This window comes from Rhizobium sp. 268 (assembly GCF_036571585.1).
GTDB classification, from domain to species: Bacteria; Pseudomonadota; Alphaproteobacteria; order Rhizobiales; family Rhizobiaceae; genus Rhizobium; species Rhizobium redzepovicii.
Genome location: NZ_JAPPSO010000013.1, coordinates 1 through 108,827 on the forward strand (window position 1 = coordinate 1; position 108,827 = coordinate 108,827).

At 61.7% G+C, this 108,827-nt stretch carries 120 protein-coding genes, 1 pseudogene and 1 riboswitch (1 of these 122 running past the window's edge); of the genes and pseudogenes, 70 read left to right on the forward strand and 51 right to left on the reverse strand.

The annotated features are described in order from the left end of the window. Positions 1-83: 83 nt before the first annotated feature. Positions 84-244: pseudogene (locus OS035_RS23935) on the forward strand (transposase); the annotation flags it as partial. A gap of 182 nt (positions 245-426) precedes the next feature. Here OS035_RS23935 and OS035_RS23940 read toward each other — a convergent pair. After that, positions 427-927, reverse strand: a complete 501-nt coding sequence (locus OS035_RS23940; protein ID WP_097626007.1) for a GFA family protein — start codon at positions 925-927, stop codon at positions 427-429. A gap of 247 nt (positions 928-1,174) precedes the next feature. Next, the gene (locus OS035_RS23945; protein WP_097626008.1) at positions 1,175-2,071 is read right to left on the reverse strand and encodes a LysR family transcriptional regulator; all 897 of its coding nucleotides are present in this window, start codon (positions 2,069-2,071) and stop codon (positions 1,175-1,177) included. A 149-nt stretch (positions 2,072-2,220) separates the two neighbouring features. On the opposite strand from OS035_RS23945, the gene OS035_RS23950 reads away from it, so the two are divergent. Then, entirely contained in the window at positions 2,221-3,237 is a 1,017-nt protein-coding gene (locus OS035_RS23950) for a zinc-dependent alcohol dehydrogenase family protein (protein WP_097626009.1), read from the forward strand. Positions 3,238-3,393: 156 nt separating this feature from the next. Beyond that, positions 3,394-4,575 carry an MFS transporter gene (locus tag OS035_RS23955; RefSeq protein ID WP_097626010.1) on the forward strand — a complete coding sequence of 394 codons (1,182 nt, stop codon included), beginning with the start codon at positions 3,394-3,396 and terminating at the stop codon, positions 4,573-4,575. A gap of 301 nt (positions 4,576-4,876) precedes the next feature. Here the strand turns inward: OS035_RS23955 and OS035_RS23960 are convergent, their stop codons facing one another. The 5 genes from OS035_RS23960 to OS035_RS23980 form a co-directional block, all read right to left on the reverse strand. After that, a complete protein-coding gene (locus OS035_RS23960; protein WP_331814120.1) occupies positions 4,877-7,009 on the reverse strand; it encodes a beta-galactosidase in 2,133 nt (710 codons plus the stop codon). A 13-nt stretch (positions 7,010-7,022) separates the two neighbouring features. After that, positions 7,023-8,168 (reverse strand): ABC transporter ATP-binding protein, encoded by a 1,146-nt coding sequence (locus OS035_RS23965; protein WP_097626012.1) that lies wholly within the window; start codon positions 8,166-8,168, stop codon positions 7,023-7,025. A 37-nt stretch (positions 8,169-8,205) separates the two neighbouring features. Next, positions 8,206-9,057, reverse strand: coding sequence for a carbohydrate ABC transporter permease (locus OS035_RS23970; RefSeq protein WP_097626013.1), 852 nt, complete (start codon positions 9,055-9,057; stop codon positions 8,206-8,208). Then, a complete protein-coding gene (locus tag OS035_RS23975) occupies positions 9,057-9,941 on the reverse strand; it encodes a carbohydrate ABC transporter permease (RefSeq protein ID WP_097626014.1) in 885 nt (294 codons plus the stop codon). The genes OS035_RS23970 and OS035_RS23975 overlap by 1 nt, the downstream gene beginning before the upstream one ends. 342 nt (positions 9,942-10,283) lie before the next feature. Continuing rightward, a complete protein-coding gene (locus OS035_RS23980; RefSeq protein WP_097626015.1) occupies positions 10,284-11,558 on the reverse strand; it encodes an ABC transporter substrate-binding protein in 1,275 nt (424 codons plus the stop codon). A 194-nt stretch (positions 11,559-11,752) separates the two neighbouring features. Here OS035_RS23980 and OS035_RS23985 point away from each other — a divergent pair, with 194 nt between their 5' ends. Both OS035_RS23985 and OS035_RS23990 read left to right on the forward strand, forming a co-directional pair. Beyond that, positions 11,753-12,967: an ROK family protein gene (locus OS035_RS23985; RefSeq protein WP_097626016.1), complete on the forward strand. Its 1,215-nt coding sequence runs from the start codon at positions 11,753-11,755 to the stop codon at positions 12,965-12,967. 217 nt (positions 12,968-13,184) lie between these two features. Then, positions 13,185-13,571 (forward strand): cupin domain-containing protein, encoded by a 387-nt coding sequence (locus OS035_RS23990; RefSeq protein WP_097626017.1) that lies wholly within the window; start codon positions 13,185-13,187, stop codon positions 13,569-13,571. 77 nt (positions 13,572-13,648) lie between these two features. Here OS035_RS23990 and OS035_RS23995 read toward each other — a convergent pair whose 3' ends face one another. Continuing rightward, complete coding sequence (locus tag OS035_RS23995; protein ID WP_003593648.1) at positions 13,649-14,098, reverse strand: DUF4168 domain-containing protein; 450 nt, start codon at positions 14,096-14,098, stop codon at positions 13,649-13,651. 299 nt (positions 14,099-14,397) lie between these two features. Between OS035_RS23995 and OS035_RS24000 the strand changes: the two genes are divergently transcribed. Beyond that, positions 14,398-14,733: an antibiotic biosynthesis monooxygenase family protein gene (locus OS035_RS24000; protein ID WP_097626018.1), complete on the forward strand. Its 336-nt coding sequence runs from the start codon at positions 14,398-14,400 to the stop codon at positions 14,731-14,733. 53 nt (positions 14,734-14,786) lie between these two features. Here the strand turns inward: OS035_RS24000 and OS035_RS24005 are convergent, their stop codons facing one another. Then, positions 14,787-15,650, reverse strand: coding sequence for a DMT family transporter (locus tag OS035_RS24005; RefSeq protein WP_097626019.1), 864 nt, complete (start codon positions 15,648-15,650; stop codon positions 14,787-14,789). 91 nt (positions 15,651-15,741) lie between these two features. On the opposite strand from OS035_RS24005, the gene OS035_RS24010 reads away from it, so the two are divergent. Continuing rightward, positions 15,742-17,166 (forward strand): aminotransferase-like domain-containing protein, encoded by a 1,425-nt coding sequence (locus OS035_RS24010; protein ID WP_097626020.1) that lies wholly within the window; start codon positions 15,742-15,744, stop codon positions 17,164-17,166. A 209-nt stretch (positions 17,167-17,375) separates the two neighbouring features. Here OS035_RS24010 and OS035_RS24015 read toward each other — a convergent pair whose 3' ends face one another. Next, complete coding sequence (locus OS035_RS24015; RefSeq protein WP_003593640.1) at positions 17,376-17,777, reverse strand: response regulator; 402 nt, start codon at positions 17,775-17,777, stop codon at positions 17,376-17,378. A 10-nt stretch (positions 17,778-17,787) separates the two neighbouring features. Then, on the reverse strand, positions 17,788-19,530 hold the full coding sequence (locus tag OS035_RS24020) for a sensor histidine kinase (protein ID WP_165503933.1): 1,743 nt from the start codon (positions 19,528-19,530) through the stop codon (positions 17,788-17,790). Positions 19,531-19,611: 81 nt separating this feature from the next. Between OS035_RS24020 and OS035_RS24025 the strand changes: the two genes are divergently transcribed. After that, positions 19,612-20,145, forward strand: coding sequence for a GNAT family N-acetyltransferase (locus OS035_RS24025; RefSeq protein ID WP_097626021.1), 534 nt, complete (start codon positions 19,612-19,614; stop codon positions 20,143-20,145). Between the two features lie 263 nt (positions 20,146-20,408). On the opposite strand, the gene OS035_RS24030 is transcribed toward OS035_RS24025, so the two are convergent. From OS035_RS24030 to OS035_RS24040, 3 genes are all read right to left on the reverse strand, one after another. Continuing rightward, on the reverse strand, positions 20,409-21,323 hold the full coding sequence (locus OS035_RS24030) for a phosphotriesterase family protein (RefSeq protein ID WP_097626022.1): 915 nt from the start codon (positions 21,321-21,323) through the stop codon (positions 20,409-20,411). Between the two features lie 203 nt (positions 21,324-21,526). Continuing rightward, a complete protein-coding gene (locus OS035_RS24035) occupies positions 21,527-22,165 on the reverse strand; it encodes a Vgb family protein (RefSeq protein WP_097626023.1) in 639 nt (212 codons plus the stop codon). Between the two features lie 28 nt (positions 22,166-22,193). After that, positions 22,194-23,414: a helix-turn-helix domain-containing protein gene (locus OS035_RS24040; RefSeq protein ID WP_097626024.1), complete on the reverse strand. Its 1,221-nt coding sequence runs from the start codon at positions 23,412-23,414 to the stop codon at positions 22,194-22,196. Between the two features lie 118 nt (positions 23,415-23,532). Here OS035_RS24040 and OS035_RS24045 point away from each other — a divergent pair, with 118 nt between their 5' ends. Together OS035_RS24045 and OS035_RS24050 are read left to right on the forward strand one after the other, a co-directional pair. Next, complete coding sequence (locus OS035_RS24045) at positions 23,533-24,330, forward strand: DUF899 domain-containing protein (RefSeq protein WP_097626025.1); 798 nt, start codon at positions 23,533-23,535, stop codon at positions 24,328-24,330. Positions 24,331-24,335: 5 nt separating this feature from the next. After that, the gene (locus OS035_RS24050) at positions 24,336-24,698 is read left to right on the forward strand and encodes a hypothetical protein (RefSeq protein WP_097626026.1); all 363 of its coding nucleotides are present in this window, start codon (positions 24,336-24,338) and stop codon (positions 24,696-24,698) included. Between the two features lie 147 nt (positions 24,699-24,845). Here OS035_RS24050 and OS035_RS24055 read toward each other — a convergent pair whose 3' ends face one another. Then, positions 24,846-25,487, reverse strand: coding sequence for a metallophosphoesterase family protein (locus OS035_RS24055; RefSeq protein ID WP_097626027.1), 642 nt, complete (start codon positions 25,485-25,487; stop codon positions 24,846-24,848). A 200-nt stretch (positions 25,488-25,687) separates the two neighbouring features. Between OS035_RS24055 and OS035_RS24060 the strand changes: the two genes are divergently transcribed. Further along, entirely contained in the window at positions 25,688-26,710 is a 1,023-nt protein-coding gene (locus OS035_RS24060; RefSeq protein ID WP_097626028.1) for an LLM class flavin-dependent oxidoreductase, read from the forward strand. Between the two features lie 22 nt (positions 26,711-26,732). Here the strand turns inward: OS035_RS24060 and OS035_RS24065 are convergent, their stop codons facing one another. Continuing rightward, entirely contained in the window at positions 26,733-27,557 is an 825-nt protein-coding gene (locus tag OS035_RS24065; RefSeq protein WP_097626029.1) for a helix-turn-helix transcriptional regulator, read from the reverse strand. A 97-nt stretch (positions 27,558-27,654) separates the two neighbouring features. Here OS035_RS24065 and OS035_RS24070 point away from each other — a divergent pair, with 97 nt between their 5' ends. Both OS035_RS24070 and OS035_RS24075 read left to right on the forward strand, forming a co-directional pair. Continuing rightward, on the forward strand, positions 27,655-28,578 hold the full coding sequence (locus OS035_RS24070; protein WP_097626030.1) for a phytanoyl-CoA dioxygenase family protein: 924 nt from the start codon (positions 27,655-27,657) through the stop codon (positions 28,576-28,578). Between the two features lie 129 nt (positions 28,579-28,707). Continuing rightward, positions 28,708-29,631, forward strand: a complete 924-nt coding sequence (locus OS035_RS24075; protein WP_097626031.1) for a LysR family transcriptional regulator — start codon at positions 28,708-28,710, stop codon at positions 29,629-29,631. On the opposite strand, the gene OS035_RS24080 is transcribed toward OS035_RS24075, so the two are convergent. The 3 genes from OS035_RS24080 to OS035_RS24090 form a co-directional block, all read right to left on the reverse strand. After that, a complete protein-coding gene (locus tag OS035_RS24080; protein ID WP_331814121.1) occupies positions 29,620-30,876 on the reverse strand; it encodes an MFS transporter in 1,257 nt (418 codons plus the stop codon). The two genes, OS035_RS24075 and OS035_RS24080, sit on opposite strands and share 12 nt — an antisense overlap. Continuing rightward, positions 30,873-31,523 (reverse strand): ArsR/SmtB family transcription factor, encoded by a 651-nt coding sequence (locus tag OS035_RS24085; protein WP_097626033.1) that lies wholly within the window; start codon positions 31,521-31,523, stop codon positions 30,873-30,875. The genes OS035_RS24080 and OS035_RS24085 overlap by 4 nt, the downstream gene beginning before the upstream one ends. 72 nt (positions 31,524-31,595) lie before the next feature. Then, on the reverse strand, positions 31,596-32,708 hold the full coding sequence (locus OS035_RS24090; protein ID WP_097626034.1) for an adenylate/guanylate cyclase domain-containing protein: 1,113 nt from the start codon (positions 32,706-32,708) through the stop codon (positions 31,596-31,598). Between the two features lie 194 nt (positions 32,709-32,902). On the opposite strand from OS035_RS24090, the gene OS035_RS24095 reads away from it, so the two are divergent. Continuing rightward, complete coding sequence (locus OS035_RS24095) at positions 32,903-33,127, forward strand: hypothetical protein (RefSeq protein WP_003593606.1); 225 nt, start codon at positions 32,903-32,905, stop codon at positions 33,125-33,127. 83 nt (positions 33,128-33,210) lie between these two features. Here OS035_RS24095 and OS035_RS24100 read toward each other — a convergent pair whose 3' ends face one another. Next, complete coding sequence (locus tag OS035_RS24100) at positions 33,211-33,531, reverse strand: GCG_CRPN prefix-to-repeats domain-containing protein (protein ID WP_097626075.1); 321 nt, start codon at positions 33,529-33,531, stop codon at positions 33,211-33,213. Positions 33,532-33,714: 183 nt separating this feature from the next. Next, positions 33,715-34,161, reverse strand: a complete 447-nt coding sequence (locus tag OS035_RS24105) for an SRPBCC family protein (protein WP_097626035.1) — start codon at positions 34,159-34,161, stop codon at positions 33,715-33,717. Between the two features lie 228 nt (positions 34,162-34,389). Continuing rightward, a riboswitch (FMN riboswitch) is annotated at positions 34,390-34,533 on the forward strand. 78 nt (positions 34,534-34,611) lie between these two features. Between OS035_RS24105 and OS035_RS24110 the strand changes: the two genes are divergently transcribed. Together OS035_RS24110 and OS035_RS24115 are read left to right on the forward strand one after the other, a co-directional pair. Next, a complete protein-coding gene (locus tag OS035_RS24110; RefSeq protein WP_012558171.1) occupies positions 34,612-35,046 on the forward strand; it encodes a 6,7-dimethyl-8-ribityllumazine synthase in 435 nt (144 codons plus the stop codon). Positions 35,047-35,209: 163 nt separating this feature from the next. Further along, positions 35,210-35,899: a VOC family protein gene (locus tag OS035_RS24115; RefSeq protein ID WP_097626036.1), complete on the forward strand. Its 690-nt coding sequence runs from the start codon at positions 35,210-35,212 to the stop codon at positions 35,897-35,899. 175 nt (positions 35,900-36,074) lie between these two features. Here the strand turns inward: OS035_RS24115 and OS035_RS24120 are convergent, their stop codons facing one another. Beyond that, on the reverse strand, positions 36,075-36,851 hold the full coding sequence (locus OS035_RS24120; protein WP_097626037.1) for a DUF1194 domain-containing protein: 777 nt from the start codon (positions 36,849-36,851) through the stop codon (positions 36,075-36,077). A gap of 108 nt (positions 36,852-36,959) precedes the next feature. Beyond that, a complete protein-coding gene (locus OS035_RS24125; protein ID WP_097626038.1) occupies positions 36,960-37,862 on the reverse strand; it encodes a LysR family transcriptional regulator in 903 nt (300 codons plus the stop codon). Positions 37,863-38,054: 192 nt separating this feature from the next. Between OS035_RS24125 and OS035_RS24130 the strand changes: the two genes are divergently transcribed. Beyond that, entirely contained in the window at positions 38,055-38,780 is a 726-nt protein-coding gene (locus OS035_RS24130; protein ID WP_097626076.1) for an SDR family NAD(P)-dependent oxidoreductase, read from the forward strand. After that, the gene (locus tag OS035_RS24135) at positions 38,774-39,262 is read left to right on the forward strand and encodes a RidA family protein (protein WP_097626039.1); all 489 of its coding nucleotides are present in this window, start codon (positions 38,774-38,776) and stop codon (positions 39,260-39,262) included. Before OS035_RS24130 ends, OS035_RS24135 begins: the two co-directional genes overlap by 7 nt. 95 nt (positions 39,263-39,357) lie before the next feature. On the opposite strand, the gene OS035_RS24140 is transcribed toward OS035_RS24135, so the two are convergent. Continuing rightward, positions 39,358-39,897 (reverse strand): Pycsar system effector family protein, encoded by a 540-nt coding sequence (locus OS035_RS24140; RefSeq protein WP_003593591.1) that lies wholly within the window; start codon positions 39,895-39,897, stop codon positions 39,358-39,360. Positions 39,898-40,024: 127 nt separating this feature from the next. Here OS035_RS24140 and OS035_RS24145 point away from each other — a divergent pair, with 127 nt between their 5' ends. Together OS035_RS24145 and OS035_RS24150 are read left to right on the forward strand one after the other, a co-directional pair. After that, a complete protein-coding gene (locus OS035_RS24145; RefSeq protein ID WP_331814122.1) occupies positions 40,025-43,783 on the forward strand; it encodes a FecR domain-containing protein in 3,759 nt (1,252 codons plus the stop codon). Continuing rightward, on the forward strand, positions 43,783-45,756 hold the full coding sequence (locus tag OS035_RS24150; RefSeq protein ID WP_097626041.1) for a CHASE2 domain-containing protein: 1,974 nt from the start codon (positions 43,783-43,785) through the stop codon (positions 45,754-45,756). Before OS035_RS24145 ends, OS035_RS24150 begins: the two co-directional genes overlap by 1 nt. A gap of 232 nt (positions 45,757-45,988) precedes the next feature. Here OS035_RS24150 and OS035_RS24155 read toward each other — a convergent pair whose 3' ends face one another. Next, the gene (locus OS035_RS24155; RefSeq protein WP_183779574.1) at positions 45,989-46,570 is read right to left on the reverse strand and encodes a TetR/AcrR family transcriptional regulator; all 582 of its coding nucleotides are present in this window, start codon (positions 46,568-46,570) and stop codon (positions 45,989-45,991) included. Positions 46,571-46,708: 138 nt separating this feature from the next. Between OS035_RS24155 and OS035_RS24160 the strand changes: the two genes are divergently transcribed. After that, positions 46,709-47,266 carry a DUF308 domain-containing protein gene (locus OS035_RS24160; RefSeq protein ID WP_097626043.1) on the forward strand — a complete coding sequence of 186 codons (558 nt, stop codon included), beginning with the start codon at positions 46,709-46,711 and terminating at the stop codon, positions 47,264-47,266. A gap of 168 nt (positions 47,267-47,434) precedes the next feature. Then, complete coding sequence (locus tag OS035_RS24165; protein WP_097626044.1) at positions 47,435-48,415, forward strand: SDR family oxidoreductase; 981 nt, start codon at positions 47,435-47,437, stop codon at positions 48,413-48,415. A gap of 931 nt (positions 48,416-49,346) precedes the next feature. On the opposite strand, the gene OS035_RS24170 is transcribed toward OS035_RS24165, so the two are convergent. Continuing rightward, a complete protein-coding gene (locus OS035_RS24170) occupies positions 49,347-50,099 on the reverse strand; it encodes a nucleotidyltransferase domain-containing protein (protein WP_097626045.1) in 753 nt (250 codons plus the stop codon). A gap of 278 nt (positions 50,100-50,377) precedes the next feature. On the opposite strand from OS035_RS24170, the gene OS035_RS24175 reads away from it, so the two are divergent. Together OS035_RS24175 and OS035_RS24180 are read left to right on the forward strand one after the other, a co-directional pair. Then, positions 50,378-51,073, forward strand: a complete 696-nt coding sequence (locus OS035_RS24175; RefSeq protein WP_331814123.1) for a fumarylacetoacetate hydrolase family protein — start codon at positions 50,378-50,380, stop codon at positions 51,071-51,073. A gap of 10 nt (positions 51,074-51,083) precedes the next feature. Further along, positions 51,084-51,614, forward strand: coding sequence for a gamma carbonic anhydrase family protein (locus tag OS035_RS24180; protein WP_097626047.1), 531 nt, complete (start codon positions 51,084-51,086; stop codon positions 51,612-51,614). 98 nt (positions 51,615-51,712) lie between these two features. Here the strand turns inward: OS035_RS24180 and OS035_RS24185 are convergent, their stop codons facing one another. Together OS035_RS24185 and OS035_RS24190 are read right to left on the reverse strand one after the other, a co-directional pair. Further along, positions 51,713-52,114, reverse strand: coding sequence for a hypothetical protein (locus OS035_RS24185; RefSeq protein WP_012558183.1), 402 nt, complete (start codon positions 52,112-52,114; stop codon positions 51,713-51,715). A gap of 233 nt (positions 52,115-52,347) precedes the next feature. Beyond that, positions 52,348-52,920: a transglutaminase-like cysteine peptidase gene (locus OS035_RS24190; protein ID WP_183779576.1), complete on the reverse strand. Its 573-nt coding sequence runs from the start codon at positions 52,918-52,920 to the stop codon at positions 52,348-52,350. Positions 52,921-53,110: 190 nt separating this feature from the next. Between OS035_RS24190 and OS035_RS24195 the strand changes: the two genes are divergently transcribed. Beyond that, entirely contained in the window at positions 53,111-53,842 is a 732-nt protein-coding gene (locus tag OS035_RS24195) for a hypothetical protein (RefSeq protein ID WP_331814124.1), read from the forward strand. A 267-nt stretch (positions 53,843-54,109) separates the two neighbouring features. Here the strand turns inward: OS035_RS24195 and OS035_RS24200 are convergent, their stop codons facing one another. From OS035_RS24200 to OS035_RS24210, 3 genes are read right to left on the reverse strand one after another with little or no spacing between them, the layout of a single operon-like run. Next, the gene (locus OS035_RS24200) at positions 54,110-54,508 is read right to left on the reverse strand and encodes a Fur family transcriptional regulator (RefSeq protein ID WP_183779583.1); all 399 of its coding nucleotides are present in this window, start codon (positions 54,506-54,508) and stop codon (positions 54,110-54,112) included. After that, positions 54,505-55,320, reverse strand: coding sequence for a zinc ABC transporter permease subunit ZnuB (gene znuB / locus OS035_RS24205; RefSeq protein WP_183779585.1), 816 nt, complete (start codon positions 55,318-55,320; stop codon positions 54,505-54,507). The genes OS035_RS24200 and znuB overlap by 4 nt, the downstream gene beginning before the upstream one ends. Then, a complete protein-coding gene (locus OS035_RS24210; protein WP_097629380.1) occupies positions 55,313-56,218 on the reverse strand; it encodes an ATP-binding cassette domain-containing protein in 906 nt (301 codons plus the stop codon). The genes znuB and OS035_RS24210 overlap by 8 nt, the downstream gene beginning before the upstream one ends. Positions 56,219-56,319: 101 nt before the next feature. Between OS035_RS24210 and OS035_RS24215 the strand changes: the two genes are divergently transcribed. From OS035_RS24215 to OS035_RS24225, 3 genes are all read left to right on the forward strand, one after another. After that, positions 56,320-57,354 (forward strand): zinc ABC transporter substrate-binding protein, encoded by a 1,035-nt coding sequence (locus OS035_RS24215; RefSeq protein ID WP_097629379.1) that lies wholly within the window; start codon positions 56,320-56,322, stop codon positions 57,352-57,354. Positions 57,355-57,464: 110 nt separating this feature from the next. Next, positions 57,465-58,670, forward strand: a complete 1,206-nt coding sequence (gene zigA / locus OS035_RS24220; protein WP_183779587.1) for a zinc metallochaperone GTPase ZigA — start codon at positions 57,465-57,467, stop codon at positions 58,668-58,670. Beyond that, positions 58,667-58,846 carry a hypothetical protein gene (locus OS035_RS24225; RefSeq protein ID WP_331814125.1) on the forward strand — a complete coding sequence of 60 codons (180 nt, stop codon included), beginning with the start codon at positions 58,667-58,669 and terminating at the stop codon, positions 58,844-58,846. Before zigA ends, OS035_RS24225 begins: the two co-directional genes overlap by 4 nt. Positions 58,847-59,142: 296 nt before the next feature. On the opposite strand, the gene OS035_RS24230 is transcribed toward OS035_RS24225, so the two are convergent. Next, on the reverse strand, positions 59,143-59,469 hold the full coding sequence (locus tag OS035_RS24230) for an RcnB family protein (RefSeq protein ID WP_183779589.1): 327 nt from the start codon (positions 59,467-59,469) through the stop codon (positions 59,143-59,145). Between the two features lie 312 nt (positions 59,470-59,781). On the opposite strand from OS035_RS24230, the gene OS035_RS24235 reads away from it, so the two are divergent. Both OS035_RS24235 and OS035_RS24240 read left to right on the forward strand, forming a co-directional pair. Next, positions 59,782-60,165 (forward strand): VOC family protein, encoded by a 384-nt coding sequence (locus OS035_RS24235; protein ID WP_097629375.1) that lies wholly within the window; start codon positions 59,782-59,784, stop codon positions 60,163-60,165. Positions 60,166-60,347: 182 nt separating this feature from the next. Beyond that, a complete protein-coding gene (locus OS035_RS24240) occupies positions 60,348-61,679 on the forward strand; it encodes a hemolysin family protein (protein ID WP_183779591.1) in 1,332 nt (443 codons plus the stop codon). A gap of 59 nt (positions 61,680-61,738) precedes the next feature. Here OS035_RS24240 and chrA read toward each other — a convergent pair whose 3' ends face one another. Continuing rightward, positions 61,739-63,160, reverse strand: coding sequence for a chromate efflux transporter (gene chrA, locus OS035_RS24245; RefSeq protein WP_183779593.1), 1,422 nt, complete (start codon positions 63,158-63,160; stop codon positions 61,739-61,741). Between the two features lies 1 nt (position 63,161). Then, entirely contained in the window at positions 63,162-63,977 is an 816-nt protein-coding gene (locus OS035_RS24250) for a chromate resistance protein ChrB domain-containing protein (RefSeq protein ID WP_097629372.1), read from the reverse strand. A gap of 258 nt (positions 63,978-64,235) precedes the next feature. Here OS035_RS24250 and OS035_RS24255 point away from each other — a divergent pair, with 258 nt between their 5' ends. Continuing rightward, positions 64,236-64,550 carry a hypothetical protein gene (locus OS035_RS24255; RefSeq protein ID WP_012558192.1) on the forward strand — a complete coding sequence of 105 codons (315 nt, stop codon included), beginning with the start codon at positions 64,236-64,238 and terminating at the stop codon, positions 64,548-64,550. Between the two features lie 221 nt (positions 64,551-64,771). Here the strand turns inward: OS035_RS24255 and OS035_RS24260 are convergent, their stop codons facing one another. Further along, on the reverse strand, positions 64,772-65,074 hold the full coding sequence (locus OS035_RS24260; protein ID WP_097629371.1) for a hypothetical protein: 303 nt from the start codon (positions 65,072-65,074) through the stop codon (positions 64,772-64,774). A gap of 57 nt (positions 65,075-65,131) precedes the next feature. Continuing rightward, entirely contained in the window at positions 65,132-65,428 is a 297-nt protein-coding gene (locus tag OS035_RS24265; RefSeq protein WP_097629370.1) for a hypothetical protein, read from the reverse strand. A 464-nt stretch (positions 65,429-65,892) separates the two neighbouring features. Here OS035_RS24265 and OS035_RS24270 point away from each other — a divergent pair, with 464 nt between their 5' ends. Next, positions 65,893-67,299 carry a tyrosine-type recombinase/integrase gene (locus OS035_RS24270; protein WP_331814126.1) on the forward strand — a complete coding sequence of 469 codons (1,407 nt, stop codon included), beginning with the start codon at positions 65,893-65,895 and terminating at the stop codon, positions 67,297-67,299. 53 nt (positions 67,300-67,352) lie between these two features. Here the strand turns inward: OS035_RS24270 and OS035_RS24275 are convergent, their stop codons facing one another. The 8 genes from OS035_RS24275 to OS035_RS24310 all read right to left on the reverse strand — a co-directional run bounded on the left by OS035_RS24275 (position 67,353) and on the right by OS035_RS24310 (position 71,018). After that, a complete protein-coding gene (locus OS035_RS24275; protein WP_331814127.1) occupies positions 67,353-67,976 on the reverse strand; it encodes a hypothetical protein in 624 nt (207 codons plus the stop codon). Beyond that, the gene (locus OS035_RS24280; RefSeq protein WP_331814128.1) at positions 67,963-68,196 is read right to left on the reverse strand and encodes a hypothetical protein; all 234 of its coding nucleotides are present in this window, start codon (positions 68,194-68,196) and stop codon (positions 67,963-67,965) included. The genes OS035_RS24275 and OS035_RS24280 overlap by 14 nt, the downstream gene beginning before the upstream one ends. A gap of 16 nt (positions 68,197-68,212) precedes the next feature. Next, complete coding sequence (locus OS035_RS24285) at positions 68,213-68,683, reverse strand: hypothetical protein (RefSeq protein WP_331814129.1); 471 nt, start codon at positions 68,681-68,683, stop codon at positions 68,213-68,215. Further along, entirely contained in the window at positions 68,680-69,186 is a 507-nt protein-coding gene (locus OS035_RS24290; protein WP_331814130.1) for a hypothetical protein, read from the reverse strand. Before OS035_RS24290 ends, OS035_RS24285 begins: the two co-directional genes overlap by 4 nt. Further along, positions 69,186-69,686: a hypothetical protein gene (locus OS035_RS24295; RefSeq protein ID WP_331814131.1), complete on the reverse strand. Its 501-nt coding sequence runs from the start codon at positions 69,684-69,686 to the stop codon at positions 69,186-69,188. Before OS035_RS24295 ends, OS035_RS24290 begins: the two co-directional genes overlap by 1 nt. After that, positions 69,683-70,108, reverse strand: coding sequence for a hypothetical protein (locus OS035_RS24300; protein ID WP_331814132.1), 426 nt, complete (start codon positions 70,106-70,108; stop codon positions 69,683-69,685). Before OS035_RS24300 ends, OS035_RS24295 begins: the two co-directional genes overlap by 4 nt. Continuing rightward, positions 70,105-70,650: a metallophosphoesterase family protein gene (locus tag OS035_RS24305; RefSeq protein WP_331814133.1), complete on the reverse strand. Its 546-nt coding sequence runs from the start codon at positions 70,648-70,650 to the stop codon at positions 70,105-70,107. Before OS035_RS24305 ends, OS035_RS24300 begins: the two co-directional genes overlap by 4 nt. A 167-nt stretch (positions 70,651-70,817) precedes the next feature. Next, on the reverse strand, positions 70,818-71,018 hold the full coding sequence (locus OS035_RS24310) for a hypothetical protein (RefSeq protein ID WP_331814134.1): 201 nt from the start codon (positions 71,016-71,018) through the stop codon (positions 70,818-70,820). A 250-nt stretch (positions 71,019-71,268) separates the two neighbouring features. Between OS035_RS24310 and OS035_RS24315 the strand changes: the two genes are divergently transcribed. The 9 genes from OS035_RS24315 (at position 71,269) to OS035_RS24355 (ending at position 78,061) form a co-directional block, all read left to right on the forward strand. Continuing rightward, positions 71,269-72,981, forward strand: a complete 1,713-nt coding sequence (locus OS035_RS24315; RefSeq protein WP_331814135.1) for a hypothetical protein — start codon at positions 71,269-71,271, stop codon at positions 72,979-72,981. A 124-nt stretch (positions 72,982-73,105) separates the two neighbouring features. Then, positions 73,106-73,405: a hypothetical protein gene (locus tag OS035_RS24320; protein ID WP_331814136.1), complete on the forward strand. Its 300-nt coding sequence runs from the start codon at positions 73,106-73,108 to the stop codon at positions 73,403-73,405. Between the two features lie 7 nt (positions 73,406-73,412). Further along, positions 73,413-73,721, forward strand: a complete 309-nt coding sequence (locus OS035_RS24325) for a hypothetical protein (RefSeq protein ID WP_331814137.1) — start codon at positions 73,413-73,415, stop codon at positions 73,719-73,721. A gap of 144 nt (positions 73,722-73,865) precedes the next feature. After that, positions 73,866-74,510, forward strand: a complete 645-nt coding sequence (locus tag OS035_RS24330; protein WP_331814138.1) for a hypothetical protein — start codon at positions 73,866-73,868, stop codon at positions 74,508-74,510. Further along, positions 74,510-74,794 carry a hypothetical protein gene (locus OS035_RS24335; protein WP_331814139.1) on the forward strand — a complete coding sequence of 95 codons (285 nt, stop codon included), beginning with the start codon at positions 74,510-74,512 and terminating at the stop codon, positions 74,792-74,794. Before OS035_RS24330 ends, OS035_RS24335 begins: the two co-directional genes overlap by 1 nt. Positions 74,795-74,939: 145 nt before the next feature. After that, positions 74,940-75,725, forward strand: coding sequence for a hypothetical protein (locus OS035_RS24340; protein WP_331814140.1), 786 nt, complete (start codon positions 74,940-74,942; stop codon positions 75,723-75,725). Between the two features lie 103 nt (positions 75,726-75,828). Further along, a complete protein-coding gene (locus tag OS035_RS24345; RefSeq protein WP_331814141.1) occupies positions 75,829-77,205 on the forward strand; it encodes a DNA cytosine methyltransferase in 1,377 nt (458 codons plus the stop codon). A 215-nt stretch (positions 77,206-77,420) separates the two neighbouring features. Then, positions 77,421-77,729: a hypothetical protein gene (locus tag OS035_RS24350; protein WP_331814142.1), complete on the forward strand. Its 309-nt coding sequence runs from the start codon at positions 77,421-77,423 to the stop codon at positions 77,727-77,729. After that, entirely contained in the window at positions 77,729-78,061 is a 333-nt protein-coding gene (locus OS035_RS24355; protein WP_331814143.1) for a hypothetical protein, read from the forward strand. Before OS035_RS24350 ends, OS035_RS24355 begins: the two co-directional genes overlap by 1 nt. Before the next feature lie 3 nt (positions 78,062-78,064). Here OS035_RS24355 and OS035_RS24360 read toward each other — a convergent pair whose 3' ends face one another. From OS035_RS24360 to OS035_RS24380, 5 genes are all read right to left on the reverse strand, one after another. Continuing rightward, positions 78,065-78,517: a hypothetical protein gene (locus OS035_RS24360; RefSeq protein WP_331814144.1), complete on the reverse strand. Its 453-nt coding sequence runs from the start codon at positions 78,515-78,517 to the stop codon at positions 78,065-78,067. A gap of 55 nt (positions 78,518-78,572) precedes the next feature. Next, the gene (locus tag OS035_RS24365) at positions 78,573-79,478 is read right to left on the reverse strand and encodes a nucleotidyl transferase AbiEii/AbiGii toxin family protein (RefSeq protein WP_331814145.1); all 906 of its coding nucleotides are present in this window, start codon (positions 79,476-79,478) and stop codon (positions 78,573-78,575) included. A gap of 68 nt (positions 79,479-79,546) precedes the next feature. Next, positions 79,547-80,224: a hypothetical protein gene (locus tag OS035_RS24370; RefSeq protein WP_331814146.1), complete on the reverse strand. Its 678-nt coding sequence runs from the start codon at positions 80,222-80,224 to the stop codon at positions 79,547-79,549. A 125-nt stretch (positions 80,225-80,349) separates the two neighbouring features. Then, a complete protein-coding gene (locus tag OS035_RS24375) occupies positions 80,350-81,162 on the reverse strand; it encodes a hypothetical protein (RefSeq protein WP_331814147.1) in 813 nt (270 codons plus the stop codon). Further along, positions 81,159-81,401 (reverse strand): hypothetical protein, encoded by a 243-nt coding sequence (locus OS035_RS24380; protein ID WP_331814148.1) that lies wholly within the window; start codon positions 81,399-81,401, stop codon positions 81,159-81,161. The genes OS035_RS24375 and OS035_RS24380 overlap by 4 nt, the downstream gene beginning before the upstream one ends. A 60-nt stretch (positions 81,402-81,461) precedes the next feature. Between OS035_RS24380 and OS035_RS24385 the strand changes: the two genes are divergently transcribed. Genes OS035_RS24385 through OS035_RS24395 form a run of 3 tightly spaced genes read left to right on the forward strand, consistent with a single transcriptional unit; the run spans position 81,462 to position 83,807 of the window. Continuing rightward, the gene (locus OS035_RS24385) at positions 81,462-81,893 is read left to right on the forward strand and encodes a very short patch repair endonuclease (RefSeq protein ID WP_331814149.1); all 432 of its coding nucleotides are present in this window, start codon (positions 81,462-81,464) and stop codon (positions 81,891-81,893) included. After that, on the forward strand, positions 81,880-83,028 hold the full coding sequence (locus tag OS035_RS24390; protein ID WP_331814150.1) for a DNA cytosine methyltransferase: 1,149 nt from the start codon (positions 81,880-81,882) through the stop codon (positions 83,026-83,028). The genes OS035_RS24385 and OS035_RS24390 overlap by 14 nt, the downstream gene beginning before the upstream one ends. After that, positions 83,028-83,807, forward strand: coding sequence for a GIY-YIG nuclease family protein (locus OS035_RS24395; protein ID WP_331814151.1), 780 nt, complete (start codon positions 83,028-83,030; stop codon positions 83,805-83,807). The genes OS035_RS24390 and OS035_RS24395 overlap by 1 nt, the downstream gene beginning before the upstream one ends. A gap of 373 nt (positions 83,808-84,180) precedes the next feature. Here the strand turns inward: OS035_RS24395 and OS035_RS24400 are convergent, their stop codons facing one another. Next, entirely contained in the window at positions 84,181-84,927 is a 747-nt protein-coding gene (locus tag OS035_RS24400; protein ID WP_331814152.1) for a hypothetical protein, read from the reverse strand. Positions 84,928-85,341: 414 nt separating this feature from the next. Between OS035_RS24400 and OS035_RS24405 the strand changes: the two genes are divergently transcribed. The 25 genes from OS035_RS24405 to OS035_RS24525 all read left to right on the forward strand — a co-directional run bounded on the left by OS035_RS24405 (position 85,342) and on the right by OS035_RS24525 (position 107,823). Next, positions 85,342-85,869 (forward strand): hypothetical protein, encoded by a 528-nt coding sequence (locus OS035_RS24405; RefSeq protein WP_331814153.1) that lies wholly within the window; start codon positions 85,342-85,344, stop codon positions 85,867-85,869. 101 nt (positions 85,870-85,970) lie between these two features. Beyond that, positions 85,971-86,666, forward strand: a complete 696-nt coding sequence (locus OS035_RS24410; RefSeq protein WP_331814154.1) for a hypothetical protein — start codon at positions 85,971-85,973, stop codon at positions 86,664-86,666. After that, positions 86,663-86,983: a hypothetical protein gene (locus OS035_RS24415; RefSeq protein ID WP_331814155.1), complete on the forward strand. Its 321-nt coding sequence runs from the start codon at positions 86,663-86,665 to the stop codon at positions 86,981-86,983. Before OS035_RS24410 ends, OS035_RS24415 begins: the two co-directional genes overlap by 4 nt. Next, positions 86,980-87,282: a hypothetical protein gene (locus OS035_RS24420; protein ID WP_331814156.1), complete on the forward strand. Its 303-nt coding sequence runs from the start codon at positions 86,980-86,982 to the stop codon at positions 87,280-87,282. Before OS035_RS24415 ends, OS035_RS24420 begins: the two co-directional genes overlap by 4 nt. 301 nt (positions 87,283-87,583) lie before the next feature. Next, positions 87,584-88,078: a terminase small subunit gene (locus OS035_RS24425; protein ID WP_331814157.1), complete on the forward strand. Its 495-nt coding sequence runs from the start codon at positions 87,584-87,586 to the stop codon at positions 88,076-88,078. Positions 88,079-88,081: 3 nt separating this feature from the next. Beyond that, positions 88,082-90,271: a terminase gpA endonuclease subunit gene (locus tag OS035_RS24430; protein ID WP_331814158.1), complete on the forward strand. Its 2,190-nt coding sequence runs from the start codon at positions 88,082-88,084 to the stop codon at positions 90,269-90,271. Between the two features lie 91 nt (positions 90,272-90,362). Next, on the forward strand, positions 90,363-90,524 hold the full coding sequence (locus OS035_RS24435; protein WP_331814159.1) for a hypothetical protein: 162 nt from the start codon (positions 90,363-90,365) through the stop codon (positions 90,522-90,524). Between the two features lies 1 nt (position 90,525). Next, positions 90,526-92,106 (forward strand): phage portal protein, encoded by a 1,581-nt coding sequence (locus OS035_RS24440; RefSeq protein WP_331814160.1) that lies wholly within the window; start codon positions 90,526-90,528, stop codon positions 92,104-92,106. Positions 92,107-92,390: 284 nt separating this feature from the next. Next, a complete protein-coding gene (locus tag OS035_RS24445) occupies positions 92,391-92,798 on the forward strand; it encodes a hypothetical protein (RefSeq protein WP_331814161.1) in 408 nt (135 codons plus the stop codon). A 109-nt stretch (positions 92,799-92,907) separates the two neighbouring features. Then, entirely contained in the window at positions 92,908-94,089 is a 1,182-nt protein-coding gene (locus OS035_RS24450; protein ID WP_331814162.1) for a hypothetical protein, read from the forward strand. Positions 94,090-94,117: 28 nt separating this feature from the next. Beyond that, complete coding sequence (locus OS035_RS24455) at positions 94,118-94,483, forward strand: head decoration protein (RefSeq protein WP_331814163.1); 366 nt, start codon at positions 94,118-94,120, stop codon at positions 94,481-94,483. Positions 94,484-94,559: 76 nt separating this feature from the next. Next, the gene (locus OS035_RS24460) at positions 94,560-95,519 is read left to right on the forward strand and encodes a major capsid protein (protein ID WP_331814164.1); all 960 of its coding nucleotides are present in this window, start codon (positions 94,560-94,562) and stop codon (positions 95,517-95,519) included. A gap of 76 nt (positions 95,520-95,595) precedes the next feature. Beyond that, complete coding sequence (locus OS035_RS24465; RefSeq protein WP_331814165.1) at positions 95,596-95,931, forward strand: hypothetical protein; 336 nt, start codon at positions 95,596-95,598, stop codon at positions 95,929-95,931. Positions 95,932-95,937: 6 nt separating this feature from the next. Next, complete coding sequence (locus OS035_RS24470) at positions 95,938-97,926, forward strand: peptidase G2 autoproteolytic cleavage domain-containing protein (protein ID WP_331814166.1); 1,989 nt, start codon at positions 95,938-95,940, stop codon at positions 97,924-97,926. Then, positions 97,923-98,288 carry a hypothetical protein gene (locus OS035_RS24475; RefSeq protein WP_331814167.1) on the forward strand — a complete coding sequence of 122 codons (366 nt, stop codon included), beginning with the start codon at positions 97,923-97,925 and terminating at the stop codon, positions 98,286-98,288. Before OS035_RS24470 ends, OS035_RS24475 begins: the two co-directional genes overlap by 4 nt. A 10-nt stretch (positions 98,289-98,298) precedes the next feature. Beyond that, complete coding sequence (locus tag OS035_RS24480) at positions 98,299-98,757, forward strand: hypothetical protein (RefSeq protein WP_331814168.1); 459 nt, start codon at positions 98,299-98,301, stop codon at positions 98,755-98,757. A 17-nt stretch (positions 98,758-98,774) separates the two neighbouring features. After that, positions 98,775-99,566, forward strand: a complete 792-nt coding sequence (locus OS035_RS24485; protein WP_331814169.1) for a hypothetical protein — start codon at positions 98,775-98,777, stop codon at positions 99,564-99,566. A 61-nt stretch (positions 99,567-99,627) separates the two neighbouring features. Next, on the forward strand, positions 99,628-100,179 hold the full coding sequence (locus OS035_RS24490; protein WP_331814170.1) for a hypothetical protein: 552 nt from the start codon (positions 99,628-99,630) through the stop codon (positions 100,177-100,179). An 11-nt stretch (positions 100,180-100,190) separates the two neighbouring features. Continuing rightward, positions 100,191-100,388, forward strand: a complete 198-nt coding sequence (locus tag OS035_RS24495; RefSeq protein ID WP_331814171.1) for a hypothetical protein — start codon at positions 100,191-100,193, stop codon at positions 100,386-100,388. A 3-nt stretch (positions 100,389-100,391) separates the two neighbouring features. Further along, a complete protein-coding gene (locus OS035_RS24500) occupies positions 100,392-102,800 on the forward strand; it encodes a hypothetical protein (protein ID WP_331814172.1) in 2,409 nt (802 codons plus the stop codon). A 9-nt stretch (positions 102,801-102,809) separates the two neighbouring features. Next, positions 102,810-103,355: a hypothetical protein gene (locus OS035_RS24505; protein WP_331814173.1), complete on the forward strand. Its 546-nt coding sequence runs from the start codon at positions 102,810-102,812 to the stop codon at positions 103,353-103,355. Further along, positions 103,355-105,217: a hypothetical protein gene (locus OS035_RS24510; protein ID WP_331814174.1), complete on the forward strand. Its 1,863-nt coding sequence runs from the start codon at positions 103,355-103,357 to the stop codon at positions 105,215-105,217. Before OS035_RS24505 ends, OS035_RS24510 begins: the two co-directional genes overlap by 1 nt. A gap of 2 nt (positions 105,218-105,219) precedes the next feature. Beyond that, positions 105,220-105,435 carry a hypothetical protein gene (locus tag OS035_RS24515; protein ID WP_331814175.1) on the forward strand — a complete coding sequence of 72 codons (216 nt, stop codon included), beginning with the start codon at positions 105,220-105,222 and terminating at the stop codon, positions 105,433-105,435. Positions 105,436-105,508: 73 nt separating this feature from the next. Then, entirely contained in the window at positions 105,509-105,793 is a 285-nt protein-coding gene (locus OS035_RS24520; RefSeq protein WP_331814176.1) for a hypothetical protein, read from the forward strand. Between the two features lie 143 nt (positions 105,794-105,936). Continuing rightward, positions 105,937-107,823, forward strand: a complete 1,887-nt coding sequence (locus tag OS035_RS24525) for a hypothetical protein (protein ID WP_331814177.1) — start codon at positions 105,937-105,939, stop codon at positions 107,821-107,823. Here the strand turns inward: OS035_RS24525 and OS035_RS24530 are convergent. Further along, positions 107,820-108,506, reverse strand: coding sequence for a hypothetical protein (locus tag OS035_RS24530; RefSeq protein WP_331814178.1), 687 nt, complete (start codon positions 108,504-108,506; stop codon positions 107,820-107,822). The two genes, OS035_RS24525 and OS035_RS24530, sit on opposite strands and share 4 nt — an antisense overlap. 88 nt (positions 108,507-108,594) lie before the next feature. On the opposite strand from OS035_RS24530, the gene OS035_RS24535 reads away from it, so the two are divergent. After that, positions 108,595-108,827 carry the 5' portion of a hypothetical protein gene (locus OS035_RS24535; protein ID WP_331814179.1) on the forward strand. It continues 13 nt past the right edge of the window, so the window shows 233 of its 246 coding nt (coding positions 1-233); it begins with the start codon at positions 108,595-108,597; its stop codon lies beyond the right edge, outside the window.

Consider the following 108,827-nt stretch of genomic DNA (forward strand, 5'->3'; position numbering starts at 1 on the left):
TTCCCATCGGGGATCATAAGTGGAAAATTCCAGTTCCAAATGGCCTAAATTATTGGGGGCACGTCAATTGAGAGGACCAGGGAATGAAGCGCAATCGTTCACAGACGAACAGATCATCGCCGTTCTGAAGGAGCACAGTGAGCCTGCGAACGGCACGCCGGTCTCGGAGCTTTGCCGCAAGCAGGGCGTCAGTGATGCCAGCATCTATAAATGGATGGCAAAATTCGGCGGCATGGACGTATCCTAAGCCAAGCGGCTGAAGACGCTGGAAGACGAGAACACGCAGCGGAAACAATGCACTTTGGCACCAATTTGGTACCGCTTATGCCTAGCTCGACAACATGATACTGCAATACGATAGCGGAATAATCGCTTAAAACGTGGACTTCCCAAGAGCTTCGAAGCACGAGGGCTGCCGCAATAGCCTCAGCCTTCACGCCCCCTCATCGCCCATGAGTTGGTATCGTGATCGGGGTGCTGGTTGTTGCTCTCTTTGATCGCCGCAGCCCAGTCGGCGCCGTTGGTTTCGGTCGCGCCGGTATTTTCGATGCCGGTGATCGTATCGAACCATACCACCATGTTCTCGGTGCAGGTATTGGCATGCGGCGGGAAGAGGTTTGGGTCGTCGAGCGAACCGATCATCAGGTTGGTGCGGCCGTTTTCGAGGTGGTGGAAAAACAAGGGCGTGCCGCAATTGGCGCAGAAGCCGCGCTCGACAAGCTCCGAGCTCTTCCAAATGCCCGGCTTGCCGCGTGTCCAGGTGAGCACATCATCGGGCGCAGCAACGAGCGCGGCAAAGATGTTTCCCGAGGCTTTCTGGCACATGCGGCAATGGCAGAGATGCGAATTGTCGAACATCGCGGTTGCGTGGTAGCGCACGGCACCGCACTGGCAGCCGCCGCTGAGCTGCATCTCGATGCGTTTCATTTTTTCTCCTCCTTCAAGAGGTGGGTTGGGCTTCATCTCTTTTAGGTTGTCGTTTTTTGATCGTCCAGCCTGGCCGGAGATTGCAGTTCGGCGAATGCAAGAAGCAGCGTTGGAGGGTGCTTCGAGGCTCCGCCCTTTCGGGCTACACGCCTCAGCACGAGGAGCCTTGGAGAGTACCGCAACCTCTCTCCGACCTCATCCTGAGGTGCCCGCAGGGCCCTCGAAGGACGGGGCGGGTGTGACGGAGCTAGAGATTTCTCTCTCGAAGCGCATCGACGATGACGGAGAAGGCCGGGAGGTTCTGCCGACGGCTTGGGTAGTAGAGGTAATAGCCGGCGAATTTGGGGGTCCAGTCTTCGAGGAAGAGTTGGAGACGCCCTTCCGCGATATGCGTTTCGATATAGCTTTCCGGAACGAAGGCGATGCCGTAGCCTTGAAGGGCTGCGGCGACCATTTCGCGATCGGTGTTGAAGGTGAACTGGCCCTCCACCCTCACCCGGACCTCCTCGTCGTTCTTTTCGAATTCCCAGGCGTACAGTCCGCCCACCCGGTCGAGACGCCTGTTGATGCAGTTGTGATGCATGAGCTCCTGCGGTGTCGTCGGCACCGCTCTTGTCTTGAAATAGTCAGGGGAAGCGATGGCCACCAGCCGCCAGTCCGGCCCGATCCGCACCGCGACCATGTCCTTCTCCAGGCTCTCGCCAAGACGCACGCCCGCATCGAAGCCATCCTCGACGATGTTGCGGAAGCTGTTGTCGACGCTGAGTTCCAGTTTGATATCCGGATATTCCCCAAGGACGGGGGCGAGCTTCGGCCAGACCACGCTTTCCATCGCGTGGTTCGAAAGGGTGATCTTGACGGTGCCGGCCGGTTTGTCGCGATAGGCCATCAATGCCGCGATATCCGCCTCGATTTCGGAAATGCGCGGTGCAAGCGATTGCCGGAGACGCTCGCCGGCCTCTGTCGTCGCCACGCTCCGCGTCGTGCGGGTGAGAAGCCGCAACCCCATGCGCGCTTCGAGTTCCTTCACGGCGTAGCTCAGCGTCGATTGCGCGACCCCCAGTTTCGCCGCGGCCCTGGTGAAGCTGCGTTCCTCCGCCACCGCCAGGAAGAGCAGCAGTTCATTGAAATTCTCGCGGGCCACGGCGATATCTCCAGTCATTCCGATCCGACGCCATTAATAGCCGATTTCGATAAGTCCATGCAAATTGCAACGGCTAATCGGAGTTATCGAATGGTGCTATCCATCTCCCAAAGAATGAGACGGGCATTCCGCCCGGACAGGAGATGACCATGCTCGGCACCGTCCTTCGCGCCCCCGGCGATATCCGCTGCGAGGAAGTCGCGGAACCGAAAATCGAGAAACCCACCGACGCGATCATCAAGCTGTCGGCGTCCTGTGTCTGCGGCTCCGACCTCTGGCCCTATCGAGGCCTTCAACCGGTGAATGCCCCGCAGCACATGGGTCACGAATATTGCGGCGTGGTCGTCGAGGTCGGCAGCGAGGTCAGGACCGTCCGGCCCGGCCAGTTCGTGGTCGGCTCGTTCTGCCTGTCCGACAACACCTGCCCGCATTGCCGCTATGGCTTCCAGTCGTCATGCGAACATCGCGAATTCATGTCGGGCGCGCAGGCTCCCTATGCCCGGATCGCTATGGCCGACGGCACACTGGTCGCAACCGACACCATGCCGTCCGACGACCTGATCCCGAGCTTGCTCGCGGCTTCGGATGTCCTTGGCACTGGCTGGTATGCGGCCGATGCCGCGCGGGTCACGCCGGGATGCACGGCGGTCGTGGTCGGCGACGGCGCGGTCGGCCTGATGGGCGTGCTCGCGGCCAAACAGCTTGGCGCCGGCCGCATCATTGCGATGAGCCGCCACAAGCAGCGCCAGGAACTGGCGCTCGAATATGGGGCGACCGACATCATCACCGAGCGCGGCGACGCGGGTGTCGCCAGGGTCAAGGAATTGACTGACGGAGTCGGCGCGGACTCGGTGCTGGAATGCGTCGGCACTGAGGAGTCGATGATGCAGGCGATCAATGCCTGCCGCCCCGGCGGTTCGATCGGCTATGTCGGCGTTCCCCATGGCGTCAGTCTCGACGGACAGATGCTTTTCTTCGCACAGAAGAACCTGTTGGGCGGCCCTGCCCCGGTTCGCCGCTTCCTGCCGCACCTGATCGATCTCATCCTGTCGCGCAAGATCAACCCCGGAAGGGTCTTCGACCTCGAAGTGCCGCTCGCCGATGTCGCCCAAGGCTACAAGGCAATGGACGAGCGCTCGGCGATCAAGACGCTTCTGCGAATGTGACGTCCGGTTTCCGGATCACCCCCCGAAACTTAGCCGTCCGAGATTTCGAAATCGACGACGCTGGCATGGCTTGTCGGCGCGACCCTGGTCGCCGGAACGGCGACGCGCAGCCGTCGCCCGGCGCCATGAACAACCCCGCTTAGAAGGGACAGCCCGATGGACATCAATTACGACATGAAAATCGAAGCCAAGACGACGCCGTGGAGTGCGGTCATCTGCATGATGCTGACCTCCTTCGTGCTCGTCGCGTCGGAATTCATGCCGGTAAGCCTGCTGACCCCGATCGCCGACGAACTGGCGAGCACCGCCGGCCAGGCAGGTCAGGCGATCTCGATCTCCGGTTTCTTCGCCGTCATCACCGCCTTGTTCAGCAACGTGTTGTTTGCGCGTTTCGACCGACGACTGGTGATCCTCTGCTACACCGTCGTGCTCCTGGCGTCGGGCCTGGCGGTCACCTTTGCCCCCAATTACCTCATATTCATGGTCGGCCGCGCGCTCATCGGCGTGTCGATCGGCGGCTACTGGTCCTTGGCGACGGCGATCATCGCCCGCATCGCCTCCGGTCCCGACGTGCCGAAGGCGCTGGCCATGCTGCAAGGCGGAAGCGCGCTCGCCGCAGTGATCGCCGCACCGCTTGGAAGCTTCCTCGGCAGCCTTGTCGGATGGCGCGGCGCCTTCTTCATCGTCGTGCCGATCGGCATTATCGCCTTCATCTGGCAAGCCATCGCCCTGCCCCGGATGCCGGGTGGCCAAAGCGGATCGCTCGGCAGGACCTTCAGCCTGATGGGCAACCGCACTTTCGCCCTCGGCATGACGGCGATGATCCTGTTCTTCATGGGGCAATTCGCGCTCTCGACCTATCTCAGGCCGTTTCTCGAAGACATCACCCATCTCGGCGTGAACACGCTCTCGCTGGTGCTCCTCGGAATCGGCCTTGCCGGCCTCGCCGGAACCTCGCTGATCCCCTCCATGCTGCGCTCTCACATGGCCCACGTGCTCATCGGGTTTCCGGCGGTGCTGGTGACCGTGGCCCTGGCGCTCGTCGGCCTTGGCCCCTTCGCCTTCGCGACGGCCGGCTTGCTGCTTTTCTGGGGCTTGCTGACGACGCCGGTGCCGGCGGCATGGACGACCTGGATGACCCGGACAGTCCCGCACCATCTGGAGGAAGCCGGCGCCTGGTTTGTCGCCCTCATTCAGTTTGCGATCACTTCAGGGGCATTCGCCGGCGGTCTGTTGTTCGATCATGTCGGCTGGTGGAGCCCGTTTGTGTTGAGTGCGGTGACCATGCTGGGTTCGGCGGTGACTGCGGTTGGGGTGACGCGGGGGTTGAGACGTTAGGCGGTGGCCGCCTAAAACACGGCGTCGCCGTATATTGGTTGGACTTATGTAAGCGCCGGCGTGCCGTGTGCCCACCTCATCCGACCCTGCGGGCCACCTTCTCCCCGCTGGGGAGAAGAGGGAGCAAGGCGCGCCGACATTGTCCAACGAACCCGATTCTTCTGAGGCACTCCATTCAATGGAGTCCAGGCGAAGCGGGATTCTCCCCTCTTCTCCCCAGCGGGGAGAAGGTGGCCCGCAGGGTCGGATCAGGGGGCCACACGGCACACCCTCCATTATCACCGTTCTATGCGCCCTCGCCTCACCCCTCCAACTCCACAATCGCACAGCCATACCCCTCAAGCTCCAGCCTCCCCTTCACCGCCTTCCCCCCATCCAGCAGATCTCGCCCGGCCGGCACGCCGCCGATCGTCGCCGGCTGGTCCGTATAGTTCTGCACAAACAGCAGCCGCCGCTCGTCATTCATCCGCATCGTCACCTCCACGCCTTCGGGCAGGCCGCCGACCAGCGGTTCGATGCCTGCCTGGGGGAAGAGGCGTTCGGTCAGCGCTTCGGTCAACTCAGGCGTGAGATAGGTGCCGAGATAGACCACCTGCCCCTTGCCGACCTTGCGGGCGGTCGCCATTGCCCAGCCCTCGGCATAGCGGTTCGACCAGGCGGCGATCACTTCGACGTCGTTATCGACGGTGAGGTTTTCATAGAAGTGGCCGGCGGTGATTTCGCGGTTGCCGATCTTGAAGCGGCGTTGGCGGCGCTGGGATTCGGCCGGTTTGTTCGGCGGGATGACGAGACCGCCGGAGCGCTCCATCACGTCGAACAGGCCGTTGGCGCCGGGGGCGGTAAGACGGCCGAAATCTTCGACGCGTACGCCGGTGAGTTTAGACAGCGCGGTGCCCGGCGCGGTTTGCCGGATGACGTGGTTGTCTTCGTCGCGGGTGCCGGTGCGGGCGCCGATGACGACGGTGCCGCCTGAGGCTGCGAAGGCTTCGAGCTTGGCCGTCCATTCATCCTTCCACATCACCCAATGCGGGACATAGAAAAGTTTCAGCCTGGAAAGATCGTCTTCGGGATGAATGAAACCGCAGGCGATGCCGCGATCGTAGCAATATTGATGCATCAGGATCGCGTCGTCCTGCGGGCTCGGCAGGCCGATCGGATAGGTCTTGTGGGCTTCCTGATTGTCGAAATCGGAGCCGGCGATGCCGACATCCATGCGCACATAGGTGCCGAGGATCTTCGGCTGCAGCGCGATCATCTCGGTCGCGAAGCGCTTGGCCTCCTCATAGCGGTGGCGGCCGATATCGTCATGATCGATGATGCCCATCCAGTAGATCTCGGCGCCGAAATGGGCCGGGCGCCAGCGGAAGAACATCAAGCCGTCAGCCCCGTGGGCGACCGAGGAGAGCGCCATGCGGCGCAACTCGCCCGGCTCCGGCGTCAGCGTGCAGAAGCCCGGCTGGCTGCCGAAACCCGATTGCTGCTCGGGAACGATGTAATTGCCGGAGAAGCCGCGGCAGATATCGAGGTGCAGCGCCTGCACCTTGGCGTGGTTGCCGAGCCGCTGGAACTCGTCATAGAGCATCGGATAGATGTCGTAGCCGACGAAATCGAGATCCTTGCTGAACTGCCCGCGGAAATCGATATCCCTCAAGCCCCCGAGATTGTGGAAGACGAACCAGGAGGGTTTGACGGCTCTGAGGATTTCCACCTGATCGTGCTGGAAGCGCGCTGTGGAGAAGGCGAGGAAGCGGTGGTAATCCTGCAGATGGCCGGGGCTCGGGAAGGTCGGACCGAACTCGATCGGCAGCACCACCTGGTCGAAACCGTCATAGGCCGTCGCCCAGAAATCGCCGCCCCAGGCCCGGTTGAGCTTGGCGATCTCGCCGTATTTGTCGGCGAGGAAGGCCTGGAATTCGCTGAGCGTCGCCTTGGAAAAGCTCTCCGGCATGCTGGTGTTGAGCTCGTTATCGGTCTGCCATCCCACGACATGCGGGTTGTCGCGATAGTGCTCGGCCATTGCCTTGGTGATGCGCTTGCTGTGCTCGCGAAACACAGGGCTTGCCGTGTCGCAATGCTGGCGCGAGCCGTGGCTCATCGGCCGGCCCTTGCCGTCAACCCTTAAAATTTCAGGGTGGGCTGCGGTCAGCCAGCGCGGCGGCGTCGCCGTCGGCGTGCACATGATCGTATCGATGCCGTAACGCCCGAGCAGTGATATGGCACGGTCGAACAGATCGAAATCGAAAGTACCGAGCTTCGGCTCGAGAATATGCCAGGCGAATTCGGCCATGCGCACCACGTTGAAGCCGGCTTTGGCCATGCGCTCGGCGTCGCGCTCCCAATAGCTTTCATCGACATGCTCGGGATAATGCGGCGCACCGACGAGGAAGCGGTCGGTCTTGACGGGGTTCCATACGGAGAGGGTCTTGTCGGACACGGTGGGTCTTTCCTTATCTGTCGAGAATGGTCTTGCGGGCGCTGATCGCGCGGCCGCCTTCGGATGAAAAGAGATAGAGCTCGCTGGCATCGAGCTTCAGCGCCACCTTCTGCTCAGCGGCGAAGGGCGCGACGTAGCTGAGCTGCACGGTGATGTGGCCGGTGCCGCTCTCCGAGGCGATGGTTCGCATATTGCCGGCGTCGACATAGAGAATGGTTTCGCGGCCGAGATGCTCGACCAGCCGGACATCGCCTTCGATCGCCCCGCCCTGGCTGGCATCGGTGACGATCGATATCGTCTCCGGACGAACGCCGAGCGTCAGGCTGGCGCCTTTTCCAAGCGCCGACGGCTGCGCCAGCTCCACTGTCACCGGCACGAGGCCGGGTGCCGAAACGGTGATATTGCGGCCCGACACGTCGTCGACGGTGACGCCGAGGAAATTCATGCGCGGCGCGCCGAGGAAGCCGGCGACAAAAAGATTGTCGGGGTTGCGGTAAAGCTCCAACGGCGAGCCGACCTGCTCGATGATCCCCTGGTTCAGCACGACGATGCGGCTTGCCATGGTCATCGCCTCCACCTGGTCGTGGGTGACGTAGACCATGGTGGCGCCGAGTTCGGCATGCAGGCTGCTCAATTCGACGCGCATCTGGGTGCGGAGCGCCGCATCGAGGTTCGACAGCGGCTCGTCGAACAGGAAGACCTCGGGCGAGCGGGTGATCGCCCGGCCGATCGCCACACGCTGCCGCTGGCCACCGGAAAGCTGCTTCGGGCGCTTGTCGAGCTGATCGGTAATCCTCAAGATCTTGGCGGCGCGTGCAACGGCCACGTCGATCTCGGCCTTCGGGCGCTTGGCCATGCGCAGGCCGAAGCCCATATTCTCCGCCACCGTCATATGCGGATAGAGCGCATAGGACTGGAAGACCATGGCGATGCCGCGATCACCCGGTTCCTGCTTGCTGACGTCGCGGCCATTGATCAGGATCTGGCCGGAGGAAATCTCCTCCAGGCCGGCGATCGATTTCAAAAGCGTGGACTTGCCGCAGCCCGACGGCCCGACCATGACGATGAACTCGCCTTGCGCCACGGAAAGATCGATGCCGCGCAGCGCATGATAGCTGCCGTAATTCTTGTTGATCTCACGGAGTTCGAGACTGGTCATGTCCTGGCCCTCTCTTGTTGAAATGGAAAACGCACGCTCATCCCTTCACCGCCCCCATGGTCAGGCCGGCGATGAAGTGGCGCTGCATTAGGAAGAACATCACCACCGGCGGCACGGCGACGACGATGGTGCCCGCGGAAATCAGGTTCCAGGCCGAGACCCATTCGCCGCGCAGATTGGCAAGGCCTGCGGTGACCGGCTTGACGCTGTCGCTGACGGTCAGCACCACCGCCCAGAAATAGTCGTTCCAGATGAAGGTGAAGATCAGGATGGCAAGCGCCGCCAGTGCCGGCCGCACCAGCGGGATCGCCACATGGATGAGCGTCTGGAAGGGCGACGCCCCTTCGGCGCGGGCCGCCTGAAAGAGTTCGTCCGGCAGGGCGGCGATGAAATTGCGCATGAACAGCGTCGCGAACCCGGTCTGGAAGGCGACATGGAAGATGATCAGCGCCGCCGTGGTGTCGATCAGGTCGAGGCGGACCATCAGGTCGCGCACCGGGATCATCATGATCTGATGCGGCAGGAAATTGCCGCCGACGAACAGCGCGAAGATCAACATATTGCCGGGAAAGCGGTAGCGCGATAGCACGTAGCCGGCGAGCGTCGAGAGCGCCAGCACGCCGATCACCGAGGGAATGGTGATGATCAGGCTGTTGAGGAAGTAGCGCGCCATCGGCGTCTGGGTGAAGACGGCGGTGTAATTATCGATGACACCGATGCCGGTCGGCCATCCCCACAGATTGCCGCCCATGACATCCTCGGTCGAGCGGAACGAGGTGAGGATGATTGCAAACAGCGGGCAGAGCCAGAGCAGCAGCACGATGACGACGGCAAGCACATAGAGGCGGCGCTGCCAGACGGCGGCTTCCGGAATGGGACGAGGATACATCAGCCTCCCCTCTCTTCGCTGCGGATGATGTGACTGAGATACCAGGCGATGAAGACGGCCATGATCACGAAGAGCACGGAGGCGATCGCCGCGCCGTAGCCGAAGCGGTAGGAAAAGATCGACTGCTCGTACATCTGGTAGGCAAGCACCGAGGACGAGCCGAACGGCCCGCCTGAGGTCATCACCGACACCATGTCGAAGGAGCGCAGGGCGCCGACGACGGTGACGGCAATGGCGATGAAAGTGACCTGGGTCAGCTGCGGCAGCACGATGTGGCGCAGCATGTTCCAGCCCCTCGCCCCGTCCACGCGGCCGGCGCCGATCAGCTCTTCGCTCAAATTGTTGAGACCGGCGAGATAGAGCACCATGCAGAAGGTGACCTGCGGCCAGAGAGCGGCGATGACAATGGCGAAGGTGACGAAATGCTCGTCGGACAGAACCGCCGGCGCGACCGCCCCGAAGGCCCGGAAGATCAGCGCGAGAAGGCCGAACTCCGGCGTATAGACCCAGGTGAAGACGACGCCGACGGTCACCGAGGCGAGCACCAGCGGAATGAAGAACAGCGACTTCAGGAAGCGCATGCCGCGGATTTTCTGGTTGACCAGCAGCGCGATGGCAAGCCCGATCGGCGGGGCGGCCATGAACATGACGAGCCAGATCAGATTGTTCTTCAGCGACACGTAGAATTGCGGATCGTTGTAGAGCTCGACGTAATTGCCGAAGCCGATCCACACCATCGGGCCGAAGCCGTCCCAGTCGTGCAAACTGATCCAGACGCTGCGGACGGCCGACAGCAGGATGACGGTCGAAAACAGCACGATCGCTGGTGCGATGAGCAAAGTCGGGGTAAGCCACCAACGCTGGCGGCGCCATAATGTCTGCATGTCAGGAGCCTCATGTTAAAGGTGCGAGGTCTTTCCGCTCGAGCCGCCGGCAAAGCCCGCCAACCCCTCTTTCGTCATGCTCGGGCTTGTCCCGCGCATCTGCACAGGTCGGTGCGCAGCAGATCCTCGGCACAAGGCCGAGGATGACGTCGAGTTGAGGCGGGCGTCGCCGGGAGTAGAGCGACGCCCTCGGTTTGCTGGCAAAGCCTGCCAACTCCCCCTTCGTCAGGCTCGGGTTGTCCCGAGCACCTGCAACCGATCGATAGGGCAGCAGATCCTCGGCACGAGGCCGAGGAATGACGTTGAGTAAGAGCGCAGTCCGTCACCAAACCGGTTGCAAGCTCAGATCTTATAGATCCGCTTGCGCGTGCCCTCGAGGCGCGTGAGGATCGCCTTGCGCCGGTCGGGCTTGGCCATGAACTCCTGGAAGCCGACGAGGCCGGCCTGGGCCATGTCGGGGTCGCTGTCTCGGTCGTAATATTGCGAGGTGCCCTGCACCGTCTTCATCGTCTCCACAGCGATATTGACGAGCGGATCCTTGCTCTGAGGCAGGTCGTTGCGCGGTGGCACGTTGCCGCCGGGCTCCAGATAGGCCGCCAGGTTCTCCGGTCTGTAGAAATAGGCGAGGAAGTCGCGGGCGCCCTGCTTATTCTTAGCCTTGGCGGGAATATGGATCGAATTGACCGAGAACTCCTCGAAATGGCCGACCTTGGCGTCGAGCACCGGGAAGGTCGCGTAGCCGAGCTGCGGCAGATCCTCGGCGGTGAAGGCCGAGCGCAGGAAGGCGCCGAGGTTCATCATGCCCGCCTTCTTCTGCGCCAGAAGGGCTGCCGCCTCCTGCCAGCCGAACGAGGTATGGTTCGGGGTGAAGAAACCCTTCGCAATCATCGCTTCCCACTGGTCGAAGACAGCGGTTAGCGACGGATCAAGATAGCTCATTTCGCCATTCATCAGCGCCATGTGCTTGTCGAGACCGTTGATGCGCAGGTTCATCTGGTCGAACCAGCCGGCCGCCGGCCACAATTCCTTGGTGCCGATCGCAACTGGGGTGATGCCGGCCGCCTTGCACTTGTCGCCATAGGCCATGAAGTCCTCGGCCGTTTTCGGCACGGTCAATCCATGCTCTTCGAACACGTCCTTGCGGTAGAACATACCCCAGAGCGTGCCGCCGGTGGGAAGGCCGTACTGCTTGCCGTCTTCGGTGACGGCGCCGGCCGTCGCCCCCAACACATCCTTGTACTTTTCCTTCTCGAAGAGATCGGAAATATCGTCGAACAGGCCGCGCTTGACGAAGGCGCGCATGCGGTTGCCGGAAAACCAGGAGCAGACATCCGGCGCGCCGGCGACGAGATAGTTGCGGATCGCCGTCTTGTGGGCCTCGTGATCCATATTGTTGATGACGACATTGACGCCGGCTTCCTTGCTGAAGCCCGCGGCGATCGCCTTCAGCGCGCCGAGCGCTTCGCCATTGTTTTCGGCGGAGATCATCGTGACCTCCTGCGCCTGGGCGATCGCCGGGATCGGGAAGCCGCCGGTGACAGCCGCGGCGGACACCAGGCCCGCGCCCTTCAGGAAGCGCCTGCGGGTGGTTGACGGAAATTGCTTCAAAAATGTCATTGAATTCCTCCCAGTTGATCGATCGACATCTCCCGACCGCCGCCTCCTCCATGAAACGGTCCGACCAGGCTTCAACACCGCGATCCACCCGCAATTCCAGCGATAATCCGCTTGGCTGAGTTGATCGGCGGGCGAACTTATGCATAGATCTTTTCGGCCCGCAATAATTAATTTACAAAATTAAGGAATGCATCGTGAAGTTAAAAGGCGACCAGACCACGGCGAGAGCCATGAACCGACGCCTCATTCTCAACCTTCTCCGGCGCGAAGGGCCGAGGAGCCGCGCCGACATCGCCGCCGTCATCGGCTTGAGCCCGGCCGCCGTCACCTTCGTCGTCACCGACCTGCTGGAGGAAGGCATCGTCCTCGAAGGCAAGACCGTGCCCGGCCTTACCGGCCGCCGGCCGATCCCGGTCGATATCAACTACGAACACGCGCTTGCCGTCGGCTTCAAGCTGATGGTGGATTCGGTCGAGTGCGTGGCGACGGACCTCGCTACCAACCCGGTCGCCGCCATGCGGGTCAGCCTTGCCGGCCACGACCCCGATAAAGTCGCCGACCTGCTGGCGGCGACCGTCCCGGAACTGGTCAAGCTCGCCGGCCGGCCCGACGCCAGGCTTGCCGGCATCGGCATTTCCATGCCCGGCGTCATCAACCACGAGCAGACGGCCTGCGTGCGCAGCTACCGCTTCGGCTGGAACAACGTTCCGCTGGCCGCGCTGGTCGCGGCCCGCGTCCACGTGCCGGTCTGGCTGGAGGACGACACCAACGCCTATGCCATCGCCCAGCAGCTCTTCGGGCTTGGCCGCCAGCACCGCAACATGGCGGTGCTCGCCGTCGGCGTCGGCATCAGCTGCGCACTCGTCATTGACGGCAAGCTCTATCGCGGCGCCAATGGTGCCGCCGGCAAGTTCGGCCACACGCTCTTCGAGGAAGGCGGCCGGCTCTGCGAATGCGGCAAACGCGGCTGTCTGATGGCCTATCACTCGGAACTGTCGATGCTGCGCCGCTGGCGGGAAGCAACCGGCCGCGGCGAGGAACTGGGCTTGCCTCAACTCTGCGAGGCACTGTTATCAGGCGACGCCACCGCCCTCGCCCTCGTCGCCGATTCCGGCCGCGGCATCGGCACCGCCCTTGCCAATCTCGTCAACATCACCGACCCCGAAGTCATCGTCGCCGGCGGCGAAGCCGTCTCCCTCGGCGATCCCTTCCTGACACCACTGCGCGAAGCCCTCGCCGCCCGAACCTTCCGCACCGCCCCGCCGCTTTTGCCCGACTGGGAAGACAATTCCTGGGCCCGGGGTGCTGCCGCCCTGGTCACCCAGAAGATCTTCGACTTCGAATCGTCGGGCGGGGTGACGGATATTGCGACTCTGGGGAATGTCAGAGGCTCGACGTCGGCGGCTTGAGACGCGCGAGATAGGCCGGATTTGCCGGATAACTCATTCCGTGCAAGGCGGGCTTGCACGGCACGACAGAGGATACACCCAACCCGAGCAGCCACCGCGGCCTAGATACACTCGCTTACAAAAAGGCAGGATTCCCGACACATCCCAGGTTCAATCATTGGCTGAAATGCGATTGCGGCCGATGAGCCGGAAAGGTCAATTCAGGAAGGATGACACGATGAAAACGATCCAGGCTATGGCCCTCGGCCTTGTTCTCGGCGCTGCCACGACAGCGCATGCGGACCAGCCGCTGCAGCGCACCGATCTCGTCCGGAGCGACATCGACGTGCCCGGCCATGAGGCCGTTCAGGTACGCGTCGATTTCGCCCCCGGCGTTCTCGCCCCCAATCATTCTCATCCCGGCGAAGAGATCGCCTTCGTTGTCGATGGCACGCTGGAATACCGGCTCGAAGGCCGGGAGCCAGTGACGCTCAAGGCCGGCCAGTCCCTGTTCATTCCCTCCGGCGTGGTGCACTCGGCCAAGAACGTCGGCAGCGGCAAGGCATCGGAGCTGGCGACCTATATCGTGCACAAGGGAGAGCCGCTGGTCGTGCCTGCCAAGTGAGCCTGCGTCAGGAATGCGGCGGGCGCCGGAAGCGCTCGCCGCCCGGACTCTTGGCCCGCCCCTGCGTTTGAGTGAGGCTATTGCTGCGGCTGCGCCGGCGGCGGGGTGCCGATCTTTTCCAGAACCTTCTTGGCCAGCGCCGGATCGCTCTGGGCGGCCGTCAGGATCGAGGAATATTCCTCGACGGAGATATCTTTGGAGGCTTCGACGGTATCGACCATCTGTTTCTTGGCTTCTGCCTGCAGCTTTTGCTTGCCGGCCTCGTCCTTCGTCGCGCCGATCTTGGCCGAATATTCCTGCCTGACTTTGTCGACCTGCAGATAGGCAACGGCAAAGGCCTCGAGCTTCTGATCGCTGACGGCCGCGGGCGCCGCCGTACCGCCGCTCTGGCCCTGCATCGGCGCCTGGCCCTGTGCCGGCGGCTGGGCTTGCGCCTGGGCCATCTCCGCAGCGGATGCCGGGCTGAAAGCAAGCAGGCTGAAGACAGCCGCGGTCATCATTGCCAGGGATGTGTAACGAGTGATCATATTCGTTCCTTTTCACGTGCATGATTTGATTGGCAGCAAGCCGCCTCGGTCGATCGCCAGCCGCTGAATGGCCGGCGAGGTCGCGAACATGGAGCCCCTAAGAGGGCACGGTGCGGCGGTAACGGGGCCATTTGCTGACGATTGAACGGCGGCTTTGTGACGCCGACCGGCCCCACCGCGCCGATGCCGATGGCGTACGTATCGCCTGAGGGTGGCATTCTCGCCGCAGTAAGAGGCGGAGTTGTGCAGGCTCTGCGGCAATCGTATGGTCCTGCACTACGCCAAACGGAGGAGCCCAAATGCCCATCGCCGCTTTACCTGAGCCGCCCTATTACATGGTCAGTTTTTCCTCTCAGCGAACCAAAGTCGACGATGGTTATGGCGAGATGGGGTATGCGATGACGGAACTTGCAAAACTGCAACCCGGATATCTCGGCTTCGAAAGCGTCCGCGGCGCAGACGGTTTTGGTATACTCATCTCCTATTGGAAGGACGAGGACAGCATTCGAGCCTGGAAATCAGTCGTCGACCATATCGAGGCGCAAAATCGTGGACGCTCAGATTGGTACAGCCGCTATGAGATTCGCGTTGGGCTCGTCGAGCGAGCCTATGGCTTCAACATTGAAGAGGCGTGAGGAGGCTTGGTGAAAAAGCGCGGCGACGGACCCGTCCGTCAATGGATCCTTTCCTACCGAGCAAACCTCTTTGCGCCGGCGACGCATAGAATAACGGCAACCGTCACAGCCAGCATGCTCCACGTCACAGACTCGTGCAGCAGCGTGGCGGCGAGCGTCAGGCCGAAGAACGGCTGCAGCAGCTGCAACTGGCCGACGGCGGCGATGCCGCCCTGCGACAGGCCGCGATACCAGAAGATGAAGCCGATCAGCATGGAGAACAGCGAGACATAGGCAAGGCCGATCAGCGCCGGCGTTTCTATCGCCGCGAAACTCACCGGCCGGTAGAGGAACGCCACGGCGGCCATCACCGGCAGCGACAGAACCAGCGCCCAGGAAATCACCTGCCAGCCGCCGAGCGTGCGCGAAAGCCGGCCGCCTTCGGCATAACCGAGGCCGCAGACGAGGATTGCCGCCAGCATCAAAAGGTCACCGATCGGTGATGCCGTCAGGCCCTGCATCAATGCGAAGCCCGCCACCAGCGCGCTGCCGAGAACGGAGAACAGCCAGAAGGCCGGCTTGGGCCGCTCGCCGCCGCGGATCACGCCAAAGATTGCCGTCGAGAGCGGCAGCAGGCCGATGAAGACGATGGAATGGGCTGATGTGACGTGCTGCAGCGCCAGCGCCGTCAGCAGGGGGAAACCGACCACGACACCGAGCGCGACGACGGCAAGAGAGAGGATGTCGCGCCCGCTTGGCCGCTTCTCCCGGAAAGCGATCAACAGGCCGAGGGCGAGAATGCCGGCGATCGCCGCGCGCGCAACGGTGAGGAAGACCGGATCGAACTGCATCACCGCCACGCGGGTCGCCGGCAGCGATCCGCTGAAGATCACCACTCCGATGAAACCATTGATCCATCCCGATGCCATGCGGTCCATGATGCGTCGCACTCCTTCTTTGCTGGTCCCCTTATCGGCCAAGATGGATGGTCAGGACAGTGACGGTCTGATACGATTTCGCGAAACTGTTATGGTTCAGAAAGCAGTACGGATGAACGAAGGACGCACACGGGTGGAGATGGTCGTCTCAACGATCAGGCAGCGCATTGCCGGCCGCAGCCTGACGCCCGGCGCAAGATTGCCTTCCGTCCGAGGTCTGGCCGCGACATTGAAGCTGTCAACTTCGACTGTGGTGGATGCCTATGAGCGTCTCGTCGCCGAAGGGGCGATCCTGGCGCGGCCGGGCTCGGGATTCTACGTCGCCAACCAGGCAGCCCCCTTTGCGCTCGCCGAGACCGGGCCGAAGCTCGACCGCGCCGTCGATCCGTTCTGGATATCCCGGCAATCGCTGGAGGCAGATGAAACCGACCTGAAGCCCGGCTGCGGCTGGCTGCCGCCTTCTTGGCTGCCGGCGGAAGGCATGCGCCGCGGGCTGAGGACCCTTGCCCGCGCCGACGGGCCGGCGCTTGCCGAGTACGGCTCGCCACTCGGCCTGCCGCCGCTGCGCCAGCTGATTTCGCGGCGTATGGGCGAACGCGGCATCGAAGCCTCCCCCGACCAGATCATGCTCGCCGATTCCGGCACGCAGGCAATCGATCTGCTCTGCCGCTTCCTGCTGGAACCCGGCGACACGGTGCTGGTCGACGACCCCTGCTATTTCAATTTTCATGCGCTGCTGCGCGCCCATCGGGCAAAGATCGTTGGTGTGCGCTACACGCCGTCCGGTCCCGATATCGATCTGTTTGCCCACGTCGTCGCCGAACACCGGCCGCGGCTCTACATCACCAACTCCGCCATCCATAATCCGACGGGCGCAACGCTTTCCCCGGTGACGGCCCACCGGCTTCTGAAACTCGCCGACCAGTTCGACCTCACCATCATCGAGGACGATATCTTCACCGATTTCGAATATACGCCGGCGCCTCGCCTTGCCGCCTTCGACGGGCTCGATCGGGTCATTCACATCGGCAGCTTTTCGAAGACTTTGTCGGCCTCGGCCCGCTGCGGCTTCGTCGCCGCCAAACCGGAATGGATCGACGGCCTGACCGATCTCAAGATCGCCACCTCCTTCGGCGGCGGCCGGCTGACGGCCGAACTGGTGCTGAACGTCTTGAGCGACGGCAGCTATCGCAAACATACGGAAATGCTGAGACAACGGCTCTCCCGGGCGATGAGCGAGGTCTCTGCCAAGCTGAAGGCTTTGGGGATAACACCGTGGCTGGAGCCCCAGGCCGGCATGTTCCTTTGGTGCCGCCTGCCCGACGGCATCGATGCGGCTGATGTGGCACGCGCCGCCTTGGAAAAGAAGATCGTGCTGGCCCCCGGCAACGCCTTCAGCCTGTCGCAATCGGCGACGAATTTCATGCGGTTCAATGTGTCGCAGATGCTCAATGCGCGCGTGTTCGAGGTGCTGGGGGAGGTGTTGGGGAGCCAGGGGACGTCAGGCCGGGATTGAGCCGAGACGCTGCGGGCAACGGCTTGCGGCATCCGCGGTCACCTTGCACCAACCTCTCCTCCGTCATTCCTGCGCTTGTCACACGGCGCAGACGCGCCGTGGCTTGGATTCCTGTGACAAGCACAGGAGTAACGGAGGAGAGGTTAGGCGCTAGTCGATGCCGGTCCAGGGCCGCGCGGCACGCCCTTCATCGTCGCCCAAACCATACCTCAAAACGACCGATTGACCGCCTTGTCGTTCTCCAGCCGCGTCACGCAGCCTTCGAGCTTGGCGAGCAGCAAGTCGAAGTCGAGCGGCTTCGTCAGGTAGTCCGCCGCCCCGGCGCGAAGGCCCGCAAGCGTGTTTTCGCGGTCGGTCAGCGCTGTCAGCAGGATGAAGGGGATGTTGGAGAGCTCGGGGTGGTTGATCTGAATTTCGGCGAGAAGCTGGTGCCCGTCCATGACCGGCATGGAAATATCGCTGATGACGATGTCGGGCCATTTCGACAGGATCATTTCGAGCCCTTCGGCGCCGTTTGAGGCCTCGAGCGTCCTGTAGCCGGCTTCGGTCAACTCCTCGACAAGGAGGTTCCGGATCTCGACTTCATCTTCTATGCACAGGACTGTAACCATAAGCTTTTCCCTAAGCTGCGACGTGTTGATCCGACAATAGAGACCCTATTGGCAGACGAATGATAAATGTTGTGCCCTTGCCGAGCTTGCTCGTCACCTCGACGGTGCCGCCATGCAGTTCGACGACCTGCTTGACAACGTTGAGCCCGATGCCGGTTCCGGCAATGCCCGTCGCGCTGCGGGCGCGGTAATAGGGCTGAAACAGCTTCGGCAGATCATCCGCATCCATGCCGATGCCGCTGTCGGCAACGGCGATCTCCAGCGTCTTTTCATCAACCCGGGCGCGAACATAGATATCAGGTGCATTGGGCGAATATTTGACGGCGTTCGAAATCAGGTTGGTAAAGACCTGCTCCATCGCGCTGCGGTCGAATGTCAAACCCTCGGGTATCGGCTCGAGATCGAGATGGAACAGATGCGAGCGGCTGAGGTGGTGCTGTCTGTCGCAGCAGGTGACGAGCAAGGCTTTCAGATCGCCCTCGCTCCGCTTCAATGTAATCTGTCCGGTTTCGAGCCGGCCACTGGCGAGGATACTCTCCATCAGATCGACCATGCGCACCACCGCGCTGCGGATCACGCCGGCTTTTTCGTGGACGTAATCGCCGCTGACATTGGTGGTCGAGCGGCAGAGCCGCTGAGCCGCGGCGTCGATGATTGCGAGCGGCGTGCGAAACTCGTGCGACGCCATGGCGACGAACTGGCGCTGGAGCGCATTCACCTGGCGTTCGTGCACCAGCAGCCGGTCCAGCTCCTCCCTCTGCCGTTCGATCTCGGCCGTTCGATCGGCCACCATTTCTTCCAGATGGTTGCGGTGGTGGGTGAGCTCAGCCTGGCTGTCCAGCAGGGTCAGCGAGGTCCGATGCAGACCGCGTCCGAGCCAGAAGACGACAGCGATCAGCAGCGCCAAGCAGCCAAGCCCAGCCGGCGCGATCTGTTGAAAGAGCATGAATCCGGGCAGGATCGGTGGCCAGACGAGATAACCGATCGTGCCGCCGTCATGGGACAAGACCGGCACCTGGGCCCGTTCGTCATTGCTTTTCGGCGCGAAATGCAAGCCTTCGAGGCGCGCATAATGGGCGATGCTTTCAGCGGCTTTTCCATCGATGAACTTGACCGAGACGGCGATGAACTCCTGGCCCGCCTCGATCTGCATTCTGGCCGAGCTCGGCAGAATGGGCCGCGCGCTTGCGATCGCCGGCCGATTGCCGATCATGATCGTGCGAACCGTCGCCAGCTGACCAAGCGGTTTGGCGCCGGGCTTTGCCGCCTGCTCGACGAGAACCGCGCGCATCTCTCCGGCAAGCGCGGTCATTTCTCGGCCGTCGTCGCTGCCAAACCGCGGCGGCATGGCATCCGCGCCGTCGCGGAATGCAAACATCAGGCGATTGGTATCGTCGAAGATATAGGTCCGGTCATGCCCGAAATACTGGCTGGTCCACCGGCCGATATTGTCGAGCAGCCATTCATGGTTCCGCTGCTTGGCATAAAGGAAGGCGTCATCCCATTTGGCAACGCTTTCCTGTTCCCGGGGAAGCGCCGCGATCTGCTCCTCCAGTCCCTGCCGGACAAAGTCGGCCTGCCGGCGCAGCGAGAGATCATCGACCTTTATGGCGGCGAGCCACGCAAATCCGCACAGCAACACAGCCGCCGCACTGGTGAGTGTCACCAAGACGAATGTAATGTGGGATGTTAGCCTGACCTTCAATATCTGCAACCTTTTGACGGCGCCCGCTGCCGAGAAATTGACACGCAAAGGTTGACGTACCGTGAATTATGCGCTCCCCTGCACCCCGACTGTCTCCGAAGGCATTCGCGACATTCGAAGGAGAAGCGCATGGACGCCGCCGCGTCGGAAACGTCAGACATCAGGATCGAACCGATTGCTGCCGCGCACATCGACAGCTTTCATCGCGCGCTCGACGTCGTCGCGCGGGAGAAAAAATACCTGTCAATGCTTGAGGCGACGCCGCTTTCGGAAACGCGCGCCTTCGTGATGGGCATGATTGCAAAAGGCAATCCGCAGTTCGTGGCTATCGCGCAAGACGAGGTCGTCGGCTGGTGCGACATCGACCGGCATTTCTTCCCGTCGCACGCCCATCGCGGCAAGCTCGGAATGGGGATTCTTCCCGCCTATCGCAGCCAGGGTCTCGGACGAAAGCTCATCGAGACCACGTTGAGAGCCGCCCAGGAGGCCGGCTTTCTCCGGGTCGAACTCGATGTTTACCAGGACAATCGGCGGGCGATCGCCCTCTATGAAAAAATGGGGTTCGTGCGCGAGGGGATAATCCGGCGCGCCGCGCGTATCGACGGCCGGTTCATCGATGCGATCGGCATGGCGCTCTTGTTCGATGAGGATGGGCCGGCATAAATCGGAGTATCGTCAGCGTTTTTGGACAATAGCGCGGCAATCGATTGGATCGGCGCAGCGCTCAGAAACCCATCCTTAGGGGCCAGCGAAAAGGCTTCTGGTCGAGTGAATCGCGAACCTGGCGGCAGGCACGAACACTTTCGTCGTTCTAACGATCGGGCTTTTATAGATGTGCGCAAATCGGCTAAAGGGATTTCGAACAAGCCGTGGGCACTGTTTAGGACGCCCAGCTCGCCGTCAGGGTTCTTTCGCCCGGCCTGCTCCTATCGGGCGAAAGCCTCGAACGGATTATCGTGGGTCAGGCGCATCAGCGTCCCGTCGTCCACGCCTCGCCGTGTTAGCTCGGGCAGCAGGACCGTGGAAAGATGGGTGTAGGGCTTGGGTGTCCCGCCCATCGGCAGCGCCGGATCGTACCAGCCCCGGTCATGGCTCAACAACAGGCGGTCGCCGCAACCAGCCTCCAGCGCCCTGATCACCAGCTCGGCCACTTCGTCGTCCCCGGCCCGGCCGACATGGTCATACTCGATCCACGCACCTCGCTCGGCAACGGCAAGATTATAGGCGAAGTCTTTTTCTTCCTGCGTGTGAATCGAGATGAACCTATCGGCCCGATAGCCTTCCGCCTCGATGACATCGAGCTGATCCATGACGACCCGTCCCCTGATCGTATGACTGCCGATGACGGCGTCCGTCTGGGCAGCGGCGCGCGCCGCTGCCCGCAGGATTTTCGTCTCGAGCGCCGTCATGCCGTCATCACCGGCGCTGAGCTTGATCCAGCCGGCCTGGAACCCGATCTCGTCGATCTGCTCCGTCAGCTCGCGCAGCATCCACGCCTCCAGCTCCTGCTCGGACGCATGGCGGACCCATTCGGGAATCCAGGGTTCACGGTAATTGCCGGTGGGAACGACGATCGGAAAATCCGTCGCAATTGACACGGCAAGATCGATATCCGCACGGCGTCCAACGCCGCCCGTTGAGCATTCGACCAGTGCCGTCACCCCGAGCTTCTTGATGCGCTCGATTTCAGGCGCCATCAGCCGAACAACGTCTTCGGTTTCTGCGTCGGCATAACCGGGCTGGTCGGGTGTCCTGAGGTCGACGAAGACGTGCTCGTGCGGCAGGATCATCCCAAGTTCGGATTTGCTCTTGGGCCCGAGCGTCGTGCGCAGAAATTTCAAAGTCTTCCCCCGGTCACGCCAGCTTTGCGTCCAGGCCGATACCGAAGCCTCGACACTGCCGCCAAACTAGATCGTCAGGTCAGGAAATCAATCGCTCACCCGATCGAAATTCTGACAACTAGACCTGGATGCCGACGATTTTGGAGCCGATTTCTAGGCGCGCTAACTATCGCTTGGGGAGAGTTATGCCGCATCGGCCGCATCTATTTCCCTTTCGGCCGGCTGATGGCGCGGATCTTGCCGCTGCCGCCGCCTCCACAGAAGAAGCAGTCGCCGCCGTCGGATTCGAGGCCGGAGACGCCGGCGCCTTCGGGCATGTCCAGCCGCTCGAGCACCTCTCCGGTTTCCGGATTGATGCGCCTGACGTCGCTGTCGTCGCCCTCCCAGGTGCCGTGCCAGAGCTGGCCGTCGACCCAGGTCACGCCGGTGACGACGCGGTTGGATTCGATGGTGCGGAGGATTTTGCCGGTTTCCGGATCGATCTGATGGATCCTGCGGCCGCGATGCTGGCCGACCCAGAGCGTGCCCTCGGCCCAGGCGAGGCCGGAATCGCCGCCATTGCCGGGTGCCGGGATGGTGGAAAGGATATGGCCGGTCTTCGGGTCGATCTTGTGAATGACGTCCTCGGCGATCTGGTAGAGAAACTCTCCGTCGAAAGCCGTCCCCGCATGCGACGCGACCTCGATGGAGCGCACCACCTCGCCGCTTGCGGGATCGAGCGCGTTCAGTCTGTCGCCCGAGGCAAACCAAACGTGCTGGCCGTCGAACGTGACGCCGTTGACGCGCTCAGCGCCGGGAAAAGGCCCATATTCACGCAGGATATTCGCAGCTGATTTTTTCATCTCTTCCTTCCCTGTTACTCCGATCATCCTAATCGCTCGGCAGCGGCCCGGGGAGTAACAAGATCGTCGGGAAACCAGGCAGCGGCGGGCTCATCCAGCGCCGTGCCCGCCCGCGCCCCAGCGATTGCACCTTGCCTTCGCCGGCGAGAGAATCCAGCGCCCGCTGCACCGTGCGGGGGCTCGCCGCAAGCGCAATCGCCAGCGCCGAACTCGACCACGCCTCCCCGTCGGCCAGAAAAGCGAGCACCGCTCCATGCGCCCCTTCGACGATTGGCGCCAGCACGGCAATCTCCGGGGCGCCGCGCGGCGAAAGCGCAAAGCCGCGCTTTGTCGCCGCAACCTCCGCCAGTCCCCGCAGTTCAGCGCGCAGCCGGCCGATCTCGACCCGCAGCCGGGCGCGATGCGATTCATCGGCATGTTTGCCACGGAAGGCGCGGGCAATCAGCGTACCCCTTGCCACATCCCCCGGCCAGGCTTCGGCGAGCGTGCGGGCAAGTGCAAACAGCACCGGCCGCGTCGCGAGCGGGACGGCGGCGCCCGCGGTCCACACCACATGGCGGCAGGCATCGACGACGAGCGTGCCGGAGGAAAGCAGCGCTTCTACCTCGGCGAGCAACAGCGGACGTTCTTGACCGTGCGAGATCAGCCGCGCCGCCGGGGTGTCGAGCACCAGCGCGGCGGTTTCGACCTCCGCCGTCAAAGCGGGGATCGCGGCAGCCCGCGCCGAAAGCCTTGCCCGGTCGAGGGCGGCGCGCGCTGCCTGCGTCTGCAGGCGCCGAACGGCGATGCCCGCCGCCACCAGTTCGTGGGCAGTCCGCAGCGCCGGCGGCAGCGGCGCCGGATCGAGTGCTGCGAGCGCGCGCTCGGCCTCATCGAGGCGGCCGATCAGCACCAGCCTGCGAATGGCCACATTGCCCGCATGGGCGGCATTGACCCTGTCGTCATGCGCTTCCAGCACCCTGCGCGCCGATTCCAACACCTTCGGCGGCCAGATGAGATCGCGTGAGACCAGCGCGATCTCGGCTTCGGCGACCACGCATCGCGCCCGCGCCACCGCCTCCCGCGGTCCGAAGGCGCGCGCCGCACTCTTCAACAGCGCCTTGGCGCGGACGAGATCACCAAGCTGGGCCATTGCAATGCCGCGCAGCGCCAGCGCCGGCGCGTCGTCGCGCAGCGCCACCCGCTTCAGCGCGCCAAGCGCATCGCCCGATGCCAGCGCCCTTGCGGCCGCTGTGATCAACGAGTCCATTCAAATCCCGTCACACTTGTCACTCCCGCCATTTCGCTGCCCGGCCGTAATCTGCTTGGGACCGGCAGGCAACCCGCGCCGGATGCTACGACGATAGACAGGCAAAGGAGAAGACCCCATGACGGCACAACTCAACGCAACGCGCCAGCAATGGCTGGCAGCAAGGCTCGATCTACTCGAGGAGGAGAAGGAATTGACCCGGCGGAGCGACGCGCTGGCGGTCAAGCGCCAGCAATTGCCGCGTGTTGGGATCGATAAGGAATACCGCTTCGACACCGAAAGCGGCAACATCTCGCTGAAAGAGCTCTTCGGCGGCCGTTCACAGCTTCTCGTCTATCACTTCATGTTCGGCCCCGATTATACCGCCGGATGCCCGTCCTGCTCCTCGATCGCTGACGGTTTCAACGGCGTCTTCGTCCATCTCGAGAACCACGATGTCGCCTTCTGGGCGGTGTCGCGCGCGCCGCTCACAAAGCTTCAGGCATTCAAGCAGCGCATGGGTTGGAGCTTCCCCTGGGCCTCGTCCTTCGGCAGCGATTTCAACGGCGATTTTAGCGTCTGGTTCAGTGCCGAAGATCAGCGCCGGGGCGATATAGAATACAATTACCGGCTCGAGCCGCCCGCCCCCGAACCGCTCGCCGGCCAAACCGTGCAGCAATGGCAGCAGCCGGAGGGAGAAGGCCCGGTCGCCCAAATCGCCGCCATGACCGGCACCGATGTCATGACCTACACCCGCGACCGGCCTGGAGTCAGCGCCTTCGAACTCGTCGACGGTAGGGTCTATCATAGCTATTCCAGCTATGCCCGCGGGTTGGACGGACTGTGGGGCATGTATCAATGGCTCGACCGCGCGCCCAAGGGCCGTAACGAAACCGGCATCTGGTGGCGCCATCACGACCGCTACAGCAAGGAGTAACGGCGATGCTGCGTTCCGCCCACACCGCAAAGAGAGGCGATGGCAACGCGCCTCTCAACGACGCCGAATGGCTGTCGCTGGCAGCCGCCGACGAAGTATCAACCGGTAAGCCGAGCGGGAGGATGACCAACCCGGCCGGCAGCATCGCCGCCCATGCCGCCGACCGGCTATCCCTCGCCGCCGCCCCGACATTCGCGCTCATGGCGCTGCTGACGGCCACCACCGGCAGCGCCGACACGATCTGCACCGCGACGCCGAATGCTTTCCCGATCGGCGGAATGGTCCCGATGTACCTGCTGATGAGCGGCTTCCACGTGGCGCCCTGGCTACGCCTGGCCGCCGGCTGGCGAGGCATGGGCCGAAGGTGATGGTGCCAACGTCGCGACACCTCTCTTCCGTCATCCTGCCCTCGGGCTTTAACCGAGGGATGTCACAGGAATGACGGAGATGGGGGTGCGTTCCCGCTGCTCCACTCCGCCGTCTCTGACTTTACACCCTAACCGACGCGACCAGCTTCATGCCCTCACCTCGATAAAGTCGATCGGCCCGCCGGCAACCTCGTCGTCGAACACAGCACAGGAAAGCTTGCCGCCGAAGACGCAGCCGCTATCGATATTGGTGCGGTTTCCTGTCGTCACCGGGTTAGACAGTGAGGGAGTATGGCCGTGGACCAGATGTTTGCCCCAATAGTCGCTGGACTCACCGGGCGGGAACCGTAGCCAGAGAAGATCGAGCTTGGTCTGCCGTTCCAGCGGAAATTCCGGAACAACGCCGGCATGGACAAAGATGCGATATCGATCAACATGCATAAGCGGACGATCACCAGCCCATTGCAAATGCTGAGGCGGAACCCTGCCATCATAGGACATTTCGGTTTCAAGTCCGCCATTGCTGATCCATACGGGTCTGTCGTCGCTATCGGCATATGCAGCGACCATCATGTCTTCATGATTACCTTTCAGGCAGATCCAGCGCCACGGGCCGGCCGGACCGGCAATGAGCCGGTCGAGGACGCTTTTGCTGTCTGGCCCGCGATCGATATAGTCGCCAAGGAAAACGACTGTGCCCTTGGACGCGTATGTCTCGATGCGATCGATCATGCTGTCGAGCGGATCGATGCAGCCGTGAATATCGCCTATGGCAAACGTGTAGCGCATGTTCCAAGCCTCTCGGCTGCGATGTGACGGCCGGCGATCAAGGACGAAAAGGCGCGCGAGGGCATGGCGCGGAGGCTCACGCCCCCTCCGCCGTCCGTCGCATCATAACAAACGCAAACCCCGGCGCCATCTCCGATTGTCTTCCAGGCCGGAATTGTGTCATGACCTGACAACGCAACAGCGCAAGGTGCGGCATTAACATGAAGAAGATCGGGTTCCTTTCGTTCGGGCACTGGACGCCCTCGCCGCAATCGCAGACGCGCTCGGCGGGCGATGCCCTTCTGCAGTCGATCGACCTTGCCGTCGCGGCCGAAGAACTCGGTGCTGACGGGGCGTATTTTCGCGTGCATCATTTCGCCCGCCAGCTCGCCGCGCCCTTCCCGCTACTATCGGCCGTCGGCGCGAGAACCAGCCGGATCGAGATCGGCACCGCCGTCATCGACATGCGTTACGAGAACCCGCTCTACATGGCCGAGGATGCGGGTGCCGCCGACCTCATCGCCGGCGGCCGGCTGCAGCTCGGCATCAGCCGCGGTTCGCCCGAGCAGGTGATCGATGGCTGGCGCCATTTCGGCTATGCCCCATCGGAAGGTCAGGACGAGGCCGAGATGGCCCGCCGCCACGCCGAAGTGTTTCTTGAGGTGCTGCGCGGCGAAGGCTTTGCCAAACCCAACCCGCGGCCGATGTTTCCGAACCCGCCCGGCCTTCTGCGTCTCGAGCCGCATTCCGAGGGCCTGCGCGAGCGGATTTGGTGGGGCGCAAGCTCCAATGCCACCGCCGTCTGGGCGGCCAAGCTCGGCATGAACCTGCAGAGCTCGACGCTGAAGGACGACGAGACGGGAGAGCCGTTCCATGTCCAGCAGGCCGACCAGATTCGTGCTTACCGTGAGGCCTGGAAGGCCGCCGGCCACACCCGCCAGCCGCGCGTCTCGGTCAGCCGCAGCATCTTCGCGCTCGTCGACGACCGCGACCGCGCCTATTTCGGCTATGGCAGCGACGAGGACGACAAGATCGGTTTCATTGACGAGAAGACCCGGGCGATCTTCGGCCGCAGCTATGCCGCCGAGCCCGACATTCTGATCAAACAGCTTGCCGAAGACCAGGCGATCGCTGAGGCCGACACGCTGCTGCTCACCGTCCCCAACCAGCTCGGCGTCGCTTACAACGCCCATGTCATCGAGGCAATTCTGACCCACGTCGCTCCGGCGCTTGGCTGGCGCTGACGCTCGCCAAAGCACCGGGCGCTCACATTCGCCTGTATCTGGCGCGGAATTCGCGGGGACTGCAGCCCTCGCGCTCGTGGAAGACCCGTGAAAAATAAAAGGGGTCATCCAGACCGATCATGGCGGCAACCGCTTCGATTTTTTCGTCGGTGGTGGCCAACAGCTGTTTGGCATGGTCCATGCGCGCCCGAAGCTGAAATGCCTTGGGCGGCAGTCCTGTTTCCAGCGTGAACCGCCGGCGCAATGTTGCCGGAGACATACCGTGCTCGGCGGCAAAGGCGGCAAGGTCGAGCGGTTGCATCGCCCGCCGCCGTAGCGTTTCCACGATCACGGCCATGGCGGGCCTCTCCTGGCGCCGATCCGCCGCTCCAATTGCCTGTCTGGCGGCTGATATGACGATGCGATGCAGCATCAGTGCCGCCGACGCCTGTCCCAGATGGGTATCGTCGAGCAGATCGGCATGGAGCATCCCGAAGAGCCGCGCCACTTCATCGAGGCGATGCAAGGTCACGACGGGATGCCGTTCGCCAATGATCCTCAGCCTGACGAAGTCCCGCGTGAAGGATCCTTCGAAAAGCGCCCAGCGCTCGTCCCAGCCGCCTTCGTCGGGAGCGTAGGAATGCGCGCGGTTGGGAAACAGCCAGAACAGGGCAGGCCCGGTCAGGCTGAAGCGGCCGCTGGCGGCGGTCTCCAGCCAGCCCTGCCCGCGCTCCACCAGCACGACGGCGAAACTCGGAAGTTTCCGGTCGGTCACCGCATGGCGGGCATGCTGCCTGCCGCTTCCGGTGACCGCCAGTCCGCCGGCCGCGCCAAGCGGCGTTCTGTAAATGGCCTCGGCCTGTTTCATGATGAGCGAAAAGTCCAGCTACCAGTTTCCTCTATGTCGGTTATTCCTGCAGATCAGATAATTAAGCGCAACTCAATTCAAGCTGGGGAAGGCTGAAATGTCGATTGCCGCCGAAGCCGTGCAGGCCCGAACACCGGAATTTCCCCTGACCGCCCACGGCAAAACCTTGACTGCGGAGCGGATCGGCTGGCTCACGCCGACCGATCCCGCCATCGGCGTCGACGCCATCCGCCGCCGCTACCAGAACGACGGCTATGTTTGGCTGAAGGGCCTCCTGCCGCGGGCCGATGTCATCGATTTCCGTGGCTGGGCGTTCGAGCGCCTCGCGGTGACAGGATTGGTCGAGCCCGGCAGCGATTTTTCGCAAGGGATTGCGTCGGCCGCCAGCGTCGACTGGAGCCTGGCGGACCGGCGCCTGATGTCGCTTGTCCGCTCCGCCGCCTATGAAGGTTTTTGCGCGCAGCCGCCGCTTACCCGCTTCATGGACGAATTTCTGCAGGGCATCTCCTATCTGCACAAGCGCAAGATCATGCGTTTCACCCAGCCGGGAACGCCGACGGCCACACCCGCTCACTACGATCTCGTTTATCTCCGCGGCGGCACCAGTCGCCTGGTGACGGTATGGATCCCGATCGGCGACATCCCTGCCGAGATGGGCGGCCTCGTCTACCTCGAAGGTTCGCACGCGCTTGGAGTCAAGATGGAGGCGAAGTTCCAGGCCGCAAGCGGCGATCTTTCTCCGGAAGAGCGGATCAGCGCCTATAACAGCCACATGACGGAAGGCGGCTGGGTCTCGAAAGATCTTCCCGATATGGCGAAGCGCTTCGACACCCGCTGGCTCGCCGCCGATTATGAGGCCGGCGACGTTGTGCTGCACTCGCCCTACATGATCCACGCCTCAACCACCAACCAGAACAGCAGCCGGCGGCTGCGCCTTTCCACCGACATCAGATATCAGAATGTCGACGACGAGATCGACGCCCGATGGAACAACCATTGGAGCCTCGGCGATATGCTGTAGCCCGGCTTCAGCGCCCCGGCAGCGAAGCGTCGGGACCTTACTGCCGCCGTGAGCGTTGATGGTCCAAGCCTTGAATCGGTTGCATGACTGACCGACTTATGGCTGGGACCGAACCGCTCGAGTTGCCTGATGCCGCGCACGAACCTGAACGATATCCTGATCTTCATGGCCGTCGTCGATGCCGGAAGTTTTATCGCCGGCGGCCAGGCCATGGGCCTGTCCCGCTCGGCGGCCGGAAAGGCCGTCATCCGCCTCGAAGACCGGCTCGGCGCACGTCTGCTCAACCGCACGACGAGAACGCTGAGCCTGACCGATGAAGGGCGGGTCTTTTACGAGCGCGGCCTGCAGATCCTTGCGGCGGTCGATGAGGCGGAAGCGAGTCTGGGAGGCCAGAGCGGCATGCCGCGCGGCCTTCTCAGAGTGACTGTACCCGATGCCTTCGGCCGGCTCGTCGTGATGCCGCTGCTGGAAAAATATCTTCGGGCCTGGCCCGACATCCAGGTCGAGGTGAGCTTTACCGATCAACTCTCCGACATCATCGAGGACGGCTTCGATCTGGCGATCCGTATCGGCGCCGCGGCGTCGGATACCCGGCTGGTCTCGCGCGTGATCGCCACCTACAAGACACGCCTCTGCGCCTCGCCTTCCTATCTCGCCGCGAACGGCGAGCCACGCGAAATCGACGATCTCGCAGCCCACGACTGCCTGATTTTCGCCAACCGCAATCAAAGGCAAGGCTGGCGTTTTCGTGGCAAGGGCGGTGCCTGGATCAAGGCGCAGGGGCGCAGCCGCCTGAGGCTCGACAACGGCGAGGCGATCCGCGACGCTGCCCTGGCGGGATTGGGTATCGCGCTCCTGCCCGATTTTCTCATCGGCGGCGATCTCGCCGCCGGGCGTCTTCGGCAGGTCCTGCCCGACCTGGAAGCCGATGACGCCAAGATCGTCACGCTCTATCCCGACAAGCGCCTGCTGGAACCGCGCATCCACCGTTTCGTGGATCTGATAGTCGAGGCGCTGGGACACGAGAGATCGGGCGCGCGCTCATCGCCTTGATACGGAAGCACCAACATCGGCAACCGCCCTGTCGAAACCGCGGAAACTTTTCAAGGCAAGGGGAAAGAGAGTGGCGACGAGATAGGCAAACCCGGTGAGCAGCAGCGCCGCGGCAAGACCGATCGTGCTGATCAGCGTACCGCCGACAAGGCCGCCGAAGGGAATGAGGGCGAAGCAGAGGGCGGTATTCAATGCGATGACGCGGCCGGTCAGCGGCTTGGGGATGCGCTCGAAGATCACCGCCGACAGGATCGGGTTGAGAAAGCCCGAGGCGAATCCCCCGATGGCCAGGGTCGTAAAGACAAGACCGAGCGGCGCATCCAGCGCAGTAACGAGAAAACGCGGAAAGCCGGTCAACAGGAATGCCACGGTATAGACGATCAGGCGCGGCATCCGTTCGCCGATTGCTGCGGCGATCGCCGCACCTGCGATCGATGCGCCGGCGAATGCCGCAAACATCGCTCCCAGCAGTTCCGGACCATGGCCGGAATCACGTGTCCAGACAGGCAGCAGCACCGCATGATAGGCCTGATCCAGCAGGTTGGTGATCGCCACCATAACGACGATGCTGACGAGCACAGCATCGCCGCGCAGAAAGCGCCAGCCTTCGCGGAGATCGTCGAGATAAGAAGGCCTCTCGGCCGGTCGGGCGCCGGATAGCTCTGGCGTGCGCCGCATATCGGGGATGCCGACGGCAACGATCAGCGCGGCCGCGGCGAAGGTGGCGGCATTGACGAGGAGCGCCTGACCCGGGCCGATCAGGCCAATCAGCGCCCCGGCTCCGGCCGCACCCGCCGTCGAGGCCAGCCGCTCAATGGCGCTGGCGACGCCAGTCACCCGTTCGAGCGACACATTCGCGAGCCTGGCGATATCGGGAACCATCGCCTGCTTGGCGGCGTCGGAAGGCCCACGCAGCACGCCCATGGCAAAGACGGCAGGCAGCAGCACCGGCATGCCGAGCAGGCCGAAAAAATCGAGCAACGGCACCAACGCCACCACGGCCACCGAAACGCTATCGCAGACGATGGCCATGCGCTTGGCGCCGACGCGGTCGATCAGCGGCCCGCCGAGCGCCTTGGCGACGACATAGGGCAGCATCTCCATCATCGCCGTCACGCCGGTCAGGACAGGGCTGCCCGTCGTGCTCAACACCAGCCAGGGAATGGCGATGGTCGACAGCCGCGTGCCGGAAAGCGAACATGTCTCGGCAGCAGCGAGCGCCAGGAAAGGCCCAGCCTTCCTCACGCCTCGTCCTCCCCTTCGCGATGCGGAAGGCGGCCCGGATAGGGGAAGGCGTGCAGCATGACATAGAAAGGAACCATGTCGGAATTCCGGGACGCCGCCTCGCCCAGCGGCGGAGCCGCCCGCATCGCTTCCAGGATGATGTCGGTCAGCCGTTTCGTCAGAGCCTCGGCCTGTGGCGCCGTCATCGGAATAATGATGTCGTCGGCAGTCGTCGCCTTGCGCCATTCGGCCGGCAGTTCGGCATATTCCTCGAGCGCCTGCTGCATCTGGCCGACCTGCAGCGAGAGCGCCGCCTGGTTGAAAGCGAGGTCGAGATCGAGCGCCTCCCCCTCGGCTTCGCTCGGCGGCACCGAGGTCAGCTCATGGCTGGCGCGCCACCAACGGTCTCGCCGTGAGGCATGCGGCGCCTCCTCGATGAAGCCATATTGGGCAAGCTGGCGCAGATGATAGCTCGTCGCGCCGCTGTTCAGGCCGAGCCGCGCGGCAAGCTGCGTCGCCGTGGCAGGTCCATCGATCCTCAGCATGCCGAGCATGCGCAGCCGGACGGGATGAGCCAGCGCCTTCAGCGCGGTCGGTTCGGGCACGACGCGGCTGACGATGCGGGAGGCGGCGGTATCTGCGGCAGGTTTCGGGTGCGGATGTTTCATGCTTCAAGAATATATTTGCAAACATATCTTTGCAAATATTTCTTTGCAAAAGCGATGCGTCTGCCCGCAGGCTCAATCCTCCCGCAGGGTGAAGACCGCGCAAGGATCGGCGATGCCGCGCAGGGTATGCTCTCCGAGCGGCATCAAGGGCGTCCCCGTGTTGGCCGCCACCGCGCCTGAGATCAGCACAGTTCGGCCGAGCGGCTTGCAGAGCCCTTCCAGCCGGCTGACCAGGTTGACCGCAGGGCCGATGGCGGTAAAGTCCAGCCGGTCGGCCGCGCCGATATTGCCCCACAGAATCTCGCCGAAATGCAGCGCCGCGCCGAACGGCAACGGTGCCAGCCCCTGCGCCTGGCGCACCTGGTCGAGATGAACCATGCCGGCGCGGCTGGCGGCGACCGCCCGCAATGCGGCCTCGCAGGCCTCCCGGTCTCCTTCGATCGCTCCGCCAGAAGCCGCCGTCACCGGAAAGATCGCCAGCACGCCGTCACCGATGAATTTCAGCACCTCGCCGCCGAAGGCGTGCACTGCGCCTGCGACGCGGTCGAAATAGGCGTCCAGCGCGGTGATCATCTGGTGAGGATCGGTCACCTCGGAGAGCGCGGTGAAATCGCGCAGATCGGCGCAAAGAAGAGCGGCTCGGATGGTCTCGCCGGTGCCGCGGGCTAGCGCGCCGGCCTGCACTCGGGCCGCACTGCGCCGGCCGAGATAGGCTTCGAGGAGCGCGGCCCGCGCCTCCCGCGCAGCAAGTGCGGCAAGCGGCGCAGCGGCAAAACGCGCGACCTCGCGCAGCAGGCTGATCGCGGCCGGGCCGAATGCGCTGTTTCCTGCCCCGCTGGCAACCCCCGCCCAGCCGAGCAGCGGGCCGTCCGATGCCTGATTATCCTGTGCTGGCCCGATCCTGGTCTCCCACACCGGCCCCAGCCCGGCCAGCCACTCGCGCCCGGCTTCGCTCTGCGGAGTGGCGGCAAAGGCCAATGCCTCGATGACCGCCTCGGTCTCGGCCCGCCACAGCCAGGTGCGCCGCGCGATGATCGGATGCGGCACCGATAGCGTCAGCGCGCCGCCCGAAAGCGGCAGGCCCTCAGCCAAAAGCCGGCGCCCGAGCTCGGCCAGAAACCGTTCGGGACCGGGCGAGGCACCGGCCTCGTCAACCAGCCAGGCAAGGGGAGACGGCAGATCCATGCTGCAACATGACACCGCCCCGGGACGTCCGCAAGGATGCCTTCAGGAGCCTATCGACACCTTGAGCCCTTCCTGCGCAGACAATTCCTGTCGCGAACCTTCCATCACGGGGAAAAGCGAAAAATAACGCTTTAAACTTGCGCCGTTTTGATTTCATTATGCGGCCGTTCGTCATCGTGTGATTGAGGGGTACGATGGGCACGATATTCTGGCCGAAAGATCCGCTGGATGGGAATGACATGACGCTGCTGACGTCGATCCTTCGGCGGTGGTGCGAAAGGTATCAGGTCGAGCTGACGGCGGAGGAAAGCAGCCGCAAGGCAAAGGAACTCGTCGAATGGTTCGAATTCGGCGTCAAGGATCCGATCGAGCTCGCCGAACTGATCGACGACAAGCACTGGCTCGTCAGCAGGATCTGACACACGGGCTGCGGAAATTTCATAGGAAAAGGCCGGGCGAAACATCGCACCGGCCCTCGTCAACTTGGCTCTAACCAAGGCTTTTAGTCATCATCCCGCCAGCGACGGTCGCGATCCCAGCGCCGCTCATGGCTCCAGCGCGGGCCGTCCCAATCGCGGTGACGTCGCTCCCAGCCCCAACGCGGCGGGCCACCGTAAAATGCCACCGGCGGCGGGCGTCGCCAATTCGGCCGGCATTCACCCCAGCGGGTCAGATGCCAGCCGCGGCCGCACGCATAGTCGACCTTCGTGACATCGCTTGTGGCTTTGCTCTGGACATTGATTGTCCCCATCGGCATTGCCTCAGCCGTGCCGATCGAGAGGCTGCCAGCGAGCAAGGCAGCCGCGATAGAAAGTGCCTTCATCGAAAACTCCATTTCATCCAGCCGCCCTGATCTTATGGCCGCCAAATTGAACTGGAGATGAACTGCACGTTCATGTTTAGACGAGAAAAACCAGCGTTTTCGGACGCCCGATCAGGGTATCGCCGCACCGCTTTTCCCGCGGCGTCAAGCGCTTGCGGGCGCCCGCTGCCCGTAAAAAATCGTTCATGTTCTGCCGTGAAAACTGTCAGGACCGGGATCGCGCCCGGCGGCGACCTCGGTCAGCCGTCCAAGGTAGTGCGCCCAGCCTTCTGCATGGCCGGCGCATTGATCGGCGCTCGGCAGGCCGCTATGGGTGAGTCGCAGCAGCGTTCCGTCTCCTTGCTCGATCAGGTCGATCTCGACCAGGCTCGACCCCGGCGGAACCACCTCGCTGCCGTCCCAGCCGAAGCTATAGGCAAGGCGATGAACCGGCACCACCTCGCGAAACGAGCCGCGCGCAAAACGAGCGCCGGTGACGTTGACGAGGTAGAGCCCGCCCGGCTGCGGCTCGACCTGAGCCTCGGTTCCCATCCAGCGCAGAATCTTTTCCGGGTCGGTCATCAGCGCAAACACCGCGGCCGGCGGCGCCGCGATATGCGCCTCGCGGTGAACGACGAGGGGATCTTGCATGTCTCTCTCCCATGGTTGTCATGGCCTGCCCTCGCCTCCGGCGGGATCAGCGGGTCATGCTGTGTAGATTGGGTGTCCTCATCGGAATCATGTAGGCAAACGTGTACGTTCAGCAAGGGCGCTCGGGGCGTCATCCTCATATTGCGGACACAGGTAGCCGCTGCTCCTTGCACATTGCAGAAAGCATTTCGCCCTATTGCCAGCCCGCCGCCTTGCCCCTATTGTCCCCGCCGTTCTCAGGGCGGGGTGAAAGTCCCTACCGGCGGTATGCAGTTTCGATTGCGAGCCCGCGAGCGCCTTCTTAAGGAAGGGTCAGCAGATCAGGTGAGATGCCTGAGCCGACGGTCATAGTCCGGATGAAAGAGAACGTGCGTTCCTGCCGCCCTTGCGGCTGTCGGGGACGTTCGTGATCGCCTTGGGTGATGTGTCTGTTCGCCAAAGGAGATTACCATGACACCCACCCGCTACGCCTTTATCAAAGCCAGCTGGCACGCCGACATCGTCGACCGCGCCCTTGACGGCTTCTACCAACTCGTGCCGCCCGAGCAGGTCGATGTGTTCGATGTTCCCGGCGCCTTCGAAATGCCGCTGCTTTCCCGCGATCTTGCCGCAACCGGGCGCTATGCCGCCGTCGTTGCCGCCGCTTTCGTCGTCGACGGCGGAATTTACCGCCATGAATTCGTCGCCCAGGCCGTGGTCGACGGGCTGATGCGCGCCGGCATGGATACCGGCGTGCCGGTGCTGTCGGTTTCGCTGACGCCGCACCAATATCAGGAAACCGACCACCACAAGCAGATCTACCGGGCACACTTCGTCGAGAAAGGGCGGGAGGCCGCAAAGGCCGCGCTGACGATCGGGAAGACACGCGCCGCTCTTGCCGCGTAGCAAGGCTGATCCGCTGAAACCGAGGCGGCGGAACCGATCCCGCCGTCTTCATCAGGCCAATTCCGACAGAATAATTGATTCGACGCCCTCGCCGCGCTGTGGTCCACTCGACCCCGACATGTATCGCCATTCTTAACGCATCCACAACCTCAAGGAGCTGAAGATGAGCAATGCAATGCGCAGTGAACCCCCTATCGAAAATCCGAAAACACGGCCCGTCGACACCAAGCTCGAAGTGGTCGTCATCCCCGTTTCCGACGTCGACCGCGCCAAACGTTTTTACGACGGCCTCGGCTGGCGGCTCGACGCCGACTTCGCCAGTGATGCCGATTTCCGGGTGATCCAGTTCACCCCGCCCGGCTCCGGCTGCGCGATCATTTTCGGCAAGAACATAACCGCAGCCGCACCCGGCTCCGCCCAGGGGCTCTACCTCATCGTCTCCGACATCGAGGCCGCCCGTCGCGATCTCATCGCCCGTGGCGTCGAGGTCAGCGACGTGTTCCATGACGCTGCCGGCGTCTATGCCGGCAAGGACGAACCCTATCTCTTCGGACGGCTGAGGCTCGCCGGCCGCGATCCCGATCACCGCAGCTATCGCTCCTTCGCCTCGTTCAAGGATCCCGACGGCAACGGCTGGCTTTTCCAGGAAGTCACCCAGCGCCTGCCCGGACGCATCGACGCCGACGAGACGGCCTTTGCGACCTCGAGCGACCTTGCGTCAGCGCTGCGCCGCGCGGCCATCGCCCACGGCGAACACGAGAAACGCAACGGCGGCAAACACGACGAGAACTGGCCGGATTGGTACGCCGAATACATGGTCAGCGAACGGGCCGGCCGGGAGCTGCCGTTATAGATGGCGGTAAAGGACGCAGACGCTGGTCGCGTCTGTGTTCCCTCTTAATAATGCTGCAGTCCGCTTGCCTTTCGCTTGCCGCTCAAGGCCAGGCGAAGGACAATAGGAGGCCACACGGCACGTCTTTCATTGTCTCTCGCTTCACCCCGAGCGAAAGCGCCGGCAAGCCACCCCATTATCGGTCAAACATATCCCGCCACTGCTTTTCTCCAATCATGCAGTCTGTCGCCGGCACAGCCCCGGCAATTCTCTGCACCGTTGCCGGCGGGGAAAGGCCGCTGATCTCCAGCACCAGCTTGCGGCGCACGGCAACGGCGAAATCCTCGATCTTGCGCACCGGCAGCACGAAGGCGCCAGGGCCGCCGATCACGCAGTCGGCGTAATATGTGTCGAGCCCGTTGGGGGCATCGGAGGGCCTCAGCATGATGGCAAGGCCGTTGATGATCATGCCGGCTTCAACCGCCTTGTCGCGCGCCGGTGTAACCGGATTGCCGGAATTGTTCGGGCCGTCGCCGGAGACGTCGATCACCTCCCGCCGACCCTGAAACGGGCTGGTCATGATCATGCTGGCGCCCTGGCCGATCGCTGTGGATATCGAAGTGCGCCGTTGCGTGGCGATCGGCCGGGCTTCGATCTTGCCGGCAAAGGCGATCGCGTCCTCTTCCGTCTCGATCACCTGCCAGTCGATCACCGAATCCTGGACGACGTAGCCTGCCCATTCGAAATAGCTGATGGCAATGCGCCCGGTCAGACCGCCCCTCACCGCATTAAGGAATTCCTGGTGCTTGAGCGCCTCGACATACCCCTCGCGCTGAATGCCGATCTCTTCGAAATCCATCGACCGCGAGGTGTCGACGGCGAGCACGAGGCTGACGTCAACCTCGTTCGTCCCCGCCTGTGCTGCCGGGACGAGGCCGGAAAGCCCCATGAGCACCGCAACTGTCGTCAGCATCGGTAAATCCCCGCGCCATCCAAGCCAGCGAACTCTAACACAGCTTGATCGAGGAAGGACGCGCAGCCGCGTGCACGGCTTCAATTTTCGGTGATGGCATCGGGCGCCTCAATGCAGGGGAAGCCACAAGGGGGTCTTCCACGCCTTCAGCGCCTCGAGAAAGACCTGCAGGCGCAAGGGCAGGAAGCGGCGTGTCGGATAGACCGCATGCACGAATATCTCCTCGGACGACCAGTCCGGCAAGAGGCGGATGAGCTCGCCTCTTCTGATCTGATCGTCGCAATAGGTAGAAGGCAGCAGGCCGATGCCGTGTCCGCGATAGGTGAAGGCGCTCACCGCTTCGAAATCCCGGCTCGATACCGGCCCCGACACCTGCTGGCGGACCGATTTGCGGCCGCTGACGAGATGCCATTCCGCTTCGCCGTTACGGCCGTTCAGCAGCACGCACTGATGATCCTTCAGGTCTTCGGGCTTCGAGGGAGGCGCCCTGCCCTTCATATAGTCCGGCGCCGCGACCAGATAGCGCACGCTCTTTCCGAGCCGCTGCGCGACGATCGACGAATCCTTGAGTTCGCCGAAGCGGATGCCGAGATCGATATTCTCGGCGATCAGATCGAGGAACAGGTTGGTGACGAAGAGATCGATCCGGATTTCGGGATAGGTCTTCAGGAAGGTCGAAACGAATTCGTAGAAAACCTCCTGCCCGAAGATGACGGGCACGGAGATCTTCAGCAAGCCTTCCGGCTTTCTCTGGGTTTCCGTCAAGGCCTGCTCGGCGTCGATAAGATGGGAAAGCGGCTCGCTGCACTGATCGAAATAGGCGCTGCCCTGCGCGGTCAGGCTGAGCTTGCGGGTCGTGCGCTGCAGCAGCGTCACGCCGAGTTGCTCCTCCAGCGACGTCACCTTGCGGCTGACGGTCGAGACCGGCATGCCGAGAGAATGGGCGGCACGGCTGAAGCTGCCGTAGCGCGCCACCGTCACGAAAACCGCGATGTCGTTCAGGTCCGCCATGCCGCGATTTTTGCATAGATGCAAAAGAGAATCCAGATATTTCCATCTAATCGAGGAATGGAGTTTTCGCCATATTCACCTTGCGAAAACAATCACAACCCGATGGAGGCGCATTCGCAGCCGCCCCATCTCGAGCGACCCGGCCTTCGCAAGCGCAGACCTCCGTTGCCCGACCAAATTATGGAGTTCAACATGACTACCGCAAAGACTGTCATCGTCACGGGCGCCTCCCAGGGTATCGGAGCCGGGCTCGTCAATGCCTTCATCGAGCGCGGCTACAATGTCGTCGCCACCTCGCGCCAGGTCAGCGCCTCGGATGCCTTTCGGGCTTCGGAGAAGCTGGCGCTCGTCGACGGCGATATCGGCGATGCCGAAACCGCCGCACGGGTCGCACAGGCCGCAATCGACCGGTTCGGCTCGATCGACGCCCTCGTCAACAATGCCGGCATTTTCTTCACCAAGCCGTTCGTCGATTACACCATGACCGACTTCCGCAAGCTGTCCTCAACCAATCTTGAAGGCTTCATCCACCTGACGCAGCTGGTCGTCCGGCAGATGCTCGCCCAGAAGACCGGTGGCAGCATCGTCAGCATCACCACACCGCTGATCGACCATCCGATCGCCGGTTTCTCGGCTTCGGTCGCCATGATGACCAAGGGCGGCATCGACGCGATCTCGAAGAACCTGGCGATGGAATATGCAAGCGAGGGAATCCGCGTCAACACGGTGGCTCCCGGTGTCGTCGATACGCCGCTGCACAAGGATAATCCGAAGGACTTCCTCAGCACGCTGTCGCCCATGGCTGGCATTTCCAATGTTGGGGAAGTCGTCGATGCGGTTGTCTTCCTGACCGAAGCTCCGCGCGTAACCGGGGAGGTGCTGCACGTCGACGGCGGCGCACATCTGGGCAAATGGTAAACCACCCGCAAGCGCAGGCAGCCGGCGCAGAACGGCGGCTGCAGGAACTCGGCATCATCCTTCCCCCGCCGCCGACACCTCTCGGGGCCTATGTCGAGGCGGTCAGATCAGGCAAACTGGTCTTCTTCAGCGGCATGTTGCCGGTTATCAACCGCGAGCCGCGCTATATCGGCTGCGTCGGCGGCGCACTGACGGCTGAAGACGGCAGGAAGGCTGCCGAAACGGCCACACTCAGCGCACTTGCGGCCGCCAAGGACTATCTCGGCTCGCTGGACAGGGTCGCAAAAGTCGTCAAGCTCGGTGTCTATATCGCCACTGAAGGCGATTTCCGCGACCACCCGAAGGTCGCGGACGGAGCGTCGCAAATGCTGCTCCAAGTCTTCGGCGAGGAAAAGCTCTCCGGCCGCGTCGTCCTCGGAGTCGCCAGTCTGCCGCTCGGCGTGCCGATCGAGCTTGAGCTGATCGTTGAGGTCGAGGATTAAAAACGGACGGGCGCGCTTCGGCGCGCCCGCATTCTTGGCTTCTGGCGCTCACGCCGTCCTCAGCCGGCTGAAAAGCTCAAAGCCGCACCCAAGCCTCACACCGCCACCAACAGCAGCACATAAGCAATCACGCTCACCATCAAGCCACGAAACGCAAAGGTCACGCAGCGGTATTTGCTGCGGGCGATGGCGGAGAGGATATTGGCGTTTTCGAGATATTGGTCGAAGAGATAGCGCTCGTCGCGCCTAATCGCCGCGTCGAAGAACAGCTCGCGATGGTTCTGCCAGGCGCCCCAGAACAGCGAGGTCGAGCTATCCAAACGGCGCGGCAGCACGACGAGGATCGCCGACAGGATTGAGAAGACCGAGGCTGCGGCAAGCAGGCCGGAAAACAGCATACTGCCTGACGTGCCGGTGATATAGCGCGCCGGGCTGAAGACCGCCCTCACCTCGCTGGAACTCACCAGGAAGGCCAGCATAAATGTGAAGATATAGGCAGCCTTCTGATCGGATATCTTGACCTGATCATAAAATATATCATTGATTTTCTTGATATGGTCGAAATACTCGACGCCGATATCCGCGCTCGTGGGCTGGCTCAGCATAACCTCAGTTGCAGTTTCGAATTCGCTCACGTGAATACTCCGTCCCCAAGTGTTTCCCTGATATTACACTTGACGGCGAAAGCAAGAACACGTGTGCAATGCGCTTGACTTTTCCACTCTACACGGACAAACGGGAAGTGGGGATGGGGTCTGGGTCATGCGGGGTTATTCCAAGAACATCTGTCGCGCTGGGATGGCGCTTTCGCTTGCTTTGCCCGGTTTCGCGCCGTCGGCAATGGCCGAGCCGGTGCAGCGAGCAACACCGGTCGCCGGTTCCGTCATCGCCCGCAAGACCGGCGAAGAGGTCCGCTTCATCGACGTGTCGAATTGGCGTGTCGTCGATATCAATCAGGATCTCCTGACCGGCGACGTGCTGCGCACCAACGCCAACGGCCAGCTCGCCATCGTCTTTTCCGATCACACCCAGGTTCGCCTCGGCCGCAATTCATCGCTGCAGGTCAAGAAGATGGCGGCAAGCGGCGACACGACACTGGAGCTGCAATCGGGAACGATCTGGGCACGCGCCGAGCGCGGCGGCCAGGGCCTGACGGTCGAGACCCCTGCGGCCGCAGCCGCCATCCGCGGCACCGACTGGACGATGACCGTCGAGGGCAGCAAAACCTCGATGATCGTGCTCGAAGGCCGCGTGGCGCTTAGCAACCCGCAGGGCAGCGTCGAGGTGAACGAGGGCGAAGGGGCGGTCGCCACCATCGGCCAAGCACCGCACAAGCTGGTGATCGTCACGCCCGACGACCGCGAACAGATGCTGTTCTATCTGAACCTGCGCGACGGCTTCGGCCTGATGCCGACTTCGCCGCTGCCGGCAGGCCGCATGGCCGACGAGCGCCGCCGGCTGCTGGCCTTGCCGCCGGAACGTCGCACCACCGAGGACTGGTTGGAGCTTGCCGAAGTGCAGAGCGCCTTCGACGGTCGGCAGGTCGCCGCAGAGACGCTTCTGGAGGTTCGCCGGCGCAAGCTGACGCCCCTCCAGAAGGCGCGCGTTGACTTGATCGATGCCACGATCGCCGGCTCCGAAAAACGTTACGACGACGCCGCAAGGCTGTTTGCGGCTGCACTGCCACATCTCGATCCGGCCCGCCGGAACATGGCGCAGTATGGCGGCTATTTCGCCCGCTCACTTGCCGATCCAGCACATGTCGAAAAGCCGCCGTCATCGGCTGTCGGTCCCTATGGTGCGATCATGCAGGCCTATACGGCGGGTTTCCTCAAAAATCCCCGTGCGTCCATCGACTTGATCAAGGATGCCGAAAAGCGTTTTCCGGATGATCCCACTCTTCCTGCCATCCGCGCGCAGCTGGCGCAGCTGATCGATGACCGCGCCCAGATGCGGGAGGCGGTGAACCGCGCCCTCTCGCTCGATCCCAAACATCCGATCGCCCTTGCCGCACGCGCCTCCTACAAGGCGAGCTACGAAAGCGATATCAACGGGGCGCTTGCCGATCTGAACCGTGCCATCGAACTTGCGCCGGGAGCTTCGGGATCGTTGAACTCGATGGGCCTGCTGCAGAGCGCCCGCGACGCCAATCGCGAGGCCGAGGCCGCCTTCCTGAGGGCGATCGCACTCGATCCGCAGGATCCGGTCCCCCACGGCAACCTTGCCATCCTCTATCTCGACCAATCGCGCATGAAGGAGGCCAGGCGCGAGATCGATGCGGCGCTCGCCGCCGACCCCTCCTTCGACATCGCCCTCCTCGCCCGCGGCCGCTATTACCTGCAGACCGGCGAGCGCGACAAGGCGCTGGCAGACCTGCTGGCCGCCAGCACCGCCAATCCCGCCCATTCGCAATCGCAGCTGATGCTCGCCGCTGCCCATTACGAAAAGGGCGACCGCATCCCCTCCGAGCAAGCCGTCGACAATGCCGACAGGCTCGATAAGAACGATCCGGTCATCTCCTCCTTCCGCACCGCCGTCGATATCGACGATTACGACGCCGACGGCGCGATCCGCAACGCCCAGGAATTTCTCCGCCGTTCGCGCGCCCGCGGCGGCGACTACAGCGCCCTTGGCGCCAATCAGGATGCCGGCTCGACGCTGAACAACGCTTTTCGCCTGCAGGGTCTGGATGCCTGGGGCCGCTATTACGGGGACGCGGTCTTCAGTCCCTTCGAAGGCAGCGGCTATATCGACCAGTCGATCAAGGGCAGCATCTTCCCTTACGTCAACGCAACGAGCTTCAGCGACGACAATGTCATCCAGAACCGTGGCAACGCATCGAGCTATTCATCCTTCATTCAGGGCTTGCTGCTTGATCCGCACATGCTCTCCGGCCGCTCTCGTTCGGCAACGCTGCTGCGCACGCCGTTCATCGAAGGCTCGCTTGGCGGCGGCATCAACAGCGTCGACGGCCATACAAGGGGTATCGGCGAAGCTGAAATCCAGGGTTTCTCGAACGAGACGATCCCGCTCAGCTTCTATGGCAACCTGACCTGGGAAGAACTGGCGCTCGATGGCGACTATCGCGATTTCGGCGGCTTCCAGACCGACAACAAGCTTATCGGCGGCAATGGCTATCTGACGGCAACGGTGACGCCTGACGATCGCGTGGTGGCCTATGTCAACCATGCCAAAAACGATGGAACGCTGAACGCACTGACGCAAGGCTCGTCACTGACGGACTTCCTCAACCTCCTGGGCTTCGGAATTCCAACTGAAGTCTCTTCGGAATATAATTATCGGCGCAATGTCAGCGAAACAACCAATGCCGGCCTCGGCTGGAGCCATACCTTCGGCTACGAAAACATCTTGAACGGCGCCTTCCTCTATTCGGAAAGCAAGTCGCGGACGTCCACCTCTCTTCAGGTCGACGATGCGCCGGTTCTCGGCCTGCGCGATCCCGACATCATCCCATTCTTGGACGGGACCGAGGATCTGTCTTCAAAAACCTATATCGGCGCGCTCAGCCATTCCATCGGCAGCGGACCGCTGACGTGGCGGTACGGCATCGAAGGCGGCTGGATCGATGCCAGCACGACCACCTCTTCTCGCCTTCATGAACTCTTTCCGCTCGTCGTGATCATCCCAGAGACCACGACCGGCCCGGACACATTCAGCAACCGCGTCAATATCAGCCGCGCCTATATCGACGTGCTGCACGAGATCACACCCGATCTCAAGGGCGAATACGCGCTCTTCGGCACGCATATGGAAGGCGACGGAGTCGACGTCAACCGCCTGGAGCCACGTTTCGGCCTTGCCTGGACACCCGCCCAGAACCATTGGCTGCGCGCCGCCTTCATGCGCCAGAGCCTCGACACCGGCGTACCCACTCTTGCCCCGATCGGCGTCCTCGGATTGCAGGCCAACCAATATTCTATCGGCCTCGAGGGATATGCCGATACGGCGGCGCTGCAATGGGACGCCGAATGGACCGACCGGTTTTTTACCTCAGTCGAATACCAGCACCAGGAACTGCATGATTTCTCGATCGATTTTCCGCTGATCTCGCTTCCGGCGGCCGACAGCCTGCCGCTGTCGCGCGGCAGCATCGACCGTGCCGCCCTCACCGCAAACCTGGCGCTCGGTGCCGGTTTCGGCCTTTCCGCCACCTATGCCTATATGGAATCGGAGAACAAGGACCCGCTCGAGCCGAATTACGGCGGCTCCCTGCCCTTCATTCCCAAGAATTCCGGCCAGATCGCGCTGACCTGGGTCAACGAAGCCAAGGTCAAGGCAACGGTTGCCGCCAACTATGTCGGCGAGCGCGACGGCGACGATCTCGGCACCAAGCTCGACGATTACTGGAGCCTCGACGCCCATCTGATCTGGGAACCGCTGGACAAGCGCATCGCCCTCGAGGCCGCCGCCTATAACCTGCTCGACGAGGACTTCGAGATCACGCCGGGCGTTCCCGGCTGGGGTCGCGCCTTCAAGGGCACGCTCAAAGTCCGCTTCTGATGCCGGTGCGGGACAAGCCGCGGCAGGCGAGGCAAACCGGGGGCCGCCGTTTGAGGCTGCTGGTGCTGTCGCTCGCCGTGCTGATCGCCATTTCGCTGCTGTCGCGCCTGCCCGCCTGGTCACTGCTGGAGCTCAGAAGCTTCGACTATCTCTCGACCGTCGACGATCCCCGTCCGCCAGCCGGCGGCCCTGTCATCGTTGCGATCGATGAGCCTTCGCTTGCTGATATCAACGCGCAATGGCCTTGGCCGCGCAGTCTGCATGCCGAGCTTGTCAGCCAGCTGCGCGCCGCTGGCGCCCGCGTCATCGGCCTCGACATCATCATGGCTGAACCCTCGAACCCCGACAACGACGCGGCGATCGCCAAGGCGGTCGGCCCGGATGTCGTGCTGGCCGGCGACGAAACGCTGATCGAGACGCCGCAGGCCTCGCAGCTGATCCGTGCCACACCGCTGCCGCAGCTGACGCAAGCCGGTGCCGTGACCGGCATCGCCTCGATCGATCTCAGCGGCGACGGCATGTTTCGGCGCATTCCGGGCTATCAGGACGGTTTTGCCGCCATGCTGATACAGGCGGCGTCGGGAGCAGCAAACGCCGACCTGCCGGCTGGCCGGCTCATCCAATCCTTCGGCCCGGCCCGCAGCTACCCCACGGTCTCCTACTACCAGGCACTCGACCCCGAGAACTTGCTGCCGCCAGGTTATTTCAGGGACCGCGTGGTCCTCGTCGGCCTCAGCCTGCAGAATGCGCCGGAGATCGACAAGCGCGGTGTCGATGCCTTTGCGACACCCTACACCATCCACACCGGCAAGCTCGTCTCCGGCGTCGAGATCCAGGCGACGATCTACGACAATATCCGCGCCGGCCTGTCGATCGCGGAAGCCCGGCTGCCGGCAGTTGCCGCCTGCATCCTGATATCGGTGCTGCTGGCCACCACGACCGTCTGGCGCTCGACGGGATGGCTGACGATCGTCACCAGTGCGGCGGCCCTCCTCGCCTTCGCGACCGTCAGCTTTGCCGGCATCCGGCTTGCCCATGTCTTCGTCTCACCGCTTGGCCCGACCGTCGCCTATATCTCGGTCGTCTTCGGACAAGCCGCTTTCGACTATGCCGAGGAGCGCCGCAACAAGCGCCAGATCATCCGCGCCTTCGCCCAGTATATTTCTCCCGATCTCGTCAGGCGCCTGTCGAACGATCCCTCGCAGCTGAAGCTCGGTGGCGAGCGGCGCACGCTCTCCGTACTGTTCTCCGATGTGCGCGGGTTCACCACCATCGCCGAGACGCTGAAGGACGATCCGGAGCAACTGACCGGCCTGATCAACCGGCTGCTGACGCCACTCTCCGATGTGGTGATGGATCATGGCGGTACGATCGACAAATATATGGGCGACTGCATCATGGCCTTCTGGAATGCGCCGCTCGACGATCCCGACCACGCCCTCCACGCCGTGCGCGCCGCGCTTGCCATGCAGACAGCGATTTCGCGGCTGAACAACCAACTGGAGCGGGAGGCGGCCGCGCTTGGCGGCAAGCCGCATGTCCTGAAGATGGGCGTCGGCATCAACACCGGCGAATGCATCGTCGGCAATATGGGCTCGACCCGCCGCTTCGACTATTCCTGCCTCGGCGACAGCGTCAACCTCGCCTCCCGCCTCGAAGGCGCCTCGAAGAATTACGGTGTGGCATTGCTGCTCGGCGAAGAAACCGCAAGACTGGTCGCCGAGACCTACATCGTCGTCGAGCTCGACCGCATCATCGTCAAGGGCCGCACCGTGCCCTCGCCGATCTACACTGTCGTGCACAAGGCCGATGCGAAAGCGCTTGCCGCTCACCAGACCTTCATCGAGGCCAAATATGCCGGCACGCTTGCACCGTCCGATCCGGCCTTCGATAGACTGGCCGCTGATATCGCCGAGCTTGCCGGTTATTATGCGATTGTGCGGGATGCGCTGGTTGGTGATGGCGGGGAGTGACGGCCCAGCATTTCTCCACACATGAGTTGGGCGCGGCACTCACCAACGCTCTTCATTCCTGAGGCACGCAGGCCAAGGGCCGGCGCCTCGAAGGACACGCCGCAACGTTCCTCCTTGCAGCCATCAACCGCCGGCGCACCCGCCTCGTCCTTCGAGGCCCCTTGCGGGGCATCTCAGGATGAGGCTCTCTTGAGCGCTGGCGGCATCCTCCAGATTGGCGGGAGGAGATGTGTTATGCGCCCCGCAGCCTCGCAATCTCAGGCCCGACGATTGCGATAAACAATCCGGGATCGCCGAGAGCCCTCGTCGAGAGCATGGCCCCGTGAACCGAGGCCATCAGCATCTGTGCCTGTTCTTCCGGCCGCCTGTCCAGCCGAAACAGGCCCTGCTCTACTCCGGCCTGCAGTACCGAGGTCAGCCATGCCGCGAGATTTTGGAAATGGGCGCGGACGCGTGATGCGACCTCGTCGGGCAGCATCTGCATTTCGCTAGCGAGCATCGCGCAGACACAGAAGGGTTGCGAAGCGTTCTCGATGCATGAACGCCAGTAGTCGATGTAGAACTGCAGCTGGTCGGCAGGGCTTGCGGCCCGTTCGCGCAGAGACTGCAAACCCGCCTCCGCCTGCTTGGTGTAACGATCGACCAGCACCGCGACCAGCTCGGCCTTGGCCGGAAAATGATGGTGGATACTCGCTTTCCTGATGCCGATCGCGGCGGATATGTCGGCATAGCTGAAGCCGTTATAGCCGCCCGCCACGATGAGCGACTGGGCGATATCGAGGATCTTGTCCGACGTCGAAGACATTGATTTCATAGCGCCGCCTACCTTCTGGTAGGCAGATTGTCAAGACGAGGAGCTTTCTCTTCAATCACAAGAAGGTGTCTGCCCGCAGCATTGACTTCAATCGCATAACCTTCCTACTAGTAGGTAGACAAAACAAGGAAACTGTCGATGCAAGCTCAATCTTCAAACCACTCCTACTGGCTGCGATCCTATTATTTCACGCGCGCCGCATTCTCGATCGTATGGATTGCCGCCGCCATTGCCTTCGCCGGGCAGCCGAGCGCCGCAGCCTTTTTGCTGGTGATCTATCCCTTGTGGGACGCGCTTGCCAATCTGGTCGACGCCCAGGCCAATGGCGGCCTGCAGGCCAATCCGTCGCAGACGTTGAATGTCGCGGTCAGCACGGTCACATCTCTCGCCGTCGTCATCGCGCTCGGCGTGAGCACCTATGCCGTCCTGGCCGTGTTCGGGGCTTGGGCAATCCTCTCGGGTCTGTTGCAGCTCTATACTGGTGTGAGGCGCTGGCGCACCGAGGGCGCCCAATGGGTGATGATCCTGAGCGGCGCGCAGTCTGCCCTTGCCGGCGGCTTCATGATCGGCCGCTCGCTTGGCGCCGCCCCGCCGACGATCCTCGATATCGTGCCTTATGCGGGCTTCGGCGCATTCTACTTCCTGCTTTCCTCGATCTGGCTTGTCGTCGCAGCCTATCGCAAGGCGCAGGCATAGGCCCGGTCCAGTTCCTGCGGCGGCAAACCTAAAGCCGCCGCAGGAGGCCAGAGTACGGCTTATTCCCTTTGCTCTCCGCCGTAGACGAGATTTGCGGGAGACGATGACATTCTTTCGCGCTATGAAAGGCGACAATAGTTCCCGCCCATAGACCCCGAGGTCACTCTCATGGCTTTGAAAGTTCTTTTCATTGGCGGCACCGGCCAAATCTCCTACCCCTGCGTCGAGCGCGCCGTTGCCGAGGGCCACCAGGTCAGCGTCTACAATCGCGGCTTGAGAAGTGCTGCCCTGCCCGCAGGGGTGACCTCGATCGTCGGCGAATTGGGATCGAGCGCCTATGCGGATCTCACCAAGCGTAATTATGACGTCGTCTGCCAGTTCATCGCCTTCACGCCCGACCAGGTCGCCCGCGACATCGAGGTATTCTCGGGCAATTGCGGCCAGTATATCTTCATCTCCTCGGCCTCAGTCTATGAAAAGCCGCCGCGTCACTATCTGATCACCGAGGAAACCCCGGCGATCAATCCTTACTGGCCCTACAGCCAGGCGAAAATCGCCTGCGAGGAACTGCTCAAACTGTCCGGCAAACTCGCCTGGACGATCGTCCGTCCCAGCCACACCGTTCGCACCGGCTTGCCGATTATGATGGGCGACAGTGATGTCATGGCGAGACGCATGCTGGATGGCGAGCCCATCATTGTGGCGGGCGACGGCCACACGCCCTGGACATTGACCCGCTCAATCGATTTCACCATGCCTTTCGTCGGCCTGTTCGGCAAGCAGGCGGCGCTCGCCGAGATTTTCCATATCACCTCCGACCGTGCGCATATCTGGGACGATATCCAGAAGACGATCGCAAGATTGCTCGGCGTCGAGGCGAAGATCGTCCACGTGCCGACGGACACGCTGATCCGGTACAATCCGGAATGGATCGGCCCGTTGCTCGGCGACAAGGCCTGGACTGCGATCTTCGACAATTCGAAGGTCAAGCGCGTGGCGGGCGACTTCACCTGCGCCGAGAGCCTCGATGAAATCCTCGCCGAGCCGATCATGCACCTCAAGCAGCGTCTGGCCATAAGCCGTCCACCGAGGGGTGAACTCGATGCTTTGATCGACCGGATTTGCGCGGCTCAAGGCGCGCTTGGCTAAGATACCCGGGAGGCGTGGAATGATGGCGACAGTGCGCCGCGCACACGCCACCAACTCGTTCATCGAAGAATAACCAGTTGAACACTTCGACGACAGCTCGGCTCTATTTCTTTCTTACATTGATATTGACTGTTACGTCCTTGATTGTTCCCTCGCCGTAGGTCACTCTCACCTTATACATATCCTTCCCGGAGTATCGGCTGTTGGAAGTATAATATTCAGATACGCCAGGAGATTTTCTGGAATTGCACCTGATCTGGGGCGCGCCTGTCGGATAATGTGAAAGAATTTTCTCGCTAACGAATTCTACCGATCCATGTGCGGGGGGCTGCACCAGCTTTATGCTCGGCATTGTCGCAGCGGTGCAGTCTGCATTCAAATTGTAAGACTGGCCCATTTTTGTTCGCTCGCCACTCACGGCGCGGCTATGATCCTGGGAGACTTGCACACCATCCTTGATGGTAACGCATGCAGACAGACCAAAGGTTGCGAAAACTATGGGAGTTAGAATATGGTTTGCTCTGAAAAAATGCGAACGCGGCATGCTTCTTTCAACCTTTGGTTTTAATAATATTACAATTCACCTTATCCAATGGGCAGCTTATTGCAATGGCGCGAGCCTTTCACAGATGCTTCGCGCCTGCCTGATCTCTTCCACCCGCCGAAGGTAAAGCACCATTCTCCAACGCCTCTCCTTGGAGGCGGCATCCTCCAACACTGCTCATCCTGAGAGGCGCGCAGGCCAAAGGCGCCGAAGCTTCGAAGGACACGCGTCAACGCTGCTCTTTGCATCCATCAACGCCGACGCACCCGCCTCGTCCTTCGAGGCCCCTGCGGAGCACCTTTGGATGAGGCTCTCGTGGGCGTTGGCGCCGCAGCAACGCCTTTTTAGAGTGAACTCATCAAGACAACAGTGCTCCTGTATCGACGCCTACTCCAGCCGCCGTGCCTCCAGCGGCGCCTCCTGCCTGAAACCCTCGAAACAGCGGCCGCCATGCAAGGCAAGTTCGCGGTCGGCCAAAGCCAGCAATCGTGTGCCCTCGCCTCCTGCCGCCAACTTGAACGCCGCGTCGAATTCCGCCGCCAGTTGGGTATCGAGCTTGCCGATGAGACGCGGCGCCCACTTGCCGCGGCCGGTCCATTCGCCGCGTCCGAGCAGAATGAGATCGGCGAGCTTCTGGTAGAGTTGCGCGGCGATCGCCGCGATCTCCTCGGGCGGGCGCGTCCCGCGCAGATCGTCGGCAAGATCGGTGACCTGATAGCGCAGCATGTCGTAGCTGGTGCCGGCAAGCGCTTTCGGCCCGGCCGCCAGCATTGCCGCCGCCTTTGCCTGCACGATGCGCGCGCGCCCGGTATCCCGTCCGACCACGCGCCCCGTGGCGACCATGTTGGCCATAACAGGACAGCCGCTCTCGGTATCGGCATGGATATAATACGCCAGCGTCTCTTCATCGTGGACGAAGGCCTCGACCGGAAAGTCCTCGTGGGTGAAGGATTCCCGCCAGGCTCGTTCCAGTGACGGAAACACGACGACGAGATCGATATCCGAAAACGCTGTGCCTTCGCCGCGCAGCAGCGACCCGGTGGCGTAAGCGAAGGCGGCTCCGGCATAGCGGCTGGCAAGAGCGCGGCGGGCGGCGGCAAGCGCCCGCTCCGCAACTATCTGTTTCTGGATGTCGTCCACGATCTCGTCCTCGAATGGCGGCAGACGAGCGGATATGAAAAAACCCGCTCTTTTCCGGCGGGTTGGGTCTCAGCAGCAACGAACGGAATTCAGTTCACGCGTCTGCATCCACCGCCCGGGGCGGTGGTCGTAGACATCGTCGAAACTGCAAAGATCCCGGTCATGGCGGCGAGGATATCGCCCGGCGGCCGGAGCGTCAATGCACCGAGAATGCTTCCCCGGCGCATTGTTTTCCGTCTAATATGCCCCAAGACTCGTCAACCAGGAAGAGCCCGCCCATGTCCGATCCCGCCACCGTCATCCCGCTTCCAAAACCGGTTCTGCTGCCGGTCGAAGGCAGCGATGAGCACTTTCCGGTACGCCGCGTCTATTGCGTCGGGCGCAATTATGCCGACCATGCGATCGAGATGGGCCATGATCCCACCCGCGAGCCCCCCTTCTTCTTCCAGAAGAATGCCGAGAACCTGCTGCCGGCGGGCAGCGCTTTTCCCTATCCGCCATTGTCGAAGGACGTGCATTACGAGGTCGAATGCGTGCTGGCGCTGAAATCAGGCGGCACGAATATCGAGGCCGCGCAAGCGCTCGACTGCATCTACGGCTATGCCGTCGGCATCGATTTCACCCGCCGCGATCTGCAGGGCGAGGCCAAGAAACTCGGCCGCCCCTGGGAAGTCGCCAAAGCCTTCGAACATTCGGCCCCTGTCTCGACGATCGTGCCGGCCAGCCGCCTCGGCCACCCCGGCGAAGGGCGGATCTGGCTGGAGCAGAATGGCAAACGCGTCCAGGACGGCGATCTCAACCAGATGATCTGGAAGGTGCCGGAGATCATCGCTGAGCTGTCGAAGCTCTTCACCCTTGCGCCGGGCGATATCATCATGACCGGCACGCCGGCCGGCGTCGGCGCCGTTTCCAGGGGCGACTGCATCAGTTGCGGTATCGACGGTGTTGCCACTCTATCGGTCGAGGTCGCCTGAGGAGAGAGCCATGCCCGTCTATGCGCTCGGCGGATCGACGCCGAAACTGCCCGCCGCCGGCCTCTATTGGATTGCACCGGATGCCAATATCATCGGCCAGGTCGAGCTCGGCGAGAATGTCGGCGTCTGGTTCGGCGCGGTGCTGCGTGGCGACAATGAGAAGATTACCGTCGGCGAAGGCACCAACATCCAGGAAGGGGTGATGGCCCATACCGACATGGGCTTCCCGCTGACCATGGGCAAAGGCTGCACCATCGGCCACCATGCCATCCTCCACGGCTGCACGCTGGGCGACAATGTGCTGATCGGCATGGGCGCCACCATCCTCAACGGCGCGAAGATCGGCAGCAACTGCCTCGTCGGCGCCAATGCGCTGGTGACCGAAGGCAAGGAATTCCCCGACAACTCGCTGATCGTCGGAGCACCCGCCCGCGCCATTCGTCAGCTCGACGACGCCGCAATCGAAGCCATCCGCCGCTCGGCGGAAAACTACGTTGCCAACTGGCAACGCTTCGCCCGCGATCTCAAGCAGATCGGGTGATCAGGCAAGAGAAGAAGCGGGGCCAGCCGCGTCCTTCGAGACACCCCTATGGGTGCCTCCGGGTGACGGCTCCAGACTGATTTGGTTGAAAAACCGCCTTACTCGGCAGCCTCGAGAAACTGGCTGTTTCGCGAGGAAGAGGCAAGCGCCTGAACCCTGGCTTCCGCCTTGGCGATCAGCTGATAGAATTCGTCCTGCGCTTCGACATCCAGTTGAATGACGGCATTGACGTCATCGGGCGTATCGCAGACGCAGGCGACCGCCGAAATGGGACAGATGCCGCCAGGGTAACGCTTGCCGGTTCCGGTATAGGCGCGACGGCCCCAACGCTCGGAATAGACCGTTTCTTCCCGCTCGAGATGCAGGATCGTTCCCTTGCAGGCGGTTACAATAGCCGCCTTGCCGTAGGCGAACCAATGATAGTTCAGCCTCCGGAGAATATATTTGCCGGTGATGTCTTCGCCAGCCAGTTCGGCAGGGTTTTCAATCATTCTGATCATGAAGGCTTCCCTCAACGTTTGCAGAATATCCTTCATCTCTCTTTACGCAGCAAGTCAAAAAACGCTGCTTTTGGAGGCACTTAGTCACAAAGTGTTTCCGATTCTTACATCAGGCACGCGTCGAGCATCGTATTGGGCACACAATTCTTCGTCGAGTTTACCGCCGTCTGCACCCGATTTGAGCGTCGTTCGAGGTGGCGCCAGGCACCTTGGCGCCTGAACGACGACACGCCTCAGGAGAATTCACCGGCGCGGGGACCGGCAAGCGTCACGCGCCAGCCCGTGCGCGATTGGAAATCCTGAGTGGCCAGAAACGTATAGCCCGTCATGCGCCAAGGCCTCACGGCACTGGTCAGATTGTCGAGCACAAAATCGCCGCCATCCGTCCGGGCAATGAGAACGACATGGTTTTGATCATGCGGCCCAATGACCACCGAAAGCGCCAGCCGGTTCGATGGAAAACCAGCCTCGATCAGATCCTTCATCTTCTGGAGAGCATAGTCCTCACAGTCGCCGCGGCCGGCAACCGGCAGAGACCAAACATCCCCGTGGGAAGGCGGACGATCTTCTGCGGGAATGATGCGTAGATTTACGGCACGATTGATCTTTTGAAGAAGCGCTATTCCTGCCCCGTCGTTTCGCTGTTGCGCCGCCATCCTGCCGCATAGCCACTTGTACTTGGCACAGGCTGCGCCGAATCCCACAGGCGCGCCGATGCTTCTTGTCACCGGCAGCGATGATCCGGCAACAGCCTGAAAAGCAAGAAAAAAGAATGAAATAGCAGCAAGAGAAAAGAGACGCGCCATAGCCGATTCCCCTATTTGACCCGAGACAATAACAGAGTCGGGATAAAAATTTATTAAAATTTTATACTTGCGAATTTAACCCTATTATATAAGCGATACAGATTAACCATTGTTTATTCTTCACGTTAATTCGTTGTTAGTATAAGAACCCTCCCCATTAACATTCGGTTAACCTTGGGAGACGCATGAAATGATCAGCAGAGCATCGAAAATCGGACTTGCCATTGCTTCCCTCCTGGCAAGCAGCAGCTTGGCAACGGCAGCCCCGGCGGTCGTTAATTGCAACAGCGCAGTTCGCGGCACGCTCGAATACAGGCTGTGCATGCCGACCAGAGCAATTCAGGCGGATGGCAAGTTCGGCCCGAACGATAACGATCGTGGCAGCCAAGGCATCGGCAGCGGCAAGAAGTCGTCCAGCACCGGTTCGGCCACCGGAACCGGTGGCAATGGCGATCAGGTTGCCGACGGGGGCGGATCGGACACCGGCGACGGCAACGGCAACGGCAACGGCAACGATGACGACGATCATGGCGACGGCAAGGACCACGATCACCATGGCGGCAAGGGCGGAAAAGATCACGATCATGGCAAGGACGGCCATGGGAAAGACCACCACGGCGACAAGGACCGCGATCATCACGGCGGCAAGGGCGGAAAAGATCACGATCATGGCAAGGGTGGCCATGGGAAAGACCACCACGGCGACAAGGACGGCGATCATCACGGCGGCAAGGGTGGAAAAGATCACGGGCACGACAAGGATGGCCCGAGCCATGACGGACGCGACGGTCCTGGCAAGGACGGCAACGGCGGCTCCGGCAAGAGCGACAATGGCGGCTCCGGCAAGAGCGACAACGGCGGCTCCGGCAAGAGCGACAACGGCGGCTCCGGCAAGGGCGGCTCTGAATCCAAGCCGGACTAAGCTTATCCGCACAGAAATGCAAAAGGTGAGGCCGCTCTTGCGGCCTCACCTTTTTGGGTCATCGCTTTGTGTATCGATCGGCAGCAAACCCGGCGAGGAAACCAACGCCTGGATCGTCGCCTTCGGGCACGCCGCCGCTCCGCCCTCGCTCATTCCTGTCCTCTGGCTTGACCAGCGGGATGTCACAGCAATGAGGGTGGAGAAGTGGGCGCCCGTCAAAGTCCCGTTGGTGCGATAGGATAGGGTGCCGACGGATAGTGTGGCCGCTTACGCTGCACAAGCCTCGCACAAACCGCGGATCTCGATCGTCGTCTTCGCTGGTTTGAATTTCTGCCCCCGCACCCAGGCCATCAGTCGGTGGTCGACCTCGTGATCGTGGAACTCCGTCACCTGGCCGCAGCTTTCGCAGATCGCGAAGGCGACGATGCCGTGGCTGTGGCAGTCGTCACCCGGATGGGCGCAGGCGACGAAGGAATTGATGCTTTCGAGCCGGTGCACGACACCGTATTCGAGCAGCTTTTCCAGCGCCCGGTAGACTTGCAGCGGCGCGCGAAACCCTTGGTCCCGCAGCTTGTCGAGGATGGTATAGGCGCTGAGGGGCCCTTCGGCCTTTTCGAGCACGTCGAAGACCAGCGACTGGTTCTTGGTGAGTTGCGGTGTCGTCATGAACCTTGTCCTTGCATGCCTGCGCGATGCCGCCTGAGAGGAAGCAGGCTGAGAATGAAGAGGATCAGCGCCGCGACCACGATCGAGGGACCGGAGGGCGTGTCGTAGGTGAGCGAGCCGAACAGCCCGCCGACGACGGCAACCGCCCCGATGACCGAGGCGAGCACCGCCATCATCTCCGGCGTCGCCGAAAAGCGCCGCGCCGCAGCCGCCGGAATGATCAGCAGCGAGGTGATCAGCATGATGCCGACGATCTTCATGGCAATGGCGATGACGACGGCCATCAAAAGCATGAAGAACAGCCGCGCCCGCTCCGGCTTCAGACCCTCGGCCTCGGCAAGTTCGGCATTGACGGTTGCCGCCAGCAGCGGCCGCCAGAGCCAGGCCATCGCCACGAGCACGAAGAGCCCTCCACCCCAGATCAGCGCGATGTCGGTCGTTGAAACAGCAAGGATGTCGCCGAACAGGAAGGCGATGAGATCGATCCGCACCCAGCTCATGAAGGCGACCATGACGAGGCCGATTGCCAATGTGGCATGCGAGAGGATGCCGAGCAGCGCATCGGCCGACAGCGCCTGGCGCTTCTGCAGGAAGAGCAGCACCACCGATACGAGGGCTGCGACGGCAAAGACGGCCAGCGTCAGATTGAGTTCGAAGAGCAGCGACAGCGCGACGCCGAGCAGCGCCGAATGGGCGATCGTATCGCCGAAATAAGCCATGCGCCGCCAGATGATGAAGCAGCCGAGCGGTCCAGTCGTCAGCGCTAGCCCAACGCCGGCGAGGATGGCACGAACAAAGAAATCGTCAAGCATGGCGGCCCTCCCCACTGTGGGAATGGGCGTGCGAGTGCTCATGTCCATGATGACCATCATGATCATGAGCATGGTCGTGCCCGTGATCATGCGCGTGATGCCCGTCATCGGGGTGGCAATGGTCGGTCACCGAACCGTCGGCATGTTGCACGCGCCCATCCGGCAGATGCGTATGGTCGTGATGATGGCTGTAGACGGCAAGCGTCTGCGCCGCGCGGCTGCCGAACAGACGCACATATTCCGGGCTGCGGCTGACGGCTTCGGGCGTGCCGCGGCAGCAGACATGGCCGTTGAGGCAGATGACCGTGTCGGTCTCGGCCATGACGACGTGGAGATCGTGCGAGATCAGCAGGATGCCGCAGCCGCTGGCGTTGCGGATCGATTTGATCAGATCGTAGAGCGCGATCTCGCCGGAGAAATCGACACCCTGCACCGGCTCGTCGAGCACGAGCAGGTCGGGTTTGCGGGCAATGGCGCGCGCCATCAGCGCCCGCTGGAATTCGCCCCCGGAGAGATGCTGCACCTCGGCATCGAGCATATGGTCGATGCCGGCGGCTTCGAGTGCCGCGCGCATGTCACGTTCCGGCAGGGGTCCGGTCAGTGTCATCAGCCGGCGCACCGAGAGCGGCAGCGTCCAGTCGATCGCAAGCTTCTGCGGGACATAGCCGACCTTCAGGCCGGCCAGACGCTTCACCCTGCCCTCATTCGGCTTCAGCACACCGATCGCCGCCTTGGCGCTGGTCGACTTGCCCGAGCCGTTCGGCCCGATCAGCGTCACGATCTCGCCGCGCGAGACGGAAAATTCGACGCCGCGCACAAGCCAGCGGCCGTTGCGCAGAACGCCGACATTCTCAAGCGAAACTAGCGGTTCGCCCTTCGTATTTGCGGGAGAGAGCATCAAATTTTCCGACAGCGCTGTTGCATCCTGCTATTGCACACGTTATAGCATAACGCAATTGATGTAATAACATAACATCTGCAATTCAAGCGGAGCATTCGATGAAACGCACCCTGGGCCCAGCCCTGAAGATCCTGGCCTTCAAAATTCCGCTCGCCTTCGCCCTACCGGCGCTGGCGGTTCCCGCCTTGCTGTTTGCCGGCAGCATGCGGGCGGCCGATGCGCCCGTCGTCGTCACTTCGATCAAGCCGATCCATTCGCTGGTTGCAGCGATCATGCAGGGTGTGGGCGAACCGGAGCTGATCGTCGATGGCGCCGCCTCCCCGCATACTTACAGCTTGAAGCCGTCGAATGCGCGCGCGCTGCAGGAAGCCAAGGTGATCTTCTGGACCGGTCCCGGCCTCGAGGCTTTTCTGGAAAAGCCGCTGCAGGCGCTGGGCTCGAAGGCCAGCATCGCCGAGCTCGATCATGCCCCCGGCCTCGTCAAGCTGCCCTTCCGCGAAGGCGGCGCCTTCGAGCCGCATGAGGATGGCGATGAGCATCAGGGCGCTTCCGCCGAGGGTGAGGATCACGATCATGCCGCCGGCACCGGCCATGATGATGACCACGACCATGGCGCCTTCGACACGCATCTCTGGCTCGACCCGATGAATGCCAAAGCCATGGCCGCCGTGATCACCACAACTCTGGTCGCCGCCGATCCCGCCAATGCGCTGACCTACCAGGCCAATGCCAAGGCGCTGGACGACAAGCTGACGGCCCTGGACAAGGAAATCGCCGCCACGGTCGCTCCCGTCAAGGACAAGCCCTTCATCGTCTTCCACGACGCTTACCAGTATTTCGAGCATCGCTATGGCATCCGCGTCGCCGGCTCGATCACCGTCAGCCCGGAAACCATTCCCGGTGCAGAGCGCGTTTCAGAAATCCACCGCAAGGTCGGCGAACTGGGCGCCACCTGCGTCTTTGCCGAACCGCAATTCGAGCCACGCCTCGTCAATGTCGTCATCGAAGGCACGAACGCCAGATCCGGCGTGCTCGACCCCGAAGCCGCAACGTTGAAGGCCGGCCCCGATCTCTACTTCACCCTCATGCGCGGCATCGCCGACAGCATGAAGGATTGCCTCTCCAGCGCATGATAATCATGCGGCGCTGCGGGGAGAGCTGAGGCGGAAAGAGGCGGATGACCCCGTTCCGCCTTTTTTCGGCCCCGCCGATGTAATGATATAACATTAAAATGCGAGGTTTCATGGACAACAGACTTCCGGTCACGGTGCTCTCCGGCTTTCTCGGCGCCGGCAAGACGACGCTGCTGAACTACGTGCTTGCCAATCGCGACGGCATCCGCGTCGCCGTCATCGTCAACGACATGAGCGAGGTGAATATCGACGCCGCCCTGGTGCGCGACGGCGGCGCCAATCTGTCTCGCACCGAGGAGCAGCTGGTCGAGATGACCAATGGCTGTATCTGCTGCACCCTGCGCGACGACCTCTTGAAAGAGGTGCGCGATCTGGCGACCCAAGGCCGCTTCGACTACCTGCTGATCGAATCCACCGGCATCGCCGAGCCCCTGCCCGTCGCCACCACCTTCGAATTCCGCGACGAGAACGGAGAAAGCCTTTCCGACGTCGCAAGGCTGGATACGATGGTGACCGTCGTCGATGCCGCCAACCTGCTCGCCGATTATGCCTCCGCCGATTTCCTCGCCGACCGCGGCGAAACGGCAGGCGATGGCGATACCAGAACCATCGTCGACCTGCTGGTCGAGCAGATCGAATTCGCCGATGTCGTGGTGCTGAACAAGATCGGCACGGCAAGCGAGACGGAACGGGATGCCGCGCGGAAAATCATCACCGTCCTCAACCCGGATGCGCAGCTGATCGAGACGGATTTCGGCAAGGTGGTGCTGAAGCAAGTGCTCGGCACCGGCCGCTTCGATATCGACAGGGCCGAGACCCACCCGCTCTGGTACAAGGAGCTGCACGGCTTCAAGGACCATGTGCCGGAAACCGAGGAATACGGCATCCGCTCCTTCGTCTACCGCGAAAAGCGGCCCTTCCATCCGGCAAAATTGCAAGCCTTTCTCGATCTGACATGGCCGGGCGTGGTGCGCGCCAAGGGCTTTTTCTGGCTGGCGACGCGGCCGCATCATGTCGGCGAGATCAGCCAGGCGGGCGCCCTCGTGCGCACCGGCAAGATGGGTCTTTGGTGGGCGGCGGTGCCGCGCGAACAATGGCCTGACGAACCGGGCTTCATGAATGCCATCGGCCCCTATCTCGACCCCGTCTGGGGCGACCGCCGCCAGGAGATCGTCTTCATCGGCGCCGACCCGATGGATGAGGCTTGGATCAGGAGAGAACTTGACGCCTGCCTCATCGAGACCGCGGTCTTCGCGCCCGATCGCTGGCGCAACCTGCCCGACCCCTTCGCCAGCTGGAGCCGCCAGGCGGCATGAAGGCGACGGCAATCAAACCCTATCGCTGCGTCTGCACGGAGTGTGAACCGCTGCGGCCGATCGAGGGGCTGCATCCGTTGATGCATGAGGGGAGTGTGAAGGTTGATGCCGGAAGACCGAAGGGGTTGCTTGGTATTATTGCAAAGAGGATGACGGCGGCACGGCGGCAAAATTAGGCGGGGCCGAGCCCCATCCACTCTCATCCCTGTGCTCGTCACAGGGATCCAGCGCGCCCAAGTCTGTGGGCGCGGATGACTCTTTTCCAAAATCACATTGAGTCAATCACCGCGCGGACACGCGGTGCCGGATTCCTGTGACGAGCACAGGAATGAGGGAGCGTGGGGAGAGCGACGACGCTGATCGGGACGGCGTTCTGCACCAGACGGTGCCTTCAGGCAAGTCACCAGCGGAAATCTCCGCACCCCTCCCAGAATCGGAAAGGGCGGCCAAAGCCGCCCTCCCATACTTCCAATCAACGACCAGCAATAATGCTGGAGATCACACCGCTGGTGATGCCGATCAGCAAGTAGTCGTTGTCGGCCCGGACCCAGCGATAGCCGCGCGGGGGAGGCGCGAGCCGGTAACGGCGGTAGTCGTTGACGTCGTGAAACCAGCGGCGCTCGTTGGCGTTGACGCGGTATCCCTTCTTCCAGTGCGGCCGCACGACCGTTTTCTCGACGATCACCTTCTTCTGCACGACGACAGGCGGACGGCGATAGTCATCAGCGCTGGCCTGGGAGACAACCATCGGGGAGAGAAGGAAGGAAGCGGAAAGGAGAGCTGCAAAAATCTTTTTCATGTCGGGTTCCTTATGTTCGGCGCAGGAGGAAACTAGGCCCGAAAAGATGAACCGAAACTGAAATGAAAATTAAAATTTCGTAATGGAATCCGATGCCTGGGGCGCAAAGCTTATATTACAGATTAGACTTATACACCCTTATCAATAACAGGGGCTGCAACTGGCACGGGGCCCCGGAAGATCCGATTCGATTTTCGGAAGGATTGGGCGCAGATTCCATTCATGGAGCGTCCTTTGCGCCTCCGATCCAGCGTTCGGCGCTTGTCGGATCATCGTGGGGGATCGCTCGATCCAACAAAGATGGAGGAAACCATGCCCGGCATCAGCATGCGCTATATCGTCGACGACGTCGACGCCGCCTTGGAATTCTACACGAAACATCTTGGCTTCTCGGTCGCTCTTCATCCCGCGCCCAGCTTTGCCATCCTGACAAGGGATGGTTTTCGTCTGCTCGTCAGCGGCACGACCGGTCCGGGCGGAGCGTCCCAGGCAATGTCCGACGGGCGAAAACCCGAACCCGGCGGATGGAATCGCATCCAGATTGAAGTCGCCGACTTGGAGGCGGAAGTTGCCACGCTGCGCCAGGCGGGCGCGCGTTTTCGCAATGAGATCGTGCAGGGCATAGGCGGTAAGCAGATCCTGCTTGAGGACCCGGCCGGAAACCCGATCGAACTCTTCGAAGCGCCGAAGAGATAAATGCGAGGCGCATCAATCATGTGTTCAACTGCGCATTCTTGCGCGCGACACCAAGAAACCGCACATATCATCTGACGACAGCCGGCATCGGCATCGCCGCTGGAAGAATGGCGACCCGTGCCTTGCTACCTCTGTCCGAGCGTGTAGTTTCGGACTCGGATCAATTCAGAGGTAGGGAAACCATGTCCGAATCCGCAGGCGGCGTCTTCGACTATGTCGGGATACTCGCCGTGCTTCTACTGGTGGCTGCTAACGGCTTCTTCGTCGCTGCGGAATTCGCGCTGGTTTCGGTCAGGCGCAGCCGTGTCACCGAACTTGCCGCGGCAGGCCGCATGAATGCCTCCGCCCTCCAGCGCGCTGTCGACAATCTCGACGCCAACCTTGCCGCCACCCAGCTTGGTATCACCATCTCGTCGCTGGCGCTGGGTTGGGTCGGCGAGCCGGCGCTTGCCCATCTGATCAAGCCTCTGGTGTCCTGGCTGCCTGGGCAATGGGCGGCAACAGGCGCGCATACGGTCGCCATCGTCATTGCCTTCGTCATCATCACGGCACTGCACATCGTGCTGGGCGAGTTGGCGCCGAAAAGCTTGGCGCTTCAGCGCAGCGAGGCCACTTCGCTTGCCGTCGTGCGTCCGCTGGGGCTCTTCCTGGTGCTGTTCAAGCCGGCGATCTTCGTTCTGAACGGCATGGGCAATCTTGTGCTGCGGGGCGTCGGCCTTCGCGCCGGAACCGGGGAATCATCGTTCCATTCGCCGCAGGAACTCAAGCTGCTGGTCGCCGAAAGCCAGGAGGCCGGCCTTCTCAACCAGGTGCAGCAGCAGCTCGTCGAGCGGGTGTTCAACATCGGCGACAGACCGATCTCCGACATCATGACCCCGCGTCTCGATATCGAATGGTTCGACGCCGACGACAGCGAGGCCGAGATCCTGAAGACCATCCGCGAATGCAGCCACGAACAATTGCTGGTCGCCCGGGGCTCGATCGACGAACCGATCGGCATGGTGTTGAAGAAGGACCTTCTCGACCAGGTTCTCGACGGCGGCAAGGTCCGGCCGATGGAGGTGATCAAGCAGCCGCTGGTGCTGCATGAGGGCACCTCGGTCGTGCGCGTGCTCGACAGTTTCAAGGCCTCGCCTGTCCGGCTCGCCATCGTCATCGATGAATATGGCAGCCTCGAGGGTATCGTCACCCAGACCGACCTGCTCGAAGCGATCGCCGGCGACCTGCCGGGATCCAACGAAGAGCCCGACATTATCGTGCGGGAAGACGGATCGCTCTTGATCGATGCGATGATGCCCGCCTTCGACGCCTTCGAACGGCTGGGCCTGCGCGATCGTCCGGATGCCGATTTCCATACGCTTGCAGGCTTCGCGCTGCACCAGCTCCAGCACATCCCCGAAGCCGGCGAAACCTTCGTTTTCGATAGCTGGCGCTTCGAAGTGCTCGATATGGACGGCATGCGCATTGACAAGATGCTGGCGACTCGCATCCCCGCGGACGGGGCGGAAGGCTAATGCATGTCGCCCGGAAGTGTGCAACGGTTCCGGACGACATACATGATATATAAAGAGCTCTAACCTGTCGCCAGCGTCCAGAGCATTCCCGCTATCGCACAGGCAAGCAACGTCGCGATCACAGACGTCTTGAACCGGAAGATCGCGATGGCGGCGGCGGCAGACAGCGCCATTGTCGCCGGCACGGCCGATTGCAGCACGGGGATATCGAGCCGCAAGCCGCCAAGGTGGACGGTCGCGACCTCGGCAAACAGCGTATGCAGGCCAAACCAGAGGACGAGGTTGAGAATGACCCCGACCACCGCCGCCGTGATCGCCGACATCGCGCCGGCGAGCGCCACATTGCCGCGCAGTTTTTCGATGAAGGGCGCACCGAGAAAGATCCAGAGGAAACAGGGTACGAACGTCACCCAAGTCGTCAGGATTGCCGCTAGCGTGGCGGCCAGCATCGGATCGAGCGAACCGGAATTGCGATAGGCGCCCATGAAGCCGACGAACTGAAGCACCATGATCAGCGGCCCCGGCGTCGTCTCGGCCATCCCGAGACCATCGAGCATCTCGCCGGGTTTCAGCCAGCCGAAACGCTGCACGGCCTCCTGCGCGACATAAGCGAGCGCGGCATAGGCACCGCCGAAGGTGACGACCGCCATCTTGCTGAAGAACAGGCCGATCTCGGTGAAAACGTCGTGTGCCCCGAAAGCCGCATAGAGGGCGGCGATCGGCGCGAGCCAGAGAGCGAGCAGCGCTGCCGACATACTGAGCGACCAACCGAGATTGGGGCGTGCATGCGGCGGTATGCCCTCGCCGAGCGCCGACTCCGCATCCGACACCATTGGCCCGCTTCCGGCCTTGTGGCCGCCGCCCGGTTTGAAGGCGGCAATGCCGAAGCGGCCGCCGAGAAAGCCCGCGATGGCGGCGGCAAGCACGATCAGCGGGAACGGCACATGGAAGAAGAAGATGGCAACGAAGGCCACAGCCGCGATCGCAAGCATGACGTTGTTTCTAAGAGCGCGGCTGCCGATGCGGATGACGGCCTGCACGACGACAGCAAGCACCGCCGCCTTCAGCCCGAAAAACAGGCCGGCGACGATGCCCACGCTGCCATAAGCGGCGTAGATATAGCTGAGACAGAGGATCGACAGGAATCCCGGCAGCACGAACAACAAACCAGCGACCAGACCACCCAGCGTGCGGTGCATCAGCCAGCCGATATAGACGGCGAGCTGTTGCGCCTCGGGGCCGGGAAGCAGCATGCAATAATTCAGCGCATGCAGGAACCGGTGCTCGCCGATCCATCGCTTCTCGTCGACGATGATCCGGTGCATGACGGCGATCTGGCCGGCCGGGCCGCCGAAACTCAAGGCGGCGACGCGCAGCCATACCTTGAAGGCCTCACCGAAGGAGACGCCGTGGTGATGCTCCTCGTCCGCATGTCTCTCCATCGTCTTGTCCGCGCGGCCGTTGTCCGTCAACTCGGCCATTTCATGCCCTCTTCTTTGGCGTAGGCCAGTTGTGGGTTTCCTCGGTCGCGTCCCGGCACCAGCGGAAGAAGGCATCGTAGAGAAGCATTCCGGCTTCGAGCTGCTCCAGATCGTCGGAAAACATCCTGGAGAGACCGAGCGATGCTGCAAGCAGGCCGGGCGCCTCGGGCGCGAGATCGAGCCTTGCGGTATCCGCCGCCCTGACAATCTGCGCCAGACGAAGAAGCGGTTCGGATGCCAGGCCGAATTCCTCGACCATCACGTCGAAGGTGCAGAGCTCACCGCGATGGCTCCAGAACACGTCTTCGATATCGAAGGAAACCGCCCCGAAGCGTTCGCCAACGGCTATAACCTCGGGCGCCGGCACGAACAGGAAGACGGCGTTCGGATCGACGAAGCGGCGGATCAGCCAGGGACAGGCGATGCGGTCGATCTTCGGCCGCGCCCGTGTCACCCAGGCGGTGCGCCCCTCCGCGTCGCGGCGCGGAAGCTTCTCCGATGGCACGGCCGCCCCGCCGGCAATCCAGGCTTCGAAGCCGCCCTCGAGGCTCTCGGCGTCGATCCCGGCATGGCGCAGATAGGCGGCCACACCGTGGCTGAGCTTGCTGCCCTTTTGACAGACCACCACGACGGTGGCGGCATTCATGCTGTCCGCCCAAGACGCAACCTCGGCATGATCGCGCCGGATCGAGCCCGGAATTAGGCGCGGATCGAGCGCGAAGTCCTCCTCGGTGCGAACGTCGACGATGCAAGGCGCGCCGGGGGTTCCGATGAGGCGGCTGAGTTTGTCGGGAGAAATTTCGAGAAATGACGGCATGACGCGTCCTCCGTTGATCGGTGTTACTGGACGCGATTCTTCAGCATGACGCCTCGTGGGATGATCGCAACCCCATGGCAAAACCATGCGCAAACAGACCCCGCCGTGTCAAGCGGGCGCTTGCATAGAACAGCGGAACGCAGCCGATTCGGGTCAGCTGCCGCCCGGAATGCCTTGATATCAACTGCTTCGCGGTCCCGGTACGGAACAAAATCCTCACTTCGGCATTATTGTTTCACCGAAAGAGGAGAAAGTACCATGACGTACGACCCCAATAATGCCAACGACCCGAACCGCCCGCTGAACCCAAATCTGGATCTGCGCACCACGCCGAGCGCGCGCAGCAATAATACGTGGGTTGTCTGGGTCGCTGCATTGGCCGTGATCGCTGTCGCTGCATTCGCCTATTCGCAGTGGAGCACCCCGGGCACATCCCCGGATACGACAGCCTCCACGACCCAATCCGAGCCGGCACCGGCGGCACCCAAGCCGATCGCTCCGACCGACAACAGCGCAACGCCCGCACCGGCACCTGCACCGGCCACTCCGCCGGCTGCGCCTGCCCAGCAGTAACCGCTGCTCGGCTAAAGGAAGCCGACCCAGTGCCGGCTTCCTTTTCTGTCGTGTGCTCTTGAATACCGGCAGAGAGAGCTTATTTTAGAGATATTGAATTTGTCTCTGATGGCTGACCACGGAGGTACTGGCAGCCGTTATCGAGACAGATCGAGGAAGGGTCGGTGCGGTTTTCGCCCGGCCTTTTTTCTTCGGTCTCAGACAGCTCTCGCAGCGGGATATTATTTGGGGATCCTGTTGTAGAAGGATTGGGGGTCGTACACGCACTGGTAGTCGAGAAGGCAAATCTTGCCGTTGGCATCCCTGACCCTTGCCGTGTCGTACTTGTCGCCGAGATTGCACCTGGCCGGAGGATAGCGAAAGCTACGGCCGCCAAAACCCATGCGCACGAAAACCGCTTTGTCTTTACGGATGATCTGCGCAAGCTCGTCGCAAGTATGATCCCTGGCATTGACCTCCACCGCATCGATGGCAAGGGCTGCGGACGGAAACAGCAGCACAAACGCCAGAACAATGCTTTTCATGAAAACTCCTGATTGTGGGAGAACGTCTTTGGCCGAACCCGCCCAAGACCATTTGCTCTACGGAAAATTATAGGGCGATGCGGGATCGAAGACGCAGGCATAGTCGAGAATGCACTGCTTTCCTTGACCATCGCGGAAACTCGTGCTGGTGCGCTTGTCGCCCATGCTGCATTGCGCCGGCGGATAGCGGAAGCTACGGCCGCCGAAGCCGACACGGACGAAGACCTTCTTGTTCTGGCGGATGATCTGCGCAATCTCACTGCAGCTATACGCGCTCGCCTTGATCTCCATCGCCCCCGCGGCGAAGGCCGGCAACGGCAGAGACAAGGCAACGACCAGAACGACGCTTCTCATGGAACCCTCCCGCTTATCAGAGAGCAAATAGGGCGCGGGGATCGACGCTGCCAGACATGCTGACGACACGAACCATGCCGCCCGGCCCGGAACAGTCTCCGGCAGGCCGGAAGATCCGGCCTGAGCTAAAATAATTCAATCCTATCAAGAGATTTGGTGGGTGATGTAGGGCTCGAACCTACGACCCGCTGATTAAGAGTCATCGGCTCTAGCCCGTTCCCTTCTCAGCCCTGTCTACGCTTGTCAACAATGTTGGCGCTACAAGGCCTTAGGAACGAGGCCAAATTTGTTGACACCGTGCAGTGACACCTATTTCTCGTCAATATTTTTGGATGTGATTTAAGCAGGTAGCTCCAAATCACGCGTGATTTGGCTGCTGACCACCGTGTGTTTTCGGGTCTAAGCACTCGACAACCGATTCGCTTGGCGTCACGCTTGTTCCATCAGCAGAGAAAGCGAGCCGGATGCCATCAGAACATTTCAGCGGTCATACCCTGACCAAAGTGAAGAACCTCGTGAAGAAAGGCGTCGCCGCGCCCGTGGTGTATCGCGACAAGGACACAACGGGATTGGCAATCAAGGTCACCAAGACCGGTGCGTCGTGGTACTACAGCACGCGCGACGCCAACCTCCAGATCGCTCCCTTCTCGTCGTTCGGGCTTGATGACCTGGGCATTCTCCGCGAGCTCGTGACCGAACTCCGGAAGGAATCCAAGAAGGGCCGGAACCTTGAAACCCTGATTCACTCCTTTGCCGCCGGCCACAGCGTCACCGACTCCAGACACCTGCACGACGTCAGCCATGGAGACGGCGTGACCTGGGAGGTGGGCCGAGACTTCTACCTCGAATGGTGCGCTGCGAACCGAAACAAGGATACTGCCAGAGGCTATCGATCTGCGTTGGGAGCCACCGCTGGACTGTCCGAGGATTTTGCACCCATTCACGGCAAGCCATTGGCGTCGATCATCACTGCAGACCTTGCGCGTGTGCGCAACAACATCATCGCGCGTGGCAAGTCCGGAGATGCGAAAGGTCAAGGCATCCGCCAAGCCGACCTGACGGTCTCTGCGATCAAGGCGGCTTTCAAGTATTTCGTCAACAACCCGAACTTTGGCGTGACCAAGAACCCTGCAACGGAGCTCTCGAAGTCATTGGAGCGGCCGACGGTGATCGAGGGCAGCGAGAAGGTACGTGCGCTGACTCAGATCGAGATTGGTGCCCTCTGGTACGCGCTAGAGGCCTGCCCGAACGAGACCGCACGGTTAGTACTGCAGCTTCAGCTACTGACCGGGCAGCGCCGATTCACCGCAACGTCAGCACGGAAGCGTGACTTCCAGGTGGACGGTGTCTATGACTGCATCTGGGGCATGGAGGATAAGGTCCATCACTGGCGCAAGATGGCGCTGCCAGCCGTCGCCACGGGTGTCGTGAAGCAAGCGTTGCGGCTGGCATCGAACCAGCCGCAGTCCGACTACCTCTTCCCAAAGCAGCGTCCCCGTAGGACCGGCGATGACATGAACAGACACATCAATGAGAGGACGGTATCCGAAGCGCTGGAAGATATGCGGAAGCCCGGCGGAATCTTCGAAAAGATGCCATTCAACGTCTCGACACATGACCTTCGCAAAGCATTCACGAGCGTCATGCGTCCCAAGATGTCGCGGTTCATGATCGCAGGGCGCCCGATGGTGCCGGATGAAGTTGAGATGATCACGCATGCGAACGAAGGCCGCGAGAGCGTGTCGCAGCTCGTCTACGACCGAAACACCTATCTCGATGTGAAGATGGAAATCCTAACGTTCTGGCAGGACTACGTCATGGAGGGCTACCGGCTCTTCTGCCAGCAGCTAGACGTGAAAGCGGCCGCGTGAGCCTGTATCAATACATCCCCAGTCGGTGACCTGCCGCCGACTGGGTGTCACTTTCAGTCGAACGGCAACTCGCTGATCGACGCGCCGTTCGACGCCGGGTCGGCCATCAACCCATCGTCGGGCAGAGTCGGCTCGGCGAGACGAGCATGCTTATCGCACAGCGTCAGAGACCGGCTCGGACTATAACGGAACCTGCCGTTACGTCCGCACTCCTCGCAGACCGACAGAGACGACAGCCGGATTTCCTCCCGGAGCCGCTCGATTTCGTTAAAGGCATCCTGCCGGGCACGGTCATAATCGATCCCGACTACGAGGTATCCGGATTTCTCCCGCGCCTCCCGGAGCCGCGCATTCCAGTCGGGCGGCATCCAGCGAAGCCGGTCGGCGACGCGCTCGAGGAGAGATTTCCACCCCGGTCGACAGGACAGCTCGACGTTCTCGTGAAGGACGTCGGCATAGCGCTCTCGAAAGCGAATGAAGCGCCGCTGGCGGAGGACCTGCTCGTATGTCCGGAGATCCTGCTCGTCGACGAGGCCGTCGTCGTCGGACCAGAAGTCCTTCTTGGGATCGAGGAATCGAACACGCGGAATGCGGTCCATCCGGTCGATGAGATCGCGAAGGTACGAAATCGAGACGCCTAGTCGGCTGGCGGCCTCGGAAAGCTCAATGAAGGCCACGGCACCCTCCCTTTTTGCTCAGCCGGTCCCATATCGACTTGAACAGTTCCATGGCCAAGTAATCCCGCTGCCTAGCCGACAGCTCTCGATGTTGATGAAGGGCACTGAAAACCCAGTCCCAGATTTCGTGGTCATCGGGTCGGCCGTCACCGCCGTATTTCAAGACGTAGCCGCGAGCAATATCGTGCATCACATCGCCCCACGTCGCGATCAGAAGCATGGTCTCCGTCTCCCAGTTATGCTCCATGCTGCATCCGCCGGCCAAGCTGGATCCAGCAAAGGTTTGTCCTCGCCCACTCGGCGTTGGGGTCAACGTGCAACAGACGGTACCATCTCCAGTCGCGGTCGATGCCGTGAAGCCAGAGGCGACCGCCGATTTCCCATAGTGGCCTGCCGTCTCGCCATACGAGTTCGACGCTATACGGGTGCAGCACGGCTTGCAGGTCCGCCGTCCGCTTGCCCGGCCCTGTCCACCAGCGTCGATGCGGCGGCGGGAACAACCGACCGTGCGACGCGCGATCGAGCATGCGACGACCCGTCTCGAATGCGCTGCGGTCGCCGCTCCGGACAAGACGATATCCGAGAAGGCGCAGGACGACATCGTCCTCGCCGGCCAAGTCGTCGACGCGAACGTCGTGAAGGACATCTCCGTGATCTCGGAGAGCGGCCGCGATGAGATCCCGCGCAGTCGGTCTGGTGACAGTCATCGCGGTGGCTCCTCGCTCGGCACCCAGGCGTCGGCCGCCGGGTCGTATTTCGCCCACATCGTCGCACCGTCGCAGTAGCTGCCGCGGTAGAGTGTGGCGTCCGGTACCGGCTCGGCGATGCGACCGTCATACTCGTCGACTGCGTGCTCGTCACAGACCGTCTTCAGCGGACCGGGATCCCACCGCCGCAGCTTGCCCGGCTTGCCGCATACCTCGCAGACATACCGGCTGCGCGCTTCGGCGAGGTCGATAATGTCGGTCCATTGTCGCTGGTCGTCCTCCGACAGCTCCTCCGGAGAAAAGATATAGAGCCGCAGGTCGCCAAGCTTTTGCTTGATCTGGCGGACTGCGTACGGCACGCCGAAGGCGTCTAGTTCGGTGAGAGCCGCATCGATCAACGGCAGCCAGCCGATCTCGCATGCGGCCGACGGAGGTCTGCCGTGCGGAGTGCGCGCCAGCGGATGCCGCTTGAACATGTCTCGGTATTTCTGGCGGTCATCCATCACGCGTCCCCTTGTTCGTCGACGCGAAGGCGCCCGAGGAGGTCATCATAGACCCAGGGAACGCCGCCGATCTGGTAACGGCGCGCACGGCGGTCAATTGGCCAGCCGCGGCGCTCGCGAGGAAGGTGGCGATGACAGAGGCAGTACACCCAAGCCGAAGGAACCCCTTCCGGCGGCTTACGGATATCGCCCATCTGTCCGCAGACTTCGCAGATGTAGCGCGACCGCTCTTCTGCGAAGATCTTGGCGTGCCGGGCGGCAGTTTGCTGCTCCTGGGGGAGACTAATCTCCTCGAGCGTGACGCGCAGGCCACCCATCTTCTGCGACAATTCCCCTACCTGAACAGATCCCGTCGGCAGCTTGCGGAGAGCTACGCACAACTGACTCACCGGCATCATCCAGCCCGAACCGATGTCGAAATACCGGCACGCGCCGAGCATGTCCGGAAACAAGGCACGGAGGCGGTCGGCGTCGATTTTAGGTATGTCCACTACCGTCATAGGCCAGCCTCCTTCCGGAAAGTGTGGGCGCAATCGGTGCAGAGAAGGCGGTCGCCGAGTTCGATTTCGGGCGAAGACAGCAAGGACTCGAGGCCGATTTTGAGGACGAGCCTGGCGGGCTGGCCGCAGTGCTCGCACGTGCGGAAAGCGGCTTCGTGAGCTTCGTGGATGATGTCCGGCACGTCCGTCGCCATGCCGTCGATGCGGACGACGAGATGACCCGCGTAGCGAGCTTCGACGGACAGCACGCGCAGACCACGGCGGTCGCGCAGACGGCCGAAGCGGGCGAACATGTTGTCCACCAGCCGCCACCAGCCCGGCCGGATACGAATGGATTCGAGCAGGGGCACAAGGTCGCCGTAGAGCAACCGGAGGCGCGCGTGCTGCTCAGCGTCGAATCCCTTGGGGAAGCGATCGATCACTTGAGCCTCCAGTTCTTCGCCAGTTCGTCGAACGTCCGCGGCGTGTAGTCGACATCGGGCATGTCCACTCCGACATCGCGGCTCAGTCCTTCTCCGGGGAGATGGCCGTGGCTGTGACCATAGAAGTGGACGGCGCCCTTCTGCTGATGCTGCCAGCTCCGCTGCGCATAGTGTGACATCACGACCCGGCGTCCGCCGTCGTCAGTGAACCGGAAGCCGGTCGGCGGCGCTTCCCACGGCAAGGACAGCAGCGTGGCGTGCGGATTTCCGTGCTTGTCGACGTCGTGGTTCCCCACGACGAGGAACTTCCGGCCGCGGAGCCGGGAGAAGATCCACCGGACGCGGTCAGCGCGCTCGTGCAGTGCCATCGCGAAGTCGCCTAGGTGATAGACGATATCCTGTTCCCCGACGACGGCGTTCCAGCGCTCGATCAGGAACTCGTCGTGTTCCTCGATCGTGCGGAAGTCACGCGGCTGCATCGTCAGAATGTTGGTGTGACCGAAGTGGGTGTCGGAAGTGTAGAACTTCTTTACGAAGGGCATCGGGAACTCCTTGGAATAGACATGCGCATGAGGTCGCCCGGCTGGGCGTGGGATCAGGCGGCTATGGCTATTCGGAGTGCCTTCATTTCAGTGTCTTCCTCGTTGTCCGGTCTACGTAGCAGGTCCCCAATCACTTGGGAGCCCGCAATCTTTTGCTTGGATCGAGATTACTCGACGAGATCTAAGATTTTGCGATCGGGTCGTCGGATGCGTGCCTCCGCAGGAGTTTGGCCTGAAGACGCGATGGGTGTTTCACATGTCCAGGATTCGACCATCGCTTTGACGACAACCTTGAGGATCGCGTCGATGCCCTCGGGATTTTCCGGAAAGCGATCGCCTTCGAGTTCTGGGAGAGTGCTGCGTGCCATGTGCCGGTCCTCGTTTTTTCAGGACCGGCAATAAGACGCCATTTCCATACGGCGTCAACAAGCCAAAACTGCCGGCGGTTTGAAAAAATAAAAGTCCGTTGACCTCTTCCGATGTGACCGAAAACATTTCGGAGCAGCCGCCCAGGTTCAACCCTCGGCGTCTTGCGAGCCGCATCGTCTCGCCAAACCATGTTCATACCGAGAGCCCAACAAGAGGCTCCGGACAACGAATTGAACCTAGGGGCATGGCATGCAGTACGACGTCCGGGTCGTTCCGCAATTCGCGGAATCCGACTTCATCGCAAGATATCAAGACGACAAGCGCCGTGCCGCCCAGGAGCAGCACCGTTCCCGGCAGAAGCGTCGTGAAGCCGATGCTCGCCGCCGCGCCGCAAGAAAGGCCGCAGGCGTCGAGGTGCACTGGCTGGATGAGCAAGAAGCGCAGCACTGGGCCGACGTCTCCCGCTACGAGCACGAGCTTGACCTCGAACGGATCAATAACGGATATGTCCGTGTCGGCGGAGGAAAGAAAATCTCCGGCTACGAGCTGGCCCCGCGCGTATCCGAAAAGGGGCTACGCAGCCGTACGTTCACCGGCAACAAGTTCATGGAGCTTTTTCCGTCGTGGCTCCCCAAGCGGGGCAAGATCCGGGCGAACTGGGGCAAGACAGTCCTCCTGACGCATACGAGTAAAGTGCGCGCGCTCGATCTTCCTGCAGTTGAAGGCCGACGCGACAGCTTGGGCTTTCTGCGTTGGGATACAGATTTCGTCTGGCCGTCCGTCGAAGCAGCCAAGGCCGCGTTCCTCAAGCTTCGCGATAAGGGCATCCCGATTCCGCATGTTCTGACCGGCCTCCTGCTGCCGACCGGCGAATACGTGCGCCCGCATGCCTTGCGGGGACTGCCGTATGGACAGTCGGTTATGGCGGACCCGACGGCCAAGGGTTTCCGCAAGGCCCCTCTGAAGCTCTACAAGGACGTCTACCTCGGAATGTGCGAAGCCATGCTCGAAGTGGGTTGCGACCCTGGCGCCCCGGCAACGACGATGCAGACCAAGAATCCTCTCAGCCCGGAACTGCACACCGTCATCCTGCAAGATGACGACTGGCGGCCATTGAGGGAGATCGCCCCATGCCTTAAACGCGGCCTCCGCCGCGACCTGCTGATCCGTGAAGCTGCCGCGGTACAGTCGAACCTGTCGATCCAGGCTTCGAACGAAATCTTCGAGACCTACCGCAGGGCCGCGCTCGAATGTCTCCGCATCTGGATGTGGAGTGGCGACCTGGCCTACACCGAGGCGATGTCCTCTCCGGACCGGGGGGCACTGCATGACCACGTCCATCAGCATTTGCAATCGATCGCCGTCTCGGCCGAGATCGATACAGACCTGACGGCCATCCAGGCAAAGGTCGCTCAGTATGCGGCCGACAACTGGGATCCTTCGAAGTCTTCGTCGAAGCGGAAGGGCGAAGGCGCCCTGCTGCATGTAGTCACCGGGATGACCAGGAAGGATTCGCAGGCGGCCGGTGGCAGGTACTCGGCTGAAATGAAGAAGCATGCGGCGATGGAGAAGATCAGAGCGGCGCTCGAAACGATGGCGACGTCCGGAGACGAGCCGCCATCGGTCAGAAGGCTCGCGAAAGCCGCAGGTGTCAGCCCTGATACCGTCCAGTCGCGGAAGAGCGAGGTCGCAGAAGTTGTCGCCTCTCTCTGGGTCGAAGGTGTACGGAATCGGTCTAATGTTAAAAAGGATCAAACATACCCGGTAGGCGAAGGAGAAGAAGAGGCTACGGCCGCGGGGAAGGCTCCCTGCGTTCGTGACACTAGCTCGGTGGATGAGGCTCTCTCGCACCAATACCCACTGCGGACGCAGATTGGGTCGGTGGACGACGATGGCCTGCCGTCACAGCGGGACGTTTCCGAGTTCATCTTCGACCCGGACGCCGAGCAAGACGAGGACTAACTCGGCCGATGTCACGTTGTGACGCATAGAGCCGTCAAGCCCTTGATCCGCCGGCGGTTTGCGCCATGCGCGGCCGCGAGCGACCGTAGTGCATCGGTATCACGTAGTGACGAAAGGAGAAGTCATGCCGCGGAAGCCCAGTACGGAAGCACAGCGCAAGCGGCACCAGGAGCGTCAGCGGAAGTATCGCGAGGGGCTGCGGGAAGCTGGGAAGCCAGAGGCAGACGTCGTCGATGCAGCGATGGCCGCAGCTCTCTGCGCAACTGCCGCAGATCAGCTCGCCGCCGAGGTAAAGGACCCAGTCCTGAAGAAACACCTCTCCGCAATCCTGAAGCGGGCCCGGCGGGATCTCATACAGCGCGGGTACGACCGGGACGCAGCGACCGCCCTCCTGCATCGGCGGCTCCACCGCGTCACAGTGTGATACCTCCATGGCGCTCGTTTCCACCCGTTACTTCCCATCTTCGAAACGCGGTTCCAAGGATTCACGGCGTGACGCCCTCCGCGGCAGGATCACTGAAGCTCTGCGGGTTCTTGCCACTGTTGCCGCAGAAGACGCTGACTATGCAAAGGCCCAGAACGGACGAGGCTTCTCAAAAAGCGACCAAGAGGGACATGCCCTGTCACAGCTCTCGGTGGACCAAGTACTAGGCGACGAGATGCTGACGATGAAGGTGCTAGGAATGGGGCGCCGCTATTCGCGACAGGCATCGACGATCTCGCAGCTCTCTCTCCTCTGAGAGGCCGGCAGACTTGAATCTTTCATGTCGGACGCCGCACCATCGTAGCATGACCACACCACCGACCGCGCCGAATCCTTGTCCTGTCTCCCCGCTTGCCGCGCGCAAGACGGATCGCCGCGCGCGGCCGGGGAGCCGCCGATAATGGTCGAGATGTCCGCAACACCCGCAAGCATCGCGGCCAGATACTCTGTCACCGAGCAAGCTGTTCAATGGCTCCTCGACAATCGCGGCTCCGGGGGCGAAGGCGACGGTGAGACCGCTGAGCTCTTGAAGAAGCTGTACAGAGCGATGGTGCTCAATGCATCGGATCACGGCACAGACGATCCTTGGGAAGATCCCTTGGTCTATACCGGTGACTTTTCGTTGCACGTGACCCTGTTCGGGTTGGATACGGCTCACGCGAAGACGTGCCAGGATGGCAAGGGCTTCTACTCGCGGGTTTTCTCCGACAGCGAGACGCGCTGGGCCGGCACTGGCAGCTACTACGCATCGAGCCTTGCGACCGACGTCTTCGGTGAAACCAGCAGCGGCTACCTTGACCGCATCAGGTCGCAGAACATGCGCAGCCTTGCTCAAGCAGTTTTCAAAACGAGCGCGAACATCGGCGCGAAAACGATCATCGACCGCATCGCCGACGTACAATCCGACGTCGATGATCTCGCCGACAACATCGAGACGGCGATCAACGGCATTCGGAACGACATCACAGCCCTGAAGAATCGCATGTCCGCAGCCGAGACAGATATCTCGAACATCCAGCAACGCCTCACGAACGGTGGCCTCTGATGCGCGACGTCCTCCTTCGCCACCGCGTGCTACTCCTGGTGCTGGTCACGGTCGCCGCCCTGGCATCCGCCGCCGGACTTCTCGCAGCACTCTCGCTGCTGGCAGTCGCGCTGGCAGTCCACGAGCACCACCTGCGCCTCCGGCTCCGGGCGAGCTTTAGGAACGCGCGCCGCATGCTGGCGGCTGAATCCCGCCGCAATGACGCCCTGGAAGACTATCTGGACGGAGTCTTGGCTGCCGCTCGAGGCGATGCCGACGAGGAACCGAAAAGGATTCTGCACTGATGTCGCCGGCACCTCTTGCGGCCGTTGGCGGCGGCGACAATCATGGATTCAACGACGTCGACGAGACGATCGTTTTCTTTCCAGAACTCAGCCCCGGCTCGCGTCCCCTACGCAGTCGGGGTTCTTTTTTTCCATGAGGTGACGGATGGCACGCGCCAACTACAATGAAAATCTCCTGACCGTCGGCTACGACATGTCATACGCGGAGCTTGAGAGTTCCCTCGACCGCATCGCGAGGAAGGCCATGCCGGATGCAGCGGCGGAGTTGTTGAACAAGGCGGCCTTCGGAATCCGCAGAGAGCTGATCGACTACACCAAGAAGATTTTCGACCGCCCAAATACATTCACTCGCAACGCCTGGGTCGTAGACAAAGCAAAGCCAACCCAGGGGCCAAAGATGTTCGCAGCGGTCAAGGCTCGACCGAAGCAAGCGGAGTATCTGCGCTTTCAGATCTTTGGCGGAAAACGCCAGACGGGTGACGCTGGCTCAGGTCCGTACGATCTGTTCGTGTACTCGGCAAAGGTCACCCAATACGGCGGCGTCGATCGCAGATATCTCAGCAAGATCTCGAAGCAAGCCAAGACCGAGCGCAACAGGCGTAAAGAACTCAGAGCCCGGCGCAAAGCCCTTGGACCCGACGCCACACCGAAGCAGCGCAAAGCTCTTCAGTGGCAGACGGTGTCGCGTGGTAAGCCAGGCACCTTTTTCGGCACAGTCTACGGCGTTAAAGGCTACTGGAAGCGTCCAGAACGCTGGGAAGGCGATCCTTGGGCCGGCGACCACGCGGAGCTTCTGTTCGGCGTGAAATCAGCGGTCTTGAATAAGCCCCTATTCGACTACAACGGTGTCGTAGCCAAGCACTTCGCCGAGCAGATGACTCCCGAGAAATGGGCGGAAGCTCTCCGCCGGGCGAAGGTCGGCCTCTCCTGAGGTAAGAACTCGGAAAGGATCCCAACATTTCCGACCGGCGTCTTTACCCACGCTTCACCGACGTCGACCATTCATCACGGACGAATTCGTGATGGGGTGTGGGATGCGGGTTGTAGAACTTTTCGCGGGTGCCGGTGGTCTAAGCCTTGGCCTGACACAAGCAGGCCTGTCGGTTGTGCGGGCGTACGAGCGCGAACCCGCAATGCGACGGATATATGTCAAGAACATGCGGAGGATGCCGCACCTCCCGACCTTCGGCAGCATCGCAAAGTTTGCGGACGCCGCGCGGTTTCCTGAGCTGGTGGACGAGATCCTTGGGCAGCGCCCCGACCTGATCGCAGGAGGGCCACCTTGCCAAGACTACAGTGCCGCCGGCAAAAGGATTGAGGGCGAGCGCGCGCGACTGACGGCATATTACGCGCAACTGATCTGCATCGTCAGGCCGCAGTGGTTCCTGCTCGAGAACGTCGAAGGTGCTCTGGGTGCGCAGCAATATGCCGCCGCGAAGCGTCTCTTCCGGAATGCTGGTTACGGGCTATCGGAGAACGTGCTGGTCGCGTCCAGGTACGGCACGCCACAGCGGCGACCGCGACTTATCCTTATAGGGCGCGTGGGCGAAGAAGACGGCTTCCTGGACTCGGCTCTGCTCGCGGCTGCCACCCCGAAGGAGATGTCCATTCGGGACGCTTTCGGTGACCGTTTCGGATCCGGCGTGTACTTCCATCCCAAGGACTACGCGCGCAAGGCGGTTTGGTCGACGTCCGAGCCAGCCCCCACTATCCGGAGCGCCTCGCACAAGAACCAGCCGGCATTCGTCCATCGACCTGAGGTCGATGATCCGATCGAGGGCGACTGGTATAACCCAAACCTCCTTGAGATGCCTCTCTTCCACGGGTTCCCGGAGTGGTGGGACTGGAGCGGAGAAACGAAGACGTCGCTCGCAACAATGATCGGGAACGTCGTTCCACCTCCGCTCGCACGGGCAATCGGTAAGTGCATACTCGCTCGTCATGAAGGACGGTCGATCCCAGCGCTCCACGACTGTTTCTCGGATTGGCTTCTTGAACGCGGCTACACGGCACCGTCCGTTCGCAACGTTCGAAGCAGGGTTAACGCTGCTCGACGCGTACTGCAGGGAAAGACTTTCGCCAATCCTACTCACGAGATTGGCGCCCTGGAGGCCGCACTCGAGGTGACTGACATGTCCGTGTCGAAGAAATCGGACATTCGCAGCGCCCTTCGCCTCCACCGCGCTTTCACCGACGATTCGAAGAAGCTAGCGGCAATCGAGCGGAAGGCTTTGCAAGACAAGCAGAAAGGCAAGGCCGCTGTCGACTTCGACGAGATCCGGGCCGAGCACGCGACGACCTACGGGTCGATCAGACGGGTGCCGCGCAGCTACGAGGAGCCCGAACCCCACGACGACGGTCGCCCCGACCCCGAAGACGTCTTCAAAACGATCATCGAAGAAACCGCCTAACCGCCGGCGATTGCCTCAAGCCGCCGACCGGCACACGATGTCTTCAGCACTTCGAGGAGTACATCGTGAGATCATCGAGACCGGCCACCGCTCGGCATATTTGGCATCCCCTGGGCGACGCCGCAGGCGTCCGTCGAATCCTTCGTGTTTGGGAAACCCTGCTCAAGAGACGGCATCTCGCGGAGCTTCCAGATGATGGACATCCTTACTGGTCAATGGTCGAAATCCTTCGAGGTGGGAAGGATCACCGTGCGCGGCTCCTGCGACAGCCGGGCGCGGCGTATGACGTCGTCGCCATCGACCTTTGGCGGCTCCGCGAACTGTGCGGCTCGCTCGAATGGCTGCACGACGCCCTGCAGGACGATCACAACGGCAAGTACACCAAAGTCGACCGCCGTTGGGTCGTGCTCGACGACATCGACGATCCGCCGTGCACCGATTACCGCGAGGCCGAGGCCGCATGCGAATCCATCGCCGCGATCCTCGAGAGAGCGTACGAGCGGCTGGTCAGGGAGGACAAATAATGGCAAGGAAGCCCACCCCTCCAGTTCCGGACGTCGAATCCCCGCCCAAGAAGGCGCCCGCATTGTCTTACGAGCTGATGCCCATCTCGCTGCTGCAGCGGTCGCCGACGACCAGAGATGAGGTCGCGCTGCGGGATGAGGTGCGCAAGCAACTTCGTGCGGTCGAAGACGTCGTCGTCGACTTTGCGGCCACAAAGGGCGCCGAAGGATTCACGCTCGACGACGCGTTCGCACTTTACTCTTTGGAGCTGCCGATCTTCTTCGCCTACAGCCGTGAAGGCTCAAAGATTCGGGCGCGGTATGGCTGCCGGATCATCGAGCGGTCGGAGTAGCTATCACCCGGTCTCAGATACGCGGAGTCCTTCGCCGATCTCGGTGATCTGCCAGAAGGTGTAGAGAATCCGGTATCCCAGCAGGGCGAACACGATGCCAACGAACAATCCCGTCCAGGTGAAGCCCACCGTAAAGAGCTGCACCAAGGACCAGATGCCGACGTACCCGATCACGTAGAGCGAGTAGACGTATGGGATCAGGCCGCCAAGCGCGCCCAGCGCCTTGCCGAAGCTCTTCCCGCTGCCCTTTTCGAGGATCCGCATGTAGACGACGATGAACGCCGTCGAAACGATCCCGCCGAAGAACAAGATGCTGCCGTTCGGCCAGCCGGCTGGAGCGATTCCTTCCTGCCACAGCTTGTAGGCGCCGTAGATGATGACGAGGAAGATCGCGAAGACTGGGCGACCGATCAAATCGGCCCGCGCGGTGGCATCATATTGTTGCTGGATAGTCATCAAATCCCCCGACCCATAGTTGTCCAGGACGACTATGCCCGCAGATCGATCGAAATCAAGCGTATCGTGCGCCTGTGGCAAATTCGAGTTCTTCCTCGGGCACTAGCGCAGGCACGTAAGCATCTTCGAGTGCCGAGGTGACGTCGGAGAGATCGGTGGGCAGTCCTTCGCGCTGCCGCGGCGAGAGCTTGGCCAGGTAGCTCTCCCAGTCCTGCTGCCTATACTGCGCGAACATCAGATCTAGCCCGGCTGGGATGACGCCTGGCAGCAGCGTCCGGCGCTCGTCGAAGACCTCCACGATAGCGGCAGGCAGGTCGGGATGTTTGCCGTATCCCTTGCGCGCGAGCACCAGCAGATCGCGGTAATCTTTCATCCGGGTGTTGTCGATCCCGAACTTGCATATCGTATGCAGCTTCTCGGCGATGCTGTAGATCCACTGCTGCGACCTGATCGGCACGACCGGCTGGCCCTTCACGACCGGATTTGGGGTCAGCATCCGGGTGCCCATGGCCGGCTCGCTCCCGATCGAAAAGTCCAGATGGCCGGCCGAGCGCATAGTGCCGATCTTCACGACGACATGGACGCGCAGACCTGGCTGCTCGAGTCCTTCGTGCTTGAGGGCCTCGGACTTGCCAACTTCAATCTCGACGCCGTCGTCGATCGCAACGGCGGCCGCCTTGCGGACGAGATCCTCAATGGTTCCATGGCTCAGCGATACGAAACTCTTCACGTCGATGTCGGACGTGGAGCGGTGGATGTCGTTGGTGTCGGGCGACCAGTAGTACATCGTGCCGCCGTTCAGCATGAGAGTGTCAGCTTCCGGGAGCGAGAACAAGCGCACGGCGAGACGCTCTTGCGCGAACCGCTGCACGAACTGCGGCGTGTCCACTTTCGCGTTGCGGGCGTAGTCCTTGAGCTTGCTGGCTACCCGGTCGCCGGTGGTTGGTGCTTGTGCGGTCATGTCGTGTCCTCCCCAGAACACCATGACCATGTGTCTGCCGGCGGCAGATCTCAAATCCGCCGGCAGACCTATTTCGTCGACGGGTACGGCTTGATGTAGTGATAGACCCGCTCAGGCGTCGGGCCTCCTCTGAGCTTAGCGCGTTGCCTCACCATCAGGACGTCCGGACGCTGCTCGGACCGCGCGAAAGCACCTGCGTACGCTTCCTTGACGTCCGCCTCTCCCAGCGGCCCCTCGTGGTCAGCAAGCTCCAGCAGCGTCCTCTCGGCCGACGCCACGCGATATGGTCGCCCATCGGTGTCGAGGCGGCACTCAACCCCCCACGGCAGGTCGTTTGCCGACCACCACTCGAGCTGGAATCCTACCCACTCGGCGGGCTGCGGCATGCGGACGGGTTGCGAGACATGCCGGTGGAAATTGCTGTTGGCCGACGTCCACCCGCGAGCGATGGCCGACGACATGCCGGTCAAGTGCGCATGCGGAAACGCCGCACAGAGCTGGGCGAAATCCGCTTGATCGGCATAGCTGTCGAGCAGCTCCGCATCGCGGCCGGATGTCGTCCGGGAGTTTCCCAAGAATTCCTCCGCTTTGGCGGCGATGATGTCCTTAATGCCAACGTCGTCGGCTAGCATCCGCTTCACAGTGCGCTCCCCGACCTGCAGGATGTCGGCCGCCATGGGCGCCGAGAGGCCACAGGCGGTCATCCAAGCCCGAAAGCGGTCGTTGTCCCAGATTCTGCGTGGCATCCATGCACCCGGTGATCGGTTTCGATCTCAACTGGGTGACAGGAAGTTGACACCCAGTCAACGGGAGGGCGTCGGGCTGGTTAAGGGAGTGCGATCGATGTCGTTGTTACGTTTTCGCGAAAAGGTTACAACGCAGTTTTCGAGGGCGACGGGCCGTCCTTATCTTCGAAAATGACTGGGAGCGGCGAGCGTCCTGCTTTCAGGATCAGGCGTTTATCGACGGACGAGGTCGCAGTGTCCACGGCCTCTGCTCCGCTGAACTTCCAGACCACACGGAACAGGTTGTAGTGGAACACCATGAAGGATTTCGCGAGCTCCTTGACTTCCTGGTGATCAAGTTCGTTCTGCTCTACGGGATCCCTGCCATCATCAACGAGCTTATCGATCAGAAGCTGGTCTACCATCGGATATAGACTGCTTCCGACATACCTGTGCATCACGGCGATGAATGTCCTCTCGTCGCCGTCCGCTCCAATTGACCGCGTCAGCTCGCCGAGGCCCTTCACGTCACCGAACCCGTAATGGTGCGAGGCTCGATCTCGGTACCACTTGATGCGCTCAAGAACCGGCTGTTCTTTCCAGTCGTTGATGAGGTCGATGGCGTCGGTGCGAACTTTTTGAAAGGCTGTGACGCGGTCCTTCTTCGTCTTACGAGCGTACTCCTTCAGGAGATGAAAGACCTCGTACAGCTTCGCTGCGACATTTCGTTCGGCTATTGTCATCGACGAGTATGCCACCTGGAGGATGGTATAGCTTCCTTCCTTCTGGGCAATGGAGAACGACTCCATCGCCATCATATAAAGTCGAAGCGCAGCGTTCACTTCGTTCGTTGCCATGCAGCAGGAGAAGAAAAATTCCCTATGAGGCTCTGGTACCTTGGACAACTGCGATGCCGTGAACGTCATCGTCGTAAGTTCAATATTCTCCGCATCGCTCATCGAACTGGCCGGTCCTTGGAGATTCCATACCGGTTGCCGACAACGCCACCAACAAGCGCCAGGATAACGGCAGCAGGCACCCCTGCAGCGCCACCCATGGCCGCGACGCCGACCCCGCCAACGAGAAGACCGAGTACAGCACCGACCGCAGCGCCGATAAGCGACCAGCGTGTCTCGGCTGGCCGCGCCCTTGCAGCAGCAGCGACTTTACGAGCGTTCTGCTCTAGTTTTTGCTTCATATTCTTTGGCGCCCTATCTGAGGTGAAAGACAATATCGCTTTCCACCGGTTCCGCTAGCCATGGCCGACACACTCACTACTGAAGATCGATCAGAACGGATGTCCCGGATCCGCAGCAAGGATTCAAAACCTGAGCTGACGGTGCGGCGGCTCATCCACAGTATGGGATTCCGGTACCGCCTTCACCGAAAAGATGTGCCTGGCACGCCTGACCTCGTTTTTGGTAATCGTAAAAAAGTAATTTTCGTGCACGGTTGCTTCTGGCATCGCCACGGTGATTCGTCGTGCAAACTCGCGCGGCTCCCGAAGTCTCGGCTTGACTTCTGGCTTCCGAAGCTAGAACGAAACGCCCGGCGCGACGCCGAGAACAGTGCCCGACTAGCGGCATTGGGGTGGGATGAAATGATTGTCTGGGAATGCCAGGTCTCGAAGACGAACCTGCCCGTCCTAGGCGAGAACATACGAAGGTTCTTGTGCGATGAAGTCGATTGAGCTTTTCGCAGGTGCCGGCGGACTTGGATTGGGCTTGCATAGCGCAGGATTCAGACCGACGTCGGTATTCGAGTGGGACGACTATTGCGTCGATACGATCGCTGAGAACCAGCGCAAGGGGATGAAGGCCGTAAAGGGCTGGAAGGTAAAGCACGGCGACGTCCGCGACGTCGACTTCCGATCCTTTGAAGGAAAGGTCGACCTCGTCTCTGGAGGGCCGCCATGCCAGCCCTTCTCCATGGGCGGCAAGCACGCGGCTTACGACGACGCCCGCGACATGTTTCCGCAAGCCATCCGCGCCGTTCGACAGGCTCGTCCACAAGCCTTCATCTTCGAGAACGTCAAAGGGCTCACGCGTGCGTCCTTCCGGAATTATTTTGAATACATCCGCCTGCAGTTGTCTCACCCTGAGATCGTGAAGGGCACCGACGAGTCTTGGCAGGATCACCTGTCGCGGCTTGAGCAGCACCACACCAGCGCCAGCCGCGACGGTCTCAATTACAGGGTCGTGACGCAGCTCCTGAACGCAGCCAACTTTGGCATTCCCCAGAAGCGCGAGCGCGTCTTCTTCGTCGGGATTCGCGAAGATCTCGGGAAGGCATTTCATTTCCCACTGGAAACGCACTCGCGTGAATCCTTGCTGTGGGATCAAGTCATGGGCGAATACTGGGAGCGACATAGGGTATCGAAGAAAAACCGCCCGGAGATTACGGCAAGTGCTCGTCTTCAAGAGATGACCATGCCTGACGAGTTGCCATGGCGTACGGTTGCGGACGCGCTCATCGGGCTGCCTGACCCCACCAAGACGATGCCAACCGACGAGATCTTCTACAACCACCGGCTCCAGAGTGGAGCGCGCTCGTACCCCGGACACACGGGCAGCCCGCTGCACGAACCCGCGAAGACCTTGAAAGCAGGTGTTCACGGCGTGCCGGGCGGAGAGAACATGCTCCGGCGCCCGGACGGCAGCGTGCGGTATTTCACCGTCCGCGAGAGTGCGCGCCTCCAGACTTTCCCTGACGACTACGTTTTCCACGGCTCGTGGACGGAAACGATGCGGCAGCTTGGAAATGCAGTTCCCGTCGAACTGGCGGCGGTCGTCGGCCGCAGCGTCGCTTCGCAGATAGGCATCTGATGGCCGAGGGGTACGTCGAGTTCGAATTCGATCTGCCGGCGGCCCTGCTAGACAGCCTTGTGGCCGAGTTCGCTAAGATGTCCTCGGCGTCTTTGACTCACGAGCACACGGTGCAGGTTCCGGACGAACAGGGTGTGTATCAGCTCCTGGTTGGTGGCAAGGTCGTGTACGTCGGGAAGACGGACGCCGACTCCGGCCTGCGTGGACGCCTATCCAAACATGCCTGGACGATTCAGCATCGTCAGAACCTCAAGCCCAGCGACGTCCAATTCAAAGCCGCCCGCGTCTTCGTGTTCACGGCGATGGACCTCGAAAAGTTACTGATCCGCCATTACGCGCAGACCGCTGGCGAGGTCTGGTGGAACTTCTCCGGCTTCGGAAGCAACGACCCCGGTCGTAATCGTGACCAGACCGAGCTGAAGGCCGCAGGATTCGACGCCGTCTACCCCATCGATCTGGATCATCCCGTCGACATCAAGACCGAAGGCGGCGTTCCTGCGGCGCGAATCCTTGATGAGCTGCGTTCGGAATTGCCCTACACTCTTCGAGCTGAAGGCGACGGAAGCAGAGGCCGTAGACCTCATCCCGACCTCGTCAACAGCATCGTCGAGCCATTCTCCGTTAAGCCAGCGACCACGCGCGAGGTACTAACCTCGGTACTGGATGTCCTTCCGCAAGGGTGGCAAGCCACCGCATTGCCGGGGCGGATTATCATGTATCGAGAGACCAGAGATTATAGCGCTGGAGTGATTGTGGGGCGCAGCCCGACGAGAAGCTAATTTCCGTCACCTACAGCGTCTGTAGTCGCCGACTCTGGACACACAAGACATCGTGTCCTATACGTATGCGACGCGCCGCGAGGTTTTGGAGACCCCGCGACGCGCTTCCTTGAACCCTTGTGGAGGGGGCCAGGTCAGTGATCAGGCTCTTCTGTTGCTGGTACGCCAGACCATAAAGACTCCTTTCGGTTCGAGTTGGTGGCTCGGAGACGACTGCAATGCCACTCGCGACGTCTCCTTGCCGATCTATCCAGGGGCTTCCTTTCGGGAGCCCCTTTTAGTTTGCTCCGAACGTATATCACGCTCGAAGGCTGAACGTATTAACGACCAGTTAATATGCAAACACTAAATATAGTATTAACAGCTTCTTAACTTAGTCGAATACGCTTCCCTTCTTAGGTTCCGGCTCGGAGAAAGTCTCCCAGTCGGTCGTCGGTGTTTCCCAAAGCGGTGCCTGTTGCGGGACACCCGGCAGTGTAGGCGGTGGCGGTGGCGGAACGGGCAATGCGCTCGTCCAAGCACCTTCCGGCGGGGGTGGAGGCGGCGCCGGGGGGATGCGCGTCATCGTCGGAGGCGCAGGAACCGGCGGCGCCGGGATGGGCGGCGGAACCGGAGGCGTAGGGGCCTTGCGGAGTGCATCCTCCGCAGCAGCCACGCCCTTCTCGCTTACCGAGAACACACCATCCGCTACTCTGTCGACAAGGCCATTGCCGATATACGTTTTCATCTGAGAGCGGGCAGCCGCGATGTTGATCCCTAGGTCCTTGAGATCAGACACCGAGACGATCTGCTCGTAGCCGAACTGCGGCATGCCCTTGAGCGCGAGCAGAACGGTTGCCCAGTTGACCGAGATCGAGCGCTTCCGCTTCGTCTCGGTCGAGCCTGCTGCGCCTGCGCCGTACATCGTTGGCATTGACGGCACGACGTTGCCCACCAGAGCACCCATGAATGCGGAGAACTGGTCCTTCCCGTACACGAGCGTCGCGGCGTCTTCGTAGCTAGCCAACTGAATATTGAGAACACCGACCTGCGCCATTAGCGCGTCCCGCTGCTTCCGCAGCGTCGCGATCTTCTTGAGCAGCTCGTGCTCGCCAGGTTCGGAATCGGTCTCGGTCATCATGGGACCGGTTTAAACGATCTCTTAACTATGCGCAAGTCGTAAATCTCACGCAACCTCACGGAAACCTGTTGGCAACCTCATAGCTACCCTCCCACTTGATCTACTGTGGGCCTCGCATGTTGAGTTATCCCCACTGTCCACAGGAACCGCAGACGCTGTAAATAAACTGTTTTACTCAATGTCGCGCAGGCTGTCGGACCACCGAATGACAACGCCCGCTATGAGATGACTAGCCCTGACAATGAATGCCATAGGACATATCCTACCCACTCAGTGGACATTTTGTTCGGTAGAAAGCTCACAATAAGTGAAGGCTTTCCACCCGCGATTTCGCTGAAACGATTTTCGCCGGCGGTTTGCGCCCGGCATGTACGTCGCCCACCATAATCGGCGGGCACCAACGAGGAGGGAAAGATGCCGACTTTGAAATTGAGTGATGACGACCTTGAGCTGGTCACAGCGGCTTTGCGCGAGCAGATTCGCGTTATCGAACATGGTGCATGGCCGACGCAGGGCTTCGATCCTAAGAAATACGGCGGACAGCGGCACAACACGCCGGAGCGGCTTGCTGGCAGACTTCGTGAACTCCAAAGTCGGCTAGGCCTGAGCATCGGTGTCGTCGACATGCCGGATACCGAACCCGACGCAATCACCGCCGACGAAGCCGTCCGTCGGAGGTCAATCGCCGAGATGATCATTGCCGAGGTTCAAGCCGCGAAGGCCTTCAGGAAGTCTGCTGGCCTTGATCCCGAAGGTTCGCTTCAGGGAGGCATGCACCCGCCGGCCGAAATCGCGGCTTACCTTGGGATGAAGGCATCTGACGCCCGCGGAGACGAGGTAATTCCCAGAGCGGTTAAGTTGCCGACGATTGCCCAGAAGGCGAGGCTCTATCGAAAAATGCAGCGCGCCCGGCAGTGTCCCGACCCGTTCGTCGGTATGTGATTGTTCACCCCGTCACCGCCGGCAGCCACCACTGCCGGCGGTTTGCGTTCGGCGCCGCCGGCGACAATCCTTGGGTAGACACCCAACCTGAGGAGGACGCGATGTCGAACGAGGTGAAGCAGGAAACCGGCCACGTCCTTGGCGACGACCGGGATTATTTCGAGGATGATTTCCGCAGCTTGGTGCCGGGGTCGTGGACGGAGCTGCCGGAGGGCTACGATGTCCCTGCAGCGGAAGATCTCGATCCACGGTTCACTGCCTTCGTGACGCGCGACATCGTCGACGAGCTGCCGGCGACCAGCGCCATCGAGGTTGGCCGTGAGACCCTAACCGGCCGGCCCGTTTTGTGGGCGATCCGGTTGAACGAGCATGACAACGGCAAGCCGGCCACACGCGATATCCGCCTCGAAGGAGTCGACGGCGAGTTCCAGTATGTCGGCTATCTCAGCCGTCAGCAGCTCCACGACGCGGAGACCACGAAAGCGATCGCCGACCTCCGTGATAACGGAGCCGTCACGATTATCGACGGGAAGACGGGTTTTTCTATGGATGCAGACGCCTACAGCACGGCTGCTCTCTCGCTCTTGGGCGGCGCCGCGCTACCCTACGAAGACCCCAGTGAGGCGTCTCCCGCCACAGACTGGGCGCATGCCGCCGTCCGGGGAGTGATCGATGAGCTGCGCGACCGCGGCGGCATCGGGCATGCTCTGCAAGACGTCGACCCGCTCATCCGGCAGGAGATCGTCGAGAGCCTGAGCGATATCGTCCGGGCCGCGTTCATCAGGAGGGCGGCATGATCAGGTGGGAGGACGAACCCCATGCTTGGGTAGCTTACCTAGGCAATCAACCGATCGCCGAGGTGTGTGAGTATCCAGTTCGTCTAGGTTGGGCGCCGATGCCGCATTGGCATCCTGTAGGCATCATCGCAAAAGGTCACCACGAATACGGGCAGCACGCCTCGGCGACGATCGCCGAGGCCAAGCAGGCCGTGGAGGACTACGTGCAGTCATGGCTGCAGGATGCCGGGTTGGTGTCGGCACCCTGGCTGCGGGCGAGCGTGGCCGCGTACTGGGAGAAGCGCGGTGGGGTGCCGCGGCTGGGAGGTGTGGCATGAGCGTCATCAGGTGGGAGCAAGTTTCCGGATTCAAAGACACTCCCCTAGATATTTGGGAGGGATGGCTCGGACGCTACTGGATCTGCACAGTGAAGCAGCTAAAGGAAGCCCAGTGGCATGTTCGTCTATACCCTGAATTTCCTGGTTCCTGCGGTGAGTCCACCGACGTCGCCGACAGCTTTGAAGAGGCGCGGAAGCTCGCCGAGGAAACGCTTCAGGATTGGCTGGATCAGTACGGGCTAGAACCGAAGCGTGCACTATCCACGATCACCGCCGAGACCGTTATGTTGACAAACTGAGACCGGGCGGGGCCCCTGAGGCCCTGTCCCCCATGCGGGTAATTCGCGACCCCAGTCGATCTCTCCGAGAGAGGTCCGAAAATCCCATTCAACATCAACACCCCATCGTCCTCGAATTGAATCTTGCACGTAGGTAGCGCCCCATAGTCCTAGAAATCACAGGACTTTTTGAATGGCACCGAGAAAATCACGGCCAGACCCACTGTTGAATCCACCCGGATCGGGGTCGCACCCCACGTTCGACGCCGCGGATGATGGTCAGTCCAGCTCTTCGCCGAGATCTTCGGTCTCCGCACGGCACATGTCGCTGAAGCAGCTCGCCGAGGTTCTGAACCGTGATCGCAATACGGTGATGAAGTACCTCGGACAAGGCATGCCCGTTGTCGAGCGAGCGGACCGTGACCGCGGGATTTCGTGGGTCATCGACTCGTCAGAGGCAATCAGGTGGCTCGAAGAACGCGCAGCGAAGAGCGTGGCCGATCGACTAGGTGGCGACGTCAAGTCCCTTTCGAAGGACGACGCTGAACGCCGCGATGCTGTCGCCAAGATGATCGTCCGGGAGGTCGACGCCGCCGAGTCTGCTAAGATGGTGGCCAAAATCTCCTCCATGCTCGATCTCATCCGTCGCGACTATGCCGAGCTGCGTCTACGCCTCATGTCGATCCCCGACACCATCGCGGGCAAGGTCGATGCCAAGCTTTCGGCCAAAGTCCGCGATGTCGCCGAAGAGCAGATCCGCGCCGCCCTGAAAGCACTTATCGCGGACACTGAGGTCGACGACGGCTCCAAGGAGTGATCCATGAGCCTTAATTTCAAGGATATCCGGGCGGAGGCTGGCTCGCTTCTACGGGAGTCGGACTTCTCCGAGGGTTTGGTCGAATTCAGGAGGCTCCTTGCCCAGCACCGGGTCGACTTCCTCGGCTGGAGAGAACGGAAGCCCTTCGTTCAGTGGACCTATGACAACATCAACCTGACATCCCAAGAGTCGTCTCGTGCCGGCCCTATGAGGCTGTCGGTCTATCAGCGCGAGATCGGCAACAACGTCTTCCACAATCCCGAATGCCGGCAGGTCACGGCGCTCAAGGGCGTGCAGATTGGCTACTCGAAGGGGCTCCGCGCGATCTACGGCTATGCAGTCGAGGAGCTGGCAAAGCGCGTGTCGGTAACTTTCCCGGTAACCGACGACATGAAGCGGTTCTTTAAGGACGAGTTGGCCTTACTCCATTCGTCATGCTCCGCGGTCAGCGTGCTGTTGCGCGAAAACAAACGGGGCGAAGTTGCTGACTCCATGTCGGAGTACCGCTACAAGAACGGCTCGATCGCCTACTATCGCGCTGCCCACAATGAAGACGACCTGCAGGGCTTTACGAGCTGGCTCCAGATTGCCGACGAGGCCGACCGATCCGGCTGGCTGTCCCGCGGCAATTCCGCCGGGGACAAGGTCAGCCAGCTCCGTAACCGCGGCATCGACTTCCACGACAGCAAGCTGATCATCGGCAGCACCCCAGGCATCCGCGACATCTCCGTCATCTGGAGGGAATGGGAAACGTCCGACAAGCGCATGCTGGAGGTGAAGTGTCCGCATTGCCAGCAGCCGCAAATCATGCGGTGGGGCGGGCCGAAGACGAGGTACGGGTTCAAATACACCGTCGACGAGAACGACCATGTGTCGGACGTCTACTATCAGTGCGACAGTCCGGCGAAATGCCGCATCGACGAGACGGTCAAGGAAGAGATGATCGACGCCGGCATCTATAAGCCGACAGCGATCGCAAAGGTGCCAGGCAACGTCGGCGTTCACATCCCCTCGTGGTTGTCGATGTCTCCCGGAGCTGCGTGGTCCACGCTTGCGCAAGAGTGGGTGAATGCACAGGGCGATCCGGCGAAGCTCAAGAAGTTCGTCACGTTCAACATGGCCGAGCCATGGGACGAGCTAGGCCAAGGCGTCGACCAGGCAGTCGTTGCCAGCCTGTTCAAGCCGTACTCGGAAGAGGTGCCCGACGACGTCGTGCTGCTTACCGCAGGCGGAGATACCCAGCGAAACAAGGAGGGCAAGGGAACCGAGTTCGATATCCCGAGCCGGGAGTTCTCGGTGGTTGGATGGACTCGCTTCGGCCAGATGCGGGTTATCGGGCATTGGAAGTTCCAAGGCACACCCGGAGAACAGACATCCGACGCGGAGGTAAGGGCTTTCCTGAACCGTCAGTTCAAGCGCCGCGACGGCAAGACAATGTCGATCCTCGCCACCGCCATGGATAGCAACGGCGGCTTTCACGAGCAGGTACGCGCCTTCTGTGCGTCCTTCCCCTCGGCGCGTCACGTGTGGGCCATCATCGGCAACAACACCAAGACGGGCAAGCGCGGCGACTATGTCTGGCCGAAGAAGCCGACGCCGGGCAAACGCGGACGTGGCTCCTACTACCGTATCGAATCCGGCCGGGCGAAGGACGAGGTCTTCCGGCTGCTGCAATACAAGGATGACCACGCTCCGATGTTTCCGGAGTCGATGCCCCCAGACTATCTGGACCGCCTCCTTTGCGAGGAGAGAAAGCCGGTCAAGACGGGTGGGTATCATTGGGATGCGAAGCGTGGACGACGCCCTGAGGAGGAGTGGGTCTGTCTTGCCTATGCCTACGCGGCCCTCAAAGGACTCCAGATGGTCAAGATCGGGACTTGGGGCGACTTGAATGTTGCAGGGCGAACCCTCGGAATCCCAGAAGTGATCCACGACCCGGAGACGGGAGAGATCGGATACCGCGGCATGGACATGTCGGCACACGCGCAGGAACGGCGCGCCATGGCCGGCCCACTGCTCACGGAAGCCGAGGCTCCTCGAATACCGCGCCGAGGTGACACGGTGCCTGCGCAAGCCGAGGAGCGGAAGGCCGCTCCTGCTCCGGCTCCGGTCGCGCAGCCGCCGAAACAGGTTGCGCCGAAGGCCAAGAAGGTCCTGAAGCAGTTCAAGTCCAGTTGGGGACGAGGTTGGTAAGTTGAGCAGGAAATATAGGTTTTGGTCAAAGGACGCAATTCGGGTAGCGATCATCGCTCTCGAGGAAGGCATCTCGACGGGAGCAGCTACGGTGTCGGCTCAGATCCCAGGAGGGGGTACCGTCCAGTGGACGTCGTATGAAAACTTCAACCGCATTCTCGCCGACCTCAACGACGCCTACGACCGCGCCGACGGCATCGTCAACAAGCCCGGCCTGCAGCAGATCCGCATCTACGGACGGAGCCCTTACTGACATGCGCAAGACCCCGAACCGCAGCACCGCATCCAAGAAGCGCATCTCCGCTCCGCCGGCGGCACCATTCCGCTCCCCGAAGCGCGCCGTCTCGGTCCGCTCCAGCCATTTCGACGACCTCGCCTTCGCCTCGCGCAAGACCTATTTCGAGGCCGCCTCCCGACATAGCAGGATTGACGACGCCCCGGACACCGGGCCGAACAACTACAACGGCGAGATCGAGGTCATCCGAAAGGATTCCCGCTGGTCTTACGCCAACAATTCCTTCTTCCGTCAGGCCGTTCGCCAGGTCGCGAACAACATCGTGTCCTACGGCATCATGCCCCGCATTAAGGATCCGATCCTCGCGCAGCTCTGGAAGAAGTGGGTGAAGGAGTGCGACTCTCGCGGCCGACTAGATTTCTACGGCGCCCAGTGGGCCATCGTCGCCGCGGTCGCCCGCGACGGTGAGGCTCTCGTCCGGATCAGGCAGCGGCGTCCTGGGGACATGAAGTCGGGGATTAATTTCCAGCTTCAACTTATCGAGTCCGACTACCTCCCACTAGAAAAGAACGAGCTGACAGCAGACGGCAATCTCATCACGGCAGGCGTTGAGCGCGACCAGATCGAGCGCGTCGTCGCATACTGGCTGCGTGATTACCATCCGAAAGACACTGGCCGTTCGAATAACGGCAACCTGCCAAAGCGCGTGCCCGCCGCCGACGTCCTGCACATCTATATGCCTGACCGCTTGTCGGACACTCGTGGTGTTCCACACGGCGCCGCCGCACTGCGCAAGGCTCAATCGGCGAAGACGGTCGACGACGCGTACGTCGAGACCCGCAAAGGTCAGGCGGTCTGGGGCGGTTTCATCACGAAGCCACAGGGCGAGGAAGCTCCCGTCCTGTCGGCCGACGGCGTCGATAACGACGGCATCGAGTTCGCGGGCATGGATCCCGGCACGTGGACAGTGTTGCCGGATGGACACGACGTCAAGTTCGCCGAACTGCCGCCGACCGATCCTAACTACAAGGACTTCAAGCGCGGTGCCACGGCAGAACTGGCCGTCTCCTTCGGTCTCGCACCGGAGCACATCGACCTCGATTTTCGCGACATCAACGACAGGCAGTATCGCGCCCTCATGCTTGAGAACGAGCGCTATTTCGGTGTCCTGCAGAACCATATGCTTCGCCCGCAGGGCCTCGATCCGATCTGGGAGCGCTTCGTCAGCGAGGCCTTTTTGAATGACCTCTGGGCGCCCGCCGAGGGCAAGACCGTCGAGGACTACATGGAAGTCGAGTGGATCGTACCCGCGCGCGGCTACATCAACCCGGTTCAAGAAGTCGCAGCTTACATCCAAGCCATCAGGGCGGGCATCACGTCGAGGAAGCGTGTTTCCAACTCATATGGTGAAGATGCCGAGGTCATCGACGAAGAAAATAAGGAAGACCAGGATCGTACTCGTGCCAAGGGGCTCCAGTACGATGTCTACCCGGCGCTCGAATTCGAGCAGGTCCTGAAGCAATCCATGGCCGAATCCGACGCCGACGACGATCCGGAGCAGGACGATGCCGCCACGGACGAATCCGTTACCGTCCGATGAGGGCGGGGATTTCTTCCGTCAGGCGCCGGGTCTTCCGTCGTAGGTGATGATGCCGGCCCGCCGGCACCAGACCAAGGATTCGAGCAACCTCAAAATTCTTGATCGGGCGCCGTTGACGCCGTCGCTCGGTGGCGTCATAGGTCCCGACACAAGACGACTGCCGGACAACGAGCCGGCGGCGCTGGGCGAAACTAGATGTGAGTAACCGGGACTTCATTTGGGATTGATTGCCGTCGACGTGTGTCGGCGGTTCGCTTTCACCCCGACGAGAAGGAATCCGTCGCATGCCCAAGCAAGTCCAAGAATCCGGCAAGATCAGCGTCATGTTTTTGTCGAAGCAGACCATTTCAGACATCCTCGCCAGCTCTTGTCACCTCGCTGATCTTATCGATCGGCTGCCAGACGACGAGCGCATGCTCGACCGCGAAGGCCTGGTCCTTGGTCTTCTCTTTGTCGAGAATGACTGCATCGTGCGGCTGGGGCAGACCTACGATGCGCTGTGGGACATGTATTACCGTGAATTCCGGTACACGCTCGATACCGACGATGTCACTGCCTTTCGTACAGTGACCTTCTCCAAGCTCTACGCGCCAGGGTATGTCTCCTTCGCATCGGCTGCTGACTTTCTTCGGGGAGATGATTGGAGATATCTGATCAAAGGCGGCGTCTTCGAGGAAAGGCGCGCTGCCTAGTGCATTGGCCCCTTAACCGGGGCCTTTCTTTTTTTCTGCGACATCGCTATCGAATCTTGCAGAACCCTAGGTGACCCTCGTCTCGATAACCCATTCGAGACGAGCGAGAATGCCTGCAGCCCCCAGAAAGTCGACGACCGAGAAGCGCCATGAGCGCCCGTTCTCCGTGCGTGCTTTCGCCGGATCGCCCACGTCGGTTGACCCGGACACCCGCTCCTTCGACATCGTCATCACGACCGAAACGCCGGTTCGCACATGGATCCCCGACCCGCGGATCGTCGACGTCGAGACGCAGGACTGCTCGTATATTGAGGTCGACGAAGTCCTCCTGACGGAAGGACTCGACTACTCCCGCACGCCGCGCATGCCGCTGCTGGACAGCCACGATTGCTATTCAAGCATCGACAAGATCGCCGGCAAGATCGAGCACGTCCGCGCCGAAGGTCAGAGCGTCGTCGGCCGCGCATTCCTGACGTCGAAGCGCGCCGACCTGCTTCCCGACATCGCTGAGGGATTCTACGGCCAATGCTCGGCCGGATACTGCGTCCTCGAATACGAGATTACCGAACGGCCGGACACGGTGCCGCTCGCCGTCGCAAAGCGATGGCTGCTGACAGAGGCCAGCCTCGTAGCCGTCGGTGCCGACCCCAACAGCTTCATTCGCAGCGCGGGCGCGCCAGCCGCTCCCAAGGTCACTTTTCACGCGCTGCCGAAATCCCAGGAGAGAAACATGAAGAACCTGAAGCGCGGCCTCGGCCGCAAGCGCGCCGACGAAGGCACGACGCCCCATGCCCCGGCGCTCGACGACGTAATCGCCCAGGCAGAAGACGCCGTCGCTGCTGCCGAAGCTGCTGTCGATGCACTCGACGAGGCTGTTTCAGCCGCTGGCGACGATGCCGGCGATGAAATCATGGAGCGCGCGGCCGCTCTTCGCAGTCGCTTCCGCGCTGCCGAGGACGACACCGGCCCGGACGCCGACACGAAGCCTGACGATGAGGGTGGCACCCGCGCCGACGGTGATGACGAAGATGAGATGTCTGCCGAAGACAAGAAGGACATCGACGCCGTCCGCACCAGCGCTCGCGCATATGGCCTGACCAAGCTCGTAGACAACATGGCTGCGCTCGGTTTCCGCGCTTCGAAGATCAAGAAGTCGCTCCGCACGAAAATCGAGGAGGATGGCCTTCTTCCCAATGCGTCCGCCGCCGTAGTCAAGCCGGCTCAGCGCTCGGCTGCCCCCGCCACCATCGACACCGCCGCGATCTTCGCGGCCCGGAACAATAAGCGCTGATCGGTCGGCGCGACAAGGAGATACACCTATGCCTTACGTACTCACTCAGGGCGCTGCCGACGAAGCCTTCCTCCACGGCGACGAAAGATCAGGCCGTAGCCGTGACATCGTCACGCTTGCAGCCGGCACCTATGCCTCTGGATCCGTCGTGATCTCGGACGGCGGCAACTACCAGCTCGCCACGCAGGCGCTCGTCGACGCCGACGTAGACGGCAACGCCAAATACGGCATCGTCTGCCGCAACGTCTCCGGCTCCGCTCCATTCAAAGCGGCCGCTGTCGTCCGCGAAGCCTCCGTCAAGTCCAGCGAACTCGTCACCGGCGCCGGGCTCACCGTCGCGGAAGTGGCTCCGCTGCTGGCGAAGGCACACGTCATCGTCCGCGAAACCCGCTGATCGTCGCCCGAACAAAAGTGAACAGGAGTTCAAAATGAATCTCGCAAACGTCTTCAAGAGCGACGTCTTCTCTTTCATGAGCCTGACTGCCGCCATCAATATTCTGCCTCCGCGGGCAACGACCATCGAAGGATTTGCCACCTTCGCGGAAAGTGGCATCACCACCACCACCGTCGCCGTCGAAGAGAAGGACGGAAAGATCGGCATCGTGAAGTCGCAGCCCCGTGGCTTCATCGGTCGCGGCCAGTCATCCAAGAAGCGCCGCATGCGCAAATTCGATGTCCCGCACTACCCGGAATTTGACGCCATTATGGCTTCTGAAGTGCAGGGAGTGCGCGCATTTGGCAGCGAAAACACGATGGAAAGCGTCGATGCGAAGCTCGCCGAGAAGCGTTCCGACCTCGTGGACCTCCTGAACACGACCATCGATGCGGGCAAGTGGGGTGCCGTACAGGGCGTTCTTTACGACGCTGACGGTTCGATCCTCTTCGACTGGCACGACGAATTTGGCGTTGCCCGCAACGAATTCTCGATCGATCTGAGCGACGCGACCCTCAACCTCCGCGACGAGGTAATCAAGCTGAAGCGCGCAGCCGAGAAGGAGCTCGGCGGCTACACCTGGTCGAAGTTCACTCTCGCGCTGCCGGCCGCCGTCTTCGACAAGTTCGTCTCGCATCCGAGCCTCAAGGAAGCTTACGATCGTTGGCAGGACGGAGCATTCCTCCGCGCCGACAACCGCGCGGGCTTCATGATCGCCGACAACGTGGAAGTGAAGTCGGTCGACATCACCGATCTCGGTAACGGCCTGACGACGATCCCCAACGACGAAGGATTCCTGATCCCGAACGCCGGTGGCCTCCTAAAGGTCAACTACTCTCCTGCCGACACTCTGGAAGCCGCGAACACAATCGGCCTGCCGTACTACATGGGCAGCGAGCTGATGCCGTTCGGCAAGGGCGTCGACCTGATCGCCGAGACGAACTTCCTCGCGTACTGCGAGAAGCCGCGCGCCATCGTCCGTATCCTCTTCGGCTAACGAAGAGGTACAGCCCGGCCGGGCGTCCTCCTCCTTCCGGCCGGGCACCTCCCATTTCCATTGAGAGACCGCCCCCATGGCACACACGATTCCGACCGCCGTATCGGCACTGGGCGATGCCTTCGAAGCCATGCTGCTGGACTCCAGCCGTGTCACGAAGGTGTCCGTGACATCGACGACCGATGACGCCGTCCACGAGTTGCGGGACGATACCACCCTTATCGTGCTGAACGTCGACTCCGCCTCGGCGGGCGTTCTCGTCTGCCGGCTCGACGACGCTTTCGACGAGGAGCACGACTGGCTCCTCCAGCCCGGCCAGCATCCCCTCAATGTTCCGGGTGGCATCCGCAGGCTGCGCTTCAGGGCGCTTGCCGATGAGACGGAATCCGTCGTCCGTATTCAAGAGAACTAACTCGCCATGATGGTTCCCAATATCACCAGCACGGGTTTCGGCTCCGGCACTCCAGGTCCTCGCGGCTTTTCTGCGTATGCGATCGCGCAGCAGCAGGGATTCGTGGGCACGGAGGCAGAATGGCTTGCATCTCTGGAGGGCGACTCCGCGTATCAGATCGCCGTCGACGAAGGATTCGTTGGCGACAAGGCTTCGTGGGTTGAATCTTTGAAGGGTGAGCCCGGCGCTGCGGGCACGGGCCTGACGAACCGAGGTGCATTCGCGCTCGGCACCATCTACAAGCCCAGCGACTACGTCTTCGCAGCCGGTTCGACGACGACGACAAGCATGTTCATCGCGCAGGCGGACGGTGAATTCGCCGCTGCTGTCGAGCCGAAAGATGACGAGGTCAACTGGGTCGAATTCTCGGCTCCGGCTGGTGAGGATGGAAAGTCCATCGCCCTTCGGAAGACAGCGACCGCTATCCAGTGGATGGAGGTGCCTGACGGGGTATGGACGGATCTCGTCCTGCTTGCCGATCTCAAGGGCCCTCCCGGAGACGCTGTCGCGTACGACGACACCGCCATTAGGCAGCGGGTGTCGAACGTCGAAACGACGGTCGCCGGTAAGGCCGCCGGCGCGGATCTAGGCGCCCAGACGTCTCGCATCGACGGCATCATCGGCGCCGATGGCCAGAGCGGCCGCCTGAAGTCCGTGGAGACTGCCGTCGCTGCAGCGGTCAAATACGATGCCAACAACAACATCACGGCCAACTATGTTTTCGCCGGCAAGCTCTCCGACGATGGCAACGGAAACTATGTTCCTGACGGTGGTGGCATCTGCATTGGCGGGCTTAAAGGTGTTCGCTATCGCCAGGAAGGATTCATCAGGGACGCCGACGAGGGATCGATCGCGTCCTATCCAAACGTCGCCAACCGTGCGAACCGCTTGGCATTGTGTCCTTCCGGCGAACCAGCAGACATTGTTGGTGAGGACACGGCGAGCTTTGCCTTGCAGCACAAGAACGGGTCCTATGAGCAGCGCTTCTGTTTGATCTCGAAAAAGGCCGGGGAATACCGGCTCGCGTCCGTCGCCACCGGCGTCGGCTTGCACTTCCCGATCACCGTCGCGCCGGGGCCGATCCGTGTTGCCCGTTTCGAGACGAACGGTACGACAACGTTCACGTCGGAAAACCTCGGCGGGCAGTCCGCTACCAATACCGTCGTTTCGATTAAGAACCCCTCCGTCGCTCAGTTCATCCGCCTATTCGGCCGGTCGAATGGCCTGTTCGGCATCGAGTATGTATCCTCAGGCGGAAACCAGGACTATCGCTTTAACCAAGCCGGATTGTCGATCGGCGGCAGCGACGCGGCGGCGCGCTTCTCTGCTCTAGTCGCAGACCAGGGCGTCGGGTCGTTCTACACATCCAGCACGCATGCTAGCTATTCCGGCTTCGCTTACCAGGCCGACGTCGCGCGTACCGCGAGCAGCGGATTTGCATTCTTTGTCGCACGGTCCGCGACAGCTACGAGTCCGGACATCGAATTCAGTCTACGCGGCGACGGCTACGGCTTCTGCGACGGCGCCTGGAACGCGAATGGCGCGGACTATTGCGAATATTTCGAATGGTCGGATGGTAATCCCGGTGCGGAAGATCGCGTTGGCCGGAGCGTTGTCCTCGTCGGCGAAAAGATCCGCCTCGCGGCCGAGGGCGAAGATGCGTTCGGTGTTATTTCTGCGCTCCCTTCGGTTGTCGGGAACGCGGCTTGGAATAGCTGGCAAGGAAAATACCTGACCGACGACTTCGGTCGTGTTCAGAAAGACGCAGACGGCGCCCCCATTCTGAATCCCGCATTCGATCCCGAGGTCACGTACAAGCCCCGCGAAGATCGAGTGGAATGGTCGCCCGTCGGTCTGACCGGCCGTCTCCGTCTTTACAAAGGACAGCCGACCGGTTCCCGGTGGATCAAGCTCGCCGACGTGAGCGACGCGGTCGAGGAGTGGCTGGTACGATGACCGCCCGCGTCTTCGGCCCCGCCCTCCGCATCATGCACCGCGCGTTCTCCGAGCAGCAGTTCGCGACGTGGGTCCGCGCCGGCGACAACGGCACGATTGCCACCGATCCCATCAAGGTGACCTTCGTTCTCGAAGGCGTCGACACCGACATCGACGGCATCAAGATGGCCACCGGGAAACCGCAGGCATCCGTCCTTTTCTCGGATGCGATTGCCATCGAACCTGCGCGCGCCGGCTGGAAACAGAAGGACGTCTTCAGGAACGACGGCCGCGACAAGCTCGTCATCAACGGCCAATCGTACGACATCGAATCTTGCAAACCGCTCGGATACGCTTTCCTGCAGATCGATCTCGTAGGATAGCCCGCACCGCATGCCGCACGTCCGCACACAGCTTAGGAATGCCGTCAAGACGCGGCTCTCGACCGTCGCGTCGCTGAAGGGCGTCCACAACATGACAAGACATCTGCGCGGCTTCCAGTCAGACAACCTGCCGGCCGTCCTGGTCGCCGTCGAGGAAACTTCTTCGGCAGCCCCCGGCAGCTTCGAGGGCGCGCGCCCGGTTACGCGAGACTACCGCGTGCATCTGCAGGTCGTCCTCGACGACATCGGCGATGCCGAGGACGCGATCGATGCAGTGTGCGTCGACGTCGAGAAGGCCATGGTGTCGTCGGCTTTCGGGATCGGTGCCGTCCAGAACTGGAAGTACGAAGCCACTTCCGCCGTCGTCGCGCAGCCGACGGAAGACAGCATCCTCATCACCCAGACGCTTTTGTACTCGGGCCAGATCCAGACGCTCGACGCCGAGCCCGACCGCAACCTTCATCCGTAATCCTCAGGAGACCCTTCATGGCCACCGCACTTCCCATCGTTCCTCTCGTCGCCAAGCAGCGGCTCATGGGCGCTATCTCCCTCTTTCGGCCGGAAGGCTCGCAGCGTTGGCTGAAGATCGGCCCGACCGACAGCGCCGAGTTCAATCCTGCTCCAGAAACGGTAGATTCCAGCTCGGCCGAAAGCGGGCTGAAGAAGCTCCTCCGCAAGTTCACGACGGGTGCGACAGCGACGCTGAATCTCGCAGGCGTCCAGATGTGGACCGAGTTCCTGTACCAGGTGTCCTACCTGTCGCGGAAGAAGTACCTCACGCAGGAAGCTGTCGTAGCGGCTACTCTTGAACTGACCGACGTCACAGACGGCTTCGTGTTCGATCTGCCGGTACGGAACGCAACCATCGCATCGGTTGCCGATGGAGATACCGTCGGTGCAGAAGAACTGGTTGCCGAGACGGACTTCATCTTCTCTCCTGAAACTAGGTTCGGCGAGATCAAGAAGGCTCCTGCGAGCAAGACCGTTGTCATCACCTATTCCGCTCCGGCGATCACAGAGACCGAGGGTCTCCTCGATCTGGACATCATGTCAGTGGGCGGCATCCGGGGCGAGTACATGTGCATCGGCATGACCGCCGACGGCAACGGCGATCCGGTCAGCATGTACCTCCCCAGCGTCGAGTTCCGCCCGAACGGCGCGTCCGCCATCGGCGACGCCTCGAACCTCAATACGGGGACCATTCAGGCAGACGTCTATCAGGACAACACCGGCAGCTACGGCCGGCTCGAAGGACGCCGAAAGATCGTCGAAGCCTGATTTATCTGGGGCGGTTCCGGCCGCCTCGAAACCACTTAAACATGCATAGGAGGAGAACCGCATGTTGCCAGATGAAATCCAATACCTGTCGCCAGAAGACCTGCTGTCAAAAGTGAAACGCCGGAAGACCGACGTCTTCGTCGACGGCGAGCCGACCAAGGTGCAGGCGCCCACGCTGAACGAATTGTGCGACCTCATCGGCCGGCACAAGGACATCCTCGTCATCATCGACGGCATCCAATCGTCCGAGGAAGACCCCGATCAGGACGCTATCGTCTACCTCATGGGACGTGCGCCGAAAGCCGTGGCCGCATTCTCGGCATGCGCGCTCGGTCGGGCAGGAAACGTCGAGGTTGAGGCGGCCATCCTCGATGCGAGCGACACGTTTCAATACGAATTGGCCCTCGCGGGCGTCGCGGCACTCTATCGCGAGCACGGCACGGTGACCGACCTTTTTACGAAGGTCCTGGGCCGGATGAGAGATCTGGGCCTGGGGCCGCTGTCCGCGCTGCTGTTGAGGATCTTGGATTCGACTTCGAAGAAGTTGCCCTCCCTGAAGGCCTCCGCGTCGAAGAAGAAGGCCGCAAGCCGGTCTGGACGAAAGGCGGCCTGAGGCTCGACGGCGTGTTCACACGGCTCATGAAGCTAGCCGTTGAATTCGAGCTCGCCACCGGACGGTCGGCCATGGACATGACGCCTGGCCAGTTGCTCTTCCGGATGAAAATTCTCGAGCAGCGGCAGAAGGCGGAGACGCAGAGAGTGGCGGCGGCGGTCGCCGTCGCGATGAGCGGCAGCAAGGAAGCTTGGAAGGCATTGGAATAGCAGATGGCAGGCACGACGCCCGAAATCAAAACGCGATTTACACTCGACGGCATCCGGGAGGCCGTCGGGAAGCTGCGTGCGTTCGGTCAGTCTGTTCGTCGCGCGTTCGACTCCGTTCGTGAGAAGACAGCCAAGACCTTCGAGCCGTTCACGAAAGGCGTGAAGGCGGCCGAGGACAAGGTCAAGCAGCTCGCCAAGGAGACTGCAAAGGTTGGTGGACAAGTCGCCTTCAAGGGCATCAAGCTCGGCGCCGTAGCGGCAGCGGCCAGTGTCGGCGGCCTTGCTTTGAAGTTTGCGGCTATCAGTACGGCGGCCGTCAGGGCGAGCAAGGAAACCGCCGAAGCTTTGCAGAAGATCGGCCAGGACGCCCGCCGTCTCGGCCAGAATCCGGGCGATCTATCCGTGCTGGCTTTCGCCGGCAGGCGCGAGGGTATCGATCAGGACGAGATTTCGGTCAACCTCGCGCACATCGCCGGAACTTTCAAAACCGTCAGGAATGAGATCGCTCGGACACGCAGCGAATATCAGGGTTGGTACACGCAGGTAGCCGAGTCTCTGAAATTGATGCGGCGGAATCCGGCGTTCCGAAGCGAAGGCAATCAGGCTGCGTACCAGCAGGACTTCGAGTCCTACTCGGCGGCCGCGCAGTCGTCGATCGACTACATCGAAGGTGCGCTCGCGAGGAACTACAGCGGCCACCACCAAATTCGAGCTGACGACTACAAGCGCGATGCCGATGACGAGATCGCGGATCGCCTTTCATACCTGTCCGCGCAGCAGGGGCTTGTTCAGCAGCGAGACCAGATCATCGATTCTTTCGGACCAGAGGGCCAGGCGCTTTATGCCCTGAAACCGTTTGGACTCGATATCGAGAAGGCGTCGCGGGGCGGGACGGAAGGACTCGTCGCCCTCTCGGACGCAATGTCGCGCGTGCCGGATGCAGCCGAAAAGGTGCGGCTGTCCATGCTGCTTTTTGGCGAGGACGCGGGCCCGAAAATGCTGACCTTGATGAACAAGGGCAGGAAGGGCATCGAAGAGTATCGAGCAGAGCTGGAGCGTCTCGGCGGCGTCGTATCGAAAACCGACGTCGACCTCGGCGAAAAATATCAGGCCAGCGCGGAAAACCTGCGCACCGCGATCAGCGGCGTCAAGCTCGAGATCGCCCGGCAGCTTTTGCCTAGCCTCACCGACACGAACGTCGAGGTTACCGAATGGCTGGTCAAATCCAGGCAAGCTATCGCTACCTACGCGAAGTCGGCCTTCATCTCGCTGAAGAACTTCGCCGAAGACGCGATCTCGCTTTTCCGCGGCGATACCTCGAACATCAAGACCCAGTGGCTCGATACCGTCATTAAAAAGTCTGCCGTCCTGCGTGACGTGTGGTCCGATGTCCGCCTTCAGGTCGCTAAGCTGATGTCGGGGCAGGACTCCGACTACGCGTGGGTCAACAAGATCCGCGATTACCTCCTGCAAGTGAAGGCTTTCGCCGTCGATGCCTGGTCGGTCATCACCGGCGGCGACGCGAAGGACTTCCCATTCCTGAACACGCTGCGGGACCAAGTGAAGTCCTTTGCCGAGGAATTTGGCAAGGCTTGGGACATGTTCAAAGGGTTCCTGTCCGGTATCCGTGAAGTCATGGCGGTCGTTCTCAAGCCGTTCGGGATCGACCCGACGACGATGGCGCTCTTCCTGGGCATCGCCCGTTTCACGGGCGTCCTCGGAGGTGTGACAGCCGCGGCAGGACTTGTGTGGGGTGCGCTCTCGAAGGTCCTGTCACTCGGAGGCGGGGTTGTGACGGCGGGCATGCGTCTTGCCGGCGTTGGCGTGGCAGCCGGCGGAGCATCTACAACTGTCGCAGGTTTCACGGCTGGTCTTGTCGGCGTCCAGACTGCGCTAGGCGGCATCGCTCGAGCGGCCGGCGTAATGGGCCTAGCAATCGCTGGCGGCTTTGCGCTCGGCCAGAAGGCAGCCGAGCAGTTCCAGAAGTTCGCCGGCACAGAGGCTCTGCAGAACCAAGTGCTCGACGCGCAGGCCAAGCTGATGCGCGACCAGGGCGACCAGTATCTCAACATGAGGCTCGGCCGCCGCGAGGAGCGCGACTACGCGACCATGCGTGCGTACTACGGCAACAAGAGTGGGAACGACTACTCGTGGCTAAAGACCAGCGCCGAGCAAGCCCTGGCCACCCAGCAGAAGCTAGACCAGCTCGTCTGGGGCAAGCCGATGTACTCTGGTGCCGACGCCGAAGCCCAGTACCGAGCAAACCAACCGGAGACCTTCAGGCAGCAGCCGCCAATCGCGAAGCGCGTGCAGGTCGACCTCAACGTCGGCAGTCTGCAGTTCCCAGTCTTCACGGACGAAAGCACTGCCGACGGCCTTACCAGCACGCTCGAATCCTACAATCGCAGGTGAAGGTGACCTATGGACTATCCCGGCACTCTGACTCAACTCATCGCACCGGACCTCGCCCTCGGCTGGCAGAGCGGCACCGACCTTACATTCACCATGCGTCCGATCTCCGAAAGCGCCCAGAAGGAGCGCACTTGGAATGGCAAAATCGTCGGCCTCGGGTCGCCCGAATTCCGGTTGTACTCCTACCGGATCACCTCTGGCGCAGGCGAATACCGGATGCCAGCCCTGTCGCGCATGTGGCCGGACACGGTGTTCAGCATCGTCCCGCCGCTACCACTCGGCGACGTCATCCCGACTGGCTTCCAGTCTCGCACGCTAGAACGGACGCCGTATGCCCCCTCGGTGCGCTGTTTGACACTGGGGTTTGAGGATGTCCCGTTCACGCTCAACGGCGACGTCGTGACACTGTCGTCGCCCGCTGCTGCCCCGGTCAGGATCTACTACCAACCGATCTTGGAGGTCGTCGTGACCGAACCGTGGGAAGCTACGCTGCGTGAGCAGGCGGCAGACGTGTCGTGGTCGCTTACATGCGAAGAAGTTGGAGGGACTCTCTGATGGCGCGGTATCTCCTACCTCTCGAAAGCTGGAACGCGGCGCTGCCGCCGAAGCCTTGGGCCAACCAATGGGCTGTATTCTCCGCGACCATCTCTGAGGTCGAAGACAGCGACATCATCACGCCGGTCTTCCGTGCCACAATTCGCAACCCCGGCATTGCTGGAGTAGTTGATGGTTCATCGCGTTACTACTCGCTAGTCGACGACGATGTCGAGATCGCCCGCGGGAAACTGCTGTCCATCCCGGCAACGCTGGGAGGCGCCAAGGTCGAAATGGAATTCCACTGCAAGCCGCCTTCCAGCGACGATGTCCTGCAAGCCGCCGCAGATGCCCTTCGGACCGGTGAGGTCGACTACGATCCGGATGCGCCTGCTGCGGAACGCGATGCCGCCGAGGCATACGACCCACTTTTTCAATCTCGCGATCCGTCGGACGATCCTGCGTCGGCACTCGCGGGCCGGCCGGAGGTCTGGCGGTGGGATCGGAGAACCTTGGCGATCACTAGGACTCACCTGACCGACGGAGCCGTACTGCATGACATCGGTCGAAATGGTATCGCCAGACGAGGAAGCGATGGCCCAAACATCAAGATCGGGCTGCCGCCGAAAGCCGTCACCAAGATCCGCCTCGTTGCATCCTGGACGCAGGAGGCTAAGGGAAAGCAGACCGTATCGTATCCAGCCAGCGTGACGACGTTCTCCTGGCAGGACTTCAAAGATGCATTCCCCAAGCCTGGCGACAGCATCGGATCATCGACCGGCTGGACTTTCTCTGAGGCGTCCGTCGACGGCGTCGCCGATGGTGTGCTGTCGACGTTCTTGCTGAACGGCGACAGGTGGGGCTGGGCGGCGAACGGGCACGTAAAGTGCAGACCCAAGGTGGTGTCGTACACGTGGCGCGCGGCTTTCGATTACCGCCAGCAGCGGCAGGAGTTTGTCGATCTCAGTCTTCTCGCCGGGGTTCAGGATGTACTCTACGACGACGAGAGCAAGGAGACCGTGGAGACGAAGGACCTCGCTCAGCTCAACATCGACAACATCACCCAAGATTGGGTCCACGAAGACCCGGACACTTTGGAGCGGAAACACTACTCCGTTGGTGAAGAGGTGTTGGCTTCGGACAAGGCGTGGACCTGCGCCAAGGATCACGATGCGACAGAGGACTTCACCGTTCGCGACCCTGTGACCAACGACGTCCTTTGGACGATCCGCTCGAAACGCGCGCCTCTAAAAGATCCCGACAGTCCGAAATTCATTGACCTGCCGCGAGGTATCCGGTCGATCCGCCACGGTCTCCGGCGGCTCCACCGCGTCGTTCTGAAGCGTTCACGCTGCGTGGAGGTTTCCTTCGACGTCGAATGGAGTCGCGGAAAGCACATTTCCTGTGCGGATTCATGCCGTGTCGAGCATCGACTGATCCCTGGTGGCGAGGCGACCGGTAAAGTGATTTCGTGGTCTGCGCAGATCGCTGAGGGCGGCAACCGGTCGGTGTCCATTAGTATTGCCTGTGCTGTGGGCAATGGAGCGGCGGCACCCGTGGTCGGAGACGGACAGGAGGAGACGGCCGGGATCGTCTACACGCGGACGAAGCCTGGCGTGAAAGAGCCTGTAAAGGCGTCATCTCTCCCCGCCAAGTCGCCGCGCGTCAACGAGATCACCAACGATTGGACAGTTCAGGAAGCCGCTGGCAACTCTGCAGCTCTCGGCGGTCAGGACCCAGTTATCGCTATCGGCCAGAACCCGACCCAGCTCCGTATCGCATTCGACGCGCTAGCCGAACAGGATGTCATCACTCGCCGGTTGAGTGCGACAACCCTGCCGATCTACGTGCCGCGCGGCATCAATCTCACTCCCGAGGTATAGCCATGGCTAAGCCCCCCAGCCTTCTTCCGTTGACCGCCTTCGTTCAACGACAGGTCCGCAGCGCGCTCGATGGGCGGCCGCAAACCATCACCTATGACTTCAAAGGCCGATGGGACGTAGACGGCGAGTTCGGAATCGTCATCGGCAGCACGACGCCCGTCGACGTGTCCTACTGCCTCGAATCCACCGATGTCACCTGGACGCCTCCCGCAAGCTGACGGCCTCGAATCTTGCAGGACTCCGTGATCCGATCAGGACAACACGCACTCTGTTTACGAGCACCCGCACAACATGACCGACATCCTCCCGTCGTCCGAGATCCTTGAGCTTATCAAGGGGCAAGCCCGCCTCGAGACCAAGATCGACACCTTTTTCAGTGCTCAGACGGCTCTCAAGGACGAGGTCAATACCGTTAAGTCAGACATCGCTGCGGTCAAGTCGGACGTCGCAGAGATCAAGACGCAGCGGCGTATCACGATGGCCAACTTGGCGTTCCTTACGATCCCCGCCGGCGGACTCGCGTGGGTCGCCGGCCAGATTGCCGAGCCTTTGCTGAAGAAATTTCTCGGCGTTTAGCCCATGCCGTTCGCCGGGTTGTCAACATGGTTGCCGATAGCGTCACAAAATCAACGTGTTGACGGCTTGCAGTGCGCCCGGTCGACGACAACGATCTCCTGCAGAACCCCACCGGAAAGAAATGGGGTCACTGGGAGAAGAGCATGAAGACTACCTATCAAATACACGCGGAGTCCGTCCGCGCCATGAGGCTGGAAGGCCTCTCTTTCAACCAGATAGCCGCCCAGCTCGGCATCTCGAAAACGCAGGTCAGAAGGATCGCCGCCCGTCTCGAAGAGTCGGCCGCAGAGCAGTACAAAAGCGGGATCGATCAGTCCGAGATCCGGATCGCCACCAAGCCGCAGAAGAAATCCTCCAAGCCGACAGCAGACGACATCCGGGAACGCGTTGCGACCGACGAGTTGACGGTTCCCTTCTCGAACTGGTTGGGTCACGGATGGGTCCGTGAAGCCGGCGACGCTCAGGAGGTGTACGAAACCGACGAAGACGGCGTCCAGCAACTCGTCGGCATGAAGATCGATCCCGGCGTCCTGTGGCCGGACGATTGGACCGGACCGAAGACTGTCGACGACATCTGGATCTCGCCGAACGTCCCGGCGCCGCGTCGCACCCTGAAGCAAGGTTTCATCCTGTCAGGCGCTCAGAACAAGACCCCAGCTCATGGCCCACTTGTCATTAACATGCATGCCCTCGCGGCCGCTCGAGGCTACGACTACATCGAAATCGGGCCGTTCACCTACGGCAAGTCGCTCTTCACCGAGAAAAAGAAAAAGGACATCGTCGACGTCGCGCCGTGGTCAGGAATGATCGCCGACAGGATTACCCGGAGCCGCCGTCACCTCTCGCCAAAGGTACAGGCATGCTACGAAATGAACTTGCGCCCCACAAAATCGGCTCCGCTCAATGGTCTTCACGAGTACGTCCGCGGAAAGAGCGCCGTGTTCGCGCATCCTCGCCGCGAGATGCTTTCCCTTCCTCGACCGAAGTCAGCGGAGCCGATCTATCTTTGGACGACAGGTGCCTGCACCGTTCCGAACTATGTTGAGATGGAGGCCGGGCTCAAGGCCCTGGAGAATCATACCATCGGCTTCCTTATCGTGGAGATCGACACCGAGGACAGGGTATTCTGCCGCAATGTGGACGCCGATCCAGTTACCGGGAACTTCCACGACCTAGATCTCTACGTGACAGTCGGGAACGTCTATACGCTAGCCGAGGCCATCGAGGTGTCAGGCGGCCTCGTAGATCGACCGTTCATGCCGGTCGGATGCACCCACAGGAAAAATCTGCATGCGCCCTTCGCGCGCGCGCTCTGGGGTATCGGTGGGCAGCCTGCAGGTGACGTTCCTCTCATCGATCTCGTGCAGGCATGCGGCCAGACGATCAACGACCTGACGGACGGGGTGTCCATAAATCATCATGAGGATAAAAATCCGATCGCGCTCTACAAGCGACGCTCGAGCCAAAACCATCTTCTGGAACCGGAATTAAAGGAGGCTGCCGACTTTCTCGGGCAGATCTCGCGCCCTTGGTGCAAGACATTCGTCACATATAGCAATCACGACGATTTTTTCGCCAGGTGGCTCCAGCGGCCATCGACCGAAATCGCGGTGGAGAACAGCAAGCTCTGGCACAAGGCCAACTACATGCTCCGGGAAGCAATCGACAACGGCGAGAAGTTCGACGTCTACGACTGGGTGCTGCGCGAGAGCAATCCTCACGTCGATTTCACGCTCGTTGATGTAGACACGCCCTTGGTATTCTATGGCTGTCACTATGAATTTCACGGTCACAAAGGGACTAACGGCGCCAAGGGAAGTACAACCGGTCTATCAAGGCTCGGCATCTGCATTACCAAAGCGCACTCGCATAGCCCCGCAATCCGCGGCCGTACCCATGATCTTGGCAATCTGATCTTCGACGCCCCGTATGCCACTGGGCCGACATCTTGGGGAAACATGACCGGTCTAGGACACTCTGACGGAAACCGGCAGCTCTGCACGCTCGTCGGCGACAAGTATCGAGCCTAGCTGCGGCCGTTCACCTCGTTCTCGATGAACTCCCCGATGTTATGGAGTCCGACCCGACCGGATCGGATTCCATCCACGATCATCTGAATCCTGCGATTCCACTCGCGACGGTATTCCGGCGACTGCGTCGCCAGCCACGCCTGATGCTCGGCGTCCCCTTTCTCCCGGCGAATGCGATCCCTCTCTTCCTCGATCCGGTCTTCCTCGGCCTGCGCGATCTTCCGGGCCTCGTGCTCAAGCCGGACACGCTCGGCGAGGTCGTCGAGTTCCTTCCGGTGATCGCGGAGGAGCTGCTCGGCCGCCGGGATGGTCTTCGGCCACGGCACTCGGCCAGACGTCGGACGCATGCCAGAGACTTCGGCGAGAACCTCCGCCTCGACCATCTCCAGCTCGGCAACCGCGTCGGCAATCCGCTGCTTCCGAACGTCGCCCCTCGTCGAATGGTAGGCGACTTTCTCCCGGAGCCGAGAGATCCGCGTGGTCACCGGATAGGAGTCGATCCCGTGATTGCCGTAGTTCTTGCGGGCATACGCCTCGGGGTTGGCATCGTATTCGGCGAGCTCGTCGGCAGCCTGCCGGTGGTTGAAATCCGACCCTGAGACCGAATTGCAGCAGTCCTCTAGGCGCGTCTGCGCTGCGCGGATGCGGGCGGCCAATCTCTTCGGGATGTCTGGCTTCGTCATGGTTCCTCCAATAAGTGGCGGACACTAACCGGCAGGCGTCGAATCTTGCAAGGGATCCCCGCACCATGAACTCCTACTGGAGACGTTCATGGGCTCACCCTGCATCCCGAAGAAGTACAGATCGGCCACGGCCGCGAGGATCGAAGATGCCCTCCGGGATGCGATCCTCGCTCGGGTCGATGCCCGACAGATCACGTCGGCGGACATCCATCAACGGTACCCCAGCATTCGAAAAAGCCACCTCGACCGCCTTCGCAACGGCGACACGATGGGCTGGCGGATGCTGGCCGCTCTTGCAGAAGCCATCGGCCTAGAACCTGT

What these genes read in the sequence shown, in the direction of transcription:
- OS035_RS24455 (WP_331814163.1), top strand. Translation starts at nt 94,118, where the DNA reads ATGCCTTACGTACTCACTCAGGGCGCTGCCGACGAAGCCTTCCTCCAC.
- OS035_RS24200 (WP_183779583.1), bottom strand. Translation starts at nt 54,508, where the DNA reads ATGACGACACCGCAACTCACCAAGAACCAGTCGCTGGTCTTCGACGTG.
- OS035_RS23955 (WP_097626010.1), top strand. Translation starts at nt 3,394, where the DNA reads ATGGACATCAATTACGACATGAAAATCGAAGCCAAGACGACGCCGTGG.
- OS035_RS24500 (WP_331814172.1), top strand. Translation starts at nt 100,392, where the DNA reads ATGGCAGGCACGACGCCCGAAATCAAAACGCGATTTACACTCGACGGC.
- OS035_RS24525 (WP_331814177.1), top strand. Translation starts at nt 105,937, where the DNA reads ATGAAGACTACCTATCAAATACACGCGGAGTCCGTCCGCGCCATGAGG.
- OS035_RS24265 (WP_097629370.1), bottom strand. Translation starts at nt 65,428, where the DNA reads ATGAGAAGCGTCGTTCTGGTCGTTGCCTTGTCTCTGCCGTTGCCGGCC.
- OS035_RS24360 (WP_331814144.1), bottom strand. Translation starts at nt 78,517, where the DNA reads ATGACTATCCAGCAACAATATGATGCCACCGCGCGGGCCGATTTGATC.
- OS035_RS24040 (WP_097626024.1), bottom strand. Translation starts at nt 23,414, where the DNA reads ATGGACTCGTTGATCACAGCGGCCGCAAGGGCGCTGGCATCGGGCGAT.
- OS035_RS24280 (WP_331814128.1), bottom strand. Translation starts at nt 68,196, where the DNA reads ATGCTTCTGATCGCGACGTGGGGCGATGTGATGCACGATATTGCTCGC.
- OS035_RS24270 (WP_331814126.1), top strand. Translation starts at nt 65,893, where the DNA reads ATGCCATCAGAACATTTCAGCGGTCATACCCTGACCAAAGTGAAGAAC.
- OS035_RS24345 (WP_331814141.1), top strand. Translation starts at nt 75,829, where the DNA reads ATGCGGGTTGTAGAACTTTTCGCGGGTGCCGGTGGTCTAAGCCTTGGC.
- OS035_RS24260 (WP_097629371.1), bottom strand. Translation starts at nt 65,074, where the DNA reads ATGAAAAGCATTGTTCTGGCGTTTGTGCTGCTGTTTCCGTCCGCAGCC.
- OS035_RS24100 (WP_097626075.1), bottom strand. Translation starts at nt 33,531, where the DNA reads ATGAAGGCACTTTCTATCGCGGCTGCCTTGCTCGCTGGCAGCCTCTCG.
- OS035_RS24120 (WP_097626037.1), bottom strand. Translation starts at nt 36,851, where the DNA reads ATGCTGACGACAGTTGCGGTGCTCATGGGGCTTTCCGGCCTCGTCCCG.
- OS035_RS24385 (WP_331814149.1), top strand. Translation starts at nt 81,462, where the DNA reads ATGGCCGACACACTCACTACTGAAGATCGATCAGAACGGATGTCCCGG.
- OS035_RS24295 (WP_331814131.1), bottom strand. Translation starts at nt 69,686, where the DNA reads ATGACGGTAGTGGACATACCTAAAATCGACGCCGACCGCCTCCGTGCC.
- znuB (WP_183779585.1), bottom strand. Translation starts at nt 55,320, where the DNA reads ATGCTTGACGATTTCTTTGTTCGTGCCATCCTCGCCGGCGTTGGGCTA.
- OS035_RS24180 (WP_097626047.1), top strand. Translation starts at nt 51,084, where the DNA reads ATGCCCGTCTATGCGCTCGGCGGATCGACGCCGAAACTGCCCGCCGCC.
- OS035_RS23995 (WP_003593648.1), bottom strand. Translation starts at nt 14,098, where the DNA reads ATGATCACTCGTTACACATCCCTGGCAATGATGACCGCGGCTGTCTTC.
- zigA (WP_183779587.1), top strand. Translation starts at nt 57,465, where the DNA reads ATGGACAACAGACTTCCGGTCACGGTGCTCTCCGGCTTTCTCGGCGCC.
- OS035_RS24375 (WP_331814147.1), bottom strand. Translation starts at nt 81,162, where the DNA reads ATGAGCGATGCGGAGAATATTGAACTTACGACGATGACGTTCACGGCA.
- OS035_RS24350 (WP_331814142.1), top strand. Translation starts at nt 77,421, where the DNA reads ATGGTCGAAATCCTTCGAGGTGGGAAGGATCACCGTGCGCGGCTCCTG.
- OS035_RS24145 (WP_331814122.1), top strand. Translation starts at nt 40,025, where the DNA reads ATGCGGGGTTATTCCAAGAACATCTGTCGCGCTGGGATGGCGCTTTCG.
- OS035_RS24415 (WP_331814155.1), top strand. Translation starts at nt 86,663, where the DNA reads ATGATCAGGTGGGAGGACGAACCCCATGCTTGGGTAGCTTACCTAGGC.
- OS035_RS24510 (WP_331814174.1), top strand. Translation starts at nt 103,355, where the DNA reads ATGGCGCGGTATCTCCTACCTCTCGAAAGCTGGAACGCGGCGCTGCCG.
- OS035_RS24490 (WP_331814170.1), top strand. Translation starts at nt 99,628, where the DNA reads ATGTTGCCAGATGAAATCCAATACCTGTCGCCAGAAGACCTGCTGTCA.
- OS035_RS24215 (WP_097629379.1), top strand. Translation starts at nt 56,320, where the DNA reads ATGAAACGCACCCTGGGCCCAGCCCTGAAGATCCTGGCCTTCAAAATT.
- OS035_RS24045 (WP_097626025.1), top strand. Translation starts at nt 23,533, where the DNA reads ATGACGGCACAACTCAACGCAACGCGCCAGCAATGGCTGGCAGCAAGG.
- OS035_RS24410 (WP_331814154.1), top strand. Translation starts at nt 85,971, where the DNA reads ATGTCGAACGAGGTGAAGCAGGAAACCGGCCACGTCCTTGGCGACGAC.
- OS035_RS24285 (WP_331814129.1), bottom strand. Translation starts at nt 68,683, where the DNA reads ATGACTGTCACCAGACCGACTGCGCGGGATCTCATCGCGGCCGCTCTC.
- OS035_RS24060 (WP_097626028.1), top strand. Translation starts at nt 25,688, where the DNA reads ATGAAGAAGATCGGGTTCCTTTCGTTCGGGCACTGGACGCCCTCGCCG.
- OS035_RS24065 (WP_097626029.1), bottom strand. Translation starts at nt 27,557, where the DNA reads ATGAAACAGGCCGAGGCCATTTACAGAACGCCGCTTGGCGCGGCCGGC.
- chrA (WP_183779593.1), bottom strand. Translation starts at nt 63,160, where the DNA reads ATGGCCGAGTTGACGGACAACGGCCGCGCGGACAAGACGATGGAGAGA.
- OS035_RS24530 (WP_331814178.1), bottom strand. Translation starts at nt 108,506, where the DNA reads ATGACGAAGCCAGACATCCCGAAGAGATTGGCCGCCCGCATCCGCGCA.
- OS035_RS24190 (WP_183779576.1), bottom strand. Translation starts at nt 52,920, where the DNA reads ATGGCGCGTCTCTTTTCTCTTGCTGCTATTTCATTCTTTTTTCTTGCT.
- OS035_RS24445 (WP_331814161.1), top strand. Translation starts at nt 92,391, where the DNA reads ATGCCCAAGCAAGTCCAAGAATCCGGCAAGATCAGCGTCATGTTTTTG.
- OS035_RS24330 (WP_331814138.1), top strand. Translation starts at nt 73,866, where the DNA reads ATGGTCGAGATGTCCGCAACACCCGCAAGCATCGCGGCCAGATACTCT.
- OS035_RS24095 (WP_003593606.1), top strand. Translation starts at nt 32,903, where the DNA reads ATGGGCACGATATTCTGGCCGAAAGATCCGCTGGATGGGAATGACATG.
- OS035_RS24085 (WP_097626033.1), bottom strand. Translation starts at nt 31,523, where the DNA reads ATGAAACATCCGCACCCGAAACCTGCCGCAGATACCGCCGCCTCCCGC.
- OS035_RS24450 (WP_331814162.1), top strand. Translation starts at nt 92,908, where the DNA reads ATGCCTGCAGCCCCCAGAAAGTCGACGACCGAGAAGCGCCATGAGCGC.
- OS035_RS24390 (WP_331814150.1), top strand. Translation starts at nt 81,880, where the DNA reads ATGAAGTCGATTGAGCTTTTCGCAGGTGCCGGCGGACTTGGATTGGGC.
- OS035_RS24175 (WP_331814123.1), top strand. Translation starts at nt 50,378, where the DNA reads ATGTCCGATCCCGCCACCGTCATCCCGCTTCCAAAACCGGTTCTGCTG.
- OS035_RS24335 (WP_331814139.1), top strand. Translation starts at nt 74,510, where the DNA reads ATGCGCGACGTCCTCCTTCGCCACCGCGTGCTACTCCTGGTGCTGGTC.
- OS035_RS24010 (WP_097626020.1), top strand. Translation starts at nt 15,742, where the DNA reads ATGGTTCAGAAAGCAGTACGGATGAACGAAGGACGCACACGGGTGGAG.
- OS035_RS24470 (WP_331814166.1), top strand. Translation starts at nt 95,938, where the DNA reads ATGATGGTTCCCAATATCACCAGCACGGGTTTCGGCTCCGGCACTCCA.
- OS035_RS24355 (WP_331814143.1), top strand. Translation starts at nt 77,729, where the DNA reads ATGGCAAGGAAGCCCACCCCTCCAGTTCCGGACGTCGAATCCCCGCCC.
- OS035_RS24000 (WP_097626018.1), top strand. Translation starts at nt 14,398, where the DNA reads ATGCCCATCGCCGCTTTACCTGAGCCGCCCTATTACATGGTCAGTTTT.
- OS035_RS24425 (WP_331814157.1), top strand. Translation starts at nt 87,584, where the DNA reads ATGTCGCTGAAGCAGCTCGCCGAGGTTCTGAACCGTGATCGCAATACG.
- OS035_RS24465 (WP_331814165.1), top strand. Translation starts at nt 95,596, where the DNA reads ATGGCACACACGATTCCGACCGCCGTATCGGCACTGGGCGATGCCTTC.
- OS035_RS24240 (WP_183779591.1), top strand. Translation starts at nt 60,348, where the DNA reads ATGTCCGAATCCGCAGGCGGCGTCTTCGACTATGTCGGGATACTCGCC.
- OS035_RS24325 (WP_331814137.1), top strand. Translation starts at nt 73,413, where the DNA reads ATGGCGCTCGTTTCCACCCGTTACTTCCCATCTTCGAAACGCGGTTCC.
- OS035_RS23965 (WP_097626012.1), bottom strand. Translation starts at nt 8,168, where the DNA reads ATGACCAGTCTCGAACTCCGTGAGATCAACAAGAATTACGGCAGCTAT.
- OS035_RS24315 (WP_331814135.1), top strand. Translation starts at nt 71,269, where the DNA reads ATGCAGTACGACGTCCGGGTCGTTCCGCAATTCGCGGAATCCGACTTC.
- OS035_RS24115 (WP_097626036.1), top strand. Translation starts at nt 35,210, where the DNA reads ATGAGCAATGCAATGCGCAGTGAACCCCCTATCGAAAATCCGAAAACA.
- OS035_RS24015 (WP_003593640.1), bottom strand. Translation starts at nt 17,777, where the DNA reads ATGGTTACAGTCCTGTGCATAGAAGATGAAGTCGAGATCCGGAACCTC.
- OS035_RS24430 (WP_331814158.1), top strand. Translation starts at nt 88,082, where the DNA reads ATGAGCCTTAATTTCAAGGATATCCGGGCGGAGGCTGGCTCGCTTCTA.
- OS035_RS24025 (WP_097626021.1), top strand. Translation starts at nt 19,612, where the DNA reads ATGGACGCCGCCGCGTCGGAAACGTCAGACATCAGGATCGAACCGATT.
- OS035_RS24505 (WP_331814173.1), top strand. Translation starts at nt 102,810, where the DNA reads ATGGACTATCCCGGCACTCTGACTCAACTCATCGCACCGGACCTCGCC.
- OS035_RS23975 (WP_097626014.1), bottom strand. Translation starts at nt 9,941, where the DNA reads ATGCAGACATTATGGCGCCGCCAGCGTTGGTGGCTTACCCCGACTTTG.
- OS035_RS24480 (WP_331814168.1), top strand. Translation starts at nt 98,299, where the DNA reads ATGCCGCACGTCCGCACACAGCTTAGGAATGCCGTCAAGACGCGGCTC.
- OS035_RS24165 (WP_097626044.1), top strand. Translation starts at nt 47,435, where the DNA reads ATGGCTTTGAAAGTTCTTTTCATTGGCGGCACCGGCCAAATCTCCTAC.
- OS035_RS24255 (WP_012558192.1), top strand. Translation starts at nt 64,236, where the DNA reads ATGACGTACGACCCCAATAATGCCAACGACCCGAACCGCCCGCTGAAC.
- OS035_RS24110 (WP_012558171.1), top strand. Translation starts at nt 34,612, where the DNA reads ATGACACCCACCCGCTACGCCTTTATCAAAGCCAGCTGGCACGCCGAC.
- OS035_RS24050 (WP_097626026.1), top strand. Translation starts at nt 24,336, where the DNA reads ATGCTGCGTTCCGCCCACACCGCAAAGAGAGGCGATGGCAACGCGCCT.
- OS035_RS24515 (WP_331814175.1), top strand. Translation starts at nt 105,220, where the DNA reads ATGGCTAAGCCCCCCAGCCTTCTTCCGTTGACCGCCTTCGTTCAACGA.
- OS035_RS24035 (WP_097626023.1), bottom strand. Translation starts at nt 22,165, where the DNA reads ATGAAAAAATCAGCTGCGAATATCCTGCGTGAATATGGGCCTTTTCCC.
- OS035_RS24290 (WP_331814130.1), bottom strand. Translation starts at nt 69,186, where the DNA reads ATGGATGACCGCCAGAAATACCGAGACATGTTCAAGCGGCATCCGCTG.
- OS035_RS24195 (WP_331814124.1), top strand. Translation starts at nt 53,111, where the DNA reads ATGATCAGCAGAGCATCGAAAATCGGACTTGCCATTGCTTCCCTCCTG.
- OS035_RS24380 (WP_331814148.1), bottom strand. Translation starts at nt 81,401, where the DNA reads ATGAAGCAAAAACTAGAGCAGAACGCTCGTAAAGTCGCTGCTGCTGCA.
- OS035_RS24395 (WP_331814151.1), top strand. Translation starts at nt 83,028, where the DNA reads ATGGCCGAGGGGTACGTCGAGTTCGAATTCGATCTGCCGGCGGCCCTG.
- OS035_RS24150 (WP_097626041.1), top strand. Translation starts at nt 43,783, where the DNA reads ATGCCGGTGCGGGACAAGCCGCGGCAGGCGAGGCAAACCGGGGGCCGC.
- OS035_RS24370 (WP_331814146.1), bottom strand. Translation starts at nt 80,224, where the DNA reads ATGCCACGCAGAATCTGGGACAACGACCGCTTTCGGGCTTGGATGACC.
- OS035_RS23990 (WP_097626017.1), top strand. Translation starts at nt 13,185, where the DNA reads ATGAAAACGATCCAGGCTATGGCCCTCGGCCTTGTTCTCGGCGCTGCC.
- OS035_RS24210 (WP_097629380.1), bottom strand. Translation starts at nt 56,218, where the DNA reads ATGCTCTCTCCCGCAAATACGAAGGGCGAACCGCTAGTTTCGCTTGAG.
- OS035_RS24105 (WP_097626035.1), bottom strand. Translation starts at nt 34,161, where the DNA reads ATGCAAGATCCCCTCGTCGTTCACCGCGAGGCGCATATCGCGGCGCCG.
- OS035_RS24160 (WP_097626043.1), top strand. Translation starts at nt 46,709, where the DNA reads ATGCAAGCTCAATCTTCAAACCACTCCTACTGGCTGCGATCCTATTAT.
- OS035_RS24250 (WP_097629372.1), bottom strand. Translation starts at nt 63,977, where the DNA reads ATGCCGTCATTTCTCGAAATTTCTCCCGACAAACTCAGCCGCCTCATC.
- OS035_RS24135 (WP_097626039.1), top strand. Translation starts at nt 38,774, where the DNA reads ATGGTAAACCACCCGCAAGCGCAGGCAGCCGGCGCAGAACGGCGGCTG.
- OS035_RS24320 (WP_331814136.1), top strand. Translation starts at nt 73,106, where the DNA reads ATGCCGCGGAAGCCCAGTACGGAAGCACAGCGCAAGCGGCACCAGGAG.
- OS035_RS24305 (WP_331814133.1), bottom strand. Translation starts at nt 70,650, where the DNA reads ATGCCCTTCGTAAAGAAGTTCTACACTTCCGACACCCACTTCGGTCAC.
- OS035_RS23980 (WP_097626015.1), bottom strand. Translation starts at nt 11,558, where the DNA reads ATGACATTTTTGAAGCAATTTCCGTCAACCACCCGCAGGCGCTTCCTG.
- OS035_RS24520 (WP_331814176.1), top strand. Translation starts at nt 105,509, where the DNA reads ATGACCGACATCCTCCCGTCGTCCGAGATCCTTGAGCTTATCAAGGGG.
- OS035_RS24055 (WP_097626027.1), bottom strand. Translation starts at nt 25,487, where the DNA reads ATGCGCTACACGTTTGCCATAGGCGATATTCACGGCTGCATCGATCCG.
- OS035_RS24225 (WP_331814125.1), top strand. Translation starts at nt 58,667, where the DNA reads ATGAAGGCGACGGCAATCAAACCCTATCGCTGCGTCTGCACGGAGTGT.
- OS035_RS24440 (WP_331814160.1), top strand. Translation starts at nt 90,526, where the DNA reads ATGCGCAAGACCCCGAACCGCAGCACCGCATCCAAGAAGCGCATCTCC.
- OS035_RS24070 (WP_097626030.1), top strand. Translation starts at nt 27,655, where the DNA reads ATGTCGATTGCCGCCGAAGCCGTGCAGGCCCGAACACCGGAATTTCCC.
- OS035_RS24130 (WP_097626076.1), top strand. Translation starts at nt 38,055, where the DNA reads ATGACTACCGCAAAGACTGTCATCGTCACGGGCGCCTCCCAGGGTATC.
- OS035_RS24460 (WP_331814164.1), top strand. Translation starts at nt 94,560, where the DNA reads ATGAGCCTGACTGCCGCCATCAATATTCTGCCTCCGCGGGCAACGACC.
- OS035_RS24090 (WP_097626034.1), bottom strand. Translation starts at nt 32,708, where the DNA reads ATGGATCTGCCGTCTCCCCTTGCCTGGCTGGTTGACGAGGCCGGTGCC.
- OS035_RS24485 (WP_331814169.1), top strand. Translation starts at nt 98,775, where the DNA reads ATGGCCACCGCACTTCCCATCGTTCCTCTCGTCGCCAAGCAGCGGCTC.
- OS035_RS23970 (WP_097626013.1), bottom strand. Translation starts at nt 9,057, where the DNA reads ATGTATCCTCGTCCCATTCCGGAAGCCGCCGTCTGGCAGCGCCGCCTC.
- OS035_RS24125 (WP_097626038.1), bottom strand. Translation starts at nt 37,862, where the DNA reads ATGGCGGACCTGAACGACATCGCGGTTTTCGTGACGGTGGCGCGCTAC.
- OS035_RS24475 (WP_331814167.1), top strand. Translation starts at nt 97,923, where the DNA reads ATGACCGCCCGCGTCTTCGGCCCCGCCCTCCGCATCATGCACCGCGCG.
- OS035_RS24235 (WP_097629375.1), top strand. Translation starts at nt 59,782, where the DNA reads ATGCCCGGCATCAGCATGCGCTATATCGTCGACGACGTCGACGCCGCC.
- OS035_RS24405 (WP_331814153.1), top strand. Translation starts at nt 85,342, where the DNA reads ATGCCGACTTTGAAATTGAGTGATGACGACCTTGAGCTGGTCACAGCG.
- OS035_RS24310 (WP_331814134.1), bottom strand. Translation starts at nt 71,018, where the DNA reads ATGGCACGCAGCACTCTCCCAGAACTCGAAGGCGATCGCTTTCCGGAA.
- OS035_RS24400 (WP_331814152.1), bottom strand. Translation starts at nt 84,927, where the DNA reads ATGATGACCGAGACCGATTCCGAACCTGGCGAGCACGAGCTGCTCAAG.
- OS035_RS24005 (WP_097626019.1), bottom strand. Translation starts at nt 15,650, where the DNA reads ATGGACCGCATGGCATCGGGATGGATCAATGGTTTCATCGGAGTGGTG.
- OS035_RS23950 (WP_097626009.1), top strand. Translation starts at nt 2,221, where the DNA reads ATGCTCGGCACCGTCCTTCGCGCCCCCGGCGATATCCGCTGCGAGGAA.
- OS035_RS24075 (WP_097626031.1), top strand. Translation starts at nt 28,708, where the DNA reads ATGCCGCGCACGAACCTGAACGATATCCTGATCTTCATGGCCGTCGTC.
- OS035_RS23940 (WP_097626007.1), bottom strand. Translation starts at nt 927, where the DNA reads ATGAAACGCATCGAGATGCAGCTCAGCGGCGGCTGCCAGTGCGGTGCC.
- OS035_RS24420 (WP_331814156.1), top strand. Translation starts at nt 86,980, where the DNA reads ATGAGCGTCATCAGGTGGGAGCAAGTTTCCGGATTCAAAGACACTCCC.
- OS035_RS24185 (WP_012558183.1), bottom strand. Translation starts at nt 52,114, where the DNA reads ATGATCAGAATGATTGAAAACCCTGCCGAACTGGCTGGCGAAGACATC.
- OS035_RS24340 (WP_331814140.1), top strand. Translation starts at nt 74,940, where the DNA reads ATGGCACGCGCCAACTACAATGAAAATCTCCTGACCGTCGGCTACGAC.
- OS035_RS24365 (WP_331814145.1), bottom strand. Translation starts at nt 79,478, where the DNA reads ATGACCGCACAAGCACCAACCACCGGCGACCGGGTAGCCAGCAAGCTC.
- OS035_RS24230 (WP_183779589.1), bottom strand. Translation starts at nt 59,469, where the DNA reads ATGAAAAAGATTTTTGCAGCTCTCCTTTCCGCTTCCTTCCTTCTCTCC.
- OS035_RS24155 (WP_183779574.1), bottom strand. Translation starts at nt 46,570, where the DNA reads ATGAAATCAATGTCTTCGACGTCGGACAAGATCCTCGATATCGCCCAG.